General features: G+C 41.2%; 73 protein-coding genes and 3 pseudogenes. 42 read left to right on the forward strand and 34 right to left on the reverse strand.

What is annotated here, in order from left to right; all coding sequences use genetic code 11:
- The 3 genes from M23134_RS23895 to M23134_RS23905 form a co-directional block, all read left to right on the forward strand.
- On the forward strand, window positions 1–974 hold a 974-nt coding region (locus tag M23134_RS23895), incomplete at its 5' end, for a leucine-rich repeat domain-containing protein (RefSeq protein WP_045114228.1).
- A 249-nt stretch (window positions 975–1,223) separates the two neighbouring features.
- Entirely contained in the window at window positions 1,224–3,167 is a 1,944-nt protein-coding gene (locus M23134_RS23900) for a YgiQ family radical SAM protein (RefSeq protein WP_002700370.1), read from the forward strand.
- 162 nt (window positions 3,168–3,329) lie between these two features.
- A complete protein-coding gene (locus M23134_RS23905) occupies window positions 3,330–3,851 on the forward strand; it encodes a hypothetical protein (RefSeq protein WP_002700372.1) in 522 nt (173 codons plus the stop codon).
- 84 nt (window positions 3,852–3,935) lie between these two features.
- On the opposite strand, the gene M23134_RS23910 is transcribed toward M23134_RS23905, so the two are convergent.
- Window positions 3,936–4,835 carry a hypothetical protein gene (locus tag M23134_RS23910; RefSeq protein WP_002700374.1) on the reverse strand — a complete coding sequence of 300 codons (900 nt, stop codon included), beginning with the start codon at window positions 4,833–4,835 and terminating at the stop codon, window positions 3,936–3,938.
- A 149-nt stretch (window positions 4,836–4,984) separates the two neighbouring features.
- On the opposite strand from M23134_RS23910, the gene M23134_RS23915 reads away from it, so the two are divergent.
- Window positions 4,985–6,472, forward strand: coding sequence for a tetratricopeptide repeat protein (locus M23134_RS23915; protein ID WP_002700376.1), 1,488 nt, complete (start codon window positions 4,985–4,987; stop codon window positions 6,470–6,472).
- A gap of 323 nt (window positions 6,473–6,795) precedes the next feature.
- Complete coding sequence (locus tag M23134_RS23920) at window positions 6,796–7,638, forward strand: arginase family protein (protein ID WP_002700379.1); 843 nt, start codon at window positions 6,796–6,798, stop codon at window positions 7,636–7,638.
- 446 nt (window positions 7,639–8,084) lie between these two features.
- On the opposite strand, the gene M23134_RS23925 is transcribed toward M23134_RS23920, so the two are convergent.
- The 3 genes from M23134_RS23925 to M23134_RS23935 all read right to left on the reverse strand — a co-directional run bounded on the left by M23134_RS23925 (window position 8,085) and on the right by M23134_RS23935 (window position 11,823).
- Window positions 8,085–9,329 carry a hypothetical protein gene (locus tag M23134_RS23925; protein ID WP_002700381.1) on the reverse strand — a complete coding sequence of 415 codons (1,245 nt, stop codon included), beginning with the start codon at window positions 9,327–9,329 and terminating at the stop codon, window positions 8,085–8,087.
- Between the two features lie 102 nt (window positions 9,330–9,431).
- Window positions 9,432–10,712: a hypothetical protein gene (locus tag M23134_RS23930; protein ID WP_198145083.1), complete on the reverse strand. Its 1,281-nt coding sequence runs from the start codon at window positions 10,710–10,712 to the stop codon at window positions 9,432–9,434.
- Window positions 10,713–10,944: 232 nt separating this feature from the next.
- Complete coding sequence (locus M23134_RS23935) at window positions 10,945–11,823, reverse strand: hypothetical protein (protein WP_002700384.1); 879 nt, start codon at window positions 11,821–11,823, stop codon at window positions 10,945–10,947.
- 207 nt (window positions 11,824–12,030) lie between these two features.
- Here M23134_RS23935 and M23134_RS23940 point away from each other — a divergent pair, with 207 nt between their 5' ends.
- The 3 genes from M23134_RS23940 to M23134_RS23950 all read left to right on the forward strand — a co-directional run bounded on the left by M23134_RS23940 (window position 12,031) and on the right by M23134_RS23950 (window position 14,701).
- The gene (locus M23134_RS23940; RefSeq protein ID WP_002700386.1) at window positions 12,031–13,194 is read left to right on the forward strand and encodes a TRAP transporter substrate-binding protein; all 1,164 of its coding nucleotides are present in this window, start codon (window positions 12,031–12,033) and stop codon (window positions 13,192–13,194) included.
- A 44-nt stretch (window positions 13,195–13,238) separates the two neighbouring features.
- Window positions 13,239–14,120 (forward strand): TolB family protein, encoded by an 882-nt coding sequence (locus M23134_RS23945; protein ID WP_045114231.1) that lies wholly within the window; start codon window positions 13,239–13,241, stop codon window positions 14,118–14,120.
- A gap of 104 nt (window positions 14,121–14,224) precedes the next feature.
- Window positions 14,225–14,701 carry a DUF302 domain-containing protein gene (locus M23134_RS23950; protein ID WP_002700390.1) on the forward strand — a complete coding sequence of 159 codons (477 nt, stop codon included), beginning with the start codon at window positions 14,225–14,227 and terminating at the stop codon, window positions 14,699–14,701.
- 61 nt (window positions 14,702–14,762) lie between these two features.
- Here the strand turns inward: M23134_RS23950 and M23134_RS23955 are convergent, their stop codons facing one another.
- Window positions 14,763–15,167: a 4-fold beta flower protein gene (locus M23134_RS23955; RefSeq protein ID WP_002700392.1), complete on the reverse strand. Its 405-nt coding sequence runs from the start codon at window positions 15,165–15,167 to the stop codon at window positions 14,763–14,765.
- A 369-nt stretch (window positions 15,168–15,536) separates the two neighbouring features.
- On the opposite strand from M23134_RS23955, the gene M23134_RS23960 reads away from it, so the two are divergent.
- From M23134_RS23960 to M23134_RS23975, 4 genes are all read left to right on the forward strand, one after another.
- Complete coding sequence (locus tag M23134_RS23960) at window positions 15,537–17,114, forward strand: long-chain-fatty-acid--CoA ligase (protein ID WP_002700396.1); 1,578 nt, start codon at window positions 15,537–15,539, stop codon at window positions 17,112–17,114.
- Between the two features lie 100 nt (window positions 17,115–17,214).
- Complete coding sequence (locus tag M23134_RS23965; protein ID WP_002700398.1) at window positions 17,215–18,111, forward strand: TauD/TfdA dioxygenase family protein; 897 nt, start codon at window positions 17,215–17,217, stop codon at window positions 18,109–18,111.
- Window positions 18,112–18,119: 8 nt separating this feature from the next.
- Window positions 18,120–18,659 carry an FcoT family thioesterase gene (locus M23134_RS23970; protein WP_002700400.1) on the forward strand — a complete coding sequence of 180 codons (540 nt, stop codon included), beginning with the start codon at window positions 18,120–18,122 and terminating at the stop codon, window positions 18,657–18,659.
- A 211-nt stretch (window positions 18,660–18,870) separates the two neighbouring features.
- Window positions 18,871–25,008 (forward strand): non-ribosomal peptide synthetase, encoded by a 6,138-nt coding sequence (locus M23134_RS23975; RefSeq protein WP_002700402.1) that lies wholly within the window; start codon window positions 18,871–18,873, stop codon window positions 25,006–25,008.
- A 160-nt stretch (window positions 25,009–25,168) separates the two neighbouring features.
- On the opposite strand, the gene M23134_RS23980 is transcribed toward M23134_RS23975, so the two are convergent.
- The gene (locus tag M23134_RS23980; protein ID WP_002700404.1) at window positions 25,169–25,804 is read right to left on the reverse strand and encodes a peroxiredoxin; all 636 of its coding nucleotides are present in this window, start codon (window positions 25,802–25,804) and stop codon (window positions 25,169–25,171) included.
- 603 nt (window positions 25,805–26,407) lie between these two features.
- Between M23134_RS23980 and M23134_RS23985 the strand changes: the two genes are divergently transcribed.
- The 4 genes from M23134_RS23985 (at window position 26,408) to M23134_RS24005 (ending at window position 32,681) form a co-directional block, all read left to right on the forward strand.
- On the forward strand, window positions 26,408–26,842 hold the full coding sequence (locus M23134_RS23985) for an Hsp20/alpha crystallin family protein (protein WP_045114232.1): 435 nt from the start codon (window positions 26,408–26,410) through the stop codon (window positions 26,840–26,842).
- A gap of 330 nt (window positions 26,843–27,172) precedes the next feature.
- The gene (locus M23134_RS23995) at window positions 27,173–30,118 is read left to right on the forward strand and encodes a tetratricopeptide repeat protein (protein WP_045114233.1); all 2,946 of its coding nucleotides are present in this window, start codon (window positions 27,173–27,175) and stop codon (window positions 30,116–30,118) included.
- Window positions 30,119–30,207: 89 nt separating this feature from the next.
- Complete coding sequence (locus M23134_RS24000; protein WP_002700418.1) at window positions 30,208–31,434, forward strand: aminotransferase class V-fold PLP-dependent enzyme; 1,227 nt, start codon at window positions 30,208–30,210, stop codon at window positions 31,432–31,434.
- A 245-nt stretch (window positions 31,435–31,679) separates the two neighbouring features.
- Complete coding sequence (locus M23134_RS24005) at window positions 31,680–32,681, forward strand: lysylphosphatidylglycerol synthase transmembrane domain-containing protein (protein WP_002700420.1); 1,002 nt, start codon at window positions 31,680–31,682, stop codon at window positions 32,679–32,681.
- A gap of 3 nt (window positions 32,682–32,684) precedes the next feature.
- Here M23134_RS24005 and M23134_RS24010 read toward each other — a convergent pair whose 3' ends face one another.
- Entirely contained in the window at window positions 32,685–33,398 is a 714-nt protein-coding gene (locus M23134_RS24010) for a DUF4328 domain-containing protein (protein WP_002700421.1), read from the reverse strand.
- A gap of 368 nt (window positions 33,399–33,766) precedes the next feature.
- Between M23134_RS24010 and M23134_RS24015 the strand changes: the two genes are divergently transcribed.
- The 3 genes from M23134_RS24015 (at window position 33,767) to M23134_RS24025 (ending at window position 37,419) form a co-directional block, all read left to right on the forward strand.
- Entirely contained in the window at window positions 33,767–34,399 is a 633-nt protein-coding gene (locus M23134_RS24015) for a carbonic anhydrase (RefSeq protein WP_002700422.1), read from the forward strand.
- A gap of 178 nt (window positions 34,400–34,577) precedes the next feature.
- The gene (locus M23134_RS24020) at window positions 34,578–35,543 is read left to right on the forward strand and encodes a sodium-dependent bicarbonate transport family permease (RefSeq protein WP_002700424.1); all 966 of its coding nucleotides are present in this window, start codon (window positions 34,578–34,580) and stop codon (window positions 35,541–35,543) included.
- 550 nt (window positions 35,544–36,093) lie between these two features.
- The gene (locus M23134_RS24025) at window positions 36,094–37,419 is read left to right on the forward strand and encodes a DEAD/DEAH box helicase (protein ID WP_002700425.1); all 1,326 of its coding nucleotides are present in this window, start codon (window positions 36,094–36,096) and stop codon (window positions 37,417–37,419) included.
- Window positions 37,420–38,164: 745 nt separating this feature from the next.
- Here M23134_RS24025 and corA read toward each other — a convergent pair.
- A complete protein-coding gene (corA, locus tag M23134_RS24030) occupies window positions 38,165–39,247 on the reverse strand; it encodes a magnesium/cobalt transporter CorA (RefSeq protein WP_045114234.1) in 1,083 nt (360 codons plus the stop codon).
- A 639-nt stretch (window positions 39,248–39,886) separates the two neighbouring features.
- Here corA and M23134_RS24035 point away from each other — a divergent pair.
- Together M23134_RS24035 and M23134_RS24040 are read left to right on the forward strand one after the other, a co-directional pair.
- Window positions 39,887–42,202: a SpoIIE family protein phosphatase gene (locus tag M23134_RS24035; RefSeq protein ID WP_002700430.1), complete on the forward strand. Its 2,316-nt coding sequence runs from the start codon at window positions 39,887–39,889 to the stop codon at window positions 42,200–42,202.
- A 24-nt stretch (window positions 42,203–42,226) separates the two neighbouring features.
- Window positions 42,227–44,305, forward strand: coding sequence for a SpoIIE family protein phosphatase (locus M23134_RS24040; protein WP_002700432.1), 2,079 nt, complete (start codon window positions 42,227–42,229; stop codon window positions 44,303–44,305).
- A gap of 211 nt (window positions 44,306–44,516) precedes the next feature.
- Here M23134_RS24040 and M23134_RS24045 read toward each other — a convergent pair whose 3' ends face one another.
- Genes M23134_RS24045 through M23134_RS24060 form a run of 4 tightly spaced genes read right to left on the reverse strand, consistent with a single transcriptional unit; the run spans window position 44,517 to window position 47,010 of the window.
- The gene (locus M23134_RS24045; RefSeq protein ID WP_002700433.1) at window positions 44,517–45,839 is read right to left on the reverse strand and encodes a leucine-rich repeat domain-containing protein; all 1,323 of its coding nucleotides are present in this window, start codon (window positions 45,837–45,839) and stop codon (window positions 44,517–44,519) included.
- Between the two features lie 24 nt (window positions 45,840–45,863).
- Window positions 45,864–46,112: a hypothetical protein gene (locus M23134_RS24050; RefSeq protein ID WP_002700434.1), complete on the reverse strand. Its 249-nt coding sequence runs from the start codon at window positions 46,110–46,112 to the stop codon at window positions 45,864–45,866.
- Between the two features lie 3 nt (window positions 46,113–46,115).
- Window positions 46,116–46,589: a protein phosphatase 2C domain-containing protein gene (locus tag M23134_RS24055; RefSeq protein WP_045114236.1), complete on the reverse strand. Its 474-nt coding sequence runs from the start codon at window positions 46,587–46,589 to the stop codon at window positions 46,116–46,118.
- Window positions 46,590–46,593: 4 nt separating this feature from the next.
- Entirely contained in the window at window positions 46,594–47,010 is a 417-nt protein-coding gene (locus M23134_RS24060) for a hypothetical protein (protein ID WP_002700436.1), read from the reverse strand.
- A 79-nt stretch (window positions 47,011–47,089) separates the two neighbouring features.
- Between M23134_RS24060 and M23134_RS24065 the strand changes: the two genes are divergently transcribed.
- Window positions 47,090–49,345, forward strand: coding sequence for a T9SS type A sorting domain-containing protein (locus M23134_RS24065; protein ID WP_002700437.1), 2,256 nt, complete (start codon window positions 47,090–47,092; stop codon window positions 49,343–49,345).
- A 137-nt stretch (window positions 49,346–49,482) separates the two neighbouring features.
- A complete protein-coding gene (locus M23134_RS24070; RefSeq protein ID WP_002700438.1) occupies window positions 49,483–49,926 on the forward strand; it encodes an NUDIX hydrolase in 444 nt (147 codons plus the stop codon).
- A 58-nt stretch (window positions 49,927–49,984) separates the two neighbouring features.
- Here M23134_RS24070 and M23134_RS24075 read toward each other — a convergent pair whose 3' ends face one another.
- Window positions 49,985–50,767 (reverse strand): metallophosphoesterase family protein, encoded by a 783-nt coding sequence (locus tag M23134_RS24075; protein ID WP_002700439.1) that lies wholly within the window; start codon window positions 50,765–50,767, stop codon window positions 49,985–49,987.
- Window positions 50,768–51,183: 416 nt separating this feature from the next.
- Between M23134_RS24075 and M23134_RS24080 the strand changes: the two genes are divergently transcribed.
- The 7 genes and pseudogenes from M23134_RS24080 to M23134_RS38825 all read left to right on the forward strand — a co-directional run bounded on the left by M23134_RS24080 (window position 51,184) and on the right by M23134_RS38825 (window position 59,528).
- The gene (locus tag M23134_RS24080; RefSeq protein ID WP_002700440.1) at window positions 51,184–52,026 is read left to right on the forward strand and encodes a hypothetical protein; all 843 of its coding nucleotides are present in this window, start codon (window positions 51,184–51,186) and stop codon (window positions 52,024–52,026) included.
- 335 nt (window positions 52,027–52,361) lie between these two features.
- Window positions 52,362–53,618, forward strand: a pseudogene (locus M23134_RS42230) (DUF5690 family protein).
- A 187-nt stretch (window positions 53,619–53,805) separates the two neighbouring features.
- Window positions 53,806–54,648, forward strand: a complete 843-nt coding sequence (locus tag M23134_RS24090) for a DUF7477 domain-containing protein (protein WP_002700444.1) — start codon at window positions 53,806–53,808, stop codon at window positions 54,646–54,648.
- A 64-nt stretch (window positions 54,649–54,712) separates the two neighbouring features.
- Window positions 54,713–55,618: a leucine-rich repeat domain-containing protein gene (locus M23134_RS38815; protein WP_002700446.1), complete on the forward strand. Its 906-nt coding sequence runs from the start codon at window positions 54,713–54,715 to the stop codon at window positions 55,616–55,618.
- Between the two features lie 269 nt (window positions 55,619–55,887).
- Window positions 55,888–56,103 (forward strand): hypothetical protein, encoded by a 216-nt coding sequence (locus tag M23134_RS24100; protein ID WP_075164069.1) that lies wholly within the window; start codon window positions 55,888–55,890, stop codon window positions 56,101–56,103.
- Window positions 56,104–56,685: 582 nt separating this feature from the next.
- A complete protein-coding gene (locus M23134_RS38820) occupies window positions 56,686–57,312 on the forward strand; it encodes an RTX toxins and related Ca2+-binding protein (protein ID WP_002700449.1) in 627 nt (208 codons plus the stop codon).
- Window positions 57,210–59,528: an Ig-like domain-containing protein gene (locus M23134_RS38825; protein ID WP_075164070.1), complete on the forward strand. Its 2,319-nt coding sequence runs from the start codon at window positions 57,210–57,212 to the stop codon at window positions 59,526–59,528. Before M23134_RS38820 ends, M23134_RS38825 begins: the two co-directional genes overlap by 103 nt.
- A gap of 123 nt (window positions 59,529–59,651) precedes the next feature.
- On the opposite strand, the gene M23134_RS24110 is transcribed toward M23134_RS38825, so the two are convergent.
- Complete coding sequence (locus tag M23134_RS24110; protein WP_002700453.1) at window positions 59,652–61,280, reverse strand: acyl-CoA carboxylase subunit beta; 1,629 nt, start codon at window positions 61,278–61,280, stop codon at window positions 59,652–59,654.
- Window positions 61,281–61,984: 704 nt separating this feature from the next.
- On the opposite strand from M23134_RS24110, the gene M23134_RS24115 reads away from it, so the two are divergent.
- A complete protein-coding gene (locus tag M23134_RS24115; RefSeq protein ID WP_045114237.1) occupies window positions 61,985–63,061 on the forward strand; it encodes a T9SS type A sorting domain-containing protein in 1,077 nt (358 codons plus the stop codon).
- A 129-nt stretch (window positions 63,062–63,190) separates the two neighbouring features.
- Window positions 63,191–63,580, forward strand: coding sequence for a hypothetical protein (locus M23134_RS24120; protein WP_002700457.1), 390 nt, complete (start codon window positions 63,191–63,193; stop codon window positions 63,578–63,580).
- Window positions 63,581–63,668: 88 nt separating this feature from the next.
- On the opposite strand, the gene M23134_RS24125 is transcribed toward M23134_RS24120, so the two are convergent.
- The 4 genes from M23134_RS24125 to M23134_RS24140 form a co-directional block, all read right to left on the reverse strand.
- The gene (locus M23134_RS24125; RefSeq protein ID WP_002700461.1) at window positions 63,669–64,808 is read right to left on the reverse strand and encodes an AI-2E family transporter; all 1,140 of its coding nucleotides are present in this window, start codon (window positions 64,806–64,808) and stop codon (window positions 63,669–63,671) included.
- A 101-nt stretch (window positions 64,809–64,909) separates the two neighbouring features.
- Window positions 64,910–66,010, reverse strand: a complete 1,101-nt coding sequence (locus tag M23134_RS24130; protein ID WP_002700462.1) for a leucine-rich repeat domain-containing protein — start codon at window positions 66,008–66,010, stop codon at window positions 64,910–64,912.
- A gap of 256 nt (window positions 66,011–66,266) precedes the next feature.
- Window positions 66,267–71,981, reverse strand: a complete 5,715-nt coding sequence (locus M23134_RS24135) for a hypothetical protein (protein WP_002700463.1) — start codon at window positions 71,979–71,981, stop codon at window positions 66,267–66,269.
- Window positions 71,982–72,364: 383 nt separating this feature from the next.
- Complete coding sequence (locus M23134_RS24140; RefSeq protein WP_002700464.1) at window positions 72,365–72,919, reverse strand: hypothetical protein; 555 nt, start codon at window positions 72,917–72,919, stop codon at window positions 72,365–72,367.
- 138 nt (window positions 72,920–73,057) lie between these two features.
- Between M23134_RS24140 and M23134_RS24145 the strand changes: the two genes are divergently transcribed.
- The 6 genes from M23134_RS24145 (at window position 73,058) to M23134_RS24170 (ending at window position 79,785) form a co-directional block, all read left to right on the forward strand.
- Window positions 73,058–73,885, forward strand: a complete 828-nt coding sequence (locus M23134_RS24145; RefSeq protein ID WP_002700465.1) for a helix-turn-helix domain-containing protein — start codon at window positions 73,058–73,060, stop codon at window positions 73,883–73,885.
- Between the two features lie 331 nt (window positions 73,886–74,216).
- Window positions 74,217–75,095 (forward strand): AraC family transcriptional regulator, encoded by an 879-nt coding sequence (locus tag M23134_RS24150; RefSeq protein ID WP_002700467.1) that lies wholly within the window; start codon window positions 74,217–74,219, stop codon window positions 75,093–75,095.
- Window positions 75,096–75,190: 95 nt separating this feature from the next.
- Entirely contained in the window at window positions 75,191–76,096 is a 906-nt protein-coding gene (locus tag M23134_RS24155) for a sterol desaturase family protein (protein WP_002700469.1), read from the forward strand.
- A 171-nt stretch (window positions 76,097–76,267) separates the two neighbouring features.
- On the forward strand, window positions 76,268–76,951 hold the full coding sequence (locus M23134_RS24160) for a hypothetical protein (protein WP_002700472.1): 684 nt from the start codon (window positions 76,268–76,270) through the stop codon (window positions 76,949–76,951).
- A 317-nt stretch (window positions 76,952–77,268) separates the two neighbouring features.
- Window positions 77,269–79,377: a tetratricopeptide repeat protein gene (locus M23134_RS24165; protein WP_082226670.1), complete on the forward strand. Its 2,109-nt coding sequence runs from the start codon at window positions 77,269–77,271 to the stop codon at window positions 79,375–79,377.
- Window positions 79,378–79,443: 66 nt separating this feature from the next.
- Window positions 79,444–79,785: a hypothetical protein gene (locus M23134_RS24170; protein WP_002700477.1), complete on the forward strand. Its 342-nt coding sequence runs from the start codon at window positions 79,444–79,446 to the stop codon at window positions 79,783–79,785.
- 133 nt (window positions 79,786–79,918) lie between these two features.
- Here M23134_RS24170 and M23134_RS24175 read toward each other — a convergent pair whose 3' ends face one another.
- The 7 genes and pseudogenes from M23134_RS24175 to M23134_RS24200 form a co-directional block, all read right to left on the reverse strand.
- Window positions 79,919–80,725 (reverse strand): IS982 family transposase, encoded by an 807-nt coding sequence (locus M23134_RS24175; RefSeq protein ID WP_002700478.1) that lies wholly within the window; start codon window positions 80,723–80,725, stop codon window positions 79,919–79,921.
- A gap of 78 nt (window positions 80,726–80,803) precedes the next feature.
- Window positions 80,804–81,096, reverse strand: a pseudogene (locus M23134_RS42855) (IS1634 family transposase); the annotation flags it as partial.
- Between the two features lie 122 nt (window positions 81,097–81,218).
- Window positions 81,219–83,507, reverse strand: coding sequence for a fibronectin type III domain-containing protein (locus M23134_RS24180; RefSeq protein ID WP_002700480.1), 2,289 nt, complete (start codon window positions 83,505–83,507; stop codon window positions 81,219–81,221).
- Between the two features lie 4 nt (window positions 83,508–83,511).
- On the reverse strand, window positions 83,512–85,416 hold the full coding sequence (locus M23134_RS24185; RefSeq protein ID WP_002700483.1) for a T9SS type A sorting domain-containing protein: 1,905 nt from the start codon (window positions 85,414–85,416) through the stop codon (window positions 83,512–83,514).
- Window positions 85,417–85,610: 194 nt separating this feature from the next.
- Window positions 85,611–87,560: a hypothetical protein gene (locus M23134_RS24190; protein WP_045114238.1), complete on the reverse strand. Its 1,950-nt coding sequence runs from the start codon at window positions 87,558–87,560 to the stop codon at window positions 85,611–85,613.
- Between the two features lie 358 nt (window positions 87,561–87,918).
- Window positions 87,919–89,772, reverse strand: a complete 1,854-nt coding sequence (locus tag M23134_RS24195; RefSeq protein WP_157558623.1) for an OmpA family protein — start codon at window positions 89,770–89,772, stop codon at window positions 87,919–87,921.
- Window positions 89,773–90,001: 229 nt separating this feature from the next.
- Window positions 90,002–90,490: an MOSC domain-containing protein gene (locus M23134_RS24200; protein WP_198145085.1), complete on the reverse strand. Its 489-nt coding sequence runs from the start codon at window positions 90,488–90,490 to the stop codon at window positions 90,002–90,004.
- A gap of 925 nt (window positions 90,491–91,415) precedes the next feature.
- Here M23134_RS24200 and M23134_RS24205 point away from each other — a divergent pair.
- Window positions 91,416–91,808, forward strand: coding sequence for a DUF1987 domain-containing protein (locus tag M23134_RS24205; RefSeq protein ID WP_045114251.1), 393 nt, complete (start codon window positions 91,416–91,418; stop codon window positions 91,806–91,808).
- A gap of 83 nt (window positions 91,809–91,891) precedes the next feature.
- Here the strand turns inward: M23134_RS24205 and M23134_RS24210 are convergent, their stop codons facing one another.
- From M23134_RS24210 to M23134_RS24225, 4 genes are all read right to left on the reverse strand, one after another.
- A complete protein-coding gene (locus M23134_RS24210) occupies window positions 91,892–92,524 on the reverse strand; it encodes a hypothetical protein (RefSeq protein WP_002700493.1) in 633 nt (210 codons plus the stop codon).
- Window positions 92,525–92,693: 169 nt separating this feature from the next.
- Entirely contained in the window at window positions 92,694–93,698 is a 1,005-nt protein-coding gene (locus tag M23134_RS24215) for an isoaspartyl peptidase/L-asparaginase family protein (protein ID WP_045114239.1), read from the reverse strand.
- 235 nt (window positions 93,699–93,933) lie between these two features.
- On the reverse strand, window positions 93,934–94,812 hold the full coding sequence (locus M23134_RS24220; protein ID WP_002700497.1) for a DUF6048 family protein: 879 nt from the start codon (window positions 94,810–94,812) through the stop codon (window positions 93,934–93,936).
- A 14-nt stretch (window positions 94,813–94,826) separates the two neighbouring features.
- Window positions 94,827–95,330, reverse strand: a complete 504-nt coding sequence (locus M23134_RS24225; protein ID WP_002700503.1) for a hypothetical protein — start codon at window positions 95,328–95,330, stop codon at window positions 94,827–94,829.
- Between the two features lie 352 nt (window positions 95,331–95,682).
- Between M23134_RS24225 and M23134_RS24230 the strand changes: the two genes are divergently transcribed.
- Complete coding sequence (locus M23134_RS24230; protein WP_045114240.1) at window positions 95,683–96,399, forward strand: SDR family oxidoreductase; 717 nt, start codon at window positions 95,683–95,685, stop codon at window positions 96,397–96,399.
- A gap of 258 nt (window positions 96,400–96,657) precedes the next feature.
- On the opposite strand, the gene M23134_RS24235 is transcribed toward M23134_RS24230, so the two are convergent.
- Complete coding sequence (locus M23134_RS24235) at window positions 96,658–97,590, reverse strand: hypothetical protein (protein ID WP_157558624.1); 933 nt, start codon at window positions 97,588–97,590, stop codon at window positions 96,658–96,660.
- Between the two features lie 161 nt (window positions 97,591–97,751).
- Between M23134_RS24235 and M23134_RS24240 the strand changes: the two genes are divergently transcribed.
- Both M23134_RS24240 and M23134_RS24250 read left to right on the forward strand, forming a co-directional pair.
- On the forward strand, window positions 97,752–100,073 hold the full coding sequence (locus M23134_RS24240) for a sensor histidine kinase (protein WP_002700511.1): 2,322 nt from the start codon (window positions 97,752–97,754) through the stop codon (window positions 100,071–100,073).
- Between the two features lie 290 nt (window positions 100,074–100,363).
- Entirely contained in the window at window positions 100,364–101,161 is a 798-nt protein-coding gene (locus M23134_RS24250; RefSeq protein ID WP_045114242.1) for a helix-turn-helix transcriptional regulator, read from the forward strand.
- A gap of 351 nt (window positions 101,162–101,512) precedes the next feature.
- On the opposite strand, the gene M23134_RS24255 is transcribed toward M23134_RS24250, so the two are convergent.
- The 4 genes and pseudogenes from M23134_RS24255 to M23134_RS38830 form a co-directional block, all read right to left on the reverse strand.
- Window positions 101,513–103,834 carry a tetratricopeptide repeat protein gene (locus M23134_RS24255; RefSeq protein WP_002700518.1) on the reverse strand — a complete coding sequence of 774 codons (2,322 nt, stop codon included), beginning with the start codon at window positions 103,832–103,834 and terminating at the stop codon, window positions 101,513–101,515.
- A gap of 658 nt (window positions 103,835–104,492) precedes the next feature.
- Window positions 104,493–105,725 carry a zinc-dependent metalloprotease gene (locus M23134_RS24260; RefSeq protein ID WP_002700520.1) on the reverse strand — a complete coding sequence of 411 codons (1,233 nt, stop codon included), beginning with the start codon at window positions 105,723–105,725 and terminating at the stop codon, window positions 104,493–104,495.
- Window positions 105,726–105,885: 160 nt separating this feature from the next.
- The gene (locus M23134_RS24265) at window positions 105,886–106,344 is read right to left on the reverse strand and encodes a hypothetical protein (protein ID WP_002700522.1); all 459 of its coding nucleotides are present in this window, start codon (window positions 106,342–106,344) and stop codon (window positions 105,886–105,888) included.
- A 24-nt stretch (window positions 106,345–106,368) separates the two neighbouring features.
- Window positions 106,369–107,046 (reverse strand): annotated as a pseudogene (locus M23134_RS38830) (cell division protein ZapB); the annotation flags it as partial.

The following is a 107,046-nucleotide window of genomic DNA, read 5'->3' on the forward strand; positions in this document are numbered from 1 at the left end:
CTCAGGCTCAGTCATCTTTGGCAAAGGCTTTGAAAACACCAGATAGGACTACTACTCTTTATTTGAACAAAGAAAATCTCACCGCTTTATCAGAAAAAATTGGGCGTTTAAAAAACTTGCAAATGCTAGATTTAAGCTATAATACACTTTCCAGTTTACCCAAAAGTTTGGGCAATTTAAAAAGCTTGGAAAAGCTGGACTTGAGTGGTAATAAGTTTACTGAGTTGCCTGAAGTCATTGGTCAATTAACAAGTTTACAAAGGCTGGTTTTAACCCATTCTCAAATTACCAGCTTCCCGAAAAGTATTCAAAACCTGAAAAAACTCTGGAGTTTAAACTTGTCAGCTATTCAAACAACCCAACTCCCTACAAATATTGAGCTTATCACAAGCTTAGAGAAACTACAGGTGGAGGCTGGTTCACTTACTAAGCTACCGAAAAACATTGGTAAGTTGACAAATTTAATAGAACTCAAGTTGAACCATAATCAGCTTATCAGTTTGCCTGAGAGCTTGGGTGATTTGAAAAACTTAAAAAAGCTCATTTTGTATAGCAACAAGCTTAAATCATTGCCGGCAACAATTGGTCAATTGAAAAATCTAGAGCTTTTATCTTTGGGTGATTTTAGGGGTACCAATGAGTTAACTGTTTTACCCGAAAGTATAGGGCAACTCAAGAGCTTGAGAGAACTCCATTTGACAGGAAATAGACTTACTAAATTGCCTAAAAGTATAGGGCAACTCAAGAGCTTGAGAGAACTCCATTTGATGGGATGTGGGCTTACTGATTTGCCAGACAGCATAGGGCAGTTAGAGAACTTGGAAGTGCTCTATTTGTCAGGAAATAAACTTGCTAAATTGCCCAAAAGTATTGGCAAGTTGAATAGGTTAAAAAAAATATATGCCCCCAAATCACTAGAGAAAGAAAAAGCAAAGATAGAAAAATGGCTTCCCAACTGTGAGGTAATCTTTTAACGCATTGTATTACAAGGTATGCTTCATGTTGGTTGCAGAGAATGATTTTTAACCAGAGGCTTACCACTTTACTCAATGGTTTGATGATTGGTGTTGACTTGCCAACTATCAAACCATTGATTCGTTATTCTGCTCCATTCAATCAAACATTTTGCCTTTATAACTTGTTTCAACTCGTTAATATGGCATGTTTTGTCAGAAGCTTACATCTACTGGCTAACAAAGCCAATTATTCACTAACTTTGCATTATGAATAAAGGACAGAAAGACATAAAAAAGACTCATATAAACGAAAGACCCATTACCGACTGGCTCCCCATTACTATGAAAGAAGTAGAAAAGCGAGGGTGGGAGGAGTTGGACGTGGTGTTGATTTCAGGTGATGCTTATGTAGACCATCCGGCATTTGGTCCGGCTGTGATTGGTCGTATTCTCGAAAACGCCGGTTATAGAATAGCCATTATTCCCCAGCCTAACTGGCGCGACGATTTACGTGATTTTAAAAAGTTTGGCAAGCCTCGGTTGTTTTTTGGGGTAACATCGGGTTGTATGGACTCTATGGTAAACCATTATACCGCAGCCAAACGTCGTCGCTCTACCGACGCTTATACCCCAGGAGGAGAAGCAGGCTTTCGCCCCGACTATGCGGCAAGTGTATATACCAAAATCTTAAAACAACTCTATCCTGATGTACCTGTATTGGTAGGAGGGATTGAGGCATCACTGCGTAGGGTGACACACTACGACTATTGGCAAGACAAGCTTTTTCCGAGTGTGCTCGAAAGCAGCGGCGCCGACATGTTGGTGTATGGCATGGGCGAACAGTCGCTACGCGAAATACTCAAGTTGGCCGAAAAAGGAGTGCCTTTCTCTTCTATGCGCACCATCCCCCAAACTGCCTTTATGGTGGGCGAAGATGAAAAAATGCCCCGCAACAAAAACTGGAAAGACGTAGAGATCAACGGGCATGAAGACTGCTTGAAAGACAAGGTAAAATATGCGGCTAACTTTAAGGTGGTAGAACAAGAGTCGAACAAAGCCCAGGCAAGGCGTATTTTACAAAAAACAGGCAAGCGTACTTTGGTGATTAACCCACCTTACCCACCAATGGAAGAAGCAGTGATAGACCATTCGTTTGACTTGCCTTATACCCGTTTGCCTCACCCCAAGTACAAAAAAAGAGGAGCAATACCTGCCTACGAAATGATCAAGTTCTCGATCAACATGCACCGGGGTTGCTTTGGAGGCTGTAGCTTTTGTACCATCTCGGCGCACCAGGGCAAGTTTATCGCTTCTCGTTCCAAAGAGTCTATCATGAAAGAAGTAGACGCCGTAACCAAAATGCCAGATTTTAAAGGTTACATCAGTGATTTGGGAGGTCCTTCAGCAAATATGTATAAAATGAAGGGCAAAGTGCAGGAAATTTGTGACCGCTGTGTGGCGCCTTCGTGCATTCACCCGGTAGTATGCCATAACCTTGACACCAGCCACAAACCCTTAACGGAGATTTATAAGGAAGCAGCCGCCCATCCTTCAGTCAAAAAAGCCTTTGTGGGGAGTGGCATTCGTTACGACTTGCTGGTAAAAGGGCACAACAAGGTAGGAGACGATGACGATATGGAGGAGTACATGGACAACCTTATCCAAAACCATATATCAGGACGGTTAAAGGTGGCTCCTGAGCATACGTCCGACAATACTTTGAAGATCATGCGTAAGCCCTCGTTTAAGCATTTCCACGATTTTAAGAAGCGCTACGACCGCATTAACAAAAAATACGGCAAAGACCAACCTTTGATTCCTTATTTCATATCGGGGCATCCCGGTTGCGAAGAAGAAGACATGGCAAACCTGGCGTGCGAAACCAAGGACATGGGTTTTCAGCTGGAGCAGGTGCAGGGTTTTACTCCTACTCCCATGACAGTGGCTACCGTGATTTATTATGCAGGGGTACACCCTTATACCCTACAGCCTACTTATACCGCCAAAAGTGAGAAAGATAAGAAAAATCAACACCTGTTCTTTTTTTGGTATAAATCAGAAAACCGCCGCCGCATTGCCGACAAGCTCAACAATATGAACCGACCCGATATGCTGAAAAAATTATTGGGGAAACCCCAGCCAGAAAAATCAGCCAAAGCCGATCATCGTAAAAAGCAGTATAGAAAAAATAAAAGTAAGAAAAGAAGATAAATGGTGAAGCATTGTAAGTGTTTTTTAACTGGTTGATTGCCTGAGAGTAATGATATTTTATCTGGGATTATTATCAAAAATGAGAACAATATTTCCTTAACTCTCGTTATTGCTGGCAAACGAACTTTAATTTTTAACATATCAAAAAACACTTACATATTTATGAAACTCAATACTAAACACCTATTTTTTTCCTTAGCAATTGTATTTACTGGGTTATTTTTGGCACAAACCAATGCCCACGCTCAGGCAATGAAGCCTTGGAGTTGGAAAAAATACAAAATTAAATGGAAAATGCCTTCTAATTGGAATGCCAAAGACAAAGGAGGACGCTCTGGTAAGTTTACTGCTGCTGGAGGAGGAGTTTCTTTTCGCTTAAAACCTTGGCGCGATGCTTCAGCTTCGGCAAAGCAAGTAGCCATGAGAGCCTACAGAGGTGCCACTTCGGTACAACGTAAAAGAATCATCAGCCAACAGTACATGACAAGTAAAGGTGGCTTGAAAAAATACATGATCCTTGCAGAAGGATGGCAAAAAGGTAAAAAAGTAAGAATTGGTATTATGGGCTTTATCAACCCTAAGTCTCCTATAAACTTGTATTGCCGTTTCTTATGGTGGGCAAGCCAGGACTCTAAAAACAACCCTATCTCTTACCGAGTAGCGCAAAGTTTTTCTGCGATGTAAAAATAGACACGATCAACCTATACTTATATAAAAAAGCCTCTGTTCGAACCCTGAACAGGGGCTTTTGCTTTTTGTCCTCCCTACTTAGTCCTCTTCTTGCCAGTAATTTTCTTGGCTAAAATCTAATATTTCTTCTTCAGTAACTAACAATTGCCAATCAGGGTTTTTCTTAAAGGCTTCTCCCTCATACACTTTGAACACTATTTTTTCTAAAGGGCTATCGGTGCCAAAAATTTCTAATTGTCTTTCCTTGATAAACTTCTCTTTGGTAGGGTAAACAGAATTTTTGTGCCAAATCACTTCATAACAAGCCTGACACTCTTCGCCCAATACGGCTATATTTCCGCATACATCGCAGGCTGTAAAGCTCTCAAACAATGCCTTGATATAGTCAGCATCTTCGAAATGATTGGGGACATACTTCAGCAACCAATACCAATTGTCTATATCATCATCTATGGTAAAAGTATGCCCGTTTTGTAAGGCAATACTGAGGGCTGTTTTATCTTCATTCAATTGGGCCGTTTTTACATCAGCCCAAGCAAAAGCTTCCTCACTCAATTTGCTGGATTGCGATACATCATACATTACCAAATGGGGGGTAGCAGCGGTTATTTTGAGGTAGGTTTTTTTCTCGTTTTGCAACAATAATTCTTTTACATACTCATGGTCAAAATTAGTAAAGCGCTCAGGCACCGCCTGAAGAAGCGCTGACCAGTTTTTGGCGTGATATGGAACTGCAAACACATGATTCCTGATATCCTCAAAACTCAATAAATTTTTATGAGAGGTAAAACGTATATCTTTTAGGTTCTTCCAGTAAATTATTTTTTCATCAGTAGCAGGTGCCCCTTTAGACTGCTTAGTGATGGCGAGTGTAAAGCTTTGTTCATTAATATCTTTTATATGATATTCTTTGCGGGGTTTGTAAAAAAACAGACGATAAAGAACGAAAAGGACTACTACTGTAATAACTATGTTCATAAGTAAGTGGTATTTTTTGTGCAAATGTAGTAGCTTTTTGCCTGGTTTTATGTCTTCAGCTGTTTTTTACAGTAGGTTGATTTTGTCAATACTTTCAAAACTCCGATCTTGTGTTTGATCAAATTTTTTAGAATTAACCAAATCAACAAGTGATACAATATTTACAAGGGCTGCTCCTGAGCCTACTCCTCATAACTTCGGCTTTCGCCCAAAAACCTGCTCAACTTACTCCAAAACAAGAAGACATCTGGACGTTTTTTTCTTTGCACAAGGACGAGCTCATACAAAGGTTTCGTATGGTACATCAACTCCAGCATCGTAACAAAAGACCCTCGCAAATGAGTAAGGCTATTCTACAGTATCAAATCAAACATTTAGAAGCTTTATTTGTACGTTGTATGTGGGTGTTCGATCTGCACCTTTCTCACTATCAAGTCAAACAAGTGATTGCGCGAAAGCGACAAAAACAACCTTGGTTAGACCTTGTTGCTTATAACTTTCCCTACATTCAATTACAGATGATGATAGAGGGTAGTTGTTGGGGCTGGCAAAGTGCCCGCGAAGCACTTTATATCAATCAGGTAAGCGATGCTTATTCTGAAGACAATTATGCAAAAGCGTTGAAAATAGCCAACAAAAATTTGCAGGAAAACCCTGAAGATGGAGTTTCCTTACTTTACAAAGGGCTTGTCTTGGCCGATTCGTTAAACAAACCAGCACTCATAGAAGAGTACACCACCAGGGCATTGGTGGCAACCCCCGATTTGCACAAAGCATATTACTACAGAGCAAGATACTATGTATCGGTAGGTAAAAAAGAGTTGGCAAGGCAAGACATTGACAGGGCGTTGTTGTATTGGGCTGAGTCGCCCCGGTATTTATTACATAGTGTTTTGATACACCTGCAAATGAAACAGTTGGATGAAGCCGAAAAGGCCTTAGACAAAGTTTTACGCTTAAACGATCGGTATGTAGAGGCGTATTTGGCTAAAGGAAATATTCATTTATTTAGAAAAAACTACGACTTGGCATTGATTGATTTTACCAAGGCAATCCGCTTGGATAGTAGCAACCATCATGCGTTTAGTGGTAGTGGAGTGGCGTATCAAAAATTGGGTAAATACACCAAGGCATTGACTGAGTTTAATAAGGCCATAGCTCTAAATAAAGAGGCCTATTTATACGCCGAAAGAGGCGATATTTATAGGCTGTTGGGCAAGCATGAGGAAGCTTTGCGCGACTACGACCAGTCAATTGCTTTGGGAAACAACAACTTTACTCCTTTTGAGGGCAAAGCATTTACTTTATTAAGTTTGAAGGAATATGACAAGGCACTGGCTATGTTTAAGCTTACCTTGACTAAAAAAATACCTGCTGACAACAAAATATATACTTATAACAATATTGGACACACCTATTATAAAATGGGTAAATACGCTGAAGCCTTGAAACACATCAACTATTCGCTGTCGAAAAACAATAAAAACTCCTATGCCTATAAAAATCGGGCGTTGGTGTATATAGCGCAAGGTAAAAAAGCGTTGGCCTGTGCTGATTTGACCAAAGCGCAAGCTTTGGGTTATCGAAAATTATTTGGCAATGAGGTGCAAGAGTTGCAGCAAAAGCATTGTAGGTAAGCTAAGATCATAAAAGCCCTATCAGGGATAAGTTCTTAGATACCGATGCGTTCAAGTTGCAGGCTGTTCTACAAGCTTTGATGGTTTTATCTAAAGCTAATTTTTAGTAGTTTATAAAATGTATAGATAGAAGCAAGACGCTTCTCTAATAAGTGATCTGGAAAAAATAAGATGTGCCAATTTAAGAAAATATATTGTTCTCAGACGATTCAAAAAAAACGGTGCATAGCTAAAGCTATGAGGCTTTTTTTTTGAGAAGAATGAGGGCAATAGATACACTTTAATGGCTCAAATTATTTATGAAAGATCACTAATAGATATAAATGAAGGTTTTTTATAATAAACAACAAACAGTTCAGTCTATCGGCAGTGATTCTCCCAGTGCAGGAAAACCCAAGCTCGTTTTGCAAGCCTGGAAAAAGTTGGGGTACCCCATGGAGATAATGAAAGTTCGTCCTTTAACTGTAGATGAATTGTGTTTGGCTCATGACCCTTCTTATGTACGAGGTGTTTTGAAGGGGAATATCAAAAATGGGTTTGATAACAAAAATAAAGAAATAGCCAAGAGTTTGTTATGGACTACGGGTAGTTTTGTTAGTGCGGCTACTTATGCTTATCAACACCGTACATCGACATTCTCGCCAACCTCTGGTTTTCATCACGCATGTTACGATCAAGCCGCAGGGTTTTGTACTTTTGCTGGTTTAACGATTGCCGCTATTTTGATGAAAAAGCGTTTTGGAGCCAAGAAAATCGGTATTTTGGATCTCGACTCGCACTCAGGCGATGGCACCGATCAAACCTTATATAAAACAGGCCATGAAAATTTAGTTGAGCATTATTCACTAGGGTACGAAGATGTGAACATTTACAACAATGAACAATGGCTCACCAATCTTCCCGACTTGATTCGTAATCGTTTTAGTGATTGTGAGGTGCTTTTTTATCAAGCGGGTGTCGATTGCCACATGGATGATCCGTATGTTGATAGTGGTCAGTTTACCACTGAGCAAATTGCGGAACGAGAAAAAATTGTATACACTACCTGTCGAGCGCTAAAGCTACCAGTTGTGACAAATTTGGCAGGGGGATATCAAAAACCAATTGAAAAAGTAGTCCACCTACATAACCTAACCGCCATTGCCTTTCATGAAGCAAATCAATGAAAGCGTAGCAAACGGTATACAATACAAAAAGCCTTGGCCGTAGTTGACCAAAGGCTTTTTGTATATAAGTTTATCTCAGAGCTTGTTTAAAAATCATTAATTAGGTCCCCGAATCAAGTTCGGGACTGTGAGCTTTTACGTACCTTTCCTGATTATATATTGTCAAACCGAACCTACAGCTGCGCTGTGGTGAGCTCAACGAAGTTAATTTAGCTAAAGCAGAGCTCACCGTAGCAAAGCTACAGGTTCGGTTATCAGCAATAGCGCTGCTATTTAGCTTCGCAGGGCTCGGCAGAGCATAGCTCTAGCCATCGGTTCTTCAAAATTAGTTTAAATGCTAATTTTCAAAGGTGAAACAGAGCTCGCGAAAGCTCGGTTTGACGCATCTAATCCGAAAACTCATCATAAAATCTCCTATAAACGACCGCTTTAAACAAGCTCTCAATTTACTTTTTCCGGGCAAGCATCAGGTTAGAGTTTCCCTTGAGATACTGGTAACCAATGCCAAAGGGAAGTTCTTTGACAGGATACCCTTTTTTGTATGCCTGGTTCATGTCTTGTTGGTAATGGTGACGAAACAGCTTGATAGGTCCAGCGTAGCGCCCAAACAGGGTAATGTCCCAGTTGTTGTCTTTGGTAAAGTTTTTAAACGCCATTCCTGAATCGTCTTGTAACACAAACTTAGATTGATCGAGAATCAGGTTACGGATCATACTAAAACCCGCCCCATACATGAGGTAAGACGCCGACTTAAGGTAAGTAGCCTGTGGCTTCAGGCTTTGAATATATTGCTTGAGGTCGTTGCGTTGCGCCAACCCACCCAAGCCTCTATAAGGCGAGTTAGACAGGTTGACCCCAAAGAAATACAATGTTTTTTGGGTATTATCACCTTCTTTATGAAAACTCAACTTAGTGCCATAATAAACGCTTTTGTTATGCACGGTTTCAAGGTTAGCGTCTACCGGATCAAGCGTACCATCCTGATTGATCTTCACTTTTTCATAGTTCAATATCCGGTGCCCGGTGCGTGCCATAAAAATCATAATTGCGGGCAAAGTACCATCGATACGCTTGTCGATGCGACCATTGAAATCTACATCCATAGATTTAGTAATAAAGAAACTGTATTTGAGCACAGCGTATAATGCTCGCTCCAACCCTTTGTAATAAACTTCGGGCGAGTGTACGCTAATGTTTTCCATATCGGGTAAGTTACCAATGGGTTCAAGCCCCATCATTACAATCTTGGTAAGCTTGGGGAAAAACGTGCTGGCATGCAAAAAGTCAGGACCACTAAAGGGGTAAAACAACAAACCAGCTTCGGCATTGGGAGTCTGTAAGTGTTTTTTTTGCCAAGCTATCATAGCCGGGCGTTTTTCTTTCAAAATCTTTTCCCAGATTTTATCTGCCACTTGTTGATACTTTTTCCACGCTTCATCTTCGTGGTATTTGGCAAGCTTACTTCCTTCTTCGGCAGGCAATCCGGCAAGCAGGCGCGCCAAATCATTAAATTGACGGTCTACCGGTTTCAGGTCAGGCTTAGTGGCTACTTGCGTGCTTGTGCCTGTGGTGTCAGTAGTGGTACTGGTGTCCTGAGTAGTTGTGTTGTCTTTTTTGGTGCCGCTCTGACAGCCCGAAATTAGAGTTACCCAAATCAATAAAAGGCAACTTATAAGCGTGTTTTTAAGCATTCTGACTAGTAAATAAAATGGTGATAAATGAACAAAGCCACGGTTATATGTGCATATAACCGTGGCTGTAGTATATAATGTCTTTTAGAACAGTATACTTGATTATTTTTTCTCGGCAAGCATCAGGTTCGAGGTACCCTTACGGTACTGGTACCCTATACCAAACGGTAATGGTTTTACATTGTTACCACTGCTATATGCTTTGCGCAAACCTGCCTGATAACGGTTACGAAACAAAGGAATAGGTCCGGCATAAGCCCCGAAGAAGGTAAGATTCCACTTGCTGCGGTCTACATAACGCAACGCCATGCCTGAGTCATCCTGTAAGAAATATTTTGATTGATTTAATATGATATTGCGAATAATGCTAAAGGTTTCACGGTGCATCAGGTAAGACGCCGACTTGATGTAGGTAGTGGTAATGTCAAGGCTTTTTAAGAACTTACGAAAATCAGAACGGTCTTCTAGCCCCTTTCTTACCAAACCACTACGGCTGCTGTAAGGACTGTTTTGTAGGTTGGCAGCAAAATAAAACAAGGTCTTTTTCTCGTTGGGTTTGTCTTCGTGGCGATAAGTAAGTTTGGTACCATAATATACCTTTCTGCCTATGGCATCATCGGCTGCAATCAATTCGCCCTCCTCATTTACTGCTACTTTTTCATAATACAACACCCGGTGTTTGGTGCGTGCCATAAACAGCATAAGTACGGGCAGGGTACCATCTATATCGGCGGTTACTTTTCCAGTAAAATCTTTTGCCATAGCAATGGTGCGGAAAAAGCTTAACTTGAGAATGGTGTACAAGCTACGTTGCAAACCATTGAAGTAACCATTCAATGATTTATTCGCAACTTTGTCCAGGTTGGGGTAGTTGCCAATAGGCTCAAGTCCTATCATCACTATTTTTTCAGCTCCCGGAAAAAGCGTGTTGGCGTGCAAAAAGTCAGGACCGCTAAAAGGGTAAAACAGGGTGCCCTTGGCGTCGTTTTGGGTTTTTAGCGCATCATTACTCCATTTAGACATGGTAGGCACTTTTTGGGTTAAAATACCGCTCCAGGTGTTATTGGCAGTATTGGCATATTGTTGCCACGCCTTGGTTTGGTGGTATTTGGCAAATTTACTTCCTTCTTCGGCAGGCAACCCAGCCAGCAAACGGGCCAGGTCGTTATACTGTCGGTCTTCGCGGGTTTCGATGGTATTCAACAAGTTTTTTGACTCATTACTGTTTTGGTTGTCATTACGCTTGTTAGTGTCAACTTTGGTTTGAGCAGTGTCATTGCCAGTAGTAGTATTGTTGTTGTCTTTACCATTGCCACTGCAGCCGCTTAGCATAGGAATAGCCAAAGCTATGATGGCGTATTTCAAAAGTTTTAACCCTATCATGTACCGTATAAAACGTTTGTTTTTCATGTTGAGAGAAAGTAAAATGAATGAAGATTGTAAAAAATGCATTTGTTGGTATTTCAAACCAAATTCAAGTATGCGAAGGTAAGCTTTTAGCCTGAAGTACACAAAAGAGGGTAAAAAAATATACATTTTAGCTTTCCGGTCCTTGGGTAGCTCTCTGGCAGTGCAGTTTTTTTTAGAGGGGCAAAGCAGTGTTGCCAATCAGTTTCTACTGATTAGACTCAGCACCAGCTTCTTTTACTTTCTTTTTCTTAGGCTTCTTTTTATGGTTTTTATCCACTTTTTTAGGAGTAGAAATTACCTGGTTGTTAATAATGACGGTCGTTTTTTTCTTGCGTTTTTTCAATGTTTTCAGCTTAGAACGTAACCCTGAGTTTTTGAGAATGTTTCTCAACTCTTGCTTGCGGTCTACTTTTTTGGTGGTAGTGGTGTGGGTGACTACCTTGGTTTTTCGGGTGGTTATTTCTACCACCTTTACTGGAGGCTTGGGGGTAGGCTTGGGGGTAGGAGGTGGGGGCACATATTTGGGGATCAAACGAGGCGAAGGCTTGCCACCTACTGCGCCTTGCATTGCCCTTACACTTACCAAGTCGAACCCTGGCGATGCTCCTCTGGTGTCTAAGCCCATAATTTTGACCGCTATTACAGGTTTTTTAAACCCAATATCGGCAAGGTCAAACGAGGTCACTTTGTCGTCTTTTGCCCTGCCCAAATAAGTAAACTTCTTACCATCTTCGCTTACCCAAACCGCTGCCTGGTCTCCGGCACGTCCTACTTCCTCAATAAACAAATCGTCTTGGTTGGGGGCGTCAATAATTGTGTTATCTGTAAACCCTACAATGATATAACTCCCTTTGGGCAAACTTACAAATTTAGTATTGTGTCCCAGTACCCCCCTGGGGTCCATAAACAGAGGGTAACGGTCACCGTCTCCTCCATAAAATTGATTATATTTAGGATTGGCATGGCTATAGTAAGCATCCAGTATCACGTCTGCATACGCTCTCTCTTCCTGTGCCTGAGTGGGCATAGCCAGAGAAAATAAAGAAATAAAAAGACTAATCGTCCAAAATATATTCATTGCCATAGTATTGCCAAATATTTGTGACAGGATACATAATTTAATCAAAAGACAGCCTAAAGCCAACCAGAGACGCATGTTTGTCCATAAAATCAATGGTTGGGCAAGCGTTGTAATTGCTCTAACGTGGGCTTGCCCGATTTGTAAACGTGTTAGATTACATATATCTTGCGCTGATACATCAAGACCTCAAAGTTTTTGGATAAACCGTCGATGAATAAAGAAAACTCCCCAAACAAAAAGCAACCGCCACAGAATAGGCGCGATTTTTTGAAAAAAAGCTCCGTAGTGACTTTAGCAGCTGCTTCGGGTGCCATTTTGCTCAATGGTTGCAATACTGTGACCGAAAAGGCCAAAACGGTTAATATTCAGCCCACATCTGCCAAAAAATACCAGTGGAGAATGGTGACCACCTGGCCGCCTAAGTTTCCGGTATTGGGCGAAGGACTGGAGATGATGGCACAATGGGTAAAAGATGCTTCTGCCGGAAGGCTCAACATAAAAGTGTATGGGGCGGGTGAGCTTATACCACCCCTGGAGTGCTTTGATGCAGTACGCTCAGGTGGGGCACAAATTGCCAGTGGCGTGTCTTATTATTGGTCGGGTAAAATACCCGCTGCCCAGTTTTTTGCTGCGTTGCCCTTTGGTATGAACGCCCAGCAGACCAACGCCTGGGTAATAAATGGGGGAGGGCTTAAGCTGTGGGAGGATTTATATGCCGAATATGGTTTGGTGCCCTTTGCGGGAGGAAACACCGGGGTACAAATGGGGGGTTGGTTTCGCAAAGAGTTGAAAGGGTTGGAAGACCTCAAAGGTTTAAAAATGCGTATGCCGGGGCTGGGAGGCAAAGTATTGGCCAAAACTGGGGCTACTGCAGTATTGGTGCCCGCCACCGAGCTATACACCAACCTAGAGCGAGGGGTGATTGATGCGACTGAGTGGATAGGCCCTTACCACGATTATAACATGGGGTTTTATAATGTAGCAAAATACTATTATTATCCAGGTTGGCACGAGCCAGGACCTATGCTGGAATTGTTTGCCAATCAAAAAGCTTTTAACGAACTGCCACTCGACCTGCGAGAAATTTTGCGCAGTGCATCGAGCCGCTTGGCTATGTGGACGTTGGGTGAGTTTGAAGCTAAAAATAATACTTATTTGCAAAAACTGGTGAAAGAAAAAGGGGTGAAACTTCGAAAGTATCCAGACGAAATTATGCAAACGCTCAAAAAATACTCGAAAGAAGTAGTAGAAGAACTTGCCAACAAAGATGCCCGTACCAAAAAAATATTTGCTTCTTATGACAAGTTTCGCCAAGATATCAGCGAGTGGTCTAAGGTAACCGAACAGGCTTTTTACAGTGATATTCAGGGGTGAGTTTTATCATCAAACCGTTTTTATCTATAACCAATCAATCCAAAATGAATACAATACTATTGTCACTCATAATGATGGGCTATAGCGCCTTATTGAGCGCCCAGCCCGCCACCCAAATATATTTGGCTAAAATAAAACTGAAGGCTGTCTCGACAAAATTGGGTGTACCCCAAAAAATATCAAAATTTGCCGGATACAACAATCAACCTATGTTTTCGCCCAATGGCAAAACGCTTTATTATACTGCCAACCAAGGCGGTAAACAGACTGATATATTTGCTTACAAAGTAAAATCAGGCAAAACCATTCAACTCATTGACACCCCCACCAGCGAATACTCGCCCACGATTACTCCCGATGGCAAACACTTTTCTTGTATTATGGTAGAGCCTGACGGTACCCAACGCCTTTGGAAGTATCCCTTAAAAAGCGACCAAAAAAACACGCCTCAGTTAGTGCTCAAGTCTGTCAAACCGATAGGTTATCATCTGTGGGTAAACAGCGATGTGCTGGTACTTTTTGTTTTAGGAGCCCAAGGTCAACCTCATCATTTGCAGTTGGCATCGTTGCAGGCAGACCAAGGCGAAACGCTTGCCACAGATATTGGACGTTGCTTTGGTTATGTACCTCAGCGCAAGCATGCCATTAGTTTTGTGCACAAACCCAAAAACAAACAATGGAAGATCAAAAAGCTCGACACAAAGACTAAAAAAATAACTTCTATAGTACCCACACTCAAGGGCAGTGAAGACTATGTATGGGCCAAAAAAGAAAGGGTGATTATGGGGCAGGGAACAAAGCTATATATTTGGAAAAAAGACAAGGGTTGGAAGCTCTTTGCTAACTTGAAGGGCACTGGTATCAAAAAAATTACCCGACTTGCCATCAACCCATCCAATAGTTTGCTGGCTATAGTAGGTGAATAAAATCGGGTAATCATAAACTATTTTGCCCAAAACGGTGTTGTTCTTGTACTACCCTATGGTTAAAATATACCCAAAGCTGTTTTTAAAAATATAAATAAGACCCAATGAAGCATATTAATAAAATACTCTTGCTGTTGTCGCTGTTTTTAGTGGCGGCAGGTTTTGAAATAAAACACCCCAACGCTAATGTTCCTGGTTTGATCAACAAGGAAAGCCCTTACAGCGTGCAAGAAACTACGGCACGAATGGTGAAAATTCTGAAAAAGAAGGGGTTAAAAGTTTTCAACGTAATCAACCACGCCGAAGGAGCCAAAAACGCAGGAATGGACTTGCGACCTACTACCGTAATTGTATTTGGTAACCCCAAAATAGGCACCCAACTTATGCAATGCGATCAACGTGTAGGGCTTGCTTTGCCAATGAAACTGTTGGTATGGGAAAACAAAGCAGGCAAGGCAATGATGGGGTATACTGATCCAATAGAACTCAAAGAAAAGTTTGACCTGAAAGATTGTAGCGGTGTATTGGGTAAAATGCAAAATGCCCTCGATAAACTCACCAATGCTGCTTTGAGCAAATAAAGGCAAACTAATACAAAAAATAAAAGCCCTTGATATAGCCCAATATCAGGGGTTTATTGCTTTAGTCCTCTACTCCTCTCAGAAAACGTTCGATAGATACCCATCCATAAATTTGTAAATCCATCAACACGCTTTTTATTGCCTTATCTGACCTCACAGCAAGCTCTAGTTTCTCTAAAGCCTCAGGTACAAAAGCAGCAATGTATTTTTGACGATTATACAAAATGCCCTCTCTGAAAAAACCCAAATGGTTGCCGTTCACATCGTATACATCCAACACATCGGGGGCATTGCTCACAATAAGGTAGGCCACTTGTTGTTGGTTTTTGTACAAATGCAATGCATTGCCAGGTGTAATATAAGCCACTTTTTTACCTGCTTTGTTCCACAACACCGTTTTTTTAGTTTGTGCCTGCGCCGTAACTCCCCAACCTATCAGCATACAAATCAATAAGAGCTTTTTCATAAAATAATTTTTCTTTGCTTAAAATACAAAAAAAGAACTTGCCTTAAAAGGTAAGAAGTAGCCATGGCAAAAGTAAAGTTGAGTGACCAACCCATTGCCTGCCTGGTTCAAGTTTTTTTACAAAAAAGTACAGAAAAAAATATCCCCAAAATCTTGTCAGAGCAGTTTTTTAAATTGAAATAATCAGAGTTTTTATTTTACTTTTTAATGAACTTCTGAAGAATTCTTACAGGGTAGATGACAATCCTAGGGGTTTAGTCTTAGCTTGCAGGGTCAAAGTTAAAGTAAAACAAATGCAAATAACCTTTGTAGGTACTGTCTAAAATGCAATAAATATATCTACAAACTTATTTATTATCTAAGTTATTTATGACCCCTGACTTTCAAACATTACCTGACCTGAGTGCAAAACAGGCATCCCAAATACCCAATAAAATAGCACTTATTTATGAGGATGAATTGTACACGTATGCCCAGTTGGAACAAAACGCAAACCGTGTAGCTCAAGGCTTGCTACAATTGGGTTTATCGCCCCAAACCAGAGTAGCCATTTTGGCCAAAGATAGCCTGGCTAGTTATGAGATTTTATTTGGTTGTGCCAAGTCAAAAACGGTTTTAGTAACCATCAACTGGCGATTGGTAGCCCAAGAAGTATTATTTATTCTAAACGATAGTCAAACTGAGGTGCTGTTTGTGGGTAAGGAGTTTTTACCCCTGATTGAGCAAATCAAACCTGATTTGCAAAATATAAAAACGATCATTTCTATAGAACAGCCTGATGCTTCTATGGAATATAGAGATTATACCTCCTGGAAAAACCAACATTCTAATCAGTCACCAGCGTTGGACTATCTCCCTGAGGATGTGACCGTACAGATTTATACCAGCGGGACTACTGGCTTGCCCAAAGGTGTGCAACTAGCGCACTATAGCTTTTTTAGGCTCATGAAAGGGATGCAGGCTCAAGGAGATGCCTGGATGAACCTGAATGCTCAAGATACTTTGTTGTTATCTTTGCCTATGTTTCATATTGGAGGACTCTGGTGGACTATTCAAGGAATGATTGTGGGTGGAAGAGGGGCAGTATTGAATACTTTTGTCCCCTGGCGAGCACTTGAACTCATTGAGCAATACCAAATTACGAAAGTGGCCATGGTGCCTGCCATGATCCAGTTTTGTATGGCAGAACCCACTTTTGACACTACCAATTTTTCTTCAGTACAAGGATTTTTGTACGGTGGTTCTCCCATAGCACCCACCTTGTTGCGTCAGGCAATGGATGCCTTGCAATGTGGTTTTTTCCAGATTTATGGTATGACCGAAACCGGTAATATGGCGGTGTGCTTACGCCCCGAAGACCACGATTTTTCTAATGAAACCCGTCTAAAAGCGGCTGGAAAACCCTTGCCAGGAGTAGAAGTAAAAATTACAAACTCTCAAGGTGAGTTGTTGTCTGCCCATCAAATTGGCGAAATTCACCTTAAATCCCCGTCAAGAATGATTGGCTACTGGAACCGTGACGAAGCCACTAAAAAAACTTTAGTGGATGGCTGGATAAGCACTGGTGATGTGGGTTATCAGGACGAAGAAGGGTACATTTTTGTATGCGATCGGGTCAAAGATATGATCATTTATGCTGGAGAAAACTTGTTTCCGGTCGAGATAGAAGCAGCCCTGAGCGAGCACGAAGGCATAGAAGAAGTGGCGGTGATTGGTATCCCCAGTGAACAGTGGGGAGAAATACCTAAAGCTTTTATAGTACAAAAGCCAGGTTATTCGCTTAAGAAGAAAGTGATTCTCTCTTTTGCCAAAGAACGAATGGCTGATTTTAAAGTACCTAGGTCGGTAGAGTTTGTAGACAAACTACCAAGAAACCCCAGCGGAAAGGTCTTAAAGAGAGTTTTGCGTGAGCCTTACTGGAATACAATGGGGAGGCAAGTGAATTAATTGAAAGGCTTCAGAAGGTGCAATCCTTTCAGAAGTACAAAGAAACCTATTTGACAATTGTTATATCACAAACCGTTTTACATCATTAACTATTCTAACAATGTTAACTACCACTCCATTCAAAATTGAAGATGCTGCCGAAGGACAAATCGGGGGTATTATTAGTGGCATAGATGTCACTAAACTAACCCATGATGCGCCCGAGCTTGAAGAAATTCGCCAGGCGATTTATCGCAACAAGTTAATCGTAATTAAGGGGCAAAATATGGGTGATAACCCCGCCGAATATGTAGAGTTTACCCGCAAACTAGGCACGCCTCAAGTCTATTTTCAGGAAAACTACCACCATCCTGATTTTCCCGAAGTTTTTGTGTCTTCTAATATCAATAAAGAAGGAGAAAAAGTAGGCGTAGCAGGTACTGGTAAGTATTGGCACACCGACTGTCAGTTTGAGCAAAAACCATTGTCGTTTACTTCTATCACGCCGGTAGTGATTCCAAATACCGTGCGCGCCACTTATTATATAGACATGCACAAAGTGTATGAAAATCTGCCAGCCGACCTTAAGGCATTGGTCGAAGGGGCAACAATGATTCATGGCGGTAACAACCGTTACAAAGTACAGCCTTGCGATATTGACAAGTCTATCCAGCAGTTGATTGATTACATGAACGAGATTGTGCCACCAGTAGAGCACCCTGCTGTCATCGAGCACCCGGTTAATGGAGATAAAATCTTGTATATGAGCAGTGGCTTCACAATGAAGATTAAAGGGCTCACTTATGAAGAAAACGAAAAGGCTATGAAAGCTTTGTTTGATTTTATTGAGCAAGAAAAACACATTCATACCCACTCGTGGGATGCGGGCGATTTGATTATTTGGGACAATCGTTATTTGTTACACATGTCTTCCAGCATTCCGGCTGGCGAAAAAAGCAAAAGTTACCGCATTGGTATCTATGACAATCATCCTTTTTATGTTGGACTTGAAAAATAATGATCCCAATGCAAAATTTAGAAATTACGAACATCAGGCAAAACAACTTGCGTACACGCATTGAAGACGGCTTTGTTGAAAAAGTGATGAAGCCCTATCGAGCCAATACTGCTTATTTACAATCGGCGGAGTTTGTGCAGCAACCAGGCCAAGGGCTGGCAGGACTGACAATGGAAGGGGTTTTCAACATTCCTGAGTCTTGCTATATTGACGATACTGGGCACTTTAACGCTGTAGAATATAATATTTGCTACAACCAATTGGGGTATGTTTTTTTGGGGCATTGCATCAAAAATGGACTAATCCCTGACTTGGCTTCCTATGATGAAGATACTTTTTTTGAGAAGCAATTGTCTAACATCTTAATTGTGAAGATTGCTTCTAACTATAAAAAGCCCATCAACCCCAAGAAGTTTTATGGAACTTATGGGGTCAAATCTACCACCTATAAATCCAAGTGCATTTTCCTGAGTACTTATTGTAATTTTTATGATGATAATGAAGGTAAATCGCAAGGGGAGGTAATGCTGGCGATTTTACACCCATAAGCGAACAAATTCCACAATTTATGGTAGTAAAAAGATTTCTTGACAGCTCAGGCACTGTCAGGAAGTCTTTTTAATTTGTCGGTAATAACCATTGCTTGGTTTTTCTTTTCTGAGAAAACCAATCAGCGGAAAAATTGCATCCATACTACGAATTCAATTATTAGCCCTACATACACACCCTTTATAAAAAAAGCATATTCACATATCATTTATGATAGTTTCAAATATTTTAGCTGAAATCCGCCAAGCTACTGAGGCAGACATTCGTCCATTGCTGACTGAATTTATCAGAGAGTCGCTGGTTGATTTTTTAGAATTAGACGACATAGAAGAGGTCATTCCAAGTCAATCCTTTGCTGACTTAGGCACTGATTCAATGCAAGCCACCGAGTTTAAGTTGTTTTTAGAAAAACAGTTGGACTGTAAACTCAAAACTACTGTGTTGCTTGACTACCCTACTACTGATCTATTGGTCGAGTTTTTGGCAACAGAGGTGTTAGAGGTGGAGCAAGAAACAGTGGCAACCGCAAGCGATGAAAACCCCGATCAAGCCGATTTGCTGGCAATTGTAGCCTTGACTGGTACTTACCCTGGTGCAGATAATATAGAAGCACTTTGGGACAATGTAGTAAGCGGTAAGCGAATGGTATTTGAGGAGGTGCCAGGTGCCAACGGTTATGGTTATGGACGTATCAATTCTCCTAAAAGTGAGGATGTGCTTGAATTCTTAAAATTTAGTAAGAGAGAATACGCCCAGCTGAATCGTCAGGAAAAAATAGCTTATCAAACCATTACCAATGGGTTGAAAGGCGCAGGGATGGGGCTTAAAGATTTGACCGGACGCACTACAGGAGTGTATATGGGGGTGTCGGACTACAGAGATGAAGACCAAGAGCATTTGCCTAGCGATGTTCCCTTGCCCAATAAGGTGGCGTTTCATCTAAACTTGCTCGGTCCTAGCCATGTCACCAATGCTTTTTGCTCAAGTGTATATGTAGCCTTGCACCAAGCCCTGGTAGCAATTGAGCGAGGCGAGTGTGAGCAAGCTTTGGTGGGAGGATTTAACACCATCGCCGAAAAAGAATTTAAACGATTAGCGAATCATGAGTTTTGCAAGTTTTTTCTGAGCAAAGACAATTGCGTTCGTAGTTTTGGCGATCATGCCACTGGATTTGCTCGCAGTGAAGGAGCGGGTATTTTATTGATTAAACCTTTGAAACAAGCCCTCAAAGACAAAAATGAAGTACATGCAGTCATAAGAGGGAGTGCGGTATATCACGGAGGGCGAGGTTTTAATTTTAATGCGCCCAATGCCCGTGGGATTAAAAAAGCCGTTTGGGAAAGCTTGAAAAAAGCGGGATTATCTGCTGATGATATAGATTATATAGAAGCCCACGGCATTGGCAACTCTATGGCTGATGTAGCCGAAATAGGTGCCATAGAAGATGCTTATGTGGCGGCAAGTGAAAAAAACGATAAAACCTGGCAAACTAGTAGTATTAAGCCTACGACTGGGCACCCTGAGTATGCCGCTGGGTTTGCTTCTTTGATTAAAGCGGTGCAAGCCATACGTCACCAAACTATTCCCGGTATTCCGGGGTTGGAAGCTGTCAATCCTGAAATTACTGAAGATTCCCGCTTGGTTTTACAGCGTGAACACAAGCCTTGGAAGCGTCAGGCAAGCCCAAGAAGAGTAGCCCTGTGCAGCTATGCTATAGGAGGGGTAAATGCCCAAATTATATTAGAAGAGTATCGCCCCGATGCTTTGCCAAAAAGTGGCAAAAAAAGCACTAACAACTTAGCAATCAACAATGTATTGGCAAGTCAATCCTCTACGCCTACTCAGGAAACATCTGCTCCAATGATAGATTTGGTAAAGGAAGTGTTGGACTTGGATATGAACAAGCTTGACTTACACCAACCCATTATGAACTATGGGTTTGACTCTATCAAAGTGATGCAGTTGGTGCGCCGTGCCAACGAAAAACTAGGCACCAAAATAAAGATGGGGCAAGTCATGCGGGTGAACACCTTCCAAGAGTTTTTGGAGCTGTATCAACCCAAGTTACAGCTTGACCAAGCACAACCTGTTGAGCAAACCCCTATCGTATTTACAGATTTGGTAAAAGAAATACTTGGCTTGGACGTACGCGAAATTGATCCCAACGATTCTATCCTGAGCTATGGGTTTGACTCTATCAAAGTGATGCAGTTGGTGCGCCGTGCCAACGAAAAACTAGGTACCCGAGTGAAAATGGGGCAGGTAATGCGGGTAAATACTTTTCAGGAGTTTTTGAGCTTATTTGAGCAAAATAGGGGTGTTCAAAATACGGTTGCCCAAGTAGCTCTTCCTGATCAATTGCCTGACTTGAGCCTGGAAGGAAAAACTTACCCTATTTCAGAAATGCAAAAAGGGATGTGGTTTATCCAAAAAATGGAGGCTGACTCTACCCGACTCAATGTGCCTATTTACTTTCATTGCCAAGAAAAGGTGGATACAGCTACTTTGTGGGCTGCTTTTGAAGCATTGCTAGAGAACAATCCCATCTTACGCACCTCGTTTAGACTCAACAATGCTGGAGACATTACCCACACGATTCACCCCACCCGCGATTGCCTCAACTTAGAACTCATGACCCTGGAAGAAGGGCAAGACTTATTGACTTTGGGCAAGTCGTTGCTTCGACATCCTTTTGAGTTGGACAAACCTCCTTTGGTCAGGTTGTTTTTGATGACCAACCCCCACACCGGAGAACATCATGTGTTATTCATTGTCCACCACATTGTGATAGATGGTATGTCAGGGGTATGGCTCATGCAAGAATACTGGAAGGCATACTACCAGATTAAAAAAGGGGACAAAGTAGACACCAGTAACCCCGATACTGCCTATTTTGATTTTGTGAAGTGGGAACAAAAATATGTAGAGAGTCAAGAGGGTTTACAAGATAGACAGTGGTGGGTAAACCAATTGCAAAATATGCCCAAAGGCATCAACCTACCCTATGATGAGGTAAAGCCTCACGAAGATGCCATAGGTTCGGGTTGTGAAAAGTTTTATATCCGGGGAACACAACTTGAGCAATTGAAACAACTGGCAGCTGATCGCCGAGTCAACTTCTCTACAATGTTGCTGGCTATTTTTAAGGTATTTATCCATAAAATAAGCCAACAAGACAATCTAGCAGTGATTACCCCAGTACAAGGGCGTCCCTCAGAAAACTACGAGGACAGCATGGGCTGTTATATTAATATCATTGTAACCAATACCCAAGTAGCTCCCCATCAGCCGTTTCAAAACTACCTTGAGCAAGTGCGAGACAAATTTATTGATGGGCTAGATTATTTGTTTTATCCTTTTGCCAAAGTGGTAGAAGGCCTAGGGCTTAACCTAAGCCGCCGGGTAGAAGAGGCCAGGCTTAACCCTTTGTCTATTTCTTATACTTATCAAAATATATTTGATGGTTGGTTGGCTTTAGAAGATGAAATACAAAAAATTGAGCCCAATTATGACATCTTTCAGGAAGCAGGTGACAACTATGGCTTGGAAGTATACGATTGGAGAGATCATTTACAGCTCAACTTCAAATACAAAAAGAGCCTTTTTTATGCAGCAACCATTCAACATCACTTACAGTATTTTGGACAATTGCTCAACGAAATTATTAGTCAGCCCGCGCAATTAATCGGGAAGTTTCCAGCATTGCCCACAAGGGTGAGAAATGTGGAGTACCCTGTGTTGCCTGATACCAGTGCCGATTATCCCAAGGATGAATGTATTCATAATTTGTTTAAAGCAAATGTGGAGAAAAATCCGGAGCAACTTGCCGTGGTTGGGGCAGATGGGCAACTCACCTACCAAGAACTAGATGCACTAAGTGGTCAATTAGCCCATCAATTGGTGACCGCAGGTGCTACTCCCGACTCCTTGGTAGGCGTATGCTTACCCCGTTCGCTAGACATGATAGTGGCTGTCATGGGAATTATAAAGGCAGGAGCGGCTTATGTACCACTAGATGCCGCCCACCCAGACGAGCGTCTGAATTACATGCTGGAAAATGCAGACTTGAAGTTATTGGTGACTTGTAGCCACCTAGAGGAACGCCTGAAACAAGTAGCTGCTGTGCAGAATAGTCAGCTGTTTTTTACCGATCGTTTAGAAAAAGGTACGGGTACATCCGTTGAACATGCACATCAGGTAGTAGCTGCAGATGGTTTGGCATACATGATCTATACGTCTGGATCTACCGGAAAACCCAAAGGGGTAATGGTGACACACCAAGGAGTGATCAACCATAGTTTTTCTACCATTCGTCAATTTGGTTTTACCCCCGAAGATAGACTTCTTCAGTTTGCCAGCATTAGTTTTGACGTATTTGCCGAAGATGTATTTCCTACATTGATTGCCGGAGCTACCTTGGTAATGATGGAGGACGAAAAATTTATTGACCCGATGTATGTAAAGCAGACGATGCAACTACATAAGGTGACATTGGTAAACTTCCCCACAGCTTATTGGCATACGCTTTCCTCGATGAGTTTTCAGGATACCACCTTGCGCACCGTGTTGATTGGGGGAGAACAGGCTGAAATGGAGCATTATAAACAATGGCGGGAAAACAACCCTAATTTGCCGGTAATGAATACCTACGGCCCCACCGAGACCACTATTTCGGTGGCGTATTATCCTATGACCGAAGCTACCACCAAGTTGCCCAACATTCCGATTGGACAACCTTATCAAAATACTCAGTTGTATGTGTTGAACGAACAGCTTGAGCAATTGCCCGTGGGCGAAATAGGGGAGTTGTACATTGCCGGAGATGGAGTGACACGAGGCTATTGGAAAAATGAGGCATTGACTCAAGAGAAATTTGTTGATAATCCGTTTAACCCTGGTACACGCTTGTACAAATCGGGCGACAAAGCCCAATGGAATGCTGAAGGACAGCTAGTGTGCTTGGGCAGGGTAGATCAGCAGGTAAAAATTAGAGGGTTTCGTGTTGAGTTGGGCGAAATAGAACAGGTGTTGAGTGCCCACCCTTTAGTACTTCAGGCAGTAGTAGTAGCTCAAAAAATCAATCAAAACCAACAGCTAAAGGCATTTGTTACTTTCAAAGTGCAGGTAAAAGCGGAGGCGTTAAGTGTGCATCTCAAGGAGCGTTTGCCCGAATATATGATTCCGGCGAACTTTGAGTTGGTAGATAAGTTTCCGCTGACAGTCAATGGTAAAGTAGACCGAAAAAAGCTGAGTGAAACCAAAAATATTTTGGCAAATAGCGCTACTACTCAGGTAGCTTCAGAGGGCACACTTGACGAAGTAGCCCAAGAGCTTATAGCGCTATGGCAGAGTAAGTTAGGAGTGGCTCAGGTAGGAGTAGACGACAACTTTTTTGAAATAGGAGGACATTCGTTACTGGGGGTACAGTTGGTGCATTTAATGAACCAACGTTGGAAGGGGAGCAACCTTCAAGTGCTTGATCTTATGAAAAACCCGACCATTCGCGGGGTAGTCCAAAAAATTAGGGAAAGTGGCGTGCTTGATACAACTACGGCAGCCCAAAAAAATAACCGAGGCAACAGCCCTTACTTGATTACTTTGCGCCCTAGTATTCCTACTTTTATAGTGCCCGGAATGCCTGGCTTGAGTGATAGCTACCTAGAGTTAGCCGAGAGTTTAGCGACCGATGGACCCGTATATGGTTTGCAAATGAAAGGCTTTGTTCAAGGAGAGGCTGCCCAAACGGTGCAAGAAATGGCATCCCATAATATTGAGTGTATTCGGCAAATTCACCCACAGGGTAAAATTAATTTGTATGCCCATAGTTATGGTGGTACTGTGCTGTATGAAATGCTCCGCCAACTGCAAGAGACCGCTTTAGAAGTCAACAACATTGTATTGATGGACTGTGGACTGTTACCCAGCCAGGAAGAAAAGAGTCAAGTGCCATTAAGCAAAGAGATGGTGAGCAGGTTTTGTAAGGTAATGCTAAGCAATGCTGGAATCAACGATTCAACTGTTTTGACCCAGGTAGATGCTATATTAGAAAACAATCTATCAGAAAGCTGGAAGTCTAAAATGGTTGCCTTGTTTGTGCAGTTGAAAGTAGGAGGGGATGCGGCATTTTTAACCAAAATGTGGGAAGTGGTAGAAACCTCCTTAGCAGTAGATTATGCCTATGATGCCCCTAAATGGGACTATGTGATCAAATTTGTGATTGCAGAAGAAAGTGTAGCCTGGCTCGATGCAAATACTTGGGACGATTACTATAAGAATGTAGAGGTAATCAAGGCTCAAGGCGGGCACCACACAATGTTGAATAAAGAAAATTGCTTGAGTTGGTTGTAGTCGTTAGAGCAACGCCTCAACTGTAAGAAGTGATTTCAGGGTGTTACGCTTTGTGGGTAGCACCTTTTTTATACTTATGTGTATCAAAGAAAAAGGCTGGCTTCCTGAATGAAGAGCCAGCCTCTTAAAAAAAACTTGGGTTACAATGTTACACCATCGCCTACTTGTTAGGCTGCGGCGTAGTGCGCAAATAAGACTTGATGACTGTGTGCCCTTTCGGGAATCGTTCTGGAATATCTTCAGTTGCAATAGCAGGCGATACCACCACATCTTCGCCGTCTCGCCAGTTGGCAGGAGTTGCCACGCTGTGGTTGGCAGTCAACTGTAGCGAATCTATCACTCGGATAATCTCGTCGAAATTTCTTCCTGTAGACGCCGGATAAGTCAATGTAAGTTTTATCTTTTTGTCTGGACCAATGATAAAAACCGACCTTACCGTCAAGTTGGTCAAAGCATTGGGGTGCAACATGTCATACATCGTAGCAATACTCTTGTCAGGGTCAGCCACTATCGGATAGTCGACATTGGTATTTTGGGTTTCGTTGATGTCATTAATCCAGCTTTTGTGCGAGTCCAGCGGGTCAACACTCAACGCTAGAGTTTTTACGTTGCGTGCCTCAAACTTATCGCGGTATTTGGCCACCGTGCCTAGCTCGGTAGTACATACTGGAGTAAAATCGGCGGGGTGCGAGAAAAACACCACCCAGTTATCCCCCATCCATTCATGAAAATTAATTTCTCCTTCTGTAGTCTGCGCCGTAAAGTTGGGCGCTTCGTCACCTAATCTAAGTGCCATAGTTATTATTTAATAAAGTGTTATAATTTGATTGTTTCAATAGTAATACAACATTAGCTTTAGCTTACAGTTGCAGGCGATGCGTTGAATAGTCAACAACTTACTTTTACCTTTTGCACCAATACTACATTGATGCTCTCCGCTAATGGCTTACTACTTATTATCTACAAATATAAACACCTCATATTAGCATCCAACCGAAACCTTAAAAACCTTCGAAGTGACAATATGGAAGCGTAAAAAATCTGTTGTATGACAATAAGTCTTGCTTTTGAGTGCGTTAAAATTTATTTGCAGACAAAATGGCGTGAAAAACGTTTTTTTTGGCATTGGTATTCAGTTTGATCCATGGCTAACCGATTTTGATTTAGAAATTTTTACGCAACAATATTTTAAAACTTAGGAATGGTGAAAAAATAAATTACCGATTTTGAGGTAGGGATTTTATTCTGAGACGAGGCACTTTTTGCAGGCGTAGCCATAGCTACGGCTAAAAAAAGTAACGAAGTATCAGGGTGAAAGAGCACCTCCAAACTGAAAACTTACAGCCCCGAACTTGATTCGGGGGTTATTTTTTTTCCGTTCCTTAAAACAAAAAAAATTATGTCACTAGTAAAATTTTATACGAAACCATTGTACAGTCACGCTTATAATCACTTTTTTAACCGCGACATCAACAAAGTAGTGGGCACCGATACTGTAAAAAACAGTCCATTGGTTAACATCAGCGAACTCAACGGAGACTATCTGATAGAGGTAGCCGCCCCAGGTTTGACTAAAGAAGACCTGAAGGTAGATATAGACAAGCAATTGCTTACTGTAAAAGCAGCAGTAGCCAAAGAAACCAATGCCGAAGATACCGCGAAATATACGCGTAAAGAGTTTGGGTATGGTTCGTTCAAAAGAAGTTTTACCTTGCCCGAAAGTGTAGACACACAAAAAGTAAATGCCAAATACGAAAACGGAATTTTGAACATTCACTTGCCCCAAAAAGAAGAGGCCAAGCCCAAGCCAGCCCGTGAAATAAATATTGGGTAAAGTGAAAGCTTATTACTAACTATTATTATTCATAACATCGAAGCCTTTGTGTTGTTGACACAAGGGCTTTTTTTATTGCCCCCTGGCCAAATGACAGGTTGCATAAGTAAGATGCGTACCCATAGGAACAAATCGCCCATTTTTTGGTTATTAATAGTACTGCAGCCCAACAAAAGCAAACTGTATAGTAGGTAGTTTGCCAGGTTTATATGCTTGTTGTTCAAGTGTCTAAGGCCTTACTACTTGATGGGTAAATGATGCAAAAATAAAAATATTTAGAATTTCAAGTCAAATTGATTAACTTGAAACCAACCAATTTTCAATCATTGAATGAGTATATTTAGACTATGTATTGTTGTACACATGCTTTTATGGGCACTGCCTTGTGGGTGGGCGCAAAATAGTCTAAAAGTTGATTCTTTGCAGAAAGCACTCAAGAAAAATATTTCTCAAAAAGAAAGGGTCAATACTTATAACCTGATTGCCTACCAATACCGCAGCGCTGACTCTACCTTGGTGGCTTATTACACCAACGAAGCCATTCAGTTGGCAGAGAAAATACCTTACCCTGAGGGCATAGCCGATGCCTATTATCACTTAGGGTGGATTAGTATGCAAAAAGGCCATTATGAGGCCGCTGCTCAACTTTATAAGCAAGGCTTGAAAATAGCGCGCACCAACAATTATTACAAGGGAATAGGAGATGCCTACAATGGTTTAGGGGGAGTGTATTTCTATCAGGGAAACTATGCGCAAACGTTGCAATGGTTTCAGAAATCGCTGGATGCCAAGACAAAGGTAGGAGATAAAAAAGGAATGGCAGCTACCTACAACAACATGGGAGAAATTTATCGCCGGAAAGGTAAGTACCCTAAAGCGCTGGAGTTTTTGGGTAAGTCTTATGAGATGAACAGCCAAATAGGAGAAAAAAGGGGGATGGCGCTGGCCCTAAACAATACAGGAGAAGTACATCAACAACAAGGGAATTACCCCACTGCTTTAGAGTTTTTTCAGAGGTCGTTGAGAATCAGCCTCCAAACCGAAAACCAACGAATAATGGCGCTCAACTACAACAACATTGGGTTGATTTATCGTAGCAGAGGAAACGACAGCAAGGCACTGGAGTTTTTTGAAAAAGCCCTGAGAATAAATACCCATACGGGAGACAAAAGAGCCATTGCCGGCAATTATAACAACAAAGGGTTGATCTTTCAATACGAAGGCAAGTATGACAAAGCGCTTCATTTTTTTGAAAAAGCACTGAAAGTAAACCGACAAATAGGGCACCAAAGCGGCGTGGCTAATGGTTTTCTGTACTTGGGCAGGCTTGCCCTAAAGCAACAGCAACCCGAAAAAGCACAAAAATATTTTGAAAAGGCGCTTGCCTTACAACAACAAATAGGGCAACAGGGAAGGTCAGCGGAAGTATGGATAGACCTGGGCGTTGGTCATTATATAGCGCAAGAATATGCTCAGGCAGAGGCTTGTTTGACAAAAGGGGTAGCATTGGCTACTCAACTGGGCAACCCACGCATTGTAAAAGATGGGGCAGAGTACCTTGCCAAAACTTACGAAGCAACTCAAAAACCTTGGCTTGCCTACAAAAACCTGGTGCTGTTTAAGAAAATGACCGACAGCTTGTTTAACTCTGACAATATAAAAAAAATGGCGCAGCTGGAGTACAAGCACACGCTGGAAAAAAGAGCCGACTCGCTACAAATGGCACAAGCCCAAAAACAAAAGCTGGCACAAGCTGCCCAGGAAAAAACACAGATGTTTTATAACTTTACTTTTGGCGGGTTACTGGCTACATTGATCATTGGTTTTTTAGTGTTTTATTACAACAAACAACGCAGTAATAACCAAAAGCTAAGTGAGGCAAATCAGGCGGTCAAACAACAACAAGAGGAGCTGCAAACTCAACACAACTACTTAGAGCAAGCCTATCAGAGCATCCAGTTGCTCACCGATATAGGGCAAGAAATTACTGCTTCGCTCGATCTTGACGAGGTGCTTACTGCTATCTATCGTCATATCAATGAATTAATGGATGTGACCAACTTTGGCATTGGGTTGTATGAGCCTCACAACGACCGCATTATTTTTAAACTGACCATTGTACACGGCAAGCGTAACCAACGCTACCCAGTGAACACTACCAACAAAAACCAGTTGGTAGTATGGTGTGTAGAAAACAGCCAACCAATAAAGATGGGGAATGTGCTGCAGGAGTACCAAAAGTATATAGCAGACATTGATACAGAAAAAGACCGTTTGCAAAACTACCTGATGGTAGAATTGCCCCAGTCGGTCATGTATATTCCTTTGATTATACAACAAAAAACTATAGGAGTCATTGCAGTACACAGTTATAACAAAAATGCCTATAGTGATTATCATCTCGACTTACTCAAAAACTTGTCTCTCTACGTAGCCATTGCTGTAGACAATGCCCAGGTATACCAACAACTCGACCGAAAAAACCACGATATAATGGAGAGCATAAGGTATGCACAAAGAATACAACAAGCTACTTTGCCACTTGACAGTGTAATGCAAAAATACCTGCCTGAACATTTTGTTTTATTTCGCCCTTGCAATGTGGTGTCAGGCGATTTTTATTGGTGCGAAAAAGATAGAAACCGGGTTTTTCTGGTAGCAGCTGACTGTACCGGACACGGGGTGCCAGGTGCCTTTATGACTATGTTGGGGGTGCAGGCTTTGAGCCACATTATTGTACAAAGTAAAATACATACCCCCGATTTGATCTTGTTTTGTTTGGATGGTATACTGAGGCAAATACTTAAGAGCGAAAATACGATGTTGCGCGAAGGAATGGATATGTCTTTGTGTGTCATCGACCAGGAAAAGCAAATACTGTATTTTGCCGGAGCCAAAAACCCTTTGATAGTAGTACAGAATGGCGAAATAAACGAAATAAAAGGAGACGTGTACAGCATCAATGGGCATCGACAAGACAATGATGGCATTGAGTTTACCACCCACGCCATCGATATATCTGTCCCTACTACTTTTTATATGTATTCAGATGGTTTTCAGAGTCAGTTTGGAGGAGAAGAGGGCAAAAAGTTTATGAAAAAACGCTTTCGCGAATTGTTGCTTGAGACTTCTGCTTATGCTATGCCCGAACAAAAACGTGTGTTGAACCGTGCCCTCAACGAATGGATGCAAGTATCTGCTCCGGGCGGACCTGGTAATCACGAACAAATTGACGATATTCTGGTAATAGGGGTAAGGGCTGATGTAGAGGCATAATGTGATACAACATCACTTTTTTGGTAAACAGCCAAAAATAGCTTACCTATGCCCAAAGTGCCAAACAAAAACATAGTCTGCCATACACCATGATAAATATCCAAAAGGTACGCGCCGATTTTCCCTTGATTAGTCAGGGAGCACAAAAAAAAGTACCACTGGCTTACCTCGACAATGCTGCCACCACCCAAAAACCTGTGTCAGTAATCAACAGTATCAATACGTTTTATGAGACAGGCAATGCCAATATTCACCGGGGCATTTATGACCTTGCCCAACAAGCCACCCAAAACTACGAAATTGCCCGAACCAAAGTAAAAAACTTGCTCCATGCTGCAAATGCTCACGAGGTAGTTTTTACCCGTGGTACTACCGAAAGTATAAACCTGGTGATGCAGGCTTTTTTGGCACCTCGGCTACGGCCAAACGACGAGGTGGTAGTGTCGGCAATGGAGCATCACTCAAACCTGGTACCCTGGCAAGTACTGTGTAAGCAGTGCGGGGCACGCTTACGCATTGCACCCATCAACGATAAGGGAGAGGTATTGCTGGACGAATATGCCCAAATGCTGACCGAAAAAACTAAAATGGTGGCGTTGGTGCATATTTCCAATACCTTGGGCACTGTAAACCCTATAGATGAAATGACCGCTTTGGCAAAAAAACAGCAAATACCAGTGTTGATTGATGGGGCACAAAGTGTGTCGCATCGAGCGATCAATGTACAAGCGTTGAACTGTGATTTTTTTGTGTTTTCGGGGCATAAAATGTACGCCCCCACTGGCATAGGGGTGTTGTATGGCAAGGCTGTGCATCTTGAGGCCATGTTGCCTTACCAATATGGGGGCGAAATGATTCAAACAGTAACTTATGAACAAAGTACTTTCAATCGAATTCCTCAGAAATTTGAAGCAGGCACCCCCAATATTGCCGGAGCCATTGCGCTGGGTGTTGCTATAGACTATATTCAAACTTTGGGTTTACCTAATATAGATGCACACCTGAAGCAATTGCTGGAGTATGCTACCCAAAAACTCAGCGCAATCGATGGTGTAAAAATCGTAGGGACTGCTTCGGAAAAAAGTAGTATTATTTCTTTTTTGCTCGATGAGGTACATCCTCACGACATAGGCACTATTTTGAACGAGTCGGGGGTGGCCATTCGTGCCGGACACCATTGTACTATGCCATTGATGCGTCGCTTGGGCGTGCCAGGTACAGCAAGGGCATCTTTTGGGGTATATAACACTTTGGCTGAGGTAGATCAATTGGTAGAAGCCCTTCTAAAGGTACAGAAAATCTTTAAAAGCCTGTGAGTACGCCAATACTCCGCAGTGATTTTAGTCAAAGTTGTTTGCTGGTTCTCAGTTATTTACGAATTTAAAAACTATTTAATTGGGTGTTTGGGTGTAAAACCGACACACTTTTAAAAATAAATTGAGTAAGCAATCTTAATATAAAATACTGGTTTACAGCATTTAACAAGGTAAACATTTACTCGAATCAGCTATCGACTAAATACTATGGACTATTGTACGCTAAATCTCCAATTATTTGCCGAATGAAAAAAACACTCTTCAATATTTTCTTCCTGGTGTTAGGGGTTGCCTTGCTTTGGTTGGCATTTAAGGAGCAAAACTTTACACTGATTGCCCAAGAGCTGCGCAAGGTAAACTATAGCTGGAGCATACCAGTGTTGGGGGTGTCGTTATTGGGGCAGGCGAGCCGGGCAATGCGTTGGAAATTGCTGCTTGATCCGCTCAAAATAGACCAAAACAAGCCTGTATCGGTGGTGAATGTATGGTGGGCGCTTATGTTTGGTTACTTTGTTAATCTGGGCGTGCCTCGTTTGGGCGAGGTGTCGAGGTGTGTGGCAGTACGGCGCAGCGAAAATATTGGGTTCGAAGCCACCGTGGGTACAGTAGTGGCGGAGCGTGCTATAGATGTTTTTTGTTTGTTTCTATTGGTTGTATTCACTTTTTTTTTCCAGTTCGACATTGCCGCAGATTTTCTTCGGCAATATATTTTTGCTCCGCTTGAACAGTCATTGCGACAAAAACAAAATGTGCTATACATATTAGCAGCCGCCGGGGGGTGTTTTTTACTTTTATTGGGGCTGTTGTGGCGGGTGCTTATTAAGCGGCGCTGGTTTTTGAAAATACGCAAGTTTATGGTAGAAGTGCTCAAAGGTTTGATGAGTATTCGCTATATGCGTCGTCCCTGGGCGTTTTTGGGGCACACCCTATTTATTTGGTTTTGTTACTTTCTGATGACCTATTGCTGGTTTTTTTCTATGCCTGCCACCCAATCATTGGGTATCCAGGGAGGCTTGTTTTTGTTGGTATTGGGTAGTATAGGCAAGTCGGTGCCCATACAAGGTGGGGGCATGGGTGCCTACCACTTTCTGGTGACCAAAGGTTTGAGTTTATCTCCTTTCTTGATTGCTGCCACCCCAGCACTCACCTTGGCCACTGTCATCCATCTTACCCAAGTGCTGTTTTCTTTGTTGGTAGGTGCCATTGCTGCAGTAGTAGTACTCTACCAAAACCGCTGGCAACGTTAGTTTTTACGCTTGATCTTGTTGTTGGGCTTCCAATGCTTTGATACGTTGCATCGCTTTTTTTTCAAATCTCCTTATTTGGGTAATAAATGCCAACAAAGTAATATCTAGGGTTGTTGAAAGTATGAATATATTATTGATCATAACTGGTATAATAAAGAGGGCGCCAAAACCAAACTGGTATTTTATGCCAAACATAGGTGGTACACAAGCAGCAGTTAATATGATGACATACAACACCCATGTAACTCCCCAAACTACTACTAAAGTACTACTACGAGGTATGTAATCCACTTTTTCCTTTGCTAATCCTATGTGTTGGGTTTTTACCCAAATTTCCTGCATAACTCGATAAGGGACAAAAAAGTTAACTCCCAATATAAAAAAAGAGAAAGTAGCCCACTTTGGCGAATATTTAGTGCTTATCCCCTGCGTACGCAGGTTTTTGTAGATGCGATAAATCCATAGCGTTATTAAAACTGCCAGGTGCATTGTAAAAAACAAGGAAAACATAATCCCTTCATCAGAGTACTTCTTTTCTATCTCTTTAGTATCTGGTGTGATCGCTATTTCGCTACTAAAGCCAAAATAACTAACTACTAGAAGAGACCAAGCCATCAGGATAATTACCAGTACCTTAAAGGCAGATGACAACCATAAGGCGAATAGTAGGTAGCCAGACAGCAACCGGGTTTTGAGCAAACGTCTTTTCTTTGTCATAGTTCTATTGTTTTAAATTAGGCATATTAAAAAAGTACCTACAATATTATATACCTATTTCAGGTAATAGTGATGGATAAAAAAAAGTGTTTTGGATAAAAAACAGTAGATAATACCAAGCGAAAGGGGGTAATTTGGCTAAATTATTCGGTGTTGAACAGGTGAGAGAGTAATAAAATCAATAATGATAGTTTTACTTTTAAAGCAAAAAGCAATATACTTGCACCGCAATAATTTTACTCTCAATTTTGAAGGTTTCCCTTTGAGTGACTAATTTTTAGAGAAAAAAAATGCTATATATGAACTATAGTCTTTCATGACAGAGTGTTTATAGTCAATTTTCACAAAAATTTAAACCATCTCACAATATGGCGAATACCTTTAATGAATTATTGAAAGGAAACGAAATTTGGGTAAAAAGTACGACAGAGTCTACTCCCGATTTGTTCGACAGTATGGCAGAGGGGCAACACCCCCAGTTTTTATGGATTGGTTGTGCAGATAGCCGCGTCCCTGCCGAAGAGATTACTAACTCACTGCCAGGGTCTATTTTTGTACAACGCAATGTGGCAAATATGGTAGTGCATACAGACTATAATTTACTAAGCGTGGTAAACTATGCAGTAAAAGCACTTCACGTAAAACACATTATTATTTGTGGGCATTACGGATGTGGAGGAGTAAAAGCAGCCATGAGCAATGATTCTTATGGTTTGTTGGATAATTGGATTGTACACATTAAAAATGTATACCAAATACACCAACAAGAGCTTGAAGCCATCGAAGACTTGGTAGAACGGGAACATCGCTTTATTGAACTGAATGTAAAAGAGCAAGTCAATAATGTATCAAAGCTCTCTTTTATACAAGAGGAGTGGAAACAAGGGGAGTTTCCTTACATTCATGGCTGGGTGTTTAATATAGAAAATGGCAAGCTTCAAAACTTAAACCATACTGTAAACACAACCGACCATTTAGATCCGGTCTTTAAATATAAATAGTGATTTTTTTACTATTCTTACAAAGCCATGGGCTAAACAAAAACAGGCAATTTCATAAGTAATTTACCTTACAAGTGAGATTGCCTGTTTTTGCGGGTAACACTGGGTTTTACAAAGATGATCGCATGACGGAAACTGATTAATTGTTCATATATTTTATAACTAAAAAGTTAATTCAATGGATCTTAGCTTGCTGATTGACAATTTGACTAATCCAGCACTTTTGTTTTTCTTTCTTGGAATTATAGCAGTAAAACTAAAGAGTGACCTGGAGATTCCGGCAAACTCGTCTAAATTTATCTCCTTGTACCTGCTGTTTTCTATTGGTTTCAAGGGAGGGCAAGAGCTGTCGCATAGTCCGCTCAATGGCGAAATACTCTTTTCTTTACTCTTTGGGGTGTTACTGGCACTGGTAGTGCCCATTTACTCATTCTTTATTTTGCGTAAGCGCATAGGCGTAGACAATGCTGGAGCTATAGCAGCTGCTTATGGTTCGGTAAGTGCCGTTACTTTTGTTACGGCCATTTCATTTCTCGAAACCCAAGGCATGGAGTTTGGTGGACAAATGGTGGCTGTAATGGCATTGATGGAAGCGCCTTCTATTATTATTGGGGTATTGCTCATGCGTTTGTTTCGCAAGCGTAACAGCGATAACGAAACCTCCTTTAAACAAGTATTGCGACACGCAGTTACCAACGGCAGTGTATTGCTCATTATAGGTAGTTTGATCATTGGATTTTTGGCAAGCGAAAAGCAGGCAGAGGGTATCAAGCCTTTTACTACCGATATTTTCAAGGGTTTTCTTGCGGTATTTTTGTTAGATATGGGAATCACCAGTGGTAAAAAACTTTCTTCTTTTTTAGACCAAGGTTGGTTGCCACTATTATTTGCATTGATTATGCCTATTTTCAACGGGTGCACAGTAGCCATTGTAAGTAAGGTAGTGACCCAAAGCCACGGTAACCAGTTTTTATTTGCTATTTTAGCAGCCAGTGCTTCTTATATAGCGGTACCTGCGGCCATGAAGTTAGCTGCTCCTAAAGCCAATCCGGGGTTGTATATACCCATGGCGCTGGCCATTACTTTCCCGCTGAATATTACGCTGGGAATGCCACTTTACCTGAGTATTATCCAGGCATTTTAGTGGTCATAAAGCATTTTTCAGAATTCAAAAGGTGTACATTTAATTAAATGTGCACCTTTTGTTATTGGGTCTCAAACAAGCAACGAATGCGGTTTTAGAGCTTGTTTAAAGCGGTCGTTTATAGGAGATTTTATGATGAGTTTTTAGATTAGATGCGTCAAACCGAGCTTTAGCGAGCTCTGTTTCACCTTTGAAAATTAGCATTTAAACTAATTTTGAAGAACCGATGGCTAGAGCTATGCTCTGCCGAGCTCTGCGAAGCTAAATAGCAGCGCTATTGCTGATAACCGAACCTGTAGCTTTGCTACGGTGAGCTCTGCTTTAGCTAAATTAACTTTGTTGAGCTCACCACAGCGCAGCTGTAGGTTCGGTTTGACAATATATAATCAGGAAAGGCACGTAAAAGCTCACAGTCCCGAACTTGATTCGGGGACCTGATTAATGATTTTTAAACAAGCTCTTATGGCTCAATCAGCGAAAAGTTATTCTTTGCCTGTTAGTTACCATATATATTGGTTAATTTTGCAAACTTTTGACAACCCCACTTCCTATGATTATGGCAACTTTTGAAGACTTTAAGTTAAATAAACAAATACTTCAGGCAATCACCGATTCAGGTTATGAAAATCCCACCCCTATTCAGGAGAAAGCCATCCCCTTGGTGCTTGCCGGGCACGATGTAATGGGAGTAGCCCAGACTGGTACAGGTAAAACAGCTGCTTTTGTGCTGCCTATACTTATGAGAATAAAATATGCCCAGGGCATGCATCCTCGTGCCTTGATTTTGGCACCCACCCGTGAGCTGGCAATTCAGATAGAGAAAGCAGTAGAAACTTATAGCCAACATACTGACATTAGGTTTACCTGTGTATATGGAGGGTTGGGACCCAAAACCCAAATAGAAACTATTCAGGCGGGAGTAGACATTGTCATTGCCACTCCAGGGCGCCTGCTCGACTTATATAGCCGCGAAGAGTTGGTACTGAAGGACATCAATACCCTGGTAATGGATGAGGCAGATAAAATGATGGATATGGGTTTTATGCCGCAGATCAATCGTATACTTGAGATTATACCTGTAAAGCGCCAAAATCTGCTTTTTTCGGCTACTATGCCCGAAAAGGTACAAAAGCTTTCAGAAGATTTTCTTGAGTTCCCCGAATTTGTAGAGGTAACCCCCCAGGCTACCACCGCCGAAACTGTAGAACAGGTATTGTTCGAAACGCCCAATATCAAAACTAAAATTAATTTACTGTACCACTTTCTTGCCGACGAGGAGACTTTCAAGCGAGTAATGATTTTTACCCGTACCCGCAAAAATGCTGATTCGGTATATAAGTTTCTTGCCCGCAAGTTTTCAGAAGATCAGGTAAGGGTCATTCACGCCAACAAAGGGCAAAATACCCGCATTAACTCAATGAACGCCTTCAAAAGTGGTGATATTCGTATTTTGGTGGGTACCGATGTAGTGGCACGGGGCATTGATGTTACCCTGGTGAGCCACGTGATTAACTTTGACATTCCATTGATTTACGAAGATTATGTACACCGCATTGGGCGCACCGGACGCGCTATGCAGTCGGGCAAAGCCATTAGTTTTATTACTGAGGCAGATGTGTACCATATGAAAAAAATCGAGCAAATTATACGCCTGCAAGTGCCAGTGGAACCTATTCCGGCAGCCGTAGAAATTCCCAAAACGCCCTTCGACGAAGCACAAGTGATTGCCAGAGAAATAGATCGGCAAAAACGCAAAGAAGACCCTGACTATAAAGGGGCATTTCACGATAAAAAGAAAAAAACGAAAGATTTTCCTAAAAAAGATAACGCAAAGAACAAAGGGGGCAAACGCAACTCGCGCAAGAAACGAAAATAGGAGAGAGGGCAAAGGCAAGACATTCACCTATGGTTTTATACAGTTTATCGAATAGATCAACGCATTGACCGATATTTTTCAACCCTTTATCTAATTGTAGTAGCCAATCAAGAAGTGAACCCCTATATTTGTTTCGTAAGAAATGATTAGAGGATAATCTTTAGGGCTGGTTGATAAAGATTATTAGTCAACTCAATCTTTCTTTCCATAGCTGGTTGAAAGATCTTGGAGGGCAAAGCTGGCAACGCCGCTTCCTCCAGGCATCTTTTTTTTTATGCCTTTCCTTATTTTATACTCCACATATTGTCTATTCTTTCTTGCCTCAAAAATAGGTCGCTCATTGTCATAAAAGTCTATAACTCCAGGCTACGAGATGTACAACATTTAGACAACGGTCTTTACACTTTGTCGCTACTTACATCATCACAAAATAGCCCAGAAAATTAAAAGATGTGACTAGTGCATTAGGGATTAAATAAGTTGCGTATTAATTTGGATGAATTTTGTTTTCTGACGAGTCGTGAAAATGGCGGATAGCCATAGCTATCTAACTTTTTTACGAGGAAGTCAGGGGGCAAAAGTCGCCAAATAATATGTGAGTAACTTAGTCCCTGATGCACTAGTCAATTATTGCCCAACCTAACATTGGTCTAATCGTGCTATAGAAGGGAGGGGGATATTATGGTGAAGACGCCGTGAATGACCAAAGGCGAGACCAGGGCAGGTTGTTTGTAAAGCAGGAGAGTTACAACCAACGCTTGCGTCGAAAATAGTAGAATAAAATACTGGCTGTACTAATCATTACTATCCAAATAATGTAATAACCATATTTGGTATGTACTTCGGGCATTTCGTCAAAATTCATCCCATACACCCCCACAATAAAAGTAAGCGGCATAAATATGGTAGAAAAAATCGTCAACACCTTCATTACATCATTGGTTTTGTTGCTCAACATTGATAAGTAAGTGTCTAACAAATTGCTGTTCATGTCTACCAGAGAGTCGGTATTGTCAATTACCTGAATGGTGTGGTCGTATAAGTCTCTGATATATAGGTGAACAGATTTTAGAAACTTTCCGGCGTCGTCTTCTTCTCTGATGATGTTGTTGATAATTTCGCGCACTGGGCGGGTGTTTTTTCTTACAAAAGTGAGTTGCCGCTTAAACTTGTGCAAGGCCTTGGTAGGGTCACCGGCTGACTCGTGGATAATCTTGTCTTCAAGTTGCTCAAGCTCTTCTGAGACCCCTTCTACTACTACCATGTAGTTGTCAATAATAGCATCCATCAATAGGTAAAACAAGTAGGCAGAGTCAGAGTTTCGGACTTTGCCATTGGGCTTTTTTCGGAGGCGCTCTCTGATATTTTCAAATGCATCGCCCTCTATGTCTTCTTGAAAAGACAATACATAGTTTTTGCCCAAAATGAGGCTTACTTGTTCTACTTCTACTTTTTTGATGGCTTTTTTATACGTTAACATTTTCATTACCACAAAAATGTTGTCTTCGTAAAACTCAACTTTTGGGCGCTGGTGAGTATTGACTATGTCTTCCATAAGCAGAGGGTGCAAGTTAAAATACATGCCCAGTGTTTTTACTATGCGCACATCGTGAATTCCGTCTATATTGAGCCAGGTTACACTTTCTTTTTCTTTATAATCATAACAGTTCCTTACGTCGCTTATCACCTTTTCTTCAAACACCTCAACTCCATCGTAGTCTATAACGGTAATGTCAACCTTGCTCGATTTGGCGGCACCCACGTAGGTAAGCGTGCCTGGTGCCTGCCCTGCAATGGCTTGTTGATTCTTCAATCTGTTGGTCTTCATAATTATAAATACTTGTTTTGATATAAGTAGCAGCAAGTAATTAGCCATAAGTAAGGATAACTCTTGATCTCACATTTCCTGTGAAGGTCTTACCGAAGGGTGACCTGAGCAATGCTTACCCTAAAAACAGCAAACCACTTGGGTAAGGTGTTTAGGGTGTTGGTTTCGTTTCACTAAGACCAATGCTGGGTAACGTTTTTTTAGAGGTGAACTTGTGACGATCTTTACCCTACTCATTAGGTATATTTGATTCTGCCTTGGTACTTAGTTTATTAAACCCAAACTCAGAATAGTGCATAGCAAGGTCAAATATATTGTAAGTAGTATCAAATATAAAAAAATGCGCCAATATTTGAGGGCTTTCATTGCGGGCATTTTGGGCAAATTGGTTAAAAAAATCCTAAACTAGTTGTAGAGACTGCGTGCTTAAGCCTGTTTTTCGTATATTTAATTTTTAAGATGGAATCAGGGAGAGTAGTCACAGGCAAAATTGATGGTTAATTGATCATTATTCTAAGCTTCTTTAGTTAGGAACATGTTCCTTAATAAATGCTCAGGATGATGTGTTGTAGGACGTTTTAACAAAAAACAAGTTGTCTCTATCGCATTTGTGAATGATTTTTGGTAAGCAAATAAATTATGTTGAAGTATATAGGGCTCATTATTTCTATTTGTTTTTGGTGGGGAGGGGCATCGGTTCAAGCCCAAAAGCGGGTACAGAAAGTAAAAGCGTTTACTGTAGAAGAAAAACAAAAGCTACAGGGAGAGTGGTTGTATCATAAGGGAGACAATCCGGTGTGGGCAAAACCAGGGTATGACGACAAAAACTGGCAAAACCTTGACCCTCGTTTGTGGCTTAAGCGTATCAAAAAAGGTACCTTTGAAGGCATTGGTTGGTTCAGAATTCACTTAGATATAGAGGAGTCTTTGCGGGGCAAAACCGTTGCTTTGTTGATGCACCAACGGGGCGCTTCTGAAGTATACCTCAATGGTAAACTGGTGCATAAATACGGGGTAGTGAGCATCAACACTGATACTGAAGTAAAGTATAACCCCTTTGGCGAGCCCGTAAAAATGCGTTTGGGTACCCAGGCAAGGCAAGTATTAGCAGTGAGGTACTCTAGTTCGAACGCGCTCAGGCTACACCGCAACCTCAACCGGTGGGCACGAACTGCGGGTTTTCATTTGTACATTGCCCCACTCGACCAAAGCATCAAAGATGTGATAGATGCCAGGGTGTTTGATGCCTTGATAAGCATAGGACGCTCAGGAATCTTGTTTGCTTTAGGTTTACTGCACTTATTTATCTTTATTTTTTACCCTGTACAGCGTGCCAACCTGTATTATGCCTTGGCCACCCTTGACTTTGCTTTTACTTTTTATATAAGCTATTTGCACCAGCATACCCATAGTGTAGATAATATCATTTGGCTCAACATTACTTCTTACCTTTTATCTATTACTATTCCCTTATTTTTTCTTAAGTTTCTGTACACCTTGTTTAACAACAAAGTACCTCGGCATTCATTTATGTTTCTGGTGTTTGCCTTGGTCAATGCAGCCGTCATGTTTTTTGCTTGGTCGGCTACAGTGTTGTGGGTATATCAATTGATTTGTGGCATTGAAGCATTGAGAGTCACCATAGTGGCAATACGTCGTAAAAAAAAGGGGGCAAAAATAATTTTTGCCGGGGTAGTAGGGCTTATTATTTTTACCCCGTTGGGCACACTGGCATTTTTGTTTCCTGCCATTGGGCAACTAATCTCGTCAAATATTATTGCGTTGATGGTAAACTTTGGAATTTTAAGTGTCACAGGTACTGTATCTATTTACCTGGCCCGCGATATTGCCAAAACCTCTGTTAACCTACGCAATCAACTGGACGTGGTACAGGAGTTATCGGCAAAGAACATAGCGCAAGAACGCGAAAAACAGGAAATACTAGAACAACAAAAAGAAAAACTTGAGCAGTTGGTACAAGCACGCACCAGCGAGCTGGAAGAACAAGCTACTTTAGTAAAAGAACAAAATGCTGAGTTAACCAACATTAACGAAGAAATAGCTGCCCAACGCGATGTGCTTCAGGGCAGAACTGAAGAATTGGTAGTGGCTTACAAGCATATTACTGATAGTGTACAATACGCACAACGGATTCAAAATGCTATTCTGGGTAATCCGGAGCAAATTATTTCTAATTTTGACGAGGCTTTTATATTTTTGAAACCTAAAGACATTGTTTCGGGCGATTTTTATTGGTATACCACCACCAGAAAGCGTACCGCTGCAATGATTAACGATGACCAATCTATCATACCCGCAGCAGTATCTTTGTCAACCATTAAAATTTTGATTGCAGCTGATTGTACCGGACACGGAGTGCCAGGTGCCTTTATGACTGTGATGGGAAATAGCTTGCTTGATGATATTATAAACTCTAGCCATACTACTATGCCCGATCAAATATTGAAAGAACTTGACAGGCGAATAATTAAAAGCTTGAGTACCAAAGGAGAAGCAAAAGTAGGAGGGAGAGCAGGACAAGTAAATGATGGGATGGATATGTCGGTAATTATGCTGGACGAAACTCAAAACAAGCTTTATTTTGCCGGCGCCAAAAACCCTTTGTATTTTATCAGAAATGGGGTACTCGAAAACATCAAAGGGTCAGTATACCCTATAGGGAGTGAACAATATAATAAAGAAAAGAGTTTTGAACTACACACCATTGATACACAAAAAGGAGATGTGTTTTACATGTTTTCTGATGGCTTTCAAGATCAGTTTGGCGGTCCCGAAGGGCGAAAGTATATGCGTAAAAACTTCCGCAACTTTTTATTAAGCATTAGTCACTTGCCTATGACAGAACAACAGGAAAAGGTGACCCAGGAGTTTGATCAATGGTGTAACAAACAATCCCAAACCGACGATGTATTATTGATGGGTTTTAAAGTTTGAAGCGATTTAGCTGAATAATAGAATATGTATAAAAAGTACACACTGTTTTTTTTAATGTGCCTGGTAGGTAGTTTGTTGCATTTGCCCAACACACTGTGTGCCCAGGTGTCTACCAGTTGGCAAGATGTAAAGCTAAGTGGTCAAGGGAAAATAGTGATTTATTATAACCCAATCACCCATTTTATTGTCAAAAACAGCGCAGGCAAAATGGAAGGCATAGAGTACGAACTCATGCAAGAGTTTGTGAGGTTTACCGAGAAAAATTATGGGGTAAAATTAAAAGTTGAATACCGGTATTTTGAAAGTTTTGCCCCGTTGTTTGATTCCATTTTGGTTGCCCCCAATGGGAGTTTTGCTGTTTCGTCTATGTCTATTACCCCACGTCGTCTTCGACAACTCAAGTGCAGCCCACCTTATATGCCCGATACTGAAATTATTATCAATAGCCAAAACGTACCCATAGTGAAAGACTCAGCTGAGTTTGTGCGTCGTTTTAACGGGATGGTAGCGCTTGTAATACGAAATACCACCTATGAGTACAACATGAAAAAACTCAAGGAAACACTACTGCCAAACCTTAGAATAGAGTATGTAAAAGAAACCAAGGAGATAAAAAAGCGAATGAATAATGAGCCCAATATTATGGCTTATACTCAAGTAGCCCGTTACCTGGCTTTCAGGCAAGGCGGTTTTTTGATGAATCGGCAAAAGCTTTTTCAAATAAAAAAAGTTGGACGTGGGGTGTTTTTTCCTAAAACGAGCGATTGGGACGAACCTGTGCAGGTGTTTTTCAACGATCCTTCTTTCAAACCCTTCATCAACAAGGTGATTAGAAAGTATTTGGGTACCAATGAGCAAGATATTTTCTGGAAACTGTCAAATCAGAACAACCCCAATCAACAGGAAATGGCATTGCTCAACAAAGAAAAAGAGTTACAGTTTTTGGAATTGCGTCGTCAGAAAAACGAGATAATTGCCCACAACAGCATGCGCAATTACCTCATTGCCGGGTTTATCATTGCTATTGTTATTGCCCTTACTTTTTACTATCGTTTTCACATTAAAAAACAAACCGCAGAAATACTCAAACAAAAGAATAAAGAAATTTCGGAGCAAAGAGGGCAGCTCGAAAAGCAAACTGGTGCCCTGAAGTATATTGCCGAAGAGCTGGAAAATCAACGCGATACTATTGAAGATAAGAATAAGTTATTGGTGCACCACAATAAAAAAATAACCGATAGTATCCGGTCTGCCAAAGCTATTCAAAAAGCCATTTTACCCTTAGAAGACAAGCTGGAAGCCAATTTTAGTGAACATTTTGTTTTTTATAAACCCAAAGACATTGTTTCAGGTGATTTTTATTGGTTGAGCGATGTAAATATTGACGACAAGCACGAGAGAGGGCAACAAAAAACATTGAAATATAGTGCACCTTCGGCTATACCTTTTGACCCTTTGTCAGGGTACAACTTGTCAGAAGAACAAGCAGGCGAAAATGCAAAGTATACCTTTATTGCAGTGGTAGATTGTACCGGACACGGAGTGCCAGGTGCTTTTATGAGCATGATTGGCTTTGCGTACCTGAACCAAATTGTTAATGAAAACCATATACTGGATCCTGCCGAGGTTTTACAGACGCTGCACGTAGAAATTCATAACAGTTTGAAACAAGCCGAAACCAACAACGATGAAGGAATGGATGTTTGTTTGTGTAGGGTAGAGGCTTTGCCCAATGGCGAATACGAAGTAAAGTTTGCCGGAGCCAAGCGCCCACTATTTTATATCACCAACGGAGCATTATACGAAATAAGAGGCAATGCTGCCTCAATTGGTGGTTGGCAAAGGCAAATGCAGAAGAATTTTAAAACCAAAACCATTCGTTTGGCAAAAGGAGACATATTGTATTTGAGCAGTGATGGTTTTATAGATACCCCCAACCCCGAACGAAAAAACTTTGGAACCCCCCAGCTCAAAGAGTTGATCAAAGACAATAGCCGCTTGCCCCTAAAACAGCAGGCAGAGGCATTGAAAGAAGCCCTCAAAGCTCACCAACGTGATGCCGACCAACGCGATGACATTACATTGTTAGGCATCAAGTTTTAACCTGTTCAAAGGAATCTATTTGTATTAGAGCTTGTTTAAATTTTCGCGTTTAGTGTGATTTTCGATGAGTTTTGTGCTCAGATGCGTTAAATTTTGAAGAACCGATGGCTAGAGCTATGCTCTGCCGAGCTCTGCGAAGCTAAATTTAGCAATATATGAGTGCAAAAATCGCGTAAAACGCCTTTTAGGTGAATTTTAAACAAGCCCTTACCTAAAACTTTACCTCACAATGAGGCAAAAGCTTCCTGGCTTTTTCAATCTCACTTTGTGCCATAGGGTTACCTGTAAGTTGCAAGGATTTTAGTTTGCTTAACTGCTTTATTTCTAATGGCAAGGTAGCAAGTTGGTTGTTCTCTAAACTTAGTGTCGACAAATGGCTTAAGTGCCCTATTTCTATTGGCAAACTTGTCAACTGGTTATTGCTTAGCATAAACCTTTGTAAAGCAGTAAGCTGACCTACAGTAGGTGGTATGTTTGTTAACTTATTTTGGTATACCCACAAGTTTTCTAAACAGTTGAGTTGCCCAATTTCTGGTGGAAGTTTAGTTAATAAATTTTGCCCTAAATTCAACTGTTTGAGTTGGGTTAACTGTCCAATTTCTGCAGGTAACTCCTTCAACTCATTATAGCTTAACTCAAGCTTTTGTAAATGCTTGAGATATTTGATTTCTATAGGTAATTGTTGCAAATAGTTGTAGTCTAAAAATAGTTCTGTCAGACTTTTTAATTTGCAAATTGTTGGTGGCAACTGTTCCAATGTGTTGCCCCCCAGACTCAAATGTTTAAGACTAGTTAATTGTTCTATGTTAGCAGGCAATACATTCATGTTGTTTCCGCTTAATACTAGTTTTTGTAAAGCAGTTAACTGCCCAATAGCCATAGGAAGCTGGGATAGTTGGTTGTGTTGTAAATTCAACTGTTGTAAGTTTACGAGGTTTTCTGTCATTTTAGATAACTCACTTAGTTGATTGTAGCTAAGGTTAAGCTTTATTAGTGAGGTGAGTTTCCCTATTGTTGAGGGTAACCTGAACAAGTCATTGTTATGTACCTCTAATACTTTCAATTGAGTTAAGTTGCCCACTGATCCGGGTAGTTGAGTTAAGTAATTATAACCTAATATAAGCTCTTCTAACCCTGTTAATTGTTCGACGATCGGGGGTAATTGAGCCAGCTCATTTCCCTGTAGATCAAGCTTTTTCAATTGCTTTAACTGCCTTATTTTCTGAGAGAGGTGTTCAATGTTATTATTGCTTAGGTCTAGTTGTTGTAATGTGACCAGTTGGGTAACTTCATCGGGGAGTCTATCGAGGTTTTTATCCGATAAATCGCAAGCGATAAGAGTTTGACAGTAAAGTACCTCTAGGTTGTTTTTTAGACACGATAATATATGGTTTTCTCGAAGTTCTTTAGTTACCTCTTCACCATATTCTACACCACAACATAGTTGTATCGCCAAGGCGATATTTGCTTCATCCCCTGAGTTCAATAGTTGTAATATTTTAGCATCTTGTTGCCTTAACGTAGGTTTGGTCATCGGATAAAGTTCTTTATTGGCCATTTACCTTAGCAAAACCCTCACCACTGCTACATCATCTTGCAAATCTGCCTGGTATTGTTTGCGTAGTTGGGCAATCACTTGATCGAGGGCATGCTTGTTTTGTGTATCAATTGCATTTACCATTACTTCTGCAATTGCAGAGGGGGCTGCTGATTCGTTGCCAAATTCAATGGCAAGCAAGCCATCAGTGGCAATGCCAAGGTTGTGTATTTGGGCAAATGTCCATACTTGCGAATGATGGGCAAACACGCTTCAAAACTTGATTGATATGATAGCCCAGGTAATCGGGCTGGTGTTTTGATCGAGTATCTTCACCTCATCATTGATCACTACTATGCCATCGCCAATGCCCACAATCCACACCGTTTTTTGTTGATGATCAGTCACTGCCAACAGTAATGTGCTCATGGTCTCGTCTTGGCTCAAAAACAACTCACTTCTTGCTTGTTTAAACTCCGCAAACAATTGTCTGAGCACTTCTTGACCTATTTGAGCCACATCATTGAGTTGAGAGAACTCAGGTTGATACGTCAGTGTAGTACACACCTTGCGCAATAATTTGGCAATGAGGGTGGCGGCAAAAAACGAGGTTTTACCCATCGTACTACCGTCCATTACAGCTGTCAGCAGATAGCGTTGCCCCAAGGTGTGCGTAAATAAAAAATCTTCGCAAAATAACGGGTGTGTATAGCCTCGCTGCAAAGTTGTGAATAGTTGGAAGGGCATATATTTAAATAAATTGAATGACCGATTGCATCCCTAACTCGCCGCCTCCCAGCACCAATACATAATGATCCGAAAAATCGCGGTCTGATAACCAATTGTGCAACGAAAATTTATCAGGAAAATAACCCGCTTGGGGGTTTTGTGCCAAAGCCCGTACGATGGTTTTGCCATGAAAAGTGACCGATTCGGGAGCGTATTGAGCAATTACTTCTCCCAATTCCTTATGCGTACTTTCGTCATTGCTCAAGTCGGCAATAAGCAATGCCTTGGGCTTAGCCTGTACGTTGGCGAAAGCCTGAAGACTAGCTTTTACCTGGGCGACCTCTTGAAATGAATCATCGAACAAAATCGTATGGGTATCTTGAGTAATTATCTGCCCTTGAGCAGAAATAATTCGTTGTTTTATAAAATCTACACTCATTATAAACTTATTTAGTGGTCACTGGTTGATTAAGGCGTCTTTAAAAGTAGTTGCAAAAGTACATAAAATTAAAAATCTCATGTCATTCAAACGAATCATATATTTTATTGGGGCAGTCGTTGCCTTAGGGTTACACACAAACGAAGCAACTGCCCAGTTCTTCTTTAGCCGTCGTGAAATGCCCATTGTGCAAAACAATACGGGAAGTACGTATACCAATGCCTGGGCGGGGGGCATTAACTCAGCACAGTATAATACCATGAAGCTCAACAATGACGCACTGGAAGACCTGGTAATCTTTGACCGAACCAACAACAAAATTTCCACTTTTATTGGCGTAGAAACCAATGGTCAAAAAAGTTATACTTATGCCCCCGAGTACGAAAGTTTTTTTCCGGAGTTGTCGTTTTGGATGCTGTTGCGTGACTATGATGGAGACGGCAAAAAAGATATTTTTGCCTACAGCCGACGGGGGGGCATTTTGGCGTACCGTAACGTAAGCATTGCTTCTCAACCTCCTCAGTGGGAGCTTACCACCGACCTTATCCGCACCGAAGGTTTTACTCCCAACCTAAACCTTGCTGTACCAGCTACCGACATCCCATCTATTGTAGACATAGACAATGATGGTGACCTGGACATCATTACATTTGATTTTTTGGGGGGATTGATTGAATTGCACCAAAACCAAAGCATCGAGCAAAGTGGCAATGCTTCACAACTGGTATACAAACGGGTAGATCGTTGCTGGGGCGGAGTGCAAGAGGGCGCTACTTGTGGGGTGTTTAGCTTTGGGGCTACCTGCGACAATGGGCGAAGAACCCAAAGCAATGCTGGCAAACGGGTAAATCACGTAGGATCAGCCCTATTGGTAAGCGACTTGAACGGCGATGGAGTACACGATGCCCTCATTAGCGATATTAGTTGTACCAAAGGTTATCGTATGTTGAACCAAGGCACCAGTGTAGCAGCGGCTTTTACCCAGTTTGATGTAGGTTTTCCGGCAAGCAAACCCATTGATTTACCTCTCTTTCCAGCTTTTTTTCTTGCCGATGTTGATTTTGACGGGGCAAAAGATTTGTTGGTATCGCCCAACTTATTTGGCAACGAAGACAATCGGGTAAACTTTGCCCAGTCGTCGTGGTGGTACAAAAATACGGGCAGTAATGCCGCTCCCTTGTATGACTTTCGTCAAACCGATTTTATGCAAAACACGATGCTCGACTTGGGCGAAAATGCTTTTCCGGCGGTGGTAGACTATGACGGTGATGGTGACCTTGATTTAATAGTGGGCAATGCCGGACAACCACAGGGCAACGGAGATTTTTATGCCACGCTGCACCTTTACGAAAATACAGGGAACGCCCAAGTACCTGCTTTTAAGCTCAAAGATACCGATTATTTGCAGTTGTCGGCGCTCAAGGTGAGTCGTCTGCAGCCTGTAGTGCAAGACTTTAATCAGGACGGGGTGAGTGACTTGGGGCTTACCTGGACTAAAGATAGTAAAGTATTGTTTCAGTATTTGCCCAATATTGCCACTAATGGCCAGGCGGTGAGTTTTGACCTGTCGCAGGCAATTAAATATGACTTGCCCCTTTCGGGGAGTGACCAACCCTTGTTGTTGGATGTAGACAAGGACGCTGATTTTGATTTATTGGTGGGCAAAGGCAATGGACAATTAGAGTATTACCTCAATCAGGGGAATAATCTTTCGCCTGATTTTCAGTTGCAAACGACTACCCTAGGAGGCGTAGCAGGCAGCAGTAGCACCCGTAATTTGCGTTTGACAGTGGCCGATTTTGACGCAGATGGGAAGCCCGATTTGCTCACGGGCGATAATTCGGGTAAACTGAATATATATGCGGGCTTTTTGGAGCAACTCAACAATGCCACCTGGACTCCTGCCACTGACTTGATACTCAATGAATTATCGCGCGAGTATGCACCTTATCGTTTTGGTATTATGGTAACTCCGGTAGCGGCTGACTTAAATAATGACCAAAACCCTGATATACTGGTAGGAACCAACGGGGGGGGAGTGTTTTATGTTCGAAACGATGAAACCAGCCAGCCACCTCCACCTGTGTCTGGCAGCGGGCAAACGGTGTTGATTTTCCCTAACCCGGCAAAAGGCATTGTCAATATTTTATCGACAGAAGATGCTACCGTAACGGTACAAAATACCTTGGGGCAGGTATTGGTGAGTAGTTTTGCCACTACTTCCAACATTGCCAAATCTTTTGATGTGTCGGGTTTGGCTTCAGGCGTGTATTTGTTTAAAATTGTAGGCACTACTACCGGGCAGACAACGGTGCACAAGGTGGTAGTAAATTAGGAAAATCTACATCGTTGAAGCATTGGAAGGCTGATAAACTTGTATAAAATTAGCTGAAAGGCAGCACTCAAATCCCGAAGAAACTCTGGAGTGGAGGGATAACGTGCCAATCACAATCAAAAAAAAACATAGATACAATGACGCCTAAGATTAGAGTAAAAGCTTTTGGTATCTTCAAGCACAAAGCGCAGTTTTTATTTTCTAAACATTATGACACCACCCAACAAGGTTATTTTGTAAGACCCCTGGGCGGTTCGGTAGAGTTTCAAGAACACAGCCAAGACGCTTTGGTAAGAGAGATACAAGAAGAAATTGACGCAACCATCACTCAGCCTGAGTTGCTACAGGTAGTAGAAGATTTTTTTGAACACCGGGGCAGGGCTTACCATGACATCGTTTTTTTGTATCAGGCACACTTTGTCGACGAAATATTGTATCAACAGCCCCGCATCAACTGTCAGGAGTTGGATGGAACAGTTTTTCAGGCGTATTGGTTGAGCCTGGACAAAATTAAAGAGAAACAATATCGGATAGTACCCAAAGGGCTTGAAGACATACTGACCAAGCTGACTGCTGGGTAAATAAAAATAAATGAGTTCAAATCAAGTGCAGTTCGCAACACTGCACTTGATAAGTGTCCTAAAAAAAGCTTTTGACATTTTCTGCGTTTTCCTGGCTCATCAATTCCATAGAGTCAAGGTCAAGGCAACACAAACGCCCCAGTTCTGTGCTCCCTGCCTGAGCAAACACACAGCCATTGTCGAGAGGAATCAGTGGCTTGTTTTTTCCAATCTGATGCTTGATGTTATAAATGCTGGTGGGAGTATGCCCAAATACAATTTTACGGTTTTTAAACTTATCGAATGTAGCTTTAAGAGCAGGTTCTTTAGGCTCGTTTTGCTGGTACATCATCCAATGTATCTCTATGTTTCTAATCCAAATCATACTATATAAGTCCTGAAAAGGATTGCGGCGCTTAAAGTTAAAACCAGCGTGTACCAGATAAAAGTCGTCCAGTTCATAATAATAGGGCAGCGACTGGAAAAAATCCCAATAAGCAGTAATTACCTGACCGTTTTTATCCAATAAATTTTGGGTATTGTTTTCACTCAATATGCGTTGTAATGCTTCGGGTGATTCTACCTGGTAGTCATCCAAAAACATTTGTTCGTGATTGCCTCTTAATGGGAAAATTTGAAACCCTTTGTCTTCCAGCTCAAACACGTAGTCGAGCACTGCGGCACTGTCAGGGCCTCGATCGATAAAATCACCCAGAAAAAACAAATAATCGTCTTTAGTCAATTTTATCTGCTTTTCTATCAGCTTCTTAAGGGTGCGATAACATCCGTGTACATCACCTATTACCAACCTTCTGCCTTGGGGTTTAGTGGTGACCTTGACTTGTATATTTTCTTCATTCATTGTAATGCCTTATTAATGTAGGTGCCAAGTTAAGAAAGAGTGACTCAATAATAAAATGGTGTGGGATATGCCTGAATTTTTGTGGTAAAAACACCGTGTTTAGAGTCTCAAACTATTTTTTACGAGCATAGTTTTTTTAAGGTTTATGTTTCAACCATTCCTTAGTAAAATGTAAAAAATAAAGCAGTCCAGAAGAACAGTATCTGTAGGTCAGGTTATTTTTGTAGTTTTACTTAAATACTTGACTATTTTTTATTTAAACTTAAACCCAAAATATAGTCCTATTGTTGTGTATAGCAAGTATTTTTTGTGGAAACCTTCCGCTTTCTACTGTATGGCATCCCTTTGTTAGGGGTGATCAACGTTTGGTCAGGATTTTGCAGGCTATACAAGCCTCAATCATGAGGTAAGGACAGATGAAAATATTTTCGAGAAATTTATTGAAGTGGAAGTTGGTTTATCAATCACTTCCTTTTGCCGTAGGCATATTACTTATCAAAATCGGGCTGGTTTATTTCTTTAACATCAATGGCTTTTTTGAAATACAAGAAATGCGGCTGGTGTTTACGTCAGGGGTTTTTCTGATTGGTTTTATGCTTGCCGGAACCTTGGCTGACTACAAAGAAAGCGAAAGAATACCTGGGGAAATTGCTACCGCGCTGGAAACCATAGAAGAAACCAGTGTAGCCCTCGCCATCAAGACCAATACCAGTATCAAATCGGTGCGTTGGCAAGTACTGGAAATGAGTCAAATGATTTATGAATGGTTATATCGTAAACACTCTGAGCAGGACGTACATCAAACCCTGACCGAGTATAACCAAACCATTCATGCCTTAGAAGCCGCCGGAGGCGCACCCCCCATCATTGGACGTTTGCTTATCAGGTTGGGCGATTTACGCCAATTGGTTACCCGCACCAACGTCATTTCTAAAACTGGTTTTTTGAGCACAGGATATGCCCTGCTAGAGCTGTTAATAGTCATTGTGAGTGTTTTACTGCTATTGCTGCATTTTCAGAGTACTGTGTCAGAAATTGCCATCATACTAGTGATAGAACTCATCTATGTATACATGTACAAGCTTATTGTAGACATAGACGATCCGTTTGAGTATGAAGAGGGCAAAGCTCAGGGAGCTGCTGAAGTGACACTTTTCCCCATCGAAAACTACATTAACCGCCTTAACCAACGCCTGGAAGCTGAAGAACCCCAAAGGGCAAGAAAAACAGTGAGCCAAGGTTCAGGGGTGGGTACTTAAGCTGGAGCCTTACAGAGGCAAGCTTTGAGCGACAAGCCACAGGCAACTATGGAATTTGTAATGCATTGATTTTTAATAGTTTATCAAATTGATAGATACAGTACAGCTTCAAGGCATAAGCGACAGGTTGCGAGCTTAAGGCTGCCCGGCGAACCACTCATAAGTTTATAAACTACTTATTTTAATGCCCCATTCTTTTAGCAGACTTGCCCCAATAAATTTGGGGCTATCCACCCTTTCTGCTATCTTAACCCCACCAAACCGCAAACCTCCCAAACAGAATGACTATCTTTAACAAAAGCTTACAGCAACGTTTGAGCACTGCCGAACCCTTCATGCTCAACATATTTATCGTAGCGGCGGTGTTTAGTACCTATTTTTGTGCTTATGGCTTTCGTAAACCCTTTACGGCTGGTTCTTTTGACCTAAATTTTACCCTTCCCCTCATCAAAGTAACTTTAAGCTACAAAATACTATTGGTAGTAGTACAAACCCTGGGCTATGCCACCGCCAAATTTGCCGGAATCAAGCTGATTGCCGAAGCCAAAAAAAACAACTTGTCATTGGTGCGTTCTATAGTAGCTTTGCTTACCATCGCTGGGCTTAGTTGGGTACTTTGGGCGATCACCCCACCGCCTTATAACCTGGTTTTTATTTTTATCAATGGTTTTCCACTGGGGCTTATCTGGGGGCTGGTGCTCAGCTTTATCGAGGGGCGCAAGTATACCGAGTTGTTTGGTACCGGATTGAGCGCCAGCTTTATATTTGCTGCGGCCTTTAGTCAGCAATTAGGACAAGCAGTACTCAATCAAGGAGTTTCGGAGTATTGGATGCCCCTGTATGTCAGTGGTATTTACTTTGTGCCCATGTTGATAGTTGCCTGGCTATTGGGGCACACCCCACCCCCCAATGCCGAAGATGTACGCTTACGCAAAGAGCGGCAACCAATGGACAGCACCCAACGCAAAAGTTTTATGCGTGTATAGGGTGGGGGTATTTTCTTCTTGATTATTGTATACATGTTGCTCAATGCCTTTAGAGAAACCCGCAGCGGTTTTGCCAAAGAAATATGGGCAAGTATAGGCTATCAAGGAGATTTATCGGTGTTTAGCCAATCCGAAATAATAGTAAGTATCCTTATTTTGATATTGTTAAGTCTGTTGGTTTTTGTGCGCAAAAATGCCCAGGCTTTCTACATCACCCTTATAGGGGTGGGCGTAGGTTCGGCATTGGTAGGCTTGAGCTCTTTTTTGTATGCCCAAGGAGTCATTACTGGGTTTGTGTGGATGATTTTGTTGGGGTTGGGCACCTATATGGGTTACATACCTCTGGGTTCTTTTTTATTCGACCGTTTGCTGGCTGCTACCAATTCGGTGGGCACCGTAGGTTTTCTCATTTACATGCTCGACGCTTTTGCCTACATTGCCAGTATATCAGTGATGTTGTACAAAAACCTCTCGTTTGCCCAAGTCAACTGGTTACAGTTTATGCAAAAGTTTGGGTACTTGCTTGCCATAGTCAATGTAATAATGTTGGTTTTTGCCGGGTGGATTTTCAAGCAAAAAATTGACAAAGCCAATCCTAAAAGTTAACTTTTGAGCAGATAAGTTGGGGAGTCGATAATCCACTCCTGTTTTCTTAAGTCTTGAGTTGCAGCTTTTTGCTTAAAGCACCGATATGCATCGGCATCTAAGGACTTGAGGCGGTAGAAACTACCAACTACGGACTCCCGACTCCTGACTATTTTACCTATAAATTTAACTTTTAAAACTTATTATTATGGTACCTTTAAAAATATCAGAACAAACCCTGGTGATAGAAGAAAACTGGGATCGCTGCGAGCGTGAAATAGAGCGTAGGTGGCAAGAGGGCTTTTACATTACCGACTTTGATTACGGTGATGGCGTTTATCACGTAGTAATGAGTGCTGGCACAGGTTGGAGCGAGCAATACATTGAGTCGGGCAGTGATTTTCCTGAGCGTAAAATAGAAGAAGCCTGGGACGAAGGATATGTAGTGACTAATATTGCCATTGACGACGAAGAGTGGATTTTGGTGTGCACCGCAGGTGTGCGAGGCATGGGAGGGCAAAGTTGGCAGGGTACCCAACACTTCGACGATTTTGAAGACTCTTTTCATGAGGCTTTGCACCAAGGGCTTACGATGACCAAAATGGCTTACGATGATGAAGATGGCCTTTATATAGCCATGCTTGCCGAAAACCTGGGTTGGGAGCAACAACTGTCGTATTGGGAAGAAATAGAAGCTGATATGTACCTGGGAGGCGAGCGTCGCCGGGGCTACCAGCGTCAATATCGTAAACCCCGCAATGCTTCACACAGTCATTTTAGCGAACGCTTTGACAGGATGGGCAAAAACTGGGATCCTAACAACCGACAGGTAGAGCTGGAAGAAGAGGCAATGGTGACCGATATTATAGACCACGATGGAAATTATTTCTTTGTCGAGTCGTTCGACACCCCTTATCGTGAGCAGTGTATTCACCGTCGTGAACACTGGGATGATATAGACATGGTTGTACAAGAGCGCTGGAGTGAAGGTTTTTTTATCACTACTGCCGCTTACATCTACGATGGTTGGGTGTTGGTGTTCTCGCGTTAATCATTAAAAAAATGCCAAGCGCCTGCCTTAGGTTCAACTGGGCAGGTGTTTTATTTAAACATGTATGCATAGTAATCAAGCGGAGCAAGAAGCGTTGAACAAAAAGTTTTTGCAATTGTTGCAATCGTTCGATGAAGCCAATGTACAACTTGCTTTTACAATAGCCCAAGGCTACCCAAAACAACCCACCAGCCAAAGCCTGCACTACCAGCACTACCTGAAAACCTACCTGGAACTATACCAGTGTTTTTGCAACAAAAACGTAAAATACCTCCAGCCCAAGCACGTTGTCAGACTCAATCAAATGGAAGTGCTTAAGTCAAGACGAAAAGAGTTAACCGTTATTCCTGCGTCGGTGGGTTTTTTGGCTCATGTGATGGGGCTCGATATGGCACGCAACCGCATTGCTTATCTGCCTGCTACCATAGGGCAAATGAAAAACCTGCGCACCATCAACTTACGCAACAACCAACTGACTACTTTGCCTCCTGAGTTTGGACAGTTGCAACAGCTCGAAGAACTACGCTTGTACAACAATCAATTAACCCAACTGCCCCATACCATAGGAAAACTGCAGCACTTGAAAGAATGCTGGTTGTATGGTAACCAACTCAAAGACCTGCCTCAGTGCATTGTGCAACTCAAAAAACTGACTGGAATGAACCTTGGAGGCAATCGGTTTACTTATTTTCCATCAGTCATTACCCAACTCAAGCAATTAGAAAAGTTAAGCTTTTATGGTAACCAATTGACCGAAGTATCTGAAGATATTGGGCAATTGAGTCGGCTCAATTACCTTGATCTGGGCAACAATCAGCTGACAAGCTTACCGTCTGGGTTTGGGCGTTTATCCCAACTAAAAATATTGAGTCTTTATGGCAATCATTTTACTACATTGCCGATAGCCATCCCCCAGCTTTCTCAACTAGAAGATTTAAACCTGAGTAGAAATCAACTTAGTAATGGTTGAAAAATAAGGTATCCATTTGGAGATAGAGATTTACCACTGAGGCGAGGCATTTTTTGCGTTCGTAGCAGCGCTACGAGCAATAACCGATGGCTACAGCTTTGCTGTGCCGAGCTCTGCCAAAGGCTAAAAATAACGAAGTATCAGTAGTAAAGGTCATTTCCTAAATCGAAAGCTTACAGTCCCGATGAATCGGGGATTATTTTTTGTCCATTACTTACTGCTTTGCCTGCTGCCATAGGGCAAATGAAGCAATTGCATACGCGCTTAAGTTGGGTCACAATTGTTTGACCGATTTGCCCCCCGAATTTGCCCAATTAGACAATCTACGTGATTTGTATTTGGGTAAAAACGCTTTTAATCGCTTGCCAAAAGTACTTAAACAGTTAAAAAAACTTCAAGTGTTGCGTTTGGGTGGGCAAAAGTATACAAGTGAAGATAAGGAAGCATTGAAAGCCGCATTACCCGATTGCTTTGTGCAGGAATAACCAACTGAAAAAATAAAAAATCACTTAAAAATACCGTCACCGCCTCAGCGAGTGTCCCCACACGCTGATCGAATCGCCAAAATTTGGATACTGAAAGATGTTTTAGGGATAAAAAAATAGTAGCCTGACGGCTATGGTGTCTTCACCAATTGATAAATCCCGTTGTACGGGGCGATCGAAACCCTAAAATAAACCGTTTTTTAAGCTTGTGGATGAGATGATTTAGCTTTGCTGAGCACCGACATTCATCGGTATCTAAGGACTCGTAAACTCGGTTGTGAAGACACAAATCAGGGCGAAAAATAGTAGGGTAGAGTAGTTTTTTGTGTAGTTTCATGTATTTTAATTGAAACGGGAAATAATATGTAAGTTATTGTAAATAAGATGTTTAAGTGATTTTGTGAAACTATTTTTCCTTTGAAACTTAAAAATCAGTATTTAATATTAGTGAAGCAAATCAGAAGAATTTTAGAGAATAAAATGTAAAACAAGAAGATGTATTTGACTGGGGTAATAGGATTGCCTATTGCATAAAAGAGCCAACAAGTATATTTTATAACATCAACCAAAACATAATTTATAATGAAATTATTTCAACGTTTTATCCTTTGGCAGGTATGTAGCCTGCTATTATTTATTTTGGGTATATCGTCTGTTAGTGTAGCGCAAAATACCCCTCAAGTGATTGATATTTATACTGGGTTCAATAACTCCAGCAACCCTTCGGAGTTAACTGCCATTGGCGACAAACTCATCTTTAATGCCACTACTTCGGGGGCAGGCAAAGAGCCTCACTTAAGCGATGGTACTGTAACGGGCACCTCTCTTGTGCAAGATGTTTTTCCGGGTACAAATAGCTCCGATTCCAGGGACTTTACGGAGTTTAAAATAGGTGGAACCACCTATGTCTATTATTTTGCCAATGATGGCACTCAATCAGGAGCTTTGTATCGCACCAATATGGCAACCGGCACCACTGAGTTGGTGGTAAATGTAAATCCACCAGGGAGCATCAGCAGTTCTCCAGGAGCTGGTAGCGGCAAATTTTTGGTCAATGTAAATGGTACCTTGTTTTTTGCTGGGCAAGACCCAAAAGGGAGGCAAGAATGTTTAAAAGTGATGGTACTGCCGCAGGAACCGTATTGGTTAAAGACATCAACGCTACTTCTCTGGGTTTTTTCACCATGCCTTCAAACCCCGAAAACCTGACCAACATTAACGGCAAGTTATTTTTTACGGCGGATGCTGATTTTGACGGGGGAGGAACCGCTGTAAACCGTGAGCTGTGGGTGAGCGATGGTACTGAAGCTGGTACCTATATGGTCAAAGACATTCACCCAACTGGAAGTTCCCACCCTAGTAATTTAATAATGAAAGATGGATTTTGTTATTTCTTTGCCAACGATGGCACCAGTACTTCATTGTGGTTTAGCAACGGTACTCCTGCAGGCACTCAAAAAGTACAGTTTCCGGCAGGTACCACAGTAGACCCTACGGCTGGTTTGACATTGGCAGGCAATCAATTATTTTTTGCTGCTACCGATGCTACAAGAGGTACTGAACTCTGGTATAGCAATGGAAGCGTAGCAAACCCTATAGATATATACCCAGGGGCAAACAGTTCTAACCCTCAAAACTTTACTCAAGTAGGAGGTGATTGTTACTTTACTGCTGTAGGCGAAGGCAAAGGTGTCGAGCTTTGGCGAAGCAATGGCACAAGCGCCTCTTTGGTCAAAGACATTCAACCTGGGTTCTTTGGCTCAAACCCCAGTAATCTCACTTCAGTAAAAGCTTCGCTAAACGGCAGTACTGTTAACCTTTTATACTTTACGGCTTTTACGGTCACCAATGGAGTTGAACTGTGGAAAAGTGATGGTACAACTTCGGGCACTTTGTTGGTAAATGACCTAAATCCTAGCGCAGCCTCGAACGCATCTAGAATTTCGCGCATTACAGCAGTACCTTTAGCTACCAATCAAGACCGTGTTTTCTTCTCGGCTTACAATGGAGATGCAAATGTAGGAACAGAATTGTGGCATACCATTGCCAATGCTACCCATCCACCCAATCCACCGGTTCCTGTACCCACTCCTGTGAGGTGTGGGGTGGGTACCCTGGTTTTGCAAGTAGAAGGAGCCACAGTTGGGCAAAAATACCGTTGGTATGCTTCTGCCGACGCTACCAGTTTTGTGAAACAATCTATAGACCATAATGACCAATCTTTTATCACCCCTTTACTAAACGCCAGTCAGAGCTTTTATGTAAGTACAGTAAGTACTGACGGCGTATGGGAAAGCGACCGGGTAGAAGTAACCGCTCAGGTAGTGACCTCACTGCCTTCACCGATTGTGAATCACCGTCAAATATGTGGTACAGGTCAATTAGGGCTGACTGCCTCTTCTGATGCACCCATAGCCGTGCAATACCGTTGGTATGATGCACCTAACGGAGGGGTTTTATTACAACAAAGCACCAACGCTGAATATGTGGTAGAGGTATCGGGTAGTACTACTTATTATGTGAGTGTTTATAGCGAAACCTGTGGTTTTGAAAGCACACGCACTGCTTTGATGATTACTTATTCGCCTTTAACGGGAGGCATCATAGGTGGAGGTCAAGAGGTACAAATTGGAGGGATTCCTGCTTCCATCACATCGGAGGAAGAAGCAGGAGGAGGTTTTGGGTACATTCGCTACCAGTGGCAAAGTTCAGAAAACGGCATAGATTGGCGATTGATTGCAGGCGAAGGCAACGGCGATTATCAGCCAGGTGCTTTGACTACTACTACCTACTTCCGTCGTTTGGCGTCTTCTGTCGAGTGTGGACAAACTGTGTCTAACGTGGTGAAGGTAGAGGTTGTTCCACCTTTAAATACCCCTACTTTTGAGGGACAACTCGCTGCAGTTGATACTGTGTGGGCGGTGAAACTAGCCTGGCAAAACAATGATGACCGAACCGAAGGTTTTTACCTGGAAAAAGGAGATGGAGTAAATTTTACCCCGTTGGCTACACTTACTGCTAATGAGAATAGTTACATTGATTATGGCAGCATTTTAGGCAACAAGGCTTATTATCGCTTGCGCGCTTTCAAGGGCAGTGTGACTTCGGAGTATGTAGAGATCAGGATTGCGCCTGATCCTGAGCCATTGCCAGGCGGAGCCGGAGCAGAGGCAGGAGAAAACACTTTGGTATACCCTAACCCAGTGGGCGAAATAGCCAACATTAAGCTAGATATGCCCGAAAGCGGCCACGGTGAAATGATATTACGAAGCAATGAAGGGAGGGCAGTATTGCGGTCTTCATTTAATAAAACCTCAGAAGATGAAGCTTTTACTTTACAACTTCAGTCTATCAAACCAGGTATTTACTGGCTTGAAATTATGATTGAGGGCAAGCGGGTAGTAAAAAGAATCATTAAAAACTGATGTTACACAGCCGTATGAAAGTATGGACTGATTAAAAAACAACAAAGCCACTCAATTGCTGAGTGGCTTTGTTGTTTGAATTATTGTAAGAAGCGAGTCTTTTTGTTTAGAGCAACATGAGTATTAGGTCTGGATAACGCCCACGTTATAGCGTTGTGTAATGGGTGCGTGATTTGCCGCCTCAATGCCTTGAGAAATTACCTTGCGGGTGTCAAGTGGATCGATGATGGCGTCTACCCAAAGCCTTGCCGCCGAATAATAAGGCGACATTTGATTGTTATATCTATCGGTGATTTTGTTCAATAGGTTTTCCTCTTCTTCCTGAGAAATTTCCTCACCTTTGGCTTTCTTAGAGGCTGTTTGAATCTGCAACAAGGTTTTAGCGGCAGCTTGTCCACTCATTACGGCGATTTTAGCCGTAGGCCAGGCTATCATCAAGCGTGGGTCGTAAGCTTTGCCACACATGGCATAGTTACCTGCCCCATAAGAGTTGCCTAGCACAATGGTAAATTTAGGTACGACCGAATTGGCCATTGCACTGACCATTTTAGCGCCATCTTTGATGATACCGCCGTGTTCGGAACGACTCCCTACCATAAACCCGGTAACATCTTGCAAAAACACCAATGGAATTTTTTGTTGGTTGCAAGTCATAATAAAACGGGCTGCCTTATCAGCCGAGTCAGAGTAAATAACCCCACCCATTTGCATTTCGCCTTTTTTAGACTTGACTATTTTGCGTTGGTTTGCCACAATGCCTACCGCCCAGCCATCTATACGCGCCCTGCCGCATACAATTGACTTGCCGTAGTTTTCTTTGTATTGGTCAAACTCCGAATTATCTACCAGGCGACTGATAATGTCTACCATGTCGTAAGGTTTGGTGCGATCGGCAGGCAACATTCCATAAATTTCTTCCTGCTTGAGTTGAGGTAGTTGCGGCTCGGCACGGTTAAAGCCCGCTTTTTCGTTGTCTCCCAACTTGTCAAAAGTACGTCTGATAGCATCCAGGCAAGACTGATCGTCAGGGAATTTATTATCTGTTACCCCCGAAATTTCGCTGTGAGTAGTAGCGCCTCCCAAGGTTTCGGCATCTACATCTTCGCCTATAGAAGACTTGACCAGGTAAGGACCCGCCAGAAAAATAGAACCTGTTCCTTCTACAATCATTGCCTCGTCTGACATAATGGGTAAGTAAGCTCCACCCGCCACGCAACTACCCATAATGGCCGATACCTGCACTATGCCCATTGCCGACATTTGAGCATTGTTGCGAAACATACGCCCAAAGTGTTCTTTGTCGGCAAATACATCGGCCTGAAGAGGAAGAAAAATTCCGGCACTGTCTACCAAATATATAATAGGCAACCTGTTTTCTATGGCAACTTCTTGAGCTCTCAGGTTCTTTTTTGCCGTAATAGGAAACCACGCCCCTGATTTTACAGTAGCGTCATTGGCTACAATTACACACTGTTTACCACTTACACGACCAATTCCCATGACCACCCCACCAGAAGGACACCCACCGTATTCGGTGTACATGTCATATCCGGTAAAAGCGCCTATTTCCAGAAACTCAGACCCTTCGTCGGTCAGGTAGGCTATGCGTTCGCGGGCAGTAAGCTTGCCCTTGGCATGTTGTTTGGCAATTCTTTTTTCGCCTCCTCCCATAGCTACCTCTTTCAGGCGGGATTTGAGCAAAAATACTTGTTGTTTGAGGTGATCTTCGTTTTTGGCAAATTCTAAATTCATAGGTCTGTTTTGGTATGCATATAATGAAAGTGCAAATAAAAAGAATTATACTCTATTGACAAAAAGATGGGCATGAATGAAATGATTTTATATAGCTGGGGGTAAAAAAAGTAAGTCGGCTTATTTCGCAGTGGAAGAGTTTAGTAATAGTTTTATAAAGCATGAAAGGTAGTAGTCAAGATAAAATTTGTTGATAGTGAGCAAACTTGACGTGAAATTTTTTTGCAGAATATTTTTTCAGTTAAATATTACACGTTGAGACTTAACATAATTAGGTGTTATAAGCTGTAATAACTTATAAAGTGTAGAATGCGTTATGAAAATAACTTGTATATGATTATCAAATTCATTACAAACAGGTATTTTCTTACTTATTTCTATGATATCGTATGATGCAAATACCTTAGGAATGGTGAGAAATTAAATGACCATTCCTAAGGTAGAGGTTTTGTTTTGAGACGAGGCTATTTTTTACGCCCATAACAGCGCTACGGGCAAAAACCGATGGCTACAGCTATGCTGTGCCGAGCTCTGCCAAAGGCTAAAAATAACGAAGTATCAAGGCGAAAAATCACCTATCAGAGTGAATATTTATTTTTGAACAATTCCTTAGAGCCCAGTATACTGGTTTATTACGTCTTGATTTTTTACTTATGAAATTTTTCGACCTGTTTTTTATAATTTTTCTACTTTCAAACCATTGGGTGCCGTCTTACTCCCAATCTTGCAATGCTTCAGTATCGGGTTTGCAAAACTGGAGTGCTTTGAGTTGGAGCTGTTCTGGTGGAGGTACTGCTCCTGTTGTTGATGGAAACACTTATGCAGAAGATGTAACCATTAATAGCCTAGGCTCTGGCGATATATTGACAGCCAATGTAAGCGTAGTGATAGATGGTAACCTCAACATTAATGCTAGTGGAGGAGATCCTGCTTTTACAGTACCTGCCGGGGTTACTCTTCAGGTGACTGGAAACCTCAATAGTGACAATAACAATGTACTGTATACTATAGAAGGAACCTTGATTGTAGATGGTACTTTTACAGTAAAAAACGGTAATCAGTTTGCTGGCAGTGGTGCTCTGCAAGGAGGAACATTGATTGTAAAAAATAATAATGAATGTGCAGGCACTTGCCCAACCATTACTTTTGCCAGTTGCTGCGAAAACGCAGGGACAGATTGTTACCCACCAGGTTCACCCTCTCAGTTTTGCACCAACAATAGCCCCAGTGGGCTACCTGTAGAGTTATTATTTTTTGAAGCAAAAGTTCACCAGGCAAGTGTTTGGTTAAAGTGGGCAACTATTCAAGAAAGCAACAATCAACATTTTATAGTACAGTATAGCCAGGATTTATTTAATTGGCACAACATAGATACCCTACCAGGGCAAGGCAACCATGTGGGCTTATGGCATTACAGCGTTGCCGATACACCCCGTGTCAACGGGCAGATGTATTACCGTTTACAACAACAAGATATTGATGGCGCGATGGCTTATTCACCAGTAGTCGGAGTTTGGTTACGTGCCAATGTTATTCAACCAAAGGTATACCCCAACCCTGCTGTTGACTACCTTCAGGTACAGCTCAGCGAAGCTTTGGGCAACGTACGTATCTATTTGATGAGTACGTTGGGAGTAGTAAAATGTCAGCAAACTGTCTCGACAGACAACGCTGGTTTTTTGCTTGTAAGAATAAATCTGATAAATTTTTCTCCAGGAGTTTATGTATTAAGGGTTGTCACAAAACAGCAGACATTCCAGCAGAAGGTTGTAGTGAAATAGTTGATTTTCAATACTAAAGTTTGTAACTTTCCGATTGTTTATTATATATCTTTATAGAAAATACCATTGAGGTTAGTACAAAGTACTTTTTTCAGGCTTACCTTAATGAATCCCACAAAGTTAAAAATCATGCAAAGTTCAGACATTAATGCCACGCCTAAAAATACCATAGGTCGCCTGGCAAAAGATTGCTATCTTGCGGCTGCTTGCCAGCACGTAGGAGCCTCTGCCGAGGTATATGAGCATTTGACCATTATGAAAAATTTTCAGGAAGAACACCTGCCCAATGATAAAATAGGGCTGTTGTACCTGAAAACATACGATAAAGCCGCCCCCCAAATTGTGGAAAACATCAATGCCCACCCATCACAAAGCGCCATTTATGCCTTTATTTATCAAGTAATAGAGCAATGTGTAGATGCCATCAGAAAAGGTGCATTTGACGCTGCACATAGAGTATTGGTAAATATGATGCACAACATTCAGCTACGCTATGGCGTAGCCGAAAACATCATTTGATTTTTGCCAGAAGATTATAAAAAAACCGTGGGTTATTATCAATTCTGATAATAACCCACGGTTTTTTTATGCCGCAGCAATGTTTAGGTCATTCTTTGGGGCGAGGTGTGGGTATGAGCGGGGTTTCTGGGTGATTATCAGACTTGGCTAAAAAACGGCTGTAATAAGACCAAATCAGAAAGGTCATAGGCAAAGCAATGATCAATCCCAACAACCCAAGCAGTTTGCCCCATATAGACAACGAAAGCAGCATGACTGCCGGGTTTAGCCCAATGGCATCCCCCATTATCTTGGGAGTGAGCAGGGCATCTTGAATGAGTTGAACAATGGCAAAAATAGCTAATACCAACAGCATCATGATCCAGAAATTTTCTCCAGTGTCGAGCGAGTGTACCAGGGCAAACAGAGCGGCTGGGATAAACGCAATGTTTTGTAAGTAAGGCACCAGGTTGAGCAAGCCCACAAACAACCCAAAAACCACCGCCATTGGTAAATCTATGATACTAAAGCCAATCGCAAATAATATTCCTACCAAAGACGCAATCACGGTTTGTGCTCTGAAGTAACTTCCCATGGCTTTTTTAAAGTTTGTAGATACATCTTTGATAGTATGATGGTACTGTTCAGGCAACAAGTCAGTCCACTGAACCATAATTTTGTTGTAATCAAGTAAAATAAACACCAGGTAAAGCAGAATAATGGCAAGCCCCATAATACTAAGCAGTAAGTGCAATACATTGTTGAACAAACCAATGACATTGGGCAACACTTTTTTGGCGGCATCAATAGCCATATTGGCAAACTTATCGGTGTGAAAAAAATCACTGTTGAGCAGTGTGTTGACTTCTTTCCAAACGCTGGGAGGGATGTACTCCTGGGCTTTCATGTCAAGCTGAGGATCTTGAGCAAGGCCTTTGACTATTTCTGCCATGTGGCTGATATCTTTGGTAACGAGTGGGATCAAAATCAGCGCAAGCCCAGTGAGTAACCCAAATACTACTATCAGGCTAAGCAAAACTGAGATGACCCGGTTTCTTATCCGAACTTTTTCTTGCAGAAAAATTACCAAAGGATTGATGAGATACGCCAGCAATGCTGCAATGGCAAAAGGAATCAATATATCGCTTAAGTATTGTAGTGCTTTAAAGAACCCCCAAATTACGGCCACCCAGATGGCAGTTCTTATAACTCGGTCTATTGTAAAAGGTTTATTGCTAATAAGCGACATGTGTGTATGGATTAATTTTGTTTTATTTGTTTTTAAAATTAGTTATTACAGTATACTATACCAAACCGGAGGCAAACAATGAGGGAGGTTTGTCCAAAAAACTAATGAATGGCGGTGTTGGGCAATTGCTGGGCAAGCAGCAGTTTTGTTTCGGTAGGTATTGGATTGCCCAACAGGGTGATACGTTTGAGTTGCTGGAGGTTGCCCATATCTTGGGGCAACTCCCGTAGTTGATTAGACTGTACCAATAAGTGCTCAAGTTGGGGCAATTGTGTCAGGCTGGCAGGCAGTTGTTCTATAGAGTTATCGCCCAGGTCTAGCCGACGAAGTTTTTGCAAATGGCCAATGGTTTCGGGCAGTTGCTTAAGCTTGTTTTCGCCCAGGTCTAGCAATGTAAGTTGGGTAAGTGTTCCAATGCTTTCGGGTAGTTGCTCAATGTTGTTGTAGTTGAGGTGCAACTCTTCCAGTTGGTGGAGTTGGGTAAGTGCCTCTGGAAAACCGACCAGCATGTTGTTCGATAATTTCAGCTTTTTCAGATGTTTTAGTTGCCCTAACTGATCACTTACGCGGTGTATTCGGTTACGGCTCAGGTTGAGTTCTTCTATGCTGTGCCATCCCTCTATTACGTCTGTAACCACCCTCAATTGATTGGCCGATAAATCCAACACTTTTAGTTGATTCAGTTGCTCTGCCTCACTGGGCAAGTGGTGCAAGTAGTTGTTGTTGAGGTAAAGCGTCTCTAGCTTTTTGAGGGCTCCAATGCCCTCAATAGTGCCCAAGTGGTTGAAATGGGCGTATAAATGCTTAAGTTGGTCTAATTGCCCAATGCCTTGCAAGTTAGTGAGCAAGTTGCTGTCTATGTGTAGGCGGTTGAGCTGCTTTAGTGTAGTAACCTCTGTTCCTAAGTGTTTCAAACGATTGTTATGCATTTTGAGTACTTTGAGCTGTGCCAGGTGACAAAGTGCCCTGGGTGGCTCTTGGAGTTCAAGCGAATGAATGTTGAGGTCGCGTACAAAAAACAAAGGATCGATGAATTCGGCTTCCAGGCAGAGGTATTTTTTAAAAGTGGTATCAACAAGGTAGGGCAAAAAACCAAAAGGCACCTGCATGCCTTGGGCAAGTTGTACGCCTAGTCTTTGGTTACTTTCTTCGTCGTTGGTCAATAGTTGGCGCAAGTTTTCCAGCTCAGGGGTTAAGTTCATAAGGCAACAATCAAAAAAAGAATAGTTTGTGAGTAGGTAGCAAGACCATCGCCCAAACCTATATATTATTCGAGCAATCAAAAAACTAAAATTATAAAAAGATCATAAAACAAGCGAAAACACCAAAACTATTTCAGCCATAAGGTGGGCGCTCACATTGGTTTTGTTAACAAAAAATCCCTTGCATAAAAAAACCTGTGGGGAACTCCCACAGGTTTTTTGTGTGTATTGTGTTTTTTGCCAACGTGTGCTTTTGTTATTCTTTGGTGTTGGTGCTTCTTTGTTCCAGTTGCATTACTGACCTATGAAAGGCAATGAACTCCTGAAAACTGGCGAAGTTAAATACGAAGCCATTCAAATTTATATTTAAAGTTGCATTATTGGCAAACGATGAACGATTCACGTTAGAAATACTGTTCTTGAGTTGATTAAACGAGTCTTGTCTGGTTATGAACATCATCATGAGAGTCATTTGGTTCCTTGATTGGTTTGGCATCTGATTGGACTGTTGAACCAATTGTGAATTATTTTGGGAACCCTGCCCTTGTTGGTTAAAGAGACTGCCAAAAATATCATCATTGGAGTTGTTTTGTTGCCTCAAGCGGGCTAACAAGTTTTGCACAATATTTGGGGCGAGGTGTCCTAGATTAAATTGCCCCCTGTTAGACTGTCCTTGGTTATGTAATGTCACTTGACTATTATTGCGGTTAAGTGATGGAATGTTTTGTTGTGATTGTAAATGTTTGTTCAGCACTTGGCTCGAATGCTGTCGGTTACGGTTTAAAAACCTCATAGCCATGAGGGTTGACATCGACATCGGGTTGAGCAAGTTGGTCGAACCCTGATTGGGATTGATATTAGGTGATTTAGACTCTCTGGGCAAAAACAGTAAAAATTGGGGAGAGATAGATTGTTTTGATTGCTTATGATACCCTTCTTTGTCTTTTTGCCATTCTTCAAACTTTTTAGCGTGGTCTACTTTAGTATTCTCTAGCGTTTCGCCTTTAGGTTGGGCTTGGTCTTGCTTTTTGTGCCAGTCGTCCAAAGCATCAATTGTAGCTTCTTGGAGCCATTCATTTACCAACTTGACAAACCCAGTTTCATCTTCATTTTCTTTTTGTTGCAAATTCTCCCATATCCTAAACCTATGCAGGTTGTTGGGATCTTTGCTGAGGAGTTTTTGCATTTTGCTTTTAAAACGGTGTGCCTTATTTTTTCGTTTTTCACTGTATAGCTTGATAGCCTCCTCAGTGTATTTACCCAGCAAATTTACTTTTGTAGCCATGCGCAAAAACTCATTAATATCTTCTTCTAAACCTTCCCATTCCTTTTTATTTTCTTTGAGTAAAGATTGATTGTTTGAGTTCAGTAAGTCATCTTTTTGGGGCGAAAATGTTTTTTCGAGTTTAAGATAACTTTGATTAGTATCAATGTTTAACATATTGTTGGTTGGCTCTTCATCATTCAATTCATTCTCATCTTTGATCTCTGTTTCTATATCTATGTTTGTGTTATTCTTGTTAAGCCCCATAGGAGCTACCTTGTCTTGTTTGAGACGATTCCAAACTGCTTGGTAAAACAACTCCTTTAGCGAGTCTTCCAGTTCGCTGAGTACCCCTTCAGCGGCTTCATTCACTGTATTTTCAGGGCTACTTTCGTTTTGCAAGGAGTTTTCATTATTCTTATTTTTTTCATATTCTTTGGTTTGTTCTTTAAAAATCTCCCGTAACTTTAGGTACTTTTCTGACAAGTGCTCGTTTTCGTTTTTATTTGAATCTTTATCCTTTTTTTCGTCTACTTCCCAATCGCGCACCCCCGTTTTTTTGGCTTCTTCTTCGTTAGGTTTGTAGGCAGGTTTATTTCCTTCGAGCAAATCTTTTCCTCCCAGCTGTAGAGTCTTGTCCACTTTCCAAGAGCCAAACCCTTTATTGTCTTTATTACCTTGATCATACTCAGCAAGTAGTTTTCCTTCTCCCAGGTTCCACTTACCAAAGGTGTAAGAATAAAAAGGAAAGCGCATGCCCAATAGTTTAAACAATAACCTGCCTCCTAGCTCTAGGTTTACATCAAACCCGGTGTCAAAGTACATCTCCAAGTTTTTATCTAGTTCAAGCTTTTTGTTGTGGGCACTATAAGCTACTCCAAAGTTCAGCATAACTTTAGCGTGTGTATCTATACCCAATGCGGCAAATAGCTCACCTGCTACCGACGCCAGGTAGCCCTGACCAATTTCAGCCCCCAAGTGGGCATCCAGTTTAAGCAAAGCCTGGAGATCGGCTTCTCCCTCTATCTGAAAGCTTGTTTTTTGTTTGTTTGAAGCACCTTTGTTGTAAGTAGCGGCCAGCCTGGCCAAGAGCGACATGTCCAGGCTTACCTCAATGCCTCCGTAAATGCTGGCAGCCCCAGCGGCGGCAGGAATGGGCACGTTTATATCTATGGCAAACAAGTCTAAGCTCTTTTTGATGTGTCCCCCCAGATAAGCCTTGGGGTCTTCCTGTCTTTCGTCATCGTCATTGCCAAAGTCTACCTCCAGCACAAAGCCCATTAGCTCTCCCCTAAACTTCTGGAAGGTGAGGTCATGCGTGTCATAAGTAAAACCTTTGGGCGAAATCGTCACCCCAGAAAGTTTGGCACTTGCCTTTACCTTGGCCATTTTTTGGATTGTTTGTACTATTTGATTACCTCCAAACAGTTTTTCCAGACTTTTATTATTGTTCTGGTTGTAGTTATCCAGGCTCAAAAGAATACTTTTTGCAGTGAGTGCCTGTTGGTTTAAGTCCAGGTTTACCCCATTAAAGTTTACCCCAATGCCAGCGGCTTTAGCCGCCAAACCATCTACCGACACAGTCCATGGATTTTGGGGTGAGTTTTGCCCATCGTATTTCAGTTTTGCGCCTTGTGCCGAAAACTCAACCCCTTGTACTTTGGAGGAGATGCTGCTTTTAAGGAGCAAATAGGCTCCCTTGTTGCTGTCTATGGCTACTTTTGCCTGACCTGCGTCCAGTACCAATAAGTTATTGAGAATATGTATAGGTTTATTGACATCTAAAGACAGTGCACCCACAAAGTGATGGCTACCTCCCGATTTTTCGGCAATGAGCTCAAGGTTTCCGTTTATTTGTCCTCCGCCTACTGTCAACATAGCCCCTATTTGGGCTTTGCCCTGCCAGCTGGCAGTGGAGTTTCGGCTGTTGTAGTTAAAGTCTAGCTTGCCCCCTGCTTTTTGGAGTGGGCCTTTTGGTTTGGCGCTTGCATCGGCTTGTAGAGTGAGCATCCACGCATTGGTCTTGCTGTCAAATGATCCACCTACTTTTAGACTGTCTACCGTCAATACTCCGGGTACAATGTCAAAAGCTTGTCCGCTATTAGCCTCTAACTCTCCCTTATATTTGCCGTTGCCAAGTGCTATGGAGGCAGTAAAGTTGACCGCATCTCCTTCACCAGGGATGATGACCTTTCCGGTGATTTTGTTCACCTTCAAATACCACCCCCCCTTATTACCTGCGTAGCCCAGAGTAGCATTGGTGGCGTTTACTTCTAACACCGAGGTATCCAGGTTTACCCCTCCTGCTATCTCACCTGAAATTCCTTTTTTGCTAATGCTAAATGCGGCCTCGTTGAGGTTTACGCCCAAGGTGCCCGGAATCAGTTCTATGCCTATGCCCCCTTTAGCCTTTAGGGTAAATTTTCCTTTGTTGAAATTTCCTTTTTGGTTTAACCCAAACTCAATCATTCCGGTGACATCTTCACCCCCAATATGGGCCGAAGCCTCAGTCTTGAAGGTAAAGCCTGTTTGTCTATCCCATTCTGCCGATACTTCATTCAGGTTAAGGTCACCATCTTTGCCAAAAAATACATCCTTGAGCACCAAGCTCATTTTGTTTATTCCATTATTATTAATGGCTATCTTTTCTACTGATGCTTCTCCTATGCCAAATGCACCTTCGAAATTAAGGTCTTCTGAAATTTTAATACGCCCATTGTTTTTGTAAACAAAGCCTTGTTTCCAGTCAATGGCGGCTTCATGCGTATTAGAGGTAAAGAGTTCCTTACCAAAAAGCTTGAAACCCATGCCAAACCCTATGGCAAGCCCGCCTTTCTCTACCATTTTGTTTTGGTTTTTACTATGCTCTTCCCACTTGGCTAGGTTTATACGTTGAATGTCGAGCCAAAAAGCCGTATCTTTTGGTCCTTTGCCATGTGTATGCAACAAGGAAGAAATCTGTTTGTTATTTTCTTTGCTTTCGCTTTCTTTTTTAGGTTGCGATTGTTGTTGACCCAGCAAGGCTATGCCAGTTCCTACGGCAGCAGTGAGTAAGCCTCCTCCCGCCAGGTAGTGCGCATTTTTGGAGCCCAACACGCCCAGGGTGCCCGCAAGCATCGACAGTCCAATGGCACCTGTTCCCGACAAAGCAGTCATTTTTCCTACGGTTTTTTTGTTAAGGTTTTCTAGTTTAAGGTTTTCAAAACTCAGATCCTCTACCAACCATGCACCCAAAGAACTTGCCTCTATACCAAACTTTTGTTGCACTTGTTCCCAGGCTTTGTCGTAAGCTGTTTGCGTATTCAGATTAGCTAGCGGGTTGTTGTTTTCTTTTTCATTGTCGGTTTTAGATTCAGACTTGCTTTTGGTTTTTGACTTGCTATACGTTTGATCCTCGAAGTGACTGTTCTGGAAGTTCAGGTTTTTACTTGAGTTAGTATTGGGTTCATTCTCGTTAGTCTCTGTGTTAAAAAATTGTAAGGCAAACTCTATGCATTTGATTGCTTTATTTACCTTTTCCGCAAAAGGAGTGAGCATAGTCATGGCACGATCCAGGGCGGTATTGCTGGGAGTCAGACCTTTTTTGTTGCTTTCATTATTTTCTTTGTTGTTGCCAGTGGCGATTTCCTCTAGCCCCAGTTTTTGATTAAACTTTTTCTGTGACAAATTCCCTCCGTAAAACCACCTCAGGCTGTAGTAAAAAAAGTCACTCACAATATACTCTAGTAACACCACTGCTACAGGGTGGTCTTTTTGAATATTGGCTGCTCTATTGTAGGCGCCTGTCAGCTTACTTACATATTTTGTCCATTGTGTCAGGGTTTTTATTATTTCCTGATGGCTTTGAATCATCGCCATCATACCTTGCAGTTTTGCCAACACATTGCATTCTTTTAGCGCAAATACCAATAACTCGTCTACTCCATTTGCCAGCCCTACTACACCCAAGTATTGTTTAGAAAGTTGAGCAATGATTTGTTTGCCTAGTTCACCCTTGTTAGCTCCTCGCATCAGGTCAAAGGTAGCAAACTGCATGACTTGCCCTGCACTATGGGCTTCCATGAGTTGTTGGTATTTGCCTGTAGACAATAAGTGGGGCGTTTGTGCTTGTTTGCCCCACCGTTGGGCTTCTTCTTCTAATAGAGGGTCGTTGTTGAGTACCTTGCCCAAACCCGGCAACGTGGCGTTGGGTTGTACCTTGCCTAAGCGTTGCTGGGCAATGTGGGCGGCTTCTTCGGGTAGTTTGTGGTGGGCTTGGGGTCCCAGGTGAATTTCTTGACCGTTTTTGGCCAATGCCTGGGCTCCATACTGGGCAGGTTCGGCAGAATTTTCTTTAACAATGGTTCCTTCCAGGCTTACCCCACTCAGGTGTTCCAGGTTGTGAGCCAATGTAGTGGGTAGTTCGCTTTTGTGTGGTTTGTCATAGGCGCGCCTACGTTCAATGGGGCGCTGTTTTGCTTTGAAAGGTGAGTATTTTGCTTTGATGGGTTGTTGTGTTGTTTTGATAGGTCCCAGCTTTCTTTGTGTGGTGGCGTAAGCAGAGGTTTCGCCAGAGGGAGGAGGAGACGAGGTTTGTTCCTGTGTGTTTCCGTCGGCATATTGCCAAATAGGGGATTGATTTTTACTTTTAGGCTGGCTTTGCTTTTTGGGTAAGGCTTGTTGGTTTTGATTCTGAGATTCAGACTCAGGATTGATTTTTTCCTGCATTGTTGAAAGATTTGTGTTCTTTAAAGAACCGTTTACACTATAAAACTGGGTAAGTTTTTTCTTTACTTACTTATGTACTATTTTTATTTACAATGCAAATACTGCACTTTTATTTTGTTTTTTATGATTTTTTGTAATTATAGAATGGTTTTTTGCGGTTAATCGTAATAAAATAAGGAAGAAGCAGGTGAGATAGGTGATTTGAAGAAGTTTTTAGGTAACCAAAAACAGGGAGGTTGTGGTAGCATTTGGAGAAGAGTTTTCACCTGTTCAAACGTTTTTGAGCTGATTGCTGGCTATAAAGTTCAGTAATTAGTCACAATTAAGCCTGCTTTGAGTTTATTTGGTAGTCTTGTAAGATTTATTCTAAAGCCGCAAATTTTTCACTTTTTCACCTTCAGCATCACCACTACTATAAACATACCCATGACGGGCATCAAAATAAGCATACCACTCAACAACCACTTGGCAAGCCACTCGCCCAGCATAAAATCGAACCACTTCATGTATAAAGTAAGCACCAAAGCGTTGACATACAGCACTATAGCCCCAGGGCAAAAAGCTTTGTTCCAGTTTTCTTCGTGAAACAAAATAATAATCATCAACACGCTCATAGCAAAGCCATACAACCAGGCGTCCAGGGTAAGGTTTCCCGAAAAACCAATCTTGGGGGCTACCAGCAAAAAACTATTACGCAATGTAGTTACATTAAAAGCCATAATTAACAATAAGACCAACCCCTTGGTAGCATTTGCCGTGAAAACATCCTCTAGTGGAATGTCGGCTTTAGTAGGGTTTACTTTTTTTGCCGAAGCCTTGGGTTTTTCCGTTTTCGTTTGCCGAGTGGTGGTTTTCCGTTGCCGGGTCTGGCTACTGGTTTTAGTCGTTTTTTTTTGTTGGTTGGTTTTTACTTTAGGAGCTTGTTGGGTAGTTATCATGGCTTTTGTCGTTAAAGTTGGTTCAAACACAAGGTTTTAAGTCAATAGGCTTGCTAAAATTATAAACATTAGCTAATTTTGTTAGCAAATATAGATCAAATAAGCGATAAATGCCAACTAAGTTAACATAATTGTGACATGTTTTTTAGCAAAAATTTAAGATACATCCGCGAAGAAAAATACAAAATTACTCAAGGGGCTTTAGCCGAAATTTTAGGAGTATCACGCAGCGCATTGAGCGCCTATGAAGATGGCAGGGCAGAGCCCCGGATACTGTTGCTCATTAAAATAGCTCAATACTTTGCAGTGAGCATCGACGAAATGGTCAATGTCAATTTTGCCGAAGCAGAACAAGCCTACGTTACCCGTATCGAACAATTGAACAAGTACATTACTGCCCATCAGATAAAAATAAACCGGGTGCAAACCGAACATAGCACACCAAAAGATTACCTGGAGCTAGTGCCCCAAAAAGCCACTGCGGGCTATACTCAAGGTTTTGCCAATCCCGAATACCTCAATACCTTGCCAAAGTACAAAATCCCCTTTTTGTCTAAGGGCAAAATTTACCGGGCTTTCGAGATTGACGGTGACTCTATGTTGCCGCTTCAATCGGGCGCTATAGTAATAGGAGAAAAGATCGCCAATTGGGACGACCTCACCAGTGGCCAAACCTGTGTGGTAGTGTCTAAACATGAAGGCATTGTACTCAAAAAAGTATACAAACGTCTTTTTGACTATGGCAAACTCTTGCTTAAGTCAGAAAACATCAGTTATCGCCCTTATGAAATAGAGGCCACCGAAATACTAGAGCTTTGGAAGTTTGTAGCCCACATTAGCCACTGTTTCCCTACCGATGCCCCCGACATAGAAGATATCAAGTTTGCCTTTGACCGTATCGAATTCCAACTCAATCAGACCCGCCTGAATCTCTTGGGGCAGGCAAGTAACGAATTGAAAGAGTAGTAGGAAATTGCTACATTGTTTTGTTGTGGTACGGTTTTATGGTGCGCAAAATGGTGCTATGCTGTCTGGAGGATTAAAATAGAAAATTACCGATTCGAGTCACCATTTTAATCCTCCAGTACTCTAATTTTGAGCTAACAAGCTCATCATCTTCTGAAAATGAATTGGTAGTCACCTGTGAACCGAATCTACAGCTTGCTATGATGAGGTCAAGAGTATACCTAGTGGAGGCTATGCCAACATTTCGCTTGCGAGTCACCAACCACCCACTCTAAAAAAACTGTCCATTTTTAACTACCCATCACTTGCTGTCAAGCCCTATCTTTGTTCTATGAAAAATGACTTACACATTGAACGGCTTCGTAGTTTATTAAATTTGCTCGAAAATAACTTTACCAAGCCGCTGTCTTCTTCAGAGGTAGCAGCGGCTACTTTTTATTCTTACCGTAACATCAATCGCATTTTTCGGGCAGTTTTTCACAAATCTATTGGTCGCTATATCAAAGAGCTATTGTTGCAAGAAGCCGCCCGACGGTTGGCATATTCTGACAAAGCCATTACTGACATCGCCTTTGAACTCAACTACAGCGACTTACAGGCTTTTAACAAAGCTTTTAGACGTGAGTTCGACTGTTCCCCTTCTCAATTTAGACAACAAGAAAAAAAAGACATGAAAGCTTGGATCAATACCAAATTACCTGAAGAAATCAAAGAGTTAGACCGCCTAACATACAGCATAGAGTCTTTACCTCCTACCCGTATACTCTACCTTACCCACTATGGGAACTATAATTCACAAGGCATCAACGATTGTTGGGATGCTTTGCTAGAGTATGCCTACCAACAAAAGCTGCTCAAGGAAGATACCCATTATTTGGGCGAGCTCATGGATGACGACGAGATAGTAAAAGATGAAAACTGCCGTTACAATGCAGCCATTACTTTGCCCCAAGAAGCAGTGTTTGAACCCACAGGTTTTTTTAATACCAAAACCATCGAGTCTGGGCAATATGTGTGTGTCACGCACCAAGGCGATAGGAACAAGTTAGACACTGTTTATGAGCAAATATTTTTGCATTGGATTGTCAAAAACGAGTTTGAAATTGTCGATAAGCCTTTTTTAGAGTTTTACCTCAACGACGAAACCGATACGGCTACCAAGGATTTACTTACAGAAATTTATGTGCCTGTAGCTAGTAGCAAGCTTTAAGCGACAAGCCGCAAGTCAAGTGTAACTTGTCGTTTAAAGCATTGGCATCTAAGGACTTGCCCTTGTAGAGACTCTCAACTAAAAACTATCATTAAATGAAACAAATCATCACGCAATTAGAGCAAAATACCAATACCCTCATCGCCGCATTCTTGTTGTTTTCGGTGGGGCTTGCACTTATAGAGTTTGTTTGGGAGTTGTACACCCGCAAAATAGACCGCCAACGACTCAAAGAAATGGGTGCCAGTGTATGGGTTTTCCTGTTCAGTTTTTTGACCGAAAAAATAGGCAATGTGTTGTTTTTTGCCAGTTTTTTTTGGTTGGCAAATCTTATCACTTGGCAACTGCCCGTAAACAGTTTTACTGTAATAGCCACCTTATTATTTGTCGATTTATTGTATTATTGGGAGCACCGCCTAGAGCACGAAGTAAGGCTTTTGTGGGGCTATCATTCTATTCATCATAGCTCACCTATTTACAATTACACCACTGCTTTGCGGGTATCATTTTTCGACAATTTCGTTACCTGGGTTTTTTACTTGCCTGCGGTTTTGCTGGGTTTTCACCCTGTGGTGATATTGCTTGCCATTGGGGTTATGCTCATGTATCAGTTTTGGTTACACACCGAGTTGATAGGTAAAATGGGGTGGTTTGGGAAAGTTTTCAATACTCCTTCGCACCATCGGGTGCACCACGGTTCCGACGAAATGTACCTGGACAAAAACTATGGAGGCATTTTAATTATCTGGGACAAGTTATTTGGTACCTTCCAGCCTGAGATCAAAAAGCCTACTTATGGGCTTACTGAACAAATTAATACTACCCACCCAGTAAAAGTACATTTGTATGAGTTTAACCAAATACTAAAAGACGTACGTAAAGCCAGCAACGTCAAAGAGGCAAAGGCGTACCTTTGGAACAAGCCAGGGTGGGCGCCTAGCAAGGAGGCTGGTCAAGTTGATGATACATTAGAAAAAGCAAAAAGTACAAGGCAACACTGAGCAATGGTTGGCAAATGTAGGGTAAAGGTCATTGATTGATTAGGAGTTAAATTCTTTTGTTTATCACTAAATAGTGCAATCAGGGAAGGGTATTAATTTAAATTGTTGGATAAGTAGTTTTTATTGCACTATTTTGTGCTTCTGATGATTTTCAACTAAAATAAGTAATCAATGCTTACCCGCGAACAACACCTGGAGTTTTGTAAGTTTTGTACAAAGCGTAAGTTTGATATGAACAAAGGAGTGATCTGTAGTCTCACCAATGATATTGCAAGGTTTGAAGTAACCTGCCCCGACTATGAGAATGACCCTAGCGTAGTAGCCATTTTAGACGACGACGTGACGCACACCACACAGGAGATCAAAGAACGTACTCCAGAAGAAACATTTGAATTGCTCAAACAAGAACAAAACTTCTTGATGGGGCTATTGGCTGGTTTTGGTGCCTCCTTGTTAGGAGCGGCATTGTGGGCAACAATTGTAGCTTTTACAGGCATAAACTTTGGTTTAATGGCTTTGCTAGTAGGGGCAATGGTAGGTTTTGCTGTGCAAAAAGCAGGCAAGGGTTTAGGTATAAAATTTGGAATTGCGGGTGCTGTATTGGCCGCATTTGGGTGTTTTACAGGCAATATTTTAGGCATATTTGCTTATATGGCGTATCAACTTGACACAAACCTGTTTTCTTTGCTATCCAAAGTACCCATTAGTTTTGTATTGAAAATCTATTTTAATGAAATAGGGCCTATTAGTATTATTTTGTACATCATAGCTATTGTAGAAGGTTATAAGCTTGCCTTCAGAAAAGTGACAGACAAAACTATTCATAATTTAAGCCATCACCACCCACATAATTAATTCTTATAGGTGTTTTGAGCCTTGGTACAATGACTACTATTGTTGAGTAGACTTTTGTTCAGGTTCAAAGCTTCTTTGTTTTAGTCTCCTTGGTAATTTACCAACTCCAGTCTCACTACAATTCAAATAGTTTCTTTTTTTAAGTTTAGTGTTTGCGCATAACACACCACTAACTCAAGACCTGTTTTTTTTAATGTCTTTTTACACTTTGTTCTTTTTTTGGTAAAAGACTTGTAGTTAATATTACATGGATCGGTTTTTCGTTAAAAATTTGTAATATTGTTGTGTGAAGTAATATCAGGTCTGGGTGCGACATTATGCCATTAAAAACTAAAATAACATTTCTTCTTCTTTTCTCTTTTTTGCTGGTGTTGCCTTTGCAGGCACAAAAAAAAGCAATAGACAGTCTGTTTAATCTACTGAACGACAAAAAAGTTGACACTTTTCAGGTAAACCTACTGGTAAAGTTAAGTGGTGCCTATACTTACGTAAATCCTGAAGAAGCTCGAAAGTATGCTGCTCAAGCCCTTGAGATGGCAAAAAAAATAAAATACCCAAAAGGCATTGCCAATGCCTATAGCAGTACTGGGGTGGTGCACAGCGAACAAGGCAACCCCGAAGAGGCAATCAAAAACTACTTAGAAGGTTTGAAAATAGCTGAAAGCATTCAAAATCAACGAGTTGTAGCCAAGATATCGCTCAATATGGGCAATGTATATAGTCGCCTGGGTGACATTATGAAGGCTAAAGAATACGCGCAAAGAGCACTTGCTATTTACCAAAAACTAGAAGACCAAAACCGCATTGCCACTTCTTATAACAATCTGGGGGCTATTTATCAAAGTATGGGTAACATAGACTCGGCAGTGTTGGTATACAAAACCGCCCAAAAAGTTTTTGAAAAAAACAACAACCAGTATGGGGTAGCTTCAGCGTTGGCAAACCTGGGCATTATTTACGAGAGCATTGGCGACATATCGGAGGCCCTCAAGTACCAGGAAGCTGTGGTAGAAATTGAGCAAAAAATGGGCAATAAAAATGGAGTGGCTTTTTCTTCTATTAGTATTGGGAATACCTACCTCAAAGTAAAAAAATACGCGAAAGCAAAAGCCTACTTCAACAAAGCCCTTGTATTGTCAAGAGAAATAGGGTCTTTTGAACTTTTGCGTGACAGCTACTTAAGTTTGTATGGTTATTATCGGGCACAAGAAGATTTTGAACAAGCCCTGGACTACTACCAATTATATGTAAATTATAAAGACAGCATATTTAACAAAAACAAAAGTAAGCAAATTGCCCAAATGCAAACGGTGTATGAAACCGACAAAGGTAAAAAAGACCTGGAAATAGAGAAAACCAAAAACCAGGCACAGAAAGAAGAGCTACGCCGTAAAGGCATTCAAAACACTGCCTTGATTGTAGGTATTTTGCTGATTGTGGGGGTGGTAATGTACCTGTATCGGAACAATTTGCGCAAGCAAAAAACCAACAAAATACTAGAAGAACAAAAACGCCTGATAGAAGACAAAAACGTAAGAATTACTGATAGTATCAACTATGCCCGCAGAATACAAAGCGCTGTGTTGCCACTGCACGAAGAAATCAGCAAATCTATTCCTGAATATTTTATTCTTTGGAAACCTCGCGACATTGTAAGTGGCGATTTTTACTGGTTTGCCAAAACCCAACCCAAACCAATATATGAGGAAAAAATGACCTTTGACGGAGTACACCGGGTATTTAAAGGGGTAAAGGGAGAAAAAATTATATTGGCTGCAGTAGACTGTACCGGGCATGGGGTACCAGGGGCTTTTATGAGTATGATTGGGAGTCGGTTGCTCAATGAAATTGTAAATGAACAGGGAGTGACCGAAGCAGACGAAATTTTAAACTTGTTGCATGATATGGTGAGGGTTGCCCTGAAACAAGACGAAACCCAAACCCACGATGGAATGGACATGTCGCTGGTGGTGATAGATAAAGACAAGCACATAATGCAGTTTGCGGGTGCCAAAAATCCCCTATATATGGTGCAAGTACCCAGAATAGAAGGAGAGAAATGGCACGACTCCAGTAGCGGAAAACCTGAAGACTCAGGGCTGGCTTTGCAAACCGTAAAGGGAGATATTATGTCTATTGGTGGATTCCAGATTTTTGACGAAATTAAGTTTAAGAAAACAATTATAAATATCTCACCCAAAAAATTTGAAAGTACTACTTTTTATATGTTTTCTGATGGCTTTCAAGACCAGTTTGGAGGCATCAAAGGTAAAAAGTTTATGGTTAAGCGGTTTAGAAAACTGTTGTTTGAAATTCATAACAAACCCATCGACCGACAAAAACAATTGCTGGAAGAAACACTGAACGACTGGATGGATGGGCAAGCTCAGGTAGACGATATTTTAGTGATGGGGATACGTTTGTAGCTCATGGATTTTTTTATCATTATACTTAACATAATAAACAAATTATAAAACAAGCTCAATAATTCTATGGATAAAAAAGAACTGCAAAGAATGTTGCAACAAAATTTTGCGCAAGCCAAACAACCCAAAGTATCAGTGCAAAGCGAGTGGCAAGCCAAAATAGGGGAGTGGCAGCAAATAATACAACAAACCACCGAAGAAGATATAGAAGTAACGCAACAAAAAATATTAGAGAGCATACAGGCATTTATTACTACCCGTTTGCTGGAGGTGGTCAATAAAAATACTTTTCAACTAAAGGAAGGGGCCATTTATCAACAATATTACACCGATTTGGAAGCTTTAAAAACCAAGTTGGCTACCTGCACTACATTGACAGAGTTAACAAGGGTATTAGAGGGTAATTAAAAGTATCCACAAGGTCTAGGTTCGTCTTATTGCATACATAATAGCGCAATGAAAAAAGAATGTCTATTTATTTAATGTCAATGAATTTATATTTTGACTATCAACAACTTATTTAATTAATTCAAGTTGCGGCTTATGCTACCACCCTTTTCAGGGTATAAGCAAAAAAGAATAAAAATATTTTCAGCAAAAACCCCTCTGGTGTTACCGCATGAATTTTCAGGGGGAAAAATGCTGTTATTTCACTAAAAGTAGTCTCAACTCGCTTTCTTAGCTGTTTTTTTATAAATGCTAAGGCAGGCGAATCTTTCCTTTTGGAATTTGATTTCCGTTCTATAAAGAGTTGTATATCCTCACATTCTTTATAGAAATCTTCTAATCCATAATCTACATATAGTTGGCTCCCTTCTGGCAAGTCGATATGCATTGCCTGGAAGGCAGTAATATCTGCAAATGAACCTGCACTAATAAAATAGTCCACAGGAATCCCTTCTTTTGTAGTAATTACCTGTACTTTGAAGCCATAGAAATATTCACGTTTGGACGCACTCTTTCCTCGATAAATCTCTTGTTTCAAAATTTTATTTCTGGGAATGCGAATATTGCGGCATCCCCTCACTGGAAAACTATCTATAAGATACACACTTTCAGTATTAAGCCTCTTTAGGGTGTTTCCTAAGCCTATAAATATAGCGTTTAACTGAGTGGACAGACCGTGCAAACGTCTATTGAAACCCGATTTATCAATCATATTAACACCCTGATGGTCTTTCATATAGTTCATCGCTTTTTGATGATTTCCACTAAAATAGCGTCCAGCAACTAAAGCTGTTGTCATAAGCTCCGCATCAGTTATTTTTTTAAGATGATTTTCTTTACGACCGATTTTTTTTAGAAAATCATCGATAAAGCAATATATTGCAATTGTATAGTCTGTCATCGTCAGTATTCAATTTTGGTTTTGTCACCTTTAAATTAATACTATTTTGGCAGACTTACTTATATCTCGCAACTTGGGTTAATTAAGTAAACAGTATTTTTTTGCTTCCTGACTCAATACTCTAATAATATTTGTACGCGTCTCATTTATATTAAAAACGAGCATAGGCTGTTCTTGATCAATCCACAAGCAATGAATGGCTCTAATAGAATTCAAAAATCCATTTATTTCCTGGTGGGTCTCTGAGTTTCTTTGTTGGTTTGATCAAGAACAACTCTCTCTAGCCCTACATAAACCCTGAGCGACAGTGCCATAAGTATAGCCCCCAACCTGTCTGACTTTTTTACAAAGAAACTATCAGCAAGAAAAGCTTACTGGTTTAAGAATATGTTTAAATTTTGTCTTCGGAGTTAAAAATGATGAATTTTTCGTTGGCATTGTTTAAGGCTTATTTTGTGAATAAATAAGGGGTCGCATTGGTTGATAGTGTTATCTAAAAACTTGCAATGACCAACTTGCTAAACTTAGACACTGCCCCACCTTTAAAATTTGCCTGAATACGGTATTTGTAGCTGCGGTTTCGTTCCACTTTCTTATCTGTCCAAGTACGCAACTCCCCTTTGATGGTAGTATATAGTTTTAACCCGCTTAACTCCTCCCCTTTGTAGATGGTAAAGCTTTCTGGGGTGGTTGAGTAGTCATACTTCCAGCGCAAAGTTACTTCTACAGGGGCGCTACTGGTGCTGGCCCTCAACTTTTTGACTTCACCCCTGATCCCTTTATCTATTTTACGTCCTGTTACTGGTTTGGCAGGCGGAGACTCCAAATTACTGGAATCAATAGCAATGACAGTATATTGGTAGTCTACCCCAACCTCAAGCGATTTGTCTGTATACTTCATGGTATGTCCAGGCAATTGTGTACCAGTGTCTGCTTGTGTTTTCGGGAGTGTTGGTGCCATAAACGCCTTGATTAATACCCACTCGTTGGCTTTGCCCCGTTGCTGGCGGTAAAGTGCATGACGGGCTACATCAATACTGCTACTGGCTTGCCAGGCAATATGTACACCTGTATCGGCACTTACAACCTGAGTAAATACTGGAGGAACTGGTGGCACTACATCTGGCCGACGAAGTACCGCCACTGCAGAGAATTCTGAAGGGTTTACATACTCGTCTACAGCTTGTACTTTGTAAAGCACCTGGCTGGTAAGTGATTTTACTGTTACTGAGTCAATAAATACGGTATCGTTTACCATTACCTTGGTTATTTGTGAAAATTCTTCTCCAGCATAGTTTGCCCGGTATACCCGATACCCTTCTACGTCATCATCAATAGAAGGCTTCCAGTTTAAAATTACCTTTCCAGCACTATCAATTACTCCAGTTACCAACGTAGGTGGTTGAGGAGCAGTAGTATCAGGCTGTTGTACCAAAAAAGGATAAGTATATTTTATATTGGTGGTGGCAGGGGTGGTGGGTTCATTATTTTTCTTTCCTCCCAACGACGAAACCGTTTTAGTTGTCCCACCCAAGGGCTTTTTACTGACAATGCCCAATCTATAGTAAGCCACCCCACTGATTGCAAGATCGGTAAAATCCCGAGTGTTGGTTGGCAAAGTTTTTTGAGCGTGTAATACTTTATAAGGTGCACCACTAGCTCTTCGGGATTTTTCTACCACAAATCCTACAATGTCTTTTTGTTTATCTACCGGGAATGTCCAGCTAAGTTTTACGCTTCCATTGGTTTGTAAAGTAGGTTGGGTAAGTTTGGGGAGGGGGAGGTTATTTGCCCAACCTTGTCCGGCAATAGTTTCTGAGGGTGGGCCAAGTTCTCCAAAAGACGTAAGCCCGCGTACCCTGTAATGATAAGTTTGTTCATTGTTGGGCAGAGAATCAATGCGATATAAAAAACGACTTTGAATACCTACCTCTTCCTGTAGCACGTTTCCAATAGGTGCTTTGGTTGTTTTTTGGTAAGTTTTTCCTCCATCAGCAGACCTTTCTACCCAGTAAGCCACATAAAATCGCTCGTGATACCAACGGTTCCAGGTAAGCATGACTGTGCGATTACCAAAAGTAGCACTAAATTCAATAGGTTTGGGCAGTGCCTCATAATCATCTACACCAGTATACACATACCCTGTATCTACTCTATAGTTAACAGTGGCAGGTAATTTAATAAATATTTTATATAAATATTTTTCTCCTTTTTTTACTTTGGTATCTGTCCAGGCAAGCCCGCTGGCTTCAGCTACTTTAGGGGCATGGTCGCTTGCCATCAATGCGTAAGCAAAACGCATGTCTTGTTCTTTCACCCGATTAATTATTTTCTTTAACTCTGTGTTCTTTTTACCATTGGTAGTGAGCCCAAAACCTTCGCCATAAAGTGCCTGAGCTGCTACCAATGCATAATTTTCTTTTGCTTTGCCCATACTATTTGCTACTTTTTCCCAGGCATTCAGCGGCAATGGTTTAAATTCAGCCTTGCTGGTCGCAATTTTCTGAGGTTTAGACAGTATTTGCCCATTCTTAAACACCAGGTATTTTTCTAGTTGATAGCCGTATTGATTGCCATATTGCCAGGCCACTGGGCGATTGGGTGCCCAACGCAGTTTTACCTGAGTTTGAATGGCGCGTGCCTGTACCTTTACGGCAGGTTTGCCAATGACAGTATCACGCAATACCTGAGCAGTAGCTTGACTAAAAGCAAACAGCCCAACAAAAAAAGTAAAGATCAGACGCCGTGTGGTGCGCTGATGTTTTTGGGTGAAGTTCTTCATTGTTTTATCTTTGAATTGCCAGTTTAATGATCGCTTGTTTTTGTCCTGTGGTAATTTGCAAAAAATAAATGCCTGTAGGCAAATATTGCGGGAGTTCTAATGCTACTTTGTGTTGTTTATCTACAAATATAGCAGAATACTGGGTGCGTCCTGATAAATCTATCAAGGCGAGTTGTAACCTCCTGCCAATATTCTGAGGCAACTCTAGTGTGCAGCTGCCTGCATTGGGAACTGGGTATACTTTTACTCCTTTCAGCTTTGGCATATTCGCTATACTGGTGACTTCTACCTCAAAAGCATTGCTCAATACCTCACAACCATTGCCAAAGCCAACACTTAGCGTATAGGTACCTGGTGCACGAGGAATGTAAGCAGCGTTGGTGGCGCCTGTTAAAGGAAGGTCATTGTAAAACCATTGATATGTTTTTGCCCCAGGAACATTTACACTTAGTTCAGTGCCAGATTGACTAATCAACGGAGTAGCTATTTGAGTAATGGTCACAGGTGCTGAGGTACGGCTGCACCCTTCTTCAGTAACAGTCACCTGATAAGTTCCTGCTTGATTAATTAACACATTGGTGTTGTTACTCCCAATATTTTGCCCGTTCCGCTGCCATTGATAGCTTATCCCTGTATTTCCTGTAGTTGCCTGCAAGGTAAGGGTACCATTTACACAAAGCTCACGTATTCCATCTTCAATCACAGCGGTGGGGTATACATAACGAATGGTGATACTTGAATGAGTACCCTCATACAAGGAATCGATACTGGTGACATAAATCGTGCGATTTGCCTGAATATTTTGAGCCCTTAAATCAGTGCCTTCGCCAATTGGGGTAGTAACTCCGGGAGTAGGTATTTGGTCATAAAACCTGAACTGGGTACCACCAGTAGGGGTCAGGGTGGTTTCACCTGCTGGTCCACATACTTTCAAGTCTGCCGGAAGGGTAGGAGCAGGACTGGCATGGTAAGCTTTGAACCTGTTGGTAGCGGTTTGTACCCTATTTTGTAAGTTGGTTAGGCTAGTACCAGCTACAATAGCAAAAGCCACAATACTGGTTTTGCCAGGCGCCAACGTAATCAAGCGAGCGCCTACAGTATGTGCCACATCATTTCCATTGCCATTTGCACCTGCCTGAGTACGCTCCAGGTTACTAGCCATACTTTGGTACTTTTCTGCTTTGCTAAAACCATCTCCAATGTTGATACTGCCAGCAGTACCATCTTGGTCGAAAGCATAGTATTGAGGAGTTTGAGCCGTAAGCAAAGCAATGCCCACATGGTTGCCTGATCCCCCCGATTCATATACATAACCCAGTTGATTGCTTGAGTCCCAGTTTGCCCTGTTTTCGGTCATTGTTCCTAGATTCCAATCAGCAAAAATGCCTAACGACAGTTGCTTAATTGTATCACTTGTTGTGTTTTTGAGGCGATATTCCACAATGACAAAACCCTCATCTGCGCCAGTGTTCCACCCATACAGTTTTTGGGTAACCTGTATGCCCAATGGGTTGGTTACACCTCCGGCTTCTTTGTATAGCGCCACATATTCTTTAAAGCCTCCTGCGGTATTACCCGCCCCGATATTGCCCTGAAGGGCAAAGTCGGTATTACGGTTAGTAGTACTGGTTTTTACTACGTCTGATACCTTAGTTGTGGATACGCCCAACATCAAACCGGCTTCGTTGCGATTAGTCGTAGTATTTTTGAGCAAATCGTTGCCATTGTATACAAAGCCCAGTTGCCCAGCAGTACCATCATCGATTCCCCACCGTCCGGTACCATCCAGTGTTACTAATACTTTGCTATTGGGTAACTCCAGGTTTACAGTTTGGGCGGTAACTATTGAGAACGTACTCGTAATCCACCAGACAATGAGTAAGGTTATAATATTGTTGTATTGTTTCATTGTTATCGCTTATTGTTGAGAGTTTGACTCAAGTTTTTTAGTTTATATCGTAGCATTTCTTCATTAATAAGTACTGAGGCAGAATTAAATATACCTAATGAGTAGGTGTAACAGCCATATTATGAACGGGTTACCCTTACTTGTAGCTTATAGCTAATTACTTGCTGCTACTTATGTTGTTGTAATCCAACCATTCAGAAACTATAACTATACCCCAGCGTTCCGGTAAATTCGGCAAAGGCATCACGGTTAGTGTCAGTGGCATTGCGTCTTAGGGTAAGTACATTTAAGTTGATGCGGTGCTTTTTGAGCAAGGTGTACCCCCCGTTTAACCGGAAGTTGATAATGCTGCCGGTAAGGTTTTCTGCCAGGTAACTGTTGTTGAGCGAGGCAGCCAGTGATAGCCTTAACTTCTTTTTGAGCAAAGTTTTGCTCAAAGTAAGGGTAGGGCCCACCGTACGGGCAAGGGCTGCCTCAGCTTCATTTTGGCTGTAGTTCAACGACAATACAGTGGTAAAGCCGATTTTACTCCAGTTGAAATTGTAAGAAGTACTCGCATTGTAAAAAACAGTACCCAAACTGTTGTTGCCTCCCTCGCCACTGGCTACTTGTACATTGGCGTTGGCATTCCAAAATTGCCTATGTTCAGGGTGGTTGACTACCTGATAGTTAATGCTCACATTTGCATTCTGGGCAATTTGAGTGAAGTTGAGCGAGTCGCGCAAATTGTCAAAAGGAGTCAATTGATTGATCACCTCAAATTGATTTTGGACACGGGTAAAACTTTGAAAATTAGAATAAGAAAGACTCACATTGAGCTTGGGGTGAGGAATCATATTGACATTGACAGAGCCACTGGCACGACGTAGGGTACTCAGGTTTTGGTCGTTAAGGTTATTACGCTGACTTCCCAGGCTACCACTCACCGAAAACTTACCTTGCCATAGTTGGGTAGAAAAGTTAAGGGTGAGATTCTCAAAGTCGTTGTTAAAGAAATAAGCCCCGTGGGTGCGGTACTCAGGGTCGACCCGCTCGTAGCCTACTCCTATGGTAAAACTTGAGTGGTTGTAGTTGAGCTGACCTTTGTAAGCGTTGTAATAAGCTGTGTTGGTTTTGCGGGTAAAGAAACCATCAGTTACCAAAAATACCGTTTGGCGATTTTCATCTTTTGTGTTGGTGCGAACATCAGCTGTAATGGCACTGGTAGCAATTTCGGCATCTACAGAAAATTTCTTAAACAAGGTTTTGTTAATTCGGGCGCTGAGCACTACATTTTCTTCAGGAAACAGCCCCGTGCTATCTTCTAAGTTGGGCAGTGAATTCACCTGATCTTTTGCTCCAAACACAATCAACTCCAGCAAGTCTGTATTGTCAGAAAATGAGGCTGTTTTTGTAGGTTCTTTTGGGCTATTTGTGGGCGTCTTTAGCTCAGCCCTTGGTTCTCCGTCGCGGGTATATTTACTTCTAAGTGCCACTTTGGGACGGTGCTTATTGGGGCGAGGGTTGAAGTGAATGCCTACTTTGACTCCATAACCCATTCGCTGAAAAGCGCCTCCTTGCCCAGTACTGTCAGGCATTGTAGCCTTTTGAAAACGACCATACAAAGCAGTAGCACTGAATCGTCCTGGAGGCTTGGCTTCTATGCCGCCTCCCAAAAACAAATGCCCGCTCATGGTATAAGGCGACAGTGTCATGGTGTTGTAGCCAGCATAAAACTTAAGCCACTTATAAGTAGGTTGAATACCATATTGATTGAAGCTAACCGAGGGCAGTTGGTGGCTAAAGCTAAACTCTTGGTTGGTATAACTAAAGGTAAGCGGAACAGATACCGAAAACATAGAAAAGGTCAAGTTGCCGCTCAAAAAATAAGTATAAGGGTCACGTCGTGACTCTATGCCTGAAGCGCCATAAAAGATTTGGGTAGCAGATACTCCCCCACTTACTTTCAATTTGCGATCGTTGATGATAGATTCGGCCTCACTGATAGAGCGAGGAGGAGATACTTGGGCGTTTGCCTTCTGTGGCTTGCCCACCAGCATACAAGCAACAACTAGTGCTCCAATTGCCCATTGTTTAATACAGTTCGTTTGATTGAAGAAACCCGCTGCTTTGCACATAGCCAGCGGTTCTATGATTGTTTTCATAACTTGTTTAGATTCTTTTGCCTGATATAAAGTATGACTTAGATTATTAAGTGCATCTATTGCTGTACTATTGAAGAAAGATAGATTGTAAAACCGGATACTTTTTATGAGTTTGTCCAAGGTTTTGCTTCAAGTAGCTTCACCTTGTGTGCTCAATACTTATTGATTGATAGTAGTTTTTTTGAGTCCCAAAAAAACTACTATTTATATATACCTAATTGATAGGCATTGACCGGACATTTTTGGTAAAAAACTATGGGATAGGAAAGGTGACACAAGATCACTTTTTTTAGAAAACATCGAAAATTTAAAACTACGAAAAACTTACAATAGCTAAAAAACCATAGAAGTTATCATTTTATTTTGCTTTAAAATATAACGCTACCCGACGGTTTTTGGCAGCGCTTGCTCCCAGCGGTCGAGCCTCGCCAAATCCTTTGACCACGATTTGCCCAGATGGTATGCCCAAGTCAGTAAGAAAAGCCTTGACTGCTTTGGCGCGTTGCTCCGACAGCAACAGGTTAGATGTCCAGGTTCCTGAAGCATCGGTATGTGCTTCTACCCGAAGGTGCAAATCAGGGTGGTGCTGCATCAATTTGTATACAGTTTGTAAGTAAACGCGTGATTGAGCATCGAGAATGGTAGATTTATAAGCAAAGTAAAGGTGGGGCATTTTCAACTTTGCAAGTATGTTGGTTTGCCCTCCGTTTCTTTTAATAAAAGTGTTACTTTCATAAGGCTTAAACTCAGGGTAAGCCTTGGCAAGGTCACTTTCTGAGTGGATTTTGTGGCGAGGCTTTACAGTTTGATTACTTTCTTTATTTGCCCAGCGTTTACTCAGGTCTGCCTGACTGATTACTTCACCAGTGGCTGGATTGAAAAATAGTTTGTTTTGGGCTTTTTTCCAGTTTTTTTGAGCCACCACCAATGATTGGTCTTTGTTTTTGTTTCCGGTATTGCTTCCTGTATTTTTTGCTATCAGTGCCCCAGTTGCCTTTCCTATTTTGTGAAGCATCATTCGGTAGTCAGCACTTGTTTCACCTATCCTAAAGGTGTGTTCATTAGATTCATAACCTTTTGCTGTAGCTTTTATTTTATAATCATACCCAAAACGCAAGGCCAGGGTAAAGCCACCAGATTCGGTATCTGCTTTGAAAGCTTTCAACAGGTAAGGCTTTTCACCTGGCTCCAGCAAGTATAATTTTAATGTTGCCTGATCACCCAAAACATAGGTGTCTTTTCCGTCAGTGGTAGCCAACAAGTACCCTGTATTGTTCCTTATTTGTTGCAATTGTAGGCTTGCTGGCAGGGGGGTTACTTGAAAAACATCAGGAGTTTTTTTTCCTTGAGTATTATAATAGGCTTTAGTGCCTTTGCCCTCTCCGGTAACGGTCACAAACTGGTCAAAATCAGGACTGTTCAACTCGCTTATTTCGCCTATCTGCTCCCAGTCGGTTTGTTTTACATTGAGCACTGCCTTGTATAAGTCAAACCCTGTTGTGCCCCCTTCATGTACCGAGGAGTATACCAAGGTTACACCATCAGCTTGTATACGAGGACATTTTTCGCAGCCAGTATTAATGCTTTTAGGCAATTTTTCGGGCTTTTTCCAATTGCCTGTTTGAGGGTTTTTTAGGCTTACCCATAAATCATAGCAGGTTTTTTGTTGACGTTTTTTACCATTGGGACGGGCAAAATAAAGGGCGTCACCTTCGGGCGATATAGATGGAAAGTCTTCTGAAGCATTGGTGTTTACAGGGGCTCCTACGTTGATTGGTTTACCCCATTCTCCGTTTGTTCCTCTATAAGACACATACAAGTCACGTTTACCCAAGTTGCCAGCAAAGGTAGCGCAAAAATACAATGTGTTGCCGTCAGGACTGAGGCAGGGAGCAGCAATAAAATCGGTTTGAAATCCATTGCCCACTGAAGGCTTTTGCCCAAAATGATTAATAGATTTGATTGAACGAGGTTTTGACCATTTACCGTTAGTCTGGAGGCGTGCTTCATACAAATACCATATACGGTAACGATTATTATCAGATTGAAAAACCATGATTTTACCGTCGGCACTTAAAGAAGGAGCATATTCGGTGTATTTCTTTGTGTTCAGGTTTTTGTCTAAGGCTCGAATGCCTTTTGACTTTTGTGCCTGAAGCCAGCCAATACTACAAGTGATGAATAACAGAAAAGTTGATAAAGTCTTTTGCATATTTTGTATACGAGGTTCTTTGGTTTGTCTGACAGTATATACCAAATTTTGAAGACGGAAGTGGACATAATTTTCAAAAAATGTGGGTAAACTAAATGACTACCAGAGATTTTTCAGAAATAAAGTACATACATTTGCAAAAAATAGCTATCTGTAAATCAAGACACTTTTTTGCCCCTTCGAACGGTAAAAAAAGGTGTGATGAGTTTACTCTTTGACAAGTCATTGTCTAACTTTTTATCACTGTTGCCAAGACTTCTACCTCATCACCTATGTGTATCAAACCAGCCTGTATTACTTTCGCCGTAATGCCTCCGTGTCCCCGCATAGCATTATAGCCACCTTTGCCCAAGTTGGTTTCCATCCGTGAACAAGGCTGGCAAGTGCCAGTGGTTTCCAGTATTACTTCTCCAATTTTAAACTGCTTTTCTTTCAATGCCAGCAAGTTAATTCCCTGCACCACAATATTGCGCCTGGTAAGCTCAGGGTCTATAACATTTACTCCCATGAGAGAGGCTACTGTTTGTAAATGTTCTGCTTGAATAAGCGTGACTTGTCTTTTGTTAGAATAAGTACCAGCAAAATGATCACCCACAAGCCCTTTTGTCAGCGATACTTCCACCGATTTTACACTGGTAAGAGGTTGTTTTTTTTCTGGACGTAAACCTATCCACTGGACTACTCCTTTTTGAGCAAACTTGTTTATCAAATCACTCATGATTGAACTTTTAGACTGTTGTACCATGGTTATAAAATTAAAAACCAAGTAAGAAAGGGTTTTAATTTGGTAAAAACTAACAACTAATTAACAAGTAAAGGGGTACAAGTAATACAGTGTAAGTAATATTACTTATATAAAATGTAAAAATGCTAGGTTTTTTAGCCATTTTTTTTGTTAAACTTATTAAATTTACAAATGTAGTGTTTCATGAGGCTATGATTTGGATATGGCGTGCAATTTTGTTTCATTGAAGTTTAGTTATAGACACTTACACACTCAAAGTTTTTTTGAGGTAATTTATAGGGTTCATACTACTCAAAACTGTGTATAAATATAAAGCAGTCATATCAAAATAAACTATACTATATAAACTGGATTGTTATGAATGCATTTCTGTACAAACAACTGCCTGACAAATTATTACTTGACTCTTTTAGTTGCTGATTGACAAGGTGTTTTGTTTGTATAAGTAGTTTTATTTTTTAGAAATGATACCTCAAACAATGAGATAAACTTTATAATAAACAGCTGATTTTTTTATAAAATATAGTGCTATTTTAGAGCTGGTTGAGGTATTTTTGTTAAATTGTATTATTACATTGTAGACCAATTTTACTAAATTAGTGTTTTACTAATAAACAAACTTTTGGTGAAAATCACCTTTTGTTATCATACACAGATAGTCGTGTAAACCTCTAATATCTAATCCTCTAAGTAAATGCGCTATCATTTTGGATGAACTTTGCTGATTGATGCACTTTAAAAATCGTACAACATTCGCTTTTTGAAGTAAAATCAAGGGGCTAAAGTTGCTGAAAGAGTGGGCAGGTATTTAGTGGTTGAGGTACTAGTACTAATATTAATTGTTTCAACTGTCTTTTTTTCTTCCTTTAACTTTATGCTTGAAATGCTAAAGGTAACTATGAAATCCATTTTTATTAAACAAACCAATAAATCTCCCGAAATCAATTTCAATTATGATACCGGTGAGCTAAAAATTACAGGCAACTCGTTAGTTCAAAACAGCTATGAATTTTATACTCCATTGTTAGAGTGGATTGATGATTATGTGCGAGCGCCTAAAGCAAAAAATACCAAGGTCTTCATCAAAGTTGTTTACTTTACTACAGATGCTTCTGGCTTTTTTATCAAAATATTAAAACGGCTTGAGCAATTGGCTATGGCCAACCATTTGGTAATGGTAAAGTGGTACTATGAGGAAGGAGACGTTGATATGCGCGAAACTATTCACATGTTTCGTAGCTTGGTGCCTCAGCTCAACCTGGAGTCGGTAGTGGTCAAAGAAGTGTTGTAGCCAAAGCATCGTTCATACATTTGCAAACGATGCTTATTGTAGGGAAACAGGAGGCATTGAGCCAATATACCAAACCAGGCTACTTACTTGACCCTGATTGATTTCATCATTTTATAAACACTGCTTTTCCATTCCCTTAATTCCTTTGCTGGACAAGAGAAATTGAATATGTAAATTTTACCCTCTTTGACCGTGTACATCAGGTAGGAATATTGCCGTAATAGTCCTTTGGCTTTGCCTACCAATTTCTTTTTTTCTGCTTTTACTACCCCCACAAATTCAAATACAACAAAATTACGTTTTCTGATAGTTTGTATTTTATCCTGTTTAAAACGTACCCCATCGTGTAGCCTTAATATGGTTGACTTATACAAACTCTTCATCATCTTTAGGTCGTTGAGGCTCCACTCTGCCTGATGTTTACGCATTTTCCCCTTGCTATCGACAAACGTTTGACGGGTACCTGCCGGAGCGTGAGTAAGCGCAGTGTTGATGCCAAAAGTAGCTTTGCCTACATTGCTTCTATACATAGCAATAGGTTTGCGGTAGCCCGCAAATTCTTGTTGATATTCGCGGTCACTCATGACTATAAAGTTTTCTGGAAGCTTGATAGTAATGTTGTCATTGATCTTGGTTTTTTTTAGTTTTTGGGCGTGGACAATGCTTGCTGTTGTTATGGATAGTAAAAAAAATAAGGTGCCAGTGAGTCTTTTCATGTAGTATATTTATTTTATTAACTTTATTATTTTTTGCTGCAGTATTTTCTAAAAAAATAAGGAGTGAATTTATCAAAAACACTCCTCCTCTCCTCAAAAGGGATTAGATGTTAATTGCTGTAAGGCAAAACGAAGCACCCTTCGTTTTTAGTATACCACATGTGGCGTACTACCTATAAATATACGTTTTTATCTTTCCATCTGGAGTGGCTACTCCTCGGTACATTCCTGCGCTATTAAAAGTCATGGTGTAGTTACCATCTTGGTCTAAAGCAATGATGCCACCTGAACCACCCATTTTTTTGAGCTTTTTCATCACCACTTCTTTAGCTGCTTTTTGCACACTCCACCCTTTGTATTCCATCAAGGCAGAAATATTGTGGGCTACCACCACTCGCATAAAGAACTCACCATGCCCGGTGGCCGATACTCCACAAGTACGGTTATTGGCATAAGTGGCTGCCCCAATGATAGGAGTATCGCCTACTCGCCCCCATTTTTTATTGGTCATTCCTCCCGTTGAAGTTCCGGCAGCTATATTACCGTATTGATCCAACGCTACGGCACCTACTGTGCCCAGTTTTTTGTTCAAATCAATCAAATCTTCTGCGCTTCCACTTTTACCTTTTACAGCGTTCTTTTGCACCCTTTTTAGTTGTTCATACCTACGTTTGGTATAAAAATACTTGGGTTTGACTATTTCCAACCTTTGTTGTGTGGCAAAAGTTTCGGCACCCTTGCCCGTAAGCATTACGTGAGGTGATTTTTTCATCACTGCCAAAGCGGCTGTAATAGGGTTTTTGACAATGGTTACACTGGATACTGCTCCTGCATTGAGGGTCTTACCTTCCATGATAGAGGCATCTAGTTCGTTGGTTCCCTGGTTGGTAAACACTGCACCTTTGCCTGCATTGAACAAGGGCGAGTTTTCCAGTATTTTAATGGCTGTCACTACTGCGTCAAGGCTGGTGCCCCCTTTTTTTAATATATTGTGTCCCTTTTTTAAAGCCTCTTCCAGTTTGTTATGGTAAGCTTTTTCTTGTTGGGGTGTCATATACTTTTTAAGAATGGTACCTGCGCCACCGTGAATCACTAAGGTTATTTTATTTTTTTGTGTGTAGCCCCATTGTATCAGGCACAGCATTGTTATAAGTAGAGTTAAAACTTTCTTCATAATTATCTAATGTTAGATTTCAGCTTTGAATATACTTATATTTTGGCTAAGTCAATACTCTATGCCAGTTAGAGTATTGACTCGTCTCGACTTTTTGAATGTTTGCAAAAATTATGGCTTTTGTTGAGTGATGAGAAGGTTTTGAAGTCAATGGACAAAATGAACGATTTGCCGCGCGTTATTAAAAGTTGAGATGAGTTCTATGTTTAAATAAGTACCCATAAGGTTGAATGGGTCACCTGCCATCACCTTTGTCTTTTTTAGGTGGGGTAGGGTTGGGAGGTGTTTTTTTTATGGGAGTTGAAGGAGTGATTATTACACGACGTTTGCGTTTTTTAGACTTAAAAGGTATGCGGTATAAAATATGGTATCCAAAGGCAAAATTAGCTGCATTGTTTACCCCGTAGCCAGGTATGTCGTTAGGGTAGAGTAACTCGCCCTCGCTTCCGGTAAGTTTTATTTTTACCCTAAACATGGGGCCCATGTATAAATTATTGAATAGTTCTACTTTGAACCCAAAATTGCCTTCGAGCCAAGTGCCCATGAGTTGTTTTTCTATAATTAGCCCACTCGCATCGCCCCCATTGGCAGTGTTGGTAATGGTATAACTAATGTCGTTGTCGAAGCGGGCATAACCAAAATGTAGCCCCACATATATTGCATCATCCTTGCTTTTTCGGTGTAGCATATTATAGTTAATGCCCATTCTGCCATAAAACCCTTGACTAGAATAAGTATAATTGCTTACTCCTTGCCTTATTCTTTGTTCCACTCCTCCGCTCAACTCTATAAAATATTTATTATTGAGCAATACTTCAAAGGTTCCTTGATAACTGGTAAACCGTTGGTCGAATGTGCCAAATGCTGTAGGCAGTATATCGGCACCCAACCTAAAACCGGCCAACCTCAACGGCTTATGCAAAGAGTCAGGCTTTGTCTTTTTCTTTGAACGAGCTGGTGGCGGTGTAATGTTTATTCTGGTAGTTGACTTTACAGTTGTACTGGTGTCTTTCTTTGTTTGGTCTTTTTTGGTAGGGGTTGTTTGAGCCTGTGCAACGTGCCCAATAAGCAAAACTATCCCCACTAATACAACTAAACCCTGCATCACTTTCATTGCTTTACGATTGTTTATTTGTGCTCTAAAAATATTTGAATGTTTCCACTGGTAGTGTCGGGGCTGACATTGATTAACCGCACCCGGCTGGTGCCAGACGATGAGGTGAACTCATTGATGGTAATGGCTTCGGTAACACCACAATCTGGTTTTTCAATACCTATTTTACGCGAAAATTTAACTTGAAAATCTTCACTGAAGGCCTTTTCTACACTGGAAGTATCGGTGTAAGTACCTGCGACACTATAGCTTGCCGAGTTGTTGTCAGAAGGCAGCAAAAAATTGATGAAGTTACCGGTAACGGTATCAGTGGAAGTGCCATTGGTGGATGTGATTTTGGTAAAGTTTACAGTGGTAGCACTGGATTGGGTACTGTCCAAAAAAAACAATACTTTGATGTAAGCAGAAGCATCACTGCTCTTGAGGTCTTGACAGTTTTGACAACGGCTGGTAAGCAGGGCTACAGTTATACACAGAACAATTTGAAACCAATGGGGTTGGGAGAATAACCTCTTCATTTTTATACGTTTACGTTTTTTTGAAGCAAAACTACAAGTTAAATACGAAATGAGGTACAAATTTGCCTCATAACTTCTCTTGAGTCAACAAAAAAAACCTTACAGACAAGGGTCCGCAAGGTTTCCAAACCATATAACCATGAAAAACCTAACTTACTAATTCTTTATATCCATATTATATAAAATCGATATCATGAACAAGTAAAAAGGTATTTTATTTATACAAATGTATCAATAAAATCAATACGAAAAAAAAATTAATCCAATTTTTAGTAACTATACATCTAATGTACTGACATTTGTAAGAATTGCTTAAGTTTAGCATAATTTGGTAAAACTTAAGTACAATTTTATGGATATAAAAGATGCACGTATACTTATAACGGGTGGAAGTGCTGGAATTGGCAAAGCCACCGCAAAAATGTTAGCCAATGCCGGAGCAAAGGTCTTAATTACAGGTAGAGACGAAAAAAAGCTGCAAAATGTTGCCCAAGAGTTGGGGGTAATGTATGTAGCAGCCAATGTTGCTTTACCTGCCGACATTGACAAAACGTTTGATATGGTTAACAACCAATTAGGAGGGCTAGATGTTTTGATAAACAACGCAGGCATTGGCGAATTCCCTACTTTAGAAGAACTAAGCCTCGAAGATTTTCAGCGGGTATACAATGTAAATGTGTTTGGGTTGGCACTTATGACCCAAAAAGCGGCGCATTTGTTCAAAGAGCAAAACTCAGGCAATATTATCAACATTGCTTCTACAGCAGCTACCAAAGGCTTTGAACGGGGTACTATTTATGCTTCGTCTAAGTTTGCCTTGCGGGGCATGACCGAGTGTTGGCAGGCAGAGCTACGGCGCTACAACGTGCGGGTAATTTTGGTAAACCCCAGTGAAGTACCCACTGCTTTTGCCCAACCCGACCGTAAAGAACGTGAAGACGTGCCTCATAAACTGACCAGTGATGAGATAGCGCAGGCTATTAAAGGGGCTTTGGAAATGGATAGTCGGGGTTTTATCAAAGAACTTACTGTAATAGCTACTAATCCTTGGCTTGCCGAAGGAAATTAGCTGCGATATTTCGTTTTTGTGACGATATATCGCGTAAAAAAGGTTGTTTATTTCTGCGATGCTTGACAGCGACAAAAAAATATTGTGAGTTATATTGTTGATAGCCAAAGGTTTATAAAGTATTGTTTTTGTAGCTACATTTTTGGTCTTTGGTTTGAATATATACTAACCAAAGATATTTAATAAGCTTTGTGGTTAGGAAACAAAAAAGACTCTACAGTGTAGGGTCTTTTTTTTGCCTTTAGGGGTAGTGCAAGGTCATTTCTTTCGTTTAAAAACCCATACTTTTCCATTGGGTAGGTTGAGCACCAAGGCATCGTTTCCTGCAAGTTCAGCCTTGTATTTGTTTTTGCCTATATTGATTGTAAACGTCTTATCCTGAGCATTTAGGGGAGAGTTTCCTGCACCTATTCCAACATTACTTTTTTTACTGTAGTAAGTACAGAAAAACCAGCTTTTGTTTTGTTCTATGTCAATGTAATTGCCTCCAATATCTACAAACCTGCCATTGTAGGGGTAGTACTTTTGCTGAATGTCTTTGATTTGCCCTTGATCATTGATTTGGTAATAGTGATCTTGTTCGTATTCTTTTCTACTGGGCTTGCCGTTTGCGTCCCACATATAACCTATACTCTTGATAAGTAATACTTGGTTGGGCAATTGACGACTAATGTCTACTTGATAGTTGGTATATTTACTGGTACGCCCTAACAATATACCACTGATAAACTTGCCTTGTAGGGTGTAATTGATGAGAAAACAATGCACTTCTTCGATGCTGTCTTTCCACATTTTTTCATCTACAAAGAGGTAAACCAAACTGCGGTACTGATTTGATAACTGATAGCTGCCGTATTGATAGTAGCTAAATGCTTTTTCTTTCAATAGGTCGATGTGTGCAGACAGTGAGTTGCCCCTTAAAAACTGAGTGAGCCCTTGGTTTCCAAAGGGTAAAGTGTTGTTGTTGATGCTTTGCTTAAGAATAGGACCTATGATCCAGTACAATTCGTCGCCTTTGGGCACCAACTTTAGTTTCTTTTGTGGGCTGGTTTCCAGCCATTCCTGGCTGATATAAACCTTGGAACCCAGTTTTTTAAAGCCCTGATAGTAACGAGTAAATTCAGCAGCAGGTTGGGCTTTTGCCGAAAGGCAAATAAGCAAAACAAAAAAGATGATCAAACAATGTTTCATTGGAGGTAATTGATAAGTACTGATAGACAAATACCTAAATAACGAACACTAAGCCTTTATTGGTTTTGCCGATCAATATTTTGTGTTATCTTGATGACAAGCAAACATGTTTTGTCTTTTAAGTATGTATACTATGTGATTATAATACAAAAGCTTGCAAAATGACAACACAAACGAAACTATGGTGGGTATGTTTTTTAGGTTGTTTGTTGTGGTTAACTGGGTGTAGCCCAGTAAAGACAAAGCCCAAAGTAACCAATGGAAAAATGGATTTGAGCCAGTACGATTTTGCCAAGTCGGGTACCGTATTGCTGAGTGGGGACTGGGAGTTTTACTGGGAAAAGTTTTACTATAGCTCACATTTCAAAAAAGGGCGGCCTACTTCGAGCAAACTGGTAAATGTACCTGAAAGCTGGAATGGGTTGAATGTAGGAGGTAAAACTCTTGCGGGCAATGGCTATGCTACTTACCGGATGCGGCTGACGCTTCCTGCCAAAGGGATGAAGTTAGGGGTAAAAATGTTGACTGTCGCTACTGCCTATGAGCTGTATATCAATGGTAAATTGCTATGTACTAATGGCAAAATAAGTCGTCAAAAACAAGGGGCAGTGCCTTCTTACAATCCATTGGTGGTAAACTTTGTGAATGACACCCAAGAGGTAGAAATAATCTGGCTGGTTTCTAACTACCATCATCGTAAAGGAGGTGCCTGGCAAGAGGTGCGTGTAGGACTTGAGCACCAAATAGACCGCAACCGTGAGGCCACTGCATTGGCCGATTTCTTTTTGATGGGAAGCATCTTTATTATGGCTTTGTACCATATTGGGTTGTTTTGGGCAAGGCGCAAAAGCGTGTCAGCTCTGTATTTTAGTGGGGTTTGTTTGATGGCAGCCCTTCGCTTGACAGTAACTGATGAATACTTTTTGCATGACTTTGTATTGGTTGACTGGTTTACCATCATTAGGCTAGAGTACCTGTCTATGAACTTAGGCATGCCTGCTACAGCCTGGTTGTTGCGCACATTGTACCCTCAAGAGTATCCCAAACGATTGGCGCAAGCTCAGTCGGTCATGTTTTTGTTCCTGAGCCTTATTGTATTGTTCCTGCCCCCTCATTTGTTTACCCAAACAGTTACTCTTTCGCAGTTGGGCATTGTCATCAGTGGGTTTTACGCGGCTTATTTATTGGTAAAGGCAGCTTTGCGTAAGCGCGAAGGGGCATTATTGTTTATCGTGGGTTTTCTTGCCTTTTTTGGGGCCATTGTCAACGACATTTTATATAGCAATGATGTCATAGAAACAGACAATGTGTTTGGCACAGGTTTGTTTATCTTTATCTTTTCTCAAGCTCTGCTGCTTTCCCGCCGTTTTTCTAAGGCATTTAGCGAAGCTGAGCAATTGACTGAAGCCTTAAATTTTACTAATCAAAACCTGGAAGAGTTGGTAGGTGTGCGTACCCAAGACCTTAAAGACAGTAACAATAAGTTGAATCAGTCGCTGGAAGAACTGGATGCCATTAATGAAAAATTGATAGAGTTGGATAAGTTTAAACAACAAATGATGGGAATGATTGTGCACGATCTTAAAAATCCGCTCAACTCCATTATTGGCTTGTCGGAGCAACAAAACGATCCTCGTTTTTTCAGTACTATCCACCAGTCGGGGCAGCGTATGCAAGGGTTGATTATGGATATTCTGGACGTGCAAAAATTTGAAGAAAGTAAGATGAAATTGCTCAAAGACAAGGTAGTGCTGGAAGAACTGCTTCAGTGGGCTATTCAGCAAATTAGCTTTTTGATTCGAGAAAAAAACCATCAGGTGACTATTGAAGCTCCGTCAGATGTTTATGTAGAAGTAGACAAAGATCTCTTGCTAAGGGTGATGGTAAACCTCCTTACCAATGCCAGCAAACATACTCCTCAGAATGGTAAAATTTGCCTGTCTGTTGAAACCACCGCAAATGAACAAGGTAAATGGGGTAAGGTGTTGGTGGCAGATTCGGGCGAAGGCATACCAGCGACACACATAGATAAAATTTTTAAGAAGTTTCACCAGGTGTCACCAAAAAAATCAGGGGCAATACGTTCCACTGGCTTAGGGCTTACTTTTTGTAAACTGACCGTAGAAGCTCACGGAGGTCATATAGGGGTAGTATCGCCAGTAGGAGAGGGGGCTACTTTTTGGTTTACTTTGCCTTTGGCTGCTCCACCCACCACTCAAACATTATCTGCCGGAGCCCCATCGGTAGAAACATCTCAACGTCCGATAGCTTTTGATTTTACCTCAGAAGAACTAGCCTTGCTCAAACCTGTAGCAGTGAAGGTGGCACAATATGAGATTTTTCAAATAAGTAAAATACGTGAAGCAATGGCTCCGTTGGACACGCATTTGGGCGAAAGCCTCAAGAATTGGCGTATAGAACTGGAAGACTCCATGTATACTTACAATGAGCAGCGCTTTAAAGAGTTGTTGGAAATGCTTTAGCTTTGGGTATGTTCTCTTTGGTTTATCCTTTTGGTCAATGCCTGATTGTAGCAAATAGCAGCAAGTTGTTGTTAAAAATGGCTTATCTGTTATTTTTGCACTTTTTTATGAGTAGAGGTGGTTTTGATGATAATTATTTGGCAATGAGTGTATTAAATATTGTTTGTAGACTTGATTTATTTTATTAAAATGTTTTGTTGACATTTGATATACATCGTTTTTTTGCTTCAAGATGCCCCCTTCTTTAACTTCATCAGCAACTTGATTAACCAAAAAAATATCTATCCTTTATGTTACCCAAAATTACCTTAAATGCTAAGCCAAATTGTGTTAAAAGCTTATTAAACTTAGGTTACTTTTATTCTTTAATAAAAAGTGTGTTTAGGCGTGTTTTTCCAGACTCTAGAAGAGTATTATTCACTTTTTTAGAAAAGCGGACACTTCATAAATGCTTTTATTCACAAGGCTTGCTTTTATTTGTGTTACACGTGGAAGGTGTTACCCTAATGATAGGGGTTATGGCTGCTTTTCTAACTGTGGTAGCTGTTGTAGCAAACCAGAAACAGGTTTATTATAAGAATTGTTTACAGATGTATGAGATAGAGAAGTGTAATTATGAAGAGGAAATGCAACAAGTAAAAGAAGAATGTTTGACTTTAAAACGCAGTTTGGCGGCAAGTTCGGCTAAGATGCTGAAACAAAATCAATTTTTGATGCAAGTACAAGCAGAACTAAAAAATATAGTGAGTACTGGATTTCATAATTGCCACTCTATACAAGATAAAATTACTAAGCTGGAAGATGCTATTGATTATTATTTGAAAAGTGACAAAAGGTGGAATGATTTTAAAGATAATTTTGACAAAATTCATCCTCACTTTTTTTCCAGGCTCACCAAAGAGTACCCCAACCTTACCAATAGCGAACTACGACTTTGTGCCTTGCTAAGGCTTAATTGTAATACCAAAGATATTGCGCAGTTATTGGGCGTATCACAAAAAAGCGCAAACATGGCACGTTATCGTTTAAGAAAGAAAATGAAAGTGCAAACTGATAAACCTCTAAACTCGTTTATGATGGGTTATTAGTACCTTCTGTTAGTACTATCAAACTTTTAAATACGCTTTTATAAGTTGTTGAAAATCAACGTGATATAAAGGTGTAGTTACCTATAAACCGAATCTACAGGCTTGCTGTGATGAGCTCAATGCAATTAAACAGGGTCTAGCACCGATATTCATCGGTATCTAAGGACTTGCGACTTGTCGCTTGAAACTTGCCCCTAACGGGGCTTTTAAGTACCAAGGCAAAATTAAACATACCTAATGAGTAGGTGTAACTACCTTATGATGAGCAAGTTGTTCTTACTTGTAGCACCGATATACATCGGTATCTAAGGACTTATGGCTAATTACTTGCTGCTACTTATAACGCTAGTTTTACCCAAATTGCATCAAAAAACTGATAAGGTTATCATCAGTACCCAAGGCAAGTTTTTTTCTAAGGCGGTAGCGCGCCATATTTGCACTTCGGTAAGAAATTCCCAGTATATCGGCTATTTCTTGAGTGTTGAAGTTGAGGCGTAGCAATGCGCTAATGCGAAAGTCGGCTGGGGAGAGGTTGGCAAACTGTTTTGCCAGTTCTTGGTAAAACTGGGGGTAAGTTTCTTCGAAGTAGTGCTGAAATTTTGCCCAGTCTTTATCTGACTGTAGCCCACGATGAATGATTTGCTTTATTTTTTTGAGTTGAGGGATTATTTCTTTTTTTGATTCTTTGGTGAACTCAGGTAAAGCAGATTTTACTTCTTCCAAGAACTTGTTTTTTTGCTGAATATGCAGCGCCTGAGACATCAACGACTGGTTTTTTAGTTCCAGTTCTTTTCGCAGGTGTGTTTGCTGTATTTGCTCTTTCTCCAGATTTGCCTGATAAAGTGCTTCTTTTTGACTTTGGATTAATTGGTTCTTGCGCAACCTCAACCTATGCTGGCGTATAATAAGTATGCTAATAATTAAAAAAGCCATGATGCCTGCCAGCAATAAATAGTTTAAGAGCGTATGTCTTTCTTTTTCAGCACGAAGCAAGGCTTTTTCTCTTTGATTAACAACGCTGATAGAGTCTTTCTCTGCTTGAAAGCGATAACGAGCTTCCAGTTGGGCAATCTTTCGGGTATTTTGTTGGTTAAACAAACTGTCGGACATTGTTTTGAATAACAAGTGACTGTTATAAGCTTCTTCATAATGGCCTAACTTCTGATGGGTAAGGGCCAAGGTCTCGTATCCTAAACTAGCGGTGCTTGTAGCACCAATTTTTTTGGCAAGCTGGGTGCCAGCTACCAATAGGTCTTTGGCTTTTGGGTACTCCTTCAGTTGATAATATGTATTGCCTAGTGAAACCTGGGCGTGTGCCAGGTAGTGCGCTTGTTTTTGTTTTTTATGAATAACAATGGCCTTTTGGAGATGCGCTAACGACAAAGCATACTTTTGCTGGTTTCTGTAAAAAATCCCTAGGTCTTCGTGAATTTTCCCCAAGAACTCTCTGTTATCCACTTCAAGGGTTGTTTTCATCGCTTGCTTAAAGTACACCTCGGCGCTGTCGCGGCTAGGTGTATTACCTTTGTCATAAGTAGTGGCAATTCCTCGGTACACTTTAATCAGAGAGGCTTTTTGTCCTGTTTTAGTAAACATTCGGAGAGATTTGAGGTAGTATTTTCTTGACAATGTATAATCTTTTTGTCTGTAGTGTATAGCCCCTATATTGTAGTAACTTCTGGCCATACCAGATTTTTCTCCAATCTTTTCCGAAATTTTCAAAGCTTTTAAGTGGTAGTCAATGGCTTGTGGAAACAAGTCTTGTACTTGATAAGTTAGCCCAATATCAGTGTATACCAAGGCTACATTTCTGTGATCTCCTACCTTTTGCCAAATTTTCAATGATTCCTGATAGTGTTTAATGGCTGCTGAGTAGTTATTTTGAATTCTGTAAATGTTTCCCAGGTTATTTAATACGCTGCCTGTAGAGGCCTCTTCTTTTAGTGTTTTAAAAATTTGTAATACTTTTTGATAGTTAGCCAATGCTTTGGCATATTTTCCTTGCCGTTCATAAATCAGTGCCATATTGTTGTAGTTTTGTCCAACGCCTCTTTTATTACCCAACTTCTGGTGGATATTTAATGCTTTCCGGCAATGTCTGAGTGCTTTTGTTGTATTGCCCAACCGATAATGAGTAATACCTAGGGTAGTTTGGGCATTGGCAATTAAACTTAGATCATTCGCTTTTTGGGCAACCTTCAGCGATTTTTTAAAGTATTCCATTCCTTGAGGAAACTTTCCCTGAAAGTTGAAGTGAATACCAAGCCCCATATATGCCTGATGCAAGCCTTTGTGGTAAGTCGCCTGCCTGGCTAAAGGTATTATTTTTTCATAGAATTGTCTGGCATTTTTAAAATACCCTCTCACCATACAGTTATAGCCTAATTGATAGTAAGCATCGCATATACCTTCTGGGTAGTTTATATGTTGAGCCAGGCTTATGGCTTTTGTACTGAACTGAGCGACTTTTAGGGAGTCGGCACGTTGATACTGTTTAGCGAGTAAATTATAAGTATTTACCCGTTTTTTGCCTGTCAAGTCAGTTTTTAGCAATGTTTGCAGAGAGTCTTTGATAGATATACCCTGAGCTTTTGCCTGGTAAATCAACCCAACAAATAATATTTTAAAAGCCAAAACCACCAGTAAAGGATTCTGGAGTTTTTTCAGGTTCATAGACGTAATATTTAATTCGAATCAACGGTAAAATATACAGCTATTTTAATAATATTTATTGAATTATTTAAAACTGTAAAAATTAATTAGTAAAACGAAAAAAATAAAATGTTCTAAGAGAACGAAGTACCTGATAAACACCAGGTGATTTTTTAACTTTGACAAGTTTGTGAAGGTGTAACACATTATTATGTTAGCGAACTCTACTGGATGTTGATGAAAATAGTTACTTTTGTTCGATAACGATGAAGTTTTTTTGACATATAGCAGCGTTACGGTGATAAAAGCTTCCTAAGGAATTGTTCAAAAATAAATTTACACTCTGAGAGGTGATTTTTCGCCTTGATACTTCGTTATTTTTAGCCTTTGGCAGAGCTCGGCACAGCATAGCTGTAGCCATCGGTTTTTGCCCGTAGCGCTGCTATGGGCGCAAAAAATAGCCTCGTCTCAAAACAAAACCTCTACCTCAAGAATGGTAACTTAATTTCTCACCATTCCTAAGCTAAAAAAACAAAAAAATCGTCAAAGAATTTCTGGAGAAATTGCCAGTAATCTTGGACGATTTTTTACTTCTGTAGAATTATTTTTTCAACCTTTGATGCGGCTTTTTTTTTTGAATAAAGCTTTGTGCTGGGTAAGCTCGACAACAGAGGGTGATTTACTTCAGCATCACTTTTTTGAGCCTGATTTGTTCGCCTGCTGTGTATTTTACCAGGTAAATGCCAGCAGGCAGTGCTTTGAGCTGAACATTTACCTTGTCTCCAGCCTTTACTTTTTGGCGAAACACTTCAGCTCCCCATGAAGCATACACCACCAGCCAACCAGAGGGAGAAGTAAAAGGCGAAGTGCTTGCTGGAATGAGCACGGCGAAGTTTCCGTGGGTAGGGTTGGGGTACAGCTTCATTTCTATAGAGCCTTTGGCGGCAGAGGGAGCATTCAACGAAATGGGTGAGTGAGTACTTACAGCGGGTGTGCTTGCGCAGGATCCGCCAATAAATGCCGAGAACTCTCCCCCGCGAGTTACCTGGAACCCATCAGTTAAAACAACTTCTAAACCTGCTGCGTAGGTGGCACTTGCACCATAATAAATGGGGTGGCTGGCAGTAATCCTATAAATGGCCTCCTGGGTAGTTGTGTGACCATTATTAAGGGTTTTGGTAAGCGACAAGTTGGCTTCACAGTTGTTGTCGCAAGCCGTCACACAGCTCGCATTGGTTACCTTATGGCGTATGAGGTTGCCGGGTTGCAGCCCAAAACCTAAAGTAAAGTCAATGCCTACCGGATTGAACTGGCAATAACTCATAATAGTGCCACCTTCAGGAGGCACGTTGGGCACCGGGCAACCTGACTCAGTGAAACCAGCGCATCCATCAATGGCGGTAGCGTTGCCGTTCCATACACAAGAGTGGGTATGCAACGAACCCATCAAATGCCCCAATTCGTGCGCTATCATATGCACGGGTTCGCTATAGTTGGGTACCTGAGTGTAGTAATCGAAAAAACCTGCCACAGAAGTGCGGTTGCCAGCGTTAGAGTGGCACAAAGTACCTAAATGGGCTACTCCCCCCAATAAATTCCAATCGAAGGTAAGTAATTGCGACAAATGGGCATTTGTTGGGTGGCGTTCCTGGCTAATTCTAAACTCATAAAACAAGTCAGATGGACGAGTAGCCGTATAAGGGTCGGGTGTATCCCAAATCTTTAGTTCAGACAATCTTATCTGAATATCTTCATTGGCATACAAAGTAGCTACTTCATTGAATAACCCGGCGACATAGTTCTGCACGTTGGTCACACTTTTCTTTGCCTGAAAAATGTCATATCTGGTTTCCAGGTATATTTTTACACACTTGCGGTTGGTATTGGTGACACGGCTACGTTGGGATTGCAATAAGACCTCGGCTGGGTAGCTTGGTACATGCCCTACAGTACTACAGGTAGACGATGTTTTGGTATGTTGCCGTTTATCTAACGAGATGGCATATAACTTATCCTGGTTTTTACCTTGCCAATGCTATAGTTGCCTTTGCCACGAATAGACACAATGCCTGTCATTTCGCCTTCAAAAAACTCATAGAGACTATACTCTCGTTTTCCTGCCCTCTCACTACTCCCCGGTAATGTTTCTGGCGAGTGTGATTGGCTCGGTAAGCCTTTCCACTGCTAGTATTTATCTGAATTTGATAAAACGAAGCAGGAACTTCTACTAAATCTACTATCCAATTACCTTTAATACTTTGCCCATTAGGTAAAGTAAATGAACTAAACTTAGTGGCTCTCAATGCACTGCGAGCCACTTTGGGGCTATAGGTAAAGTATTGCGTATTTGGAGAAGCATTGATTCGTGCCCGAACTTGCTTTGCCCTTGCTACTTCTCCTATTTGATAAAAATGGTGTCGGGTGTTTTGAGCCTGTTGGAGGCTTTTTTTAAACTGGGGCAATGGTTGTGCAACCCCTTGGAATACTATCCACCAACACAGGATAAATCCATGGTATTTAAACTTTTTCATAAGTCATTGTGATAGTTAAGGGGATTATTTTTTAGGATTTTGCTTTAGCTGCTGGTTTTCTTGCTTCAGAGTGGTTACCTCTTGTTGCAATTGTTTGATGAAGCCTACGCTTTTATTGACTTGTTTTTTTAGTTCAATCATATACAGGGTAAGCTCTTCTATTTTTCGTAACAGGGTAGCATTCATTTGTCCTACTAGTATGCCCTCTTTGGCTACTACCTGAGCAGAGGGTACATCGGGCAAGTGTTGGTGTTTTTGGATAAACTGCTCTACCTCAGTTAAAGTGCGCAAAGCGTAGCCAGGGGCAAATACGTAGTCAGGCCAGGGGCTTACCTGAGTAATCCTGATTTCTCTGGCGCCTATTTTACCTTCTACCGCTAACTTAAAGCTTCCAGGGCGATTGGTGCCAATACCTATGTGACCATTGCGTGCAATGAACATTCTTTCTTGATCTCCGGAAAAAAATGACAATCCATAGTATGGGCTATGTTTTTTAGAGTTTTGAATCCACTCGCTCCACCCTCCCGCAGGAAACTCTCCAAATACCATGCGTCCATCGTGTCGTAAGCGAATATCGCCGCCTGATGATACATGCAAAGCTGAACTAGGCGAGTTGGTACCAATGCCAACATTTCCGTTGTTGTAGTAAATTTGACTTCCGCTCTTTGACCATTGGGCCCAGCCAGCAGATGTATAAAAAAA

This window comes from Microscilla marina ATCC 23134 (assembly GCF_000169175.1).
Classification (GTDB): domain Bacteria; phylum Bacteroidota; class Bacteroidia; order Cytophagales; family Microscillaceae; genus Microscilla; species Microscilla marina.

Coding starts and splice junctions, on each gene's coding strand:
- M23134_RS24010 (WP_002700421.1), bottom strand. CDS start 33,398: ATGACAAAGAAAAGACGTTTGCTCAAAACCCGGTTGCTGTCTGGCTAC.
- M23134_RS24040 (WP_002700432.1), top strand. CDS start 42,227: ATGTATAAAAAGTACACACTGTTTTTTTTAATGTGCCTGGTAGGTAGT.
- M23134_RS24240 (WP_002700511.1), top strand. CDS start 97,752: ATGACAACACAAACGAAACTATGGTGGGTATGTTTTTTAGGTTGTTTG.
- M23134_RS24015 (WP_002700422.1), top strand. CDS start 33,767: ATGGCGAATACCTTTAATGAATTATTGAAAGGAAACGAAATTTGGGTA.
- M23134_RS24210 (WP_002700493.1), bottom strand. CDS start 92,524: ATGAAAAGACTCACTGGCACCTTATTTTTTTTACTATCCATAACAACA.
- M23134_RS23905 (WP_002700372.1), top strand. CDS start 3,330: ATGAAACTCAATACTAAACACCTATTTTTTTCCTTAGCAATTGTATTT.
- M23134_RS23980 (WP_002700404.1), bottom strand. CDS start 25,804: ATGGCACTTAGATTAGGTGACGAAGCGCCCAACTTTACGGCGCAGACT.
- M23134_RS24060 (WP_002700436.1), bottom strand. CDS start 47,010: ATGAGTGTAGATTTTATAAAACAACGAATTATTTCTGCTCAAGGGCAG.
- M23134_RS24255 (WP_002700518.1), bottom strand. CDS start 103,834: ATGAACCTGAAAAAACTCCAGAATCCTTTACTGGTGGTTTTGGCTTTT.
- M23134_RS23955 (WP_002700392.1), bottom strand. CDS start 15,167: ATGAAAAAGCTCTTATTGATTTGTATGCTGATAGGTTGGGGAGTTACG.
- M23134_RS24075 (WP_002700439.1), bottom strand. CDS start 50,767: ATGAATGAAGAAAATATACAAGTCAAGGTCACCACTAAACCCCAAGGC.
- M23134_RS24045 (WP_002700433.1), bottom strand. CDS start 45,839: ATGACCAAACCTACGTTAAGGCAACAAGATGCTAAAATATTACAACTA.
- M23134_RS24110 (WP_002700453.1), bottom strand. CDS start 61,280: ATGAATTTAGAATTTGCCAAAAACGAAGATCACCTCAAACAACAAGTA.
- M23134_RS38820 (WP_002700449.1), top strand. CDS start 56,686: ATGAAATTATTTCAACGTTTTATCCTTTGGCAGGTATGTAGCCTGCTA.
- M23134_RS23900 (WP_002700370.1), top strand. CDS start 1,224: ATGAATAAAGGACAGAAAGACATAAAAAAGACTCATATAAACGAAAGA.
- M23134_RS38825 (WP_075164070.1), top strand. CDS start 57,210: ATGTTTAAAAGTGATGGTACTGCCGCAGGAACCGTATTGGTTAAAGAC.
- M23134_RS24155 (WP_002700469.1), top strand. CDS start 75,191: ATGAAACAAATCATCACGCAATTAGAGCAAAATACCAATACCCTCATC.
- M23134_RS23930 (WP_198145083.1), bottom strand. CDS start 10,712: ATGATAGGGTTAAAACTTTTGAAATACGCCATCATAGCTTTGGCTATT.
- M23134_RS24135 (WP_002700463.1), bottom strand. CDS start 71,981: ATGCAGGAAAAAATCAATCCTGAGTCTGAATCTCAGAATCAAAACCAA.
- M23134_RS24065 (WP_002700437.1), top strand. CDS start 47,090: ATGTCATTCAAACGAATCATATATTTTATTGGGGCAGTCGTTGCCTTA.
- M23134_RS24025 (WP_002700425.1), top strand. CDS start 36,094: ATGATTATGGCAACTTTTGAAGACTTTAAGTTAAATAAACAAATACTT.
- M23134_RS38815 (WP_002700446.1), top strand. CDS start 54,713: ATGCATAGTAATCAAGCGGAGCAAGAAGCGTTGAACAAAAAGTTTTTG.
- M23134_RS24140 (WP_002700464.1), bottom strand. CDS start 72,919: ATGATAACTACCCAACAAGCTCCTAAAGTAAAAACCAACCAACAAAAA.
- M23134_RS23940 (WP_002700386.1), top strand. CDS start 12,031: ATGAATAAAGAAAACTCCCCAAACAAAAAGCAACCGCCACAGAATAGG.
- M23134_RS23985 (WP_045114232.1), top strand. CDS start 26,408: ATGTCACTAGTAAAATTTTATACGAAACCATTGTACAGTCACGCTTAT.
- M23134_RS24000 (WP_002700418.1), top strand. CDS start 30,208: ATGATAAATATCCAAAAGGTACGCGCCGATTTTCCCTTGATTAGTCAG.
- M23134_RS24005 (WP_002700420.1), top strand. CDS start 31,680: ATGAAAAAAACACTCTTCAATATTTTCTTCCTGGTGTTAGGGGTTGCC.
- M23134_RS24265 (WP_002700522.1), bottom strand. CDS start 106,344: ATGAAAAAGTTTAAATACCATGGATTTATCCTGTGTTGGTGGATAGTA.
- M23134_RS24220 (WP_002700497.1), bottom strand. CDS start 94,812: ATGAAAGTGATGCAGGGTTTAGTTGTATTAGTGGGGATAGTTTTGCTT.
- M23134_RS24160 (WP_002700472.1), top strand. CDS start 76,268: ATGCTTACCCGCGAACAACACCTGGAGTTTTGTAAGTTTTGTACAAAG.
- M23134_RS24080 (WP_002700440.1), top strand. CDS start 51,184: ATGAAAATATTTTCGAGAAATTTATTGAAGTGGAAGTTGGTTTATCAA.
- M23134_RS24180 (WP_002700480.1), bottom strand. CDS start 83,507: ATGAAGAACTTCACCCAAAAACATCAGCGCACCACACGGCGTCTGATC.
- M23134_RS23920 (WP_002700379.1), top strand. CDS start 6,796: ATGAAGGTTTTTTATAATAAACAACAAACAGTTCAGTCTATCGGCAGT.
- M23134_RS24230 (WP_045114240.1), top strand. CDS start 95,683: ATGGATATAAAAGATGCACGTATACTTATAACGGGTGGAAGTGCTGGA.
- M23134_RS24145 (WP_002700465.1), top strand. CDS start 73,058: ATGTTTTTTAGCAAAAATTTAAGATACATCCGCGAAGAAAAATACAAA.
- M23134_RS24205 (WP_045114251.1), top strand. CDS start 91,416: ATGAAATCCATTTTTATTAAACAAACCAATAAATCTCCCGAAATCAAT.
- M23134_RS23995 (WP_045114233.1), top strand. CDS start 27,173: ATGAGTATATTTAGACTATGTATTGTTGTACACATGCTTTTATGGGCA.
- M23134_RS24070 (WP_002700438.1), top strand. CDS start 49,483: ATGACGCCTAAGATTAGAGTAAAAGCTTTTGGTATCTTCAAGCACAAA.
- M23134_RS24175 (WP_002700478.1), bottom strand. CDS start 80,725: ATGACAGACTATACAATTGCAATATATTGCTTTATCGATGATTTTCTA.
- M23134_RS24090 (WP_002700444.1), top strand. CDS start 53,806: ATGGTACCTTTAAAAATATCAGAACAAACCCTGGTGATAGAAGAAAAC.
- M23134_RS24185 (WP_002700483.1), bottom strand. CDS start 85,416: ATGAAACAATACAACAATATTATAACCTTACTCATTGTCTGGTGGATT.
- corA (WP_045114234.1), bottom strand. CDS start 39,247: ATGAAGACCAACAGATTGAAGAATCAACAAGCCATTGCAGGGCAGGCA.
- M23134_RS23910 (WP_002700374.1), bottom strand. CDS start 4,835: ATGAACATAGTTATTACAGTAGTAGTCCTTTTCGTTCTTTATCGTCTG.
- M23134_RS24165 (WP_082226670.1), top strand. CDS start 77,269: ATGCCATTAAAAACTAAAATAACATTTCTTCTTCTTTTCTCTTTTTTG.
- M23134_RS23965 (WP_002700398.1), top strand. CDS start 17,215: ATGTTAACTACCACTCCATTCAAAATTGAAGATGCTGCCGAAGGACAA.
- M23134_RS24190 (WP_045114238.1), bottom strand. CDS start 87,560: ATGAAAACAATCATAGAACCGCTGGCTATGTGCAAAGCAGCGGGTTTC.
- M23134_RS23970 (WP_002700400.1), top strand. CDS start 18,120: ATGCAAAATTTAGAAATTACGAACATCAGGCAAAACAACTTGCGTACA.
- M23134_RS24250 (WP_045114242.1), top strand. CDS start 100,364: ATGTTACCCAAAATTACCTTAAATGCTAAGCCAAATTGTGTTAAAAGC.
- M23134_RS23935 (WP_002700384.1), bottom strand. CDS start 11,823: ATGGCAATGAATATATTTTGGACGATTAGTCTTTTTATTTCTTTATTT.
- M23134_RS24035 (WP_002700430.1), top strand. CDS start 39,887: ATGTTGAAGTATATAGGGCTCATTATTTCTATTTGTTTTTGGTGGGGA.
- M23134_RS24020 (WP_002700424.1), top strand. CDS start 34,578: ATGGATCTTAGCTTGCTGATTGACAATTTGACTAATCCAGCACTTTTG.
- M23134_RS24170 (WP_002700477.1), top strand. CDS start 79,444: ATGGATAAAAAAGAACTGCAAAGAATGTTGCAACAAAATTTTGCGCAA.
- M23134_RS23925 (WP_002700381.1), bottom strand. CDS start 9,329: ATGCTTAAAAACACGCTTATAAGTTGCCTTTTATTGATTTGGGTAACT.
- M23134_RS24125 (WP_002700461.1), bottom strand. CDS start 64,808: ATGTCGCTTATTAGCAATAAACCTTTTACAATAGACCGAGTTATAAGA.
- M23134_RS24225 (WP_002700503.1), bottom strand. CDS start 95,330: ATGAAGAGGTTATTCTCCCAACCCCATTGGTTTCAAATTGTTCTGTGT.
- M23134_RS24215 (WP_045114239.1), bottom strand. CDS start 93,698: ATGAAGAAAGTTTTAACTCTACTTATAACAATGCTGTGCCTGATACAA.
- M23134_RS24235 (WP_157558624.1), bottom strand. CDS start 97,590: ATGAAACATTGTTTGATCATCTTTTTTGTTTTGCTTATTTGCCTTTCG.
- M23134_RS24200 (WP_198145085.1), bottom strand. CDS start 90,490: ATGAGTGATTTGATAAACAAGTTTGCTCAAAAAGGAGTAGTCCAGTGG.
- M23134_RS24120 (WP_002700457.1), top strand. CDS start 63,191: ATGCAAAGTTCAGACATTAATGCCACGCCTAAAAATACCATAGGTCGC.
- M23134_RS24055 (WP_045114236.1), bottom strand. CDS start 46,589: ATGCCCTTCCAACTATTCACAACTTTGCAGCGAGGCTATACACACCCG.
- M23134_RS24150 (WP_002700467.1), top strand. CDS start 74,217: ATGAAAAATGACTTACACATTGAACGGCTTCGTAGTTTATTAAATTTG.
- M23134_RS23960 (WP_002700396.1), top strand. CDS start 15,537: ATGACCCCTGACTTTCAAACATTACCTGACCTGAGTGCAAAACAGGCA.
- M23134_RS23975 (WP_002700402.1), top strand. CDS start 18,871: ATGATAGTTTCAAATATTTTAGCTGAAATCCGCCAAGCTACTGAGGCA.
- M23134_RS23950 (WP_002700390.1), top strand. CDS start 14,225: ATGAAGCATATTAATAAAATACTCTTGCTGTTGTCGCTGTTTTTAGTG.
- M23134_RS23945 (WP_045114231.1), top strand. CDS start 13,239: ATGAATACAATACTATTGTCACTCATAATGATGGGCTATAGCGCCTTA.
- M23134_RS24195 (WP_157558623.1), bottom strand. CDS start 89,772: ATGCAAAAGACTTTATCAACTTTTCTGTTATTCATCACTTGTAGTATT.
- M23134_RS24130 (WP_002700462.1), bottom strand. CDS start 66,010: ATGAACTTAACCCCTGAGCTGGAAAACTTGCGCCAACTATTGACCAAC.